Below are 111,443 nucleotides of genomic sequence, written 5' to 3' on the forward strand. Positions count from 1 at the left end.
ATCGGCAACCACGATTCGCTCGCGGACATCACCCGCGCGCACGGGATCCCGTTCCACCACGTGCCGTTCCCGACAGGCGACCCGGACGGCAAGGCGGCCGCGTTCGCCAAGGTCCGCGAGCTGGTCGACGCACACGACCCGCACGCGATCGTGCTGGCGCGGTTCATGCAGGTCCTGCCCGCGGAACTGTGCGCGGCGTGGACCGGGCGCGCGCTGAACATCCACCACAGCTTCCTGCCGTCGTTCATCGGCGCGAAGCCGTACCACCAGGCGCACACGCGCGGCGTGAAGCTCGTCGGCGCGACCTGCCACTACGTCACCGCGGACCTCGACGCCGGGCCGATCATCGAACAGGACGTCATCCGCGTCGACCACGGCGATTCGGTCGCGGATCTGGTGCGCAAGGGCCGGGACATCGAGAAGGTGACGCTGGCGCGCGGCCTGCGCTGGCATCTCGAGGGCCGCGTTCTGGTGCACGGCAACCGAACCATGGTGATGTGAGTGGTTGCTGCCGGATCTCACCGGCAGCAACCGCTCACGAGCCCTCACGCGCCGATCGTCGAGGTGTCGATCACGAAGCGGTACCGCACGTCGCTGCTCTCGACCCGCGCGTACGCCTCGTTCACCTGGTCCGCGCTGATCGTCTCGATCTCCGCGCCGACGCCGTGCTCGGCGCAGAAGTCCAGCATCTCCTGGGTCTCCGCGATGCCGCCGATCATCGAACCGGCCAGCACGCGGTTGCCGCCGAGCAGGGAGAAGACGTTGTACTCCAACGGTTCCCCCGGCGCGCCGACGTTCACCATCGCGCCGCCGACGCGCAGCAGGCTGAGGTAGGCGTCGACCGGCAGCTTCGCCGAGACGGTGTTGAGGATGACGTCGAACCGGCCGGCGAGCGTCTCGAAGGTCGACTCGTCGCTGGTCGCGTAGTAGTCCTTCGCGCCGAGCCGGAGCCCGTCTTCCTGCTTCTTCAGGCTCTGGCTGAGCACGGTGACGTCCGCGCCCATCGCGACGGCCAGCTTGACCGCCATGTGCCCGAGCCCGCCGAGGCCGACGACGGCGACCTTCTTGCCCGGTCCCGCGCCCCACCGGCGCAGCGGCGAGTACGTGGTGATGCCCGCGCACAGCAGCGGCGCGGCGACGTCCAGGTCGATGCCCTCGGGGATCCGGCAGACGAACGCGTCCTTCACGACGATCTGCCGGCTGTACCCGCCGTAGGTGTTCTCGCCGTCGAAGCCGACCCCGTTGTACGTCTGGATGTTGCCCTTGACGCAGAACTGCTCGGATCCGGCGCGGCAGTACTCGCATTCGCCGCAGGAATCGACCATGCAGCCGACCCCGACCCGGTCGCCGACCTGGTACTTCGTGACGTCCGAGCCGACCGCGGCGACCACGCCGGCGATCTCGTGGCCCGGCACCATCGGGAAGATCGCGGTGCCCCAGTCCTGGTTGACCTGGTGCAGGTCGCTGTGGCAGATGCCGGCGTAGGCGATGTCGATGAGCACGTCGTCCGGCCGCAGGTCACGGCGCTCGATCGTCGTCGGCGCGAGCGGTCCGCCCGGCGCCGCGGCGGCGATGGCGGAGGTGGTCGTGGTCATGAAGCCCTCCTGGGTGTCCCGTCCGTTCGGGACAAAGTCGATGTAAGAACCCTCTTACATCGACTAGCGTGGGCCTCGGCTTATTCCTCGAAGCGACCACGATCGGGTGTGACACACGACATGGCGGCGCAGTACCACCACCGCAACCTGCGCGCCGAGCTGGTGCGCGTGGCGTTCGACCTGATCGCGGAGAACGGGGTCGCCGGGTTCTCGGTCGCCGAAGCCGCCCGGCGGGCGAAGGTCTCCACCGCCGCGCCGTACCGGCATTTCCCGGACCGCGCGGCGCTGCTGGCCGCGGTCGCCACCACCGCGGCGCGCCAGCTGCGCGAACTCGCCGAGGAAGCGGCCGCCGCCGAAACGGACGACGGTGCCGCGCTGGCCGCGGTGTCCGCCGCGCACACCAAGTTCCTGATGGAAACCCGGATCGGCCTGCACGTGTTCTTCGCCGCCGAGCTGGCTGACGCGCAGTACGTCGAACTGCACGAGGCCCGCCGCGAGCTGATCGATGCGTCGCTGTTGCGCTGCCTCACGATCGCGCCGGATCCGGCTATCGCGCTGGAACTGATGGAACAACTCCACACGCAGGCCTACGGCTACGGCGATTTCTACCTCAACGGCGTCTACCAATGGCTCGGCTACCCGACGGAGCAGGTCGTCGCCAAGTCCCGACGGGCGGCGCGGATCGTGATCGAGGCTTACCGCGCGGGGACTCCGGCGATCAGTCCGGCGGAGTGGTGACGTAGCGGGCTGCCAGCCAAGAACCGAAGGCGTGCAAGCGATCGGTGAGCGCGGCCGGTTCAAGGACATCGAAATCCACGTCCAGGTAAGCCAGCCAACGGGCAGCCCAGTCGATATCATCGGTGCCGAACCGGAGTTCGCACTCGTCGCCGTCCTCGACGACGGTGGCCACACTCGGGTCGACGAGTTCCCGGACCAGGTCAGCCGACGTGTGCACTTGGACCCGCACGCGGTACCGCCAGCTTGCATCCGTGATCAGATCGGCCACAGTGGACGGCGGTTCCGGCGCGGGAAGTTTGATCCCCAGCGGCTGGACCGCTTCGATCCGGTCCACCGCAAAGGTTTTCCATTCACTGGTTCCGCGCGGACAAGCGACGAGGTACCACTGCCGCCGAACCGTGATGAGCCGATAGGGCTGCACATCAACGGGTTTCGCCGATCGAGCATCCCGAGCTCGATGTCGGATCCGGACCGCTTCGCCAGCCCGGCAAGCCAACGCGAGCGGCACCAGGATATCCCGCGCTGCCTGCCGGAAAGGCTTGCCGGGCAACGATTCCACGTCCGCGAGCGCAGCCAGCCGGGCCTGCCAGCGCGTCGGCACCACCTGGGTCAGCTTGGCCAGCGCGGTCACCGTGGCGGTTTCCAGCCCGTCGACTGCCACTGCCGTCTGCAGGCCGAGCGAAACCGCCGCGACCTCGTCGGCATCCAGCAGCAGCGGCGGCATCGCGGTGCCGTGCGCGAGCCGGTAGCCGCCGACCCGGCCGGGTTCGCCGTCGATGCGATACCCGAGTTCGCGCAGCTGGGCGATGTCGCGGCGCGTGGTGCGCTCGGTGACGCCGAGCCGGGCCGCAAGGTCAGTGGCGGAGATGCCCGGACGCGCCTGCAGCAACGCCAGCGTCTCCAAGCGACGGCTCGTGGTGGTCATGGTTCCGATTCTCGCGCAAAACTAGGACAGTATCCGACCGGGTATCTGGTCATACTCGGTTTATGACTCAGCTGCTCCGCCCCGAAGGGCTCGTCCAGTCCCCCGCCTTCGCCCAGGTCGCCGTGGTCCCGCCGGGCGCGACGACGATCTACGTCGGCGGCCAGAACGCGGTCGACGCGAACGGCGCGCTCGTCGGCGGGACCGACGTCGCCGCGCAGGTCGAGCGGGTGATGGCCAACCTGAAAACGGCGCTGGCCGCGGGCGGCGCGACCGTCCAGGATGTGGTGATGCTGAACATCCTGCTGGTCGCGGACGTCGATCTCGCCAAGGCCTATCCGGCCGCCGCCGCGGCGCTGGCGGGCGCGACGCCGCCGGTCACCGTCCAGCGCGTGGCCGGGCTGGCCGTGCCGGGCGCGCTCGTCGAGGTCAGCGCGATCGCGGCGGTGGCCGAGTGAGCGTCGGGCAGACCAAGGACGCGGGCTGGCAGATCGGCGTCTCGAAGACGATCGGCCGCTCCGCCGAGGACGTCTGGGACTTCATCACGTCCGCGGAAGGCGTGGCGATCTGGCTCGGCGAGGGCGTCACCGTCCAGCCCGAACCCGGAGTCGGCTACGAGACCGCCGACGGAATCCGCGGCGAGACGCGCAGCTTCCGCGAAATGGACCGGATCCGGCTCACCTGGCAGCCGGCCGGCTGGTCGCACGAGACGACGCTGCAGCTCGCCGTGCGTGCCAGCGGTCCGGGCAAAGCAATGCTGCGCATTCACCAGGAACGCCTGGCCGACGCCGCCGAACGGGAGCAGCAGCGCCGCCATTGGCAGGGAGTTCTCGCCGAACTGATCACCGCGCTTGCCTAGCCCGCGACTGACGGAGGACCCTGGTACGCAAGCGGTTCACCGGCTGGAGGCGCGATGCTGTGCGTGTTCGACGTCAACGAGACGCTGCTCGACCTGACCGCGCTCGACCCGCTGTTCACCCAGCTCACCGGAGATCCGGAAGCGCGTCAGGAATGGTTCGCGCTCGCGATCCACACCGTGCTCACGGTGACCGCGGCCGGCCAGTACCGCGATTTCGCGCAGATCGCCGGGGAAGCCGCGGCCGCCGTGTGCGCGCGGCACGGCCATGAACTGACCGACGTCGAGCTGGTGAAGGTCGGCGACGGCCTGCGCACCCTGCCCGCGCACGCCGACGTCGTACCCGGCCTGGACCGCTTGCGCCAGGCCGGACACCAGGTCGTCGCCCTCACGAATTCGCCGCTCGCCACCGCCGAGGCGCAGCTGCAGAACGCTGGCCTGGCAACGAAATTCGACCGGATCTTCTCCGCGCAGCAGGTCAGCAGGCTCAAACCGGCACCGGAGCCGTATCTCCAGGTGCTGCGTGCCTTCGGCGTCGAACCCGGCCAAGCGGTGATGGTCGCCGCGCACGGCTGGGACATCGCCGGAGCACAAGCGGCAGGACTCCGGACCGCGCTGCTCGCGCGTCCCGGAGTCCATCCGCTGCCCGGGCTCCCCGCCGCGACCTACACCGCGGCGACGATGCCCGAGCTGGCTGACGAAATCGTCAGGAGCTGAGGCGCACCAGCATTTTGCCGGTGTTGGCCCCGCTGAGCAGGCCGAGGAACGCGTCCGGCGCGTTGCGGATGCCGTCCACAAAGGTCTCCGAGTACTTGATCTCGCCGGACGCCACGAGCGGCGCGACCTCGGCGACGAACTCCTGCATCAGGTGCCAGTGGTCCAGCACGAGCAGGCCGCGCATGGTGATCCGCTTGGCGATGAGCTGCACCAGGTTGCGCGGCGCCGGCGTCGGCTCGGTGGCGTTGTACTGCGAGATCATGCCGCAGATGGCGATCCGGCCGTGCAGGTTCATCGACGCGATCGCGGCCTCGAGGTGCTCGCCGCCGACGTTGTCGAAGTAGACGTCGATGCCCTCGGGCGCGGCCGCGGCGAGCTGCTCGGCGACCGGTCCGTCCTTGTAGTTGAAGGCGGCGTCGAAGCCCAGCTCCTCGGTGAGGTAGCGGACCTTCTCCGCCGAACCCGCGCTGCCGATCACGCGCTTGGCGCCCTTGAGCCGGGCCAGCTGCCCGACGAGCGAGCCGACCGCACCGGCCGCGCCGGAGACGAAAACCGTGTCGCCTTCCTTGAACTCCGCGCTCACCAGCAGCCCGGCGTACGCGGTCAGACCCGGCATCCCGAGCACGCCGAGGTAGGTCGAAAGCGGCGCGACCGAATCGTCCACTTTGACCGCTCGCTTGGCGTCGAGCACCGCGTGCGTGCGCCAGCCCGCCTGGTGCAGCACGTGATCGCCGACCGCGAAGTCGTCCACAGTGGACTCGATGACCTCGCCGACCGCGCCGCCCTGCATGGCCTCGCCGACCACGAAGGGCGGCGAGTAGGACTTCACGTCGTTCATCCGGCCGCGCATCGCCGGGTCGACGCTCATCACGAGGTTGCGCACCAGGATCTGCCCGGGACCCGGCTTCGGCACCTCGGTCTCGACGATGTCGAAATTGTCCATGGTCGGGACGCCGTGCGGGCGGGCCGCGAGCCGGATCTCAGTCGCTGTGGGTGCGTTCACCGTCGAACTCCGTTTCGTTCAAGCTGGATTGAAGCGGGGCGCGCGCCCCGGTCTATCCGGCCAACGGAGAAACCGGGGCGCGCATTCCGATTGTCCCCGGGGTTGTGGCCAGCGCTACACGATCTCCGCGAGCTTGCCGAGCACGCCGTCGTAGATCTTCTTCAGCCCGCCCGGCGCGAAGGTCTTCTCGAAGAAGCCGCCGATGCCGCCCGCGCCGTCCCAGCTGGTCTCGATGCGGACGAGGGAACGCTCGCCGGAGGCGGTGACGGTCCAGGTGGTGACCATGCTGGAGTTCGCATCGGTCTCGACGAAGGTGCCGGGCGACGGCTCGGTCACCGTGGCCGCGACGTCGCGCACTCGCTTGGACGTGGCCTGCAGCTTCCAGCTGGCCTTCGTGCCGGCGCCGACGCCGCCCTCGCTGACCTCGTAGTCGCGGTAGTGCTCGGTGAGCAGCTTCGGCCGGGTCTCGGCGTAGTCCGCGACCAGCTCACGCACGCGTTCCACCGGCGCGTCGATCGTGCGCTCCGCGGTGGCCGTGACCTTGCCCATGTCGTTTCCTCCTCAGGGTTCCGCCGAGGTCACCTTCGCACATGGGGTGAGGGGCGGCGATCCCGGTTCGCACCGGGATCGCCGCTCCCGAGAAGGTCAGGAGAGGCCCTGCTGCTTCAGCCAGTCCTTCGCCACGTCGGCCGCGGGTTCGCCGTCCGCGTCGACCCGCTTGTTCAGCTCGCGCATGCCGTCCGTGGTGAGCTTCGCGCTGACCGCGTTGACGACGTTCGCGAAGTCCGCGCCGCGCGCGTCGAGCACCTTCTTGTTCACCGCGGGCACCACGTTCTCGGTGGGCACGATGGCGAGGTCGTCCTTGAGCGCGACGTACTGCGGGTCGCCGACCAGCGGGCTGACCGAGTCGACCGGGATCACCGTGACCGCGCCGGAGTTGAGCTGCTGCACGCGCGGCCCAGCCTCCTGCACGGTCTGGAAGGTCGCGTTCGTCAGCTTGTAGACGTCCTTGAAGCCCTGGAAGCACGGCAGCCGCTTCTCGCACTCCGGCGGACCGGCCATCACGACCTTGTCGAGCTTCTTCAGGTCGCTGATCGACGCGATGCCCTTCGACTTCGCGAGGTCGGCCTTCACGATGTAGGTGTTCTTGTCCTCGGCGGCCGCGTAGTTCAGCAGCCCGACGCCCTCGGGCGCGAAAAGCTTCTCCAGCTGTTCGTGCTCGGCCTTGGCGTCCTTGGTGGCTTCCTTGCCGAAGCCGGTCGTGATCGCCGCGCCCTGGTACTCCGGCAGGAACTGCAGTTCGCCGGATTTGAGCGACGGGTAGACCAGCTCCCGCGAGCCGAGGTTCAGCTTCCGGGTGACCGGATAGCCCTTGGCCTCCAGCGCGCCCGCGTAGATCTCGGCAAGGATCTGGCTGTCGGTGAAGTTGAACGAGGCGACGACGATCGGAGCGCCGCCCTTGCTCGGCGCGGCCGGCTGGTCGCTTCCCCCACCGCACGCGGTCAAGCCGAGCGCGGCCGTCGCCAGCAGCGCGGCCACTCGGATGTTCCGGGTCCAGCGCACGTGTCCCCACACTCCTCAGTTCACTCGTTAGTGGGAATGGACCCTAACCGCGACCCCCGACAGAAACCACTGGTTAGGAATCCTCGCCACGGAATCTCACGGGCCGGAATATTGTCGCTCGATCGGGGTAAGGTCGCGCCGTGCACGCGTCCGTGACCCCGCTGCTGGCCGACAGCAGCCGTCCCCTCTTCGAATGGCGGTGGGTCGAACGCAACGCTGACGCGATTCTTCAGCGGCTCGGCGAGCACGTCGCCCTCACCGCGACCGCGCTCGGCGTCGGCCTCGTGCTCTCGCTCGCGCTGGCCACGCTGTGCCTGCGCTACCGCTGGTTCTATCCGTTCGTGATCGGCACGGCGGGCGCGCTCTACGTGATCCCGAGCCTCGGCGCGTTCGCGCTGCTGGTTCCGCTGCTCGGGTTCTCCTTCGCCACCTCGGTCATCCCGCTGGCGACGTACACGCTGCTGATCCTGATCCGCAACATCGTGACCGGCGTGCAGCAGGTGCCGACCGAAGTGCGCGAAGCGGCGATCGGGATGGGCTTCACGCCGCGGCGGCTGTTGTGGCAGGTGGAGCTGCCGCTCGCGCTGCCCGTGGTGATCGCCGGGCTGCGGGTGGCCGCGGTGACGACGATCGGCCTGGTCACCGTCACGTCGCTGCTCGGCAAGGGCGGGCTCGGCTACTTCATCCGGGCAGGCATCCAGACGCCGATCCCCAACCCGAGCCCGATCATCGTCGGCATCGTGCTGTCGATCGCGCTGGCCGTGTTCGTCGATTTCCTGCTGTGGCTGAGCGAACGCGCGCTGGCCCCGTGGGCGCGGAGGGCCGTTCGATGAGCTTTTTCGAGCAGCTGGGCCACTGGCTCGCCGACCCGAACCGCTGGAGCTGGACCGATCCGGCCGGGATTCCGTTCCGGACCGTGCAGCATCTGTGGTTCTCCGCGCTGGCGCTGGCGATCTCGATCGTCCTGACCGTCCCGTTCGCGCTGTGGCTCGCGCACTACCGGCGCGGCCAGTTCCTGGCGAGCAGCGCGGTGAACATCGGCCGCGCGATCCCGAGCTTCGGGCTGATCATCCTGTTCTGGTTCCTGGCCAGCCGGTGGGGCGCGAACACGGACTTCTGGCCGCTGCTGCTGGCGCTCGTCGCGCTGGCGCTGCCGCCGCTGTTCACCAACACCTACGCGGGCGTGGTGCAGGTGGAACAGGAAGTCGTCGACGCGGCGCGCGGCACCGGGTACCGCGAATGGCAGATCATGCTGCGCGTGGAACTGCCGCTGTCGTCGCCGGTGATCGTGGCCGCCGCGCGAGTGGCGTTCCTGCAACTGATCGCGACGGTCGCGATCGGCGCGATCGTCAACGACGGCGGCGGTCTGGGCCGCTACATCGTCGACGGTTTCGCCCTCGGCGAGCAGGGCCACGGCGAAATCTTCGGCGGCGGTCTTGCGGTGGTGATCCTGGCGCTGGTGTGCGAGGGCCTGTTCGCTTTGTTGACCAAGCTGGCTACGCCTCGCGGTCTCGCACTTCAACAGGCCCGTCGGGACTCGTGAGACACGCTTCGGCGAGCTGGTCGATCTCCGGCCCCAGCGACCGATCGACCACCACCGGCTCGATCCTCGCCGCGAGCCAGGCGTAGGTGTCAGCCAGCCTCGGCGCGCCTGGGGCCTTGAGCAGATACCGCGCCTGCCGCCCCGCGATCAGCTCGCACGCGGTGATGGCGAAGAAGCGCTCGATCACTGTCTCCAGCTCGGTGCCAGCCTTGCTGGCGAACGCTTGCACATCCTCCTGACCAGCGGAAGTATCCAGCGACCCGAGCGTCGCCGGTGCGGCCAGACGACGCATCGCATGCAGCTCGCCAGCCGCGCGTTTGTGCAACGGCGTAAGCCCGGCCTGCGGCCCCGGGTCCACCGCGAGCTGCGGCGGCAACCCGCTGAACTGCGGGTCGAGGAGGCGGTGAAGCCGCTGTACCGAGACTTCCGCCGCGTGGACGAGGGCTGCCTTGACCGCGTCCATCCGAAGCCCGAGCGCGGCGGCGTGATAGCCGGTCGTCGGCACGAACTCGCCGTTGACGAAGGCTGGCGAGTCCGCCGGGGTTTCCCAGGACTCCTGCAAGGTTTCCTGGAGTTCCTCGACAGTCCGGCTGACGTATTCGAGCACCTTCGGCCCGACTCGCACCGAGATCGGCGCCTGCACGACGCTCTTGTTGGTGGCGGCCCCTTCGATGAGTTTCTCGATACGGGTGCCGCGGTAGATCGCTTGCGGCGCACCAAGAACGTCCACGGTGATCGCCGCGCAGACCGTCTGCCAATCGATCAGCCGACGCAGCCTCCTGCCGCACACCCACGCGTACGCCTCGGCCAGCGGCGAACCTTGAATCAGGCTCGCCCCCTCCTTCGGCCCCAGCACGAACGGCCGCACCCCGCGCCGGCTTAACGCTTCCGCCGCCGGGACCTCGGCACCGTCCTCGATGACCGTGCCGAGCCCGACGAACGTCTGGAACGCGTGCGCCAGCGGGATGATTTCGCCGGCGCTGCCGAGGCTGTCGCGCGGGACGGCCGGGAGGAACCCGTCGTTGATCCGGTCTGCGAGGAAGCTGACCAGCTCGGGACTGACCGCCGCGTCGCCGCGGAGAAACCCGCGCAGCCGCATGCACAGCAACGCCCGGGTCAACTCCGGCGACAACCACGGCTTCCCGCCGACCGCCCGGCCGACCAGCAGATTGCGCTGATGGTCAGCCTGTTGCGCGGCAGTGAGCCGGGTCCCAGCGAGCCGCCCCATCCCGGTGTTGACGCCGTAGACGAGGCTGTCCTGGCCCAGCGCGGCCAACATCGCCTCGCGCTGCTGCTTCAGCTTCTGGAGGGCCGCCGGGCTGATCTCGACTGGTTCGTCCACTGTGGACAGTTCAGCGCGCGAGCCCGTCGATGACCTCGGCGTTCGGCAGCCCAGCGAGCGCCGCACCGGAGATCAGGAGCTTGCTGCCGCGGATCCCGCTGCCGATCACCAGCTCCGGCGCGTCCGCGACGGCCTGGTCGATGAGAATCGGCCAGTCCGCGGGCAGCCCGACCGGCGTGATGCCGCCGTACTCCATGCCGGTGAGGGAAACGGCCTCGTCCATCGGCGCGAAGGACGCCTTGCGCACGTCGAGGCGACGTTTGATGACACCGTTGACGTCGGCACGGGTGGTCGCGAGCACGAGCGCCGCGGCGAACCGGACCTCCCCAGCCCGCTTGCCAGCGACAACAACGCAGTTCGCGGAGGCAGTCAACGGCGACCCGTACGCCTCGCAGAACGCGGCGGTGTCGGCGAGCTCCGGATCGATCTCAGTGACGCCGACCTCGTCCGGCGCGGGCATCGCGGCCAGCGCCTTGGCGACGGGTTCGGCAAGCAGGTCAGTACGGGTCGGCGCGGGAACGACGGTAAGGCTTCCGGCGATAGTCCAGGTGGTCACCAGCCCGAATGTAATCCGCCGGGCTTCCCGGTCACCAGTTGCGGTGGCCTCGCTGAACCTCGATGAGCTTCGGCCGCACGTCGACGATGTAGACGAGCGCCGCCGCCATCGCGGGCACCCAGAAGATGAACCCGACCCCGTTCCCCTGGAGCGGGAACAACACCAGGGCGACCGTGGCCACGCCAGTGATCAACATCCAGACCGGCTTGGTCTTGCGATCGGCCGCCGAGTACGCGTCGGCTCGCTGGAGCAGCGCGTGAACGAAGGCGAAGAGCCCGACCAAGGCGCTGCCCCAGTGGATGACCCTGAGGATCCATTCGGCAACCAGCACGCAGCCAGCTTACGGCAAACCGCCCACGCCGCCCGCTCCCCCAAAACCTCGCACTGTGACATGACTGCTGGTCAGGCCCGGATGGGGCGGGTTTGGCCGCGGTTATCTCGACGACGGTTGCCGGGGTGACAACGGTCACTCCGGTTGGGTGCCTCGGCTTAGGTCGGACCCAGTTCGGTGGCCGTGAATCTAGGTCCGACCCAACCCGCTGCCGTGAGCCTAGGTCGGACCTAGTCGGCTGCGGTGAAGCTAGGTCGAACCCAGCCCCGGCGCCCGTGAGCCTAGGTCGGGCCTAACTCGCTACCGTGCATCTAGGCCGAATCTAACGATGCTCGCGCGAGGTGGGTTCGACCCAACATCGACTTCGCCGCAACATCCGCCGCGGCGCACGGCGACCGGACCAACCCGCCCGACGCTGCCGCCGAAACACTCCGCACAGGGCGACGGCGGCACCGCCCCCGATTCAGCGGCGCGACGGCAGCCTCACCAACACCTCCGCCACCACATCCCGGCACGCCGCCCGATTCAGCGGCGCGGACCAGCAGCGCGGGCCCAGTTCGCCACGCAGCGGCGCGGCGGCAACCTCACCACACCCCCGCCGCCACATCCCCGGACGCCACCTGATTCAGCGGCGCGAGGCACAGTCCGCCATGCAGCGGCACGGCACCACCGTCCCCAACACGGCGACACTGCCGCCAACCCAACGACGCCCCGAGCATCCCTCAACCCGGCAGCGCCGTCGCCAACCCAACGGGCACCCCCGAGCATCCCCCAACACGGCAACCACCGCCGCCAACCCAACGGGCACCCCGGAACATCCCCCAACACGGCAACCACCGCCGCCAACCCAACGGGCACCCCGGAACATCCCCCAACACGGCAACCACCGCCGCCAACCCAACGGCGCCCCGGAACATCCCCAACACAGCACACGGCGGCCGGACCAACCCAGGCCCGGCCGCCGTGCGACCCCTCGATTTTCAATTCTCGCCCTCGGCGACCCCGGCGCAAACCGGTCCGCCCCAACGGTTCCGAGTGCCGGAGCACCCGAACCGCCGATCAGTGCGGCAGTGACTCCGCCGTCACTTCTCCGTCTTCGGCGCGGCCGGCTTCTTCGCGTTCGCCGTCGTGCTGGTGGTCGTGCGACGGGCCGGCGTGGCGGTCTTCGGCGCGGTGCGGTTCGCGGCCTTGCGAGCCACCGAACGGGTCTCGTGCGCGACGTTCTCGCCGATTTCCTCGACGGCGTCGGCGGTCTCGCCAGCCACCTCGGTCACCTTGCGGGCGGCCTTCTCGCCAGCGGAACGGGTGCGTTTGGTGACCTTCGCCAGCACGCCGTCGACGCGCTCGCGGGTCTCCTCGGTCAGGCCGTCGACGCGCTCCTGCGCGGCGGTCAGCGCGTCGTCCAGCTGCTCAAGGGCCTTCTTGACCTGCGGCTGCGCGGCGATCTTGTCCCACGCCTGCTCGCCGGACTCGGCCAGCTTGTTGTACAGCTTCAGCGCGGCCTCGGTGTACTCGTCGATGGCCTTGCGCAGTTCGGCCGGGTCGAGCTTCTCGCGGAGGCTTTCGACGTCGGTCGGCAGCTCCTCGAAGCCCTTGCGCGCGGCCTCGGTGTTCTTGGTGACGTTGGCGCGGGCCTTGGCGACCGCGTCGGTCACGGCCTGGCTGGCCAGGTTGCCGGCGCCGAGCGCGGCGAGCAGCGGGGTGCGGACCTGGTCGAGCGCGGTGTTGACGGCCTTGCGGACGTCCTCGGTCTTGGGCGTGGTCATGCCGACTCCTCAGTGGTCTGTTGGGTGGTCTTCGGTGCGGTGTTCGCGGCGGCGTTTTCGCGCCGGAAGGACTCGTAGACGTCGAGCAGGACCTGCTTCTGCCGTTCGGTCAGCTCGGCGTCGGCGCGGATCGCGTCGCCGACCGGGCCGCCGGTCGGCAGGTCGAGGATTCCGGCCTGCACGTACAACGCTTCGGCCGAGATCCGCAGCCCTTTCGCGATCTGCTGGAGGATCTCCGCGCTGGGTTTGCGGACCCCGCGCTCGATCTGGCTCAGGTACGGATTGGACACTCCGGCGAGTTTCGACAGCTGGCGCAGCGAAATCTTCGCGGAACTGCGCTGCTGGCGGATGTACTCGCCGATGTCGGAGGCGATGTCCGCGACCTTGTCCATGGGGCGCTGTGCTCCGCCGGGTTCTGTCATCCGGTCACCTCCTCGCGACCTACTCGACAGTACGCTCGCGTGCTAGCTATTGCAAGCACCCTGCTTGCAACCATCGGGTGTGGTTCCGCTCACCCCGTTACCCTGGGCTTATGCGGGCACAACGGTTGCGTCGACGCCTGGTCCGACACCTCGTCGAAGAGGACGTGCTGCACGACGAGGCCTGGGCCGACGCGTTCGCGACCGTCCCCCGGCATGCGTTCCTGCCGCGGTTTTTCGTGCCTGCCGGCGACGGCTGGGCGGCGGTCGACCGCGGCGATCCGGACTGGCTGGACCGCGTCTATTCGCGCGACGTCCTGGTCACCCAGCTCGACGACGACCCGTCGCTCTGGGACCGGGCCCGCGCGCACGGACCGGTCCCCGGCGTGCCGACCAGTTCGTCCAGCATGCCCGCGATCATGGCGATCATGCTGGAAGAACTCCTGGTCCGCGACGGCAACCGGGTGCTGGAGATCGGCACCGGAACCGGTTACAACGCGGGTTTGCTGTGCCACCGCTGCGGTTCCGGCCAAGTGTCCACAGTGGACATCGACCCGGTCATCGCGACCGCCGCACAGGAACGCCTCGCCTCCTGCGGCTACGCCCCCGCGTGCGCCACCGGCGACGGCGCACTCGGTTTCCCGGCCGGAGTGCTCTTCGACCGGGTCCTGTGCACCGCGTCGGTCTCCCGGATTCCACTTGCCTGGCTTGCTCAAACCCTCCCCGGCGGACACATCGTCACCACCCTCAACCGCCCGCTCGGCGGCGGACTCGTCCGCCTCACCGCAGGCGAAGGCGCGACCGCCGAAGGCCAGGTCCTGGCCCGCGACGGTCGCTTCATGCCCCTGCGTGCACATCGCCTGCCACCGCTCGCGGACCTGCCGTCCGCTGCCGATGTGCAATGGCGCCCGACTGAACTGTCAATGACAGATGTGCTTAAACCACAACGACATTTCGAGTTTTTCGCGTCACTGGAGCTACCCGAGGTACGCCCGGTGCACGTCGACCCGAACGGCGCTTTCGCACTGTCCCATCCGGACGGTTCCTGGGCCCGGACCCGTCGCACGGACTCCGGTTTCGAGGTGGCACAAGGAGGTCCGCGCGCCTTGTGGGATATCGCCGAGGAAGCGCACCGGCGCTGGGAATCGCTCGGACGCCCCAGCCGGTCGCGTTTCGGCCTCACGGTCAACGCCGACGAGCAGACTTTCTGGCTGGACGATCCGCAATCCGAGAATCGCTGGCCGCTGTAGGGCGGATCCGCCGATCACCCCGCCAACCCGCGAAGCAGTCCCTCCAGATCGCGCTCGCCCGCCCGCGTTTGCGCGCCCCGCGCCAGCCCGCCCCGAATCAACGCTTCCGCCGCAGGACGCGTGAACTGTCCCGCCCAAGCGTCGTGTTCCCGCTGGAATCCCTTGGCCAGATCATCCGGAACGACGGCCTGTTTCGCCGCGGCGATCACTCCTTCCGGCAACGCGGCGATGTTGCGGGCCAGCCGATCAACCACTTCTTCGAGTTCGTCAGCAGGGACGGCCCGGTTGACCCAGCCGTAGCGTTCAGCCGTCCGCGCGTCGTACAACTCGGCACCGAGCACAATTTCCAACGCCCGGTTGCGACCGACCCGGTTCGCCAGATACTGCGTCCCTCCGCCACCCGGGACAATCCCCATCAGCGCCTCGATCTGCCCGAGACCCGCGGTCTCGATCGCCGCGAACGCCAGGTCCGCAGCCGCGACGAACTCCGCCCCACCGCCTCGCGCCAGACCGGCAAGCTGCACGATCGTCACCTGCGGCTGCTGTCGCAGAAGTTCGCCCAACGCCTGGAAAACGTTGAGTCCCACGGGAATCTCGGGAGCGAAGTGGTCGAACGCGTCCGGAGTGTCGACCAGAGTCATGTCGACGTGCGCGATGAAGAAGTCCGGGTCGGCACTGTCGAAAACGATCACACGCGCGGAATCGTCGGATCGCAGTGTAAGCAGCAGCCGCCTGAGGTCCGCCATGAGAGCGACGTCGAGGACGTTGACGGGCGGGTTGTCGATGGTGACGCGGACGATGCCGCCCTCGCGGTGCACGCGCAGGGTCGGGTAGTCGTCGGGGTGCATTCGGGTCTCCGATACGTATCCGGCAGGCAGCTAGGTTCCTGATGTATACCTAGGCTCGGACGCGGATCGACCAGCGTCAATAACGCACTTTGGGCATCGCAAGGATCATGGAGGATACCGAGATGGCCGCTCCCGACACCGGCACTGTGTACCGGGCCGACTGTCCCAGCCGCCCGATCCTCGACCAGATCGCCGACAAGTGGTCGATGATGGCGATGGCGGTCCTGGAGGAGCCGCGCGGGTTCAACGACATCAAACGCCAGCTGGAAGGCGTGACCCAGCGGGTGCTGACCCAAACTCTGCGCAGGCTGGAACGCAACGGCATGATCGTGCGGCGAGTACTGCCGACTTCCCCCGTCGGAGTCGAGTATTCCCTTACGCCGCTTGGCGAATCACTACGCGAGCCGTTCGGCCGGCTGTACGACTGGACCGTCGCGCACACCAGCGAAATCCACGCATCCCAGCAGCGCTACGACGAACGGCTCCGCGCGGAACAATCGTGAGGCGTCGCTAGGTCCGACCCAGCCAAAATCCTGCTCACGCCCTGATCTCTAGGTCCAACCCAGCACACGCACTGATCCTTGGGTCCGACCCAGCTCACGCGCCGATTCCTAGGTCCGACCCAACTCACGCGCCAGTCCTTAGGTCCGACCCAATTCTGGCCCGAACCCACTTCTCCACCGCGGTCACGACGTCCTCGAGCGGAGCCTCCGTCGTGTCGATGGACTCGACCTGCCCGCGTATCCACAGGTTGAACTCGAGCATCTCCTCGATGCGCGGCTCGTCCCACTCCCGCCACGCCGGCCGGGCGCGCAACCGGTGCCGGAGGGTCTCGTTGTCCGCGACCAGCGCCAGATAGTGCACGTCCGAGAAGAAAACGCGCTCTGGCAACGGTTCCAGCTCCTGCGGCGCGACCGTCCCGCACAGCACGACCGGCCGCCCGTTCTGGTGCAGCATCGCCGCCATCCGCAGCCAGACCCCGCGAAACGCCGGGTTGCCGGGGACGTCGTCCTGCAGCGCGCCGGTCCACAGCACGTCCTGCTCCAGCACGACGGCCTCGCCCGCCAACCGCTGCGCCAGCTTCGGCCCGACTGTGGATTTGCCTCCCGCGCTCGGCCCCGTCAACGCGAACAACGGCAGCCGCCGGAACGGCCACCGGTGTCCGCACTCCACACACCGCAGAAGGTCCGCCTCGACCTGTGGACAACTCGCGCGGTCGCCACAGGCCGGACAGATCCGGAGGTCAAGCACTACTGGAACGGTGGACAACTCAGTCGAAGAGGTTCTCGAGGAAGCTGCGCTTGCGGCGTCCGCCGTACGGGCGCGGCGAATCCCCATAGCCACCGCGGTACGGCCGCGGCGAGTCCGCGTGCCCGCCTCGGTACGGGCGCGGCGAATCCGCATGCCCACCCCGGTACGGCCGGGGCGAATCCGAGTGCCCGCCTTGATAAGGGCGCGGCGAATCGGGACGGCCGTAAGGCGGTGGCTGCTGCCGGTAGAAAGCGCTCTCGGCACCGGCGATCTGCTCCAGCTCGCCGCGGTCGAGGAAGATCCCGCGGCAGCCGTCGCACTGCTCGATGTGGACGCCGTTCTTGTCGACAGTGCGCATCATGTTCTGACACTTCGGACAAATCACGCAGCCGACCCTACGCGGATTCGCCGCGCCGTGTCAGCAGGCGCAGAGGCAGAACGGGTGGCCGACCGGATCGGCGTACACGCGGAAGGTCTCCGGGGAATCGTCGAGCAGCTTCGCGCCCAGCCCGAGAATGCGCTGGTGAGCGGCCTCGAGGTCGGGAACGTCGAGGTCGAGGTGCGCCTGCTGCGGCTTGTCCTGCGACGGCCATTCGGGCGCGCGGTAATCAGCCACCCGCTGGAATTCCAGCCGGACGCCGCCGCGCGGGTCGACGAGCGTGGCCCAGTGGTTGTCCGGAGCGATCTTAGGTTCGTCCCACTCAAGCAGGGAGCGGTAGAACCCGGCGAGTGCTCCTGGGTCCGGACAGTCGAACGCAACGCCGCCGAAAGTCGGAATCGCACCCATGTTGTGGCCATCCTCTCCTAGTCGCGTAACCAGTAAATGGATTATGAAGGTTAGTGAGCCAGGTCGCAACCAATATCGCCCGTACACTGGGCAGGTGCACACCGACGCTTCCTTGGTGGTCGCCTTCCTGAACACCGTCGACATCGAACGGGGCGACGACCTGCTGGACGATCCGGAGCTCTGGCGGCAGTGGGCCGCTGACCACGACGTGTCACCGAACGATCCCGCCGAAGCCCGCGCCGTACGCGACAGCCTGCGCGCCGCCGTCGGCGATCCGCGGCTGCCCGCGACCACGCTGGACGTCCCGCTTCGCTTCACCCTCACCGAAACCGGCCCGGCACTGCTCACCCCGGACGCCGTCACCGCGACCCTGGCCGCGACCACCCGCCTAGCCATCCGGGGCGACTGGGTCCGCCTGAAAATCTGCCCCGCCGACGACTGCCTGTGGGCCTTCTTCGACGAATCCCGCAACCGCTCCCGCACCTGGTGCTCGATGCGAGTCTGCGGAAACCGCGAAAAAGCCCGCTCCTGGCGCGCCCGCACGGCGGCTGTGCACAACTGACCCCCTGTGGACAACTTGTCCACACACACCACATGTGCACGTGCAGATGCCCCGGATCCCCACAAGTTGTGGACAGCGATTAGGCCATCACCGTGAATTCCTGTGGATAACCCCGGGGATAACTCAGCTTCCTGTGGACAACTGGTTTGAACGAGCCACGGCTGTGGTATAGGACGCCGCGCATCCGACCGACCACCCGCCGCAGCCAGTCGAGGCCGAGGAGAACCACGGAGGACGCTGCACCCGAAGCGCCGGGGCACCCACGCCTTCGGACCGCGATCCACGGGGCTTCGCGGCAACCAATCGAGCGCTGGCTCGCTGGCGAATTCCGCTCAACCACAACGAAATTCCGGGACTGCTGCCCGCCCGGATCCAACGGCGATCCCGATCCGCCGCGACCAAGTCAGCCGACCGCCGCGCAGCAACCACGCCGCCCTGAACCGCACCAACCAGGCCAACACGGTCAACCCAACTCCCGCCAAAGCGCAACAACCCTCAAAAAAGCAGCTGCGCCACCGCGTAAATCACCAACCCAGCCAGCGCACCAACCACAGTCCCGTTGATCCGGATGAACTGCAGATCCCTCCCGACCTGCAGTTCGATCTTCCGAGAAGTCTCCTCGGCGTCCCACCGCTCCACCGTGTCCGTGATGATCGTCGTGATCTCGCGGGAGTAATGGGTCACCAGGTAAACCGCCGCGCTCTCGACCCAGCCGTCTACCTTCGACGTCATCGACGGGTCGTCCACCAGACGTTTGCCGAGCGACTCCAGGCCTCCACGAACCCGCTGGCGCAGTTCGCTCGACGGGTCCTCCGCGGCGTTCAGCAGCATCTCCTTGGCCGTCGCCCACGCGTTGCCGATCAGCTTCTGCACTTCGCCGTGGTTCACGATCTGGCCCTTGACCTGCTCGGCCCGCTCCATCGTCTTCGGATCGGTCTGGAGGTCCTGCGCGAACTCGCCGAGGAACTTGTCCAGCGCCAGGCGCATCGGGTGGTTGACGTCGGTCTTGACCGCCCAGGCGAACGTCAGGACCTCGCCGTACACCTTGTCCGCCAGCATTTCGTCGACGAACTTCGGCGACCAGCTCGGCGCGCGGTCCGAGACCACGCGCAGCATCGTCTGGTGATTGTCCCGGACCCATTCGTAGGCGCGGTCGCACATCAAATCCACCAGCTTGTGGTGCGCGCCGTCCTCGAAAACGCCCGCCAGGATCTTGCCCAGCGGCGGGCCCCACGGCTTGTCGATCACGCGCTTGACCACGGCCTGCTCCATGATCGCCTGCACGTCCTCGTCGCGGAGCACCGTGACCGCGCCGCGCACGACGGTCGCCAGTTCCGACGTCACGCGTTCCGCGTTGTCGCGCTGCGAGAGCCAGCCGCCGAGCCTGCTCGCGACCTCTACGCGGCGGAGCTTGTCGCGGATGACGTCGGGAGACAGGAAGTTCGAGCCGACGAACTCGCCAAGGCTGTTGCCGAGCGCGTCCTTCTTGTTCGGGATGATCGCGGTGTGCGGGATCCGCAGTCCGAGCGGATGCCGGAACAGCGCCGTCACCGCGAACCAGTCCGCGAGCGCGCCGACCATGCCCGCCTCGGCCGCGGCGCGCACGTAGCCGACCCAGCCGCTCCAGCCCGCCGACTCCGCCCAGCTCGTCAGCAGGAACACGATTGTCGCGCCGAGCAGGAAAGACAGCGCGACCAGCTTCATCTTCCGCAGGCCGCGCCGTTTCGCCTCTTCGCCGGCGGTGCCGCCGGGCGGATCCGCGGGCGTGACCTTGGCAGGGGTGAGTTGCTCCACACCGCCATTGTCCGTGAGGATGCGTTCTCGTGCGTGAACCAGCTCTCGTCCCCCGCCTCCGCCCGTTCACCTCGACGGTCTTCGCGGAGATGACCGCGCTCGCCGTCCGGCACGACGCGGTCAACCTCGGCCAGGGCTTCCCGGACACCGACGGGCCCGCCGGGATGCTCGAAACGGCGAAGAACTCCCTGTTCGGCGGCGACAACCAGTACCCGCCCGGGCCGGGCCGTCCGGAGCTGCGCGCCGCGATCAGCAGGCACCGCCAGCGTTACGGGGCCAGCTACGACCCGGACACGGAGATCCTGGTCACCGCGGGTGCGACCGAGGCCATCGCGGCGTCGCTGATCGCGCTGACCGAAGCCGGCGACGAGGTGATCGTGGTCGAGCCTTACTACGACTCGTACGCCGCCGCGGTCGCGATGGCGGGCGCGCAGCGACGCGTCATCGGGCTGGTCGAAACCGAGAACGGGCAGCTCGAACTCGACCTCGACGCCCTCCGCGACGCGATCACGCCCAAAACTCGCGCAGTGCTGCTGAATTCGCCGCACAACCCCACGGGCACCGTGTTTTCGCGCGCGCAGCTGGAGGAAGTCGCGCGGCTGTGCGTGGAGCACGACCTCATCGCGGTCACCGACGAGGTCTACGAACACCTCGTCTTCGACGGCGCCGAGCACCTGCCGCTCGCGTCGTTCCCCGGGATGCGCGAGCGGACCGTCGCGATTTCGAGCGCGGGCAAGACCTTCAACTGCACCGGCTGGAAGATCGGCTGGATCTGCTCGACGCCGGAGCTGGTGGCCGCGGTGAAGGCAGCGAAGCAGTTCATCACGTTCGTCTCCGGCGGACCGCTGCAGCCGGCCGTGGCGTACGCGCTCGACAACGAGCTTGAGTGGGTCGAAAACCTGCGCGCGAGCCTGCAGGAGAAGCGGGATCGGCTTTCCGCTGGTCTTGCCGATGCGGGATTCGCAGTACGGCCGAGTGCGGGGACGTACTTCGTGACGGCTGACGTGCGTCCGCTCGGTTTCGAGGACGCCGCAGAACTCGCTTGGACGCTTCCGGAACGCGCCGGAGTCGCCGCGGTACCCGTCAAGGTGTTCACGGATCACCCGGACGAGTGGAAACATCTGCTGAGGTTCGCGTTCTGCAAGCGCAACGAGGTGATCGACGAAGCCGTCGAACGCCTGCGGAAACTCGTCTGACGACTGGCGCCCGGGCCCGGTTCGCCCCTGCGGGAACGAGATACCGAGAGTGTCGCGGTGGCCGAAACATCGGGTCAACGCCCGAATTCGCGCCGCGGACGGGCCGCCCGGATGGCCGCATCTGGCCCGGTTGAGGCGACGCAGGGTGATCGACTAGGGCGGATCGGACACCAGAGCCGGTGCGGACGTTCCGCCTTACGGGGTGGATCGAGCGCGGGAGAGATGAAACACTCGCGTCCGGTGCTAGAAAGAGGGCAGCCCCGGGGGACCTGCGACCTGGCCGGAAGACAGCCCCAGCAAGATCAGTCTCGTGCGGTGGCACGAGCTTCAGGCGCGGACGGTGGTGGTGGCGTGACCGGCATGGCGCATTCGCGCGGCCTCGCACATCCCGTGGCGTCCGGCTTCAGTCCACTTGGGAACGCGGGTCCCGCGCTCCTCGGAATGGCCGACCGCGCTTCGAACCGCACCGAGCGGAACTCCTCTTTCGCGCGCGCGGGCGCGCGACGGCGGCCCCGAGCCTGGGCTGCTCCGATCGCCCGGCCCGCCGCCCGGATCGCCGTCGCCGGCGGACTCACCCTGGCCGGATGGCTGCTCGGCGCGGCGTTGTCGCAGGCGAATGCGGCGGCGGACGAGCACATCGACCGCCCGGCCGCTTCGGCTCCCGACACCGAACCGGAGCACCGCTACGCCGGAACGGCCACGTCCGGCACCCTCACCTGGGCCATGCCCGGCGCGCAACGCGCCTCGCTCCACCGGTTCCACATCTCCGCCGACGACTACCGGCCGGACGTGAGCTTCCGTCCGGCCGCTGTGTCCGGCAACGGCCCGGGCCACCACGCCAGCATCGCGGTGACCCGGCCCTCGACCAAGATCACCAAGCCTGCCAAGGCAAAGAGCCCGGGCGCGGCGAAACACCACGCACCGGCGAGCGACTCCGCGTCCGACGCGACCACACTGCCGGTCAGCAGCCCGAGCAGCACCAATCCCGAACCCCAGCAAGGTCTGCCCAGCAGCACCAATCCCGAACCTCAGCAGGGTTTGCTCGGCAGCACCAGCAACGAGCCCAGCCAAGGTTCGCCCAGCAGCCAGCCCGAACCGGGCTTGCTCGGCAGCATCAGCAGCCAACCCGAACCGCAGCAAGGGCTTCTCGGCGGTCTTCTCGGCGGCACCAGCCACGATTCCGGCCCGGGCCTCCTGGGCGGACTCCTCGGCGGCACCGAAACCGGCCACCCGGGGCTCCTCGACGGCATCCTCGGAACCGTCAACGACACCGTCGACACCACCCTGCACACCACCGTCACCTCGGTCGACACCGTGATCGACACCGCGCCGGTCCGGGTCGTCGAGCCGCCGGTCGCCCCGGTCGAGCCTGCTCCGTCCGCCAGCGGGGCGGTCAGCGTCTCCGTCCCGGCAGGCAAGCTGGCGAAAGAGCCGGAAGCGCCGGTTGTCGTGCAGGTCAGCAAGCAGGCTCCGGTCGTCCAGGCCGCGCCCGCCCGTGTCCTCGCCGCGCAGCCCGCCGCCAAGCAGGAAACCCAGCCCGCGCCGCCGGTCAAGGAACGCAGCCAGGCTGGCGGCGGCAGCAGCGGTGGCGGCGAAGGTCTTCCCTCGGCTCCGGCCGCGCCTGCCGCGCCCGCGTCGACTGTCTCGCCGGGACACGACGGGCACGGCGGTCTGCGCCAGTTGTTCGCGCTGGCCGGCGACGGCGACACCGTCACTCAGCTCAAGCTCATCGGCGTCAGCCGCGACCACGAGGTCGACGGCGCGGGCAGGGACGCCGCCCTGCCGACCACCTCCCCGGACTGACCCTCCAACCGGTTATCCGGGGAGAGCTCCGTCCACCTCAAGATCAACTTCTTGATCGCGCGCGCCCGTTCGCTGCGCCGGACTCACCCCTTCGCACCAGTGCTACTTCGATCAAGGGGCTGAACCATGACCGCACTTCCCGACCGGCCGACCGCGCCCGGCCGGATCGGGTCCTGGTCCCGGCGCCGCGCTGCCCCCGCGGCGCCGGGACCCACCACGGGCGTGCTCCGGAGGCTTTCGCTCACCGCGCCGAGCGAAAGCCTGCGCCAACCGAAGCCCGCCTGAACCGAGGGCGCTTCCCGGCACTTCGAGGGGCTGTGCCGGGAAGCGCCTCGGACGATCGGCCGGTGCGCCGGACAGGTGACCGCCACCATCCCTGGAGTGGCTGGATCCCATCCGGTGCACCGGCTGTTCATTTTTCGGAGACGAGAAACCGCGCTAGGTCACCGCAATCCGTTCCGCGGGCACATCCGCGCAGCCGCGCACCGAAGCCGCCGCCGCGCTCACCCGCCGCACCGCCTCCGGCAATTGCTCGCGCGGCAGCCCGAACGGCAGCCGCAGCCAGCGTTCCAACCCGCCGTGCACCCCGAACCTCGACCCGGGCGCGATCTGCACCCCGTGGTTCGCCGCCGACACCGCCAGCCGCGTGCTCATCGGTTCCGGCAACCGGCACCACAGCGACAGTCCGCCGGACGGCACCTGGAATGTCCACTCTGGACAGTACTTCCGCAGTGCCGCGACCGTGATGTCCCGCTGCTCCCGGAATTCGGCCCGGCGCCGGGCGAGCACGTCGTAGCCTTCCGGTTCGAGCAGCGCGGCCAGCACGAGCTGGTCGAACACCGGCGCGCCGAGGTCGACCGCGAACCGGGAGGACTGCAGCCGGTCGAGCAAATCCGTCGACGCCCGGATCCAGCCCAGCCGCAATCCGCCCCACTGCGATTTCGCCGCGGATCCGACGCTCAGCACCAGATCCCCGCCGAACGCGGCCAGCGGCGGCGGACCGTCCACCGGATCGCCCTCGTAATCCAGTTCCACCAACGATTCGTCGACCACGACCGGCGTCCGCGACCGGGCGAGCAGCCCGCCGAGCCGTTCCCGTCCGGCCGCGTCGAGGCGCAGTCCGGTCGGGTTCTGGAAGTCCACCACGAGGTAGCCGAACCGCGGCGCGGCCTGGCGCAGTGCGGCCTCGATCCCCGGCAAATCCCAGCCGCGCACCGGATCGAGCGCGACCGGAACCGGCAACGCGTGCGTCGCGCGGACGGCGTCGATGGCGTTCGGATACGTCGGCTGCTCAAGCAGAACCCGGTCACCGGGCCCGCTCAGCATCCGCAGGCAGAGCACGAACGCGGAGTACGCACCGGACGTCACCAGCACCTGGTCCGGCGACGTCGGCAGGCCGCGCGCGGTGTAGCGCTCGGCGATCCGCTCCCGCAACCGCGGCAGTCCGCCGGTGAGATAGCCGTTTCCGCTGACGTACTCGACCAGATCACGCCGCGCGGTGTCGAACGCGGCCATCAGCCCAGGCACAGCGGGTGGCGCGGCCCGCGCGAGGTCGAGAAGGTCATCCCGGACCGCGTCGGCCTCGTCGCGGTTGCCCACGCCGGACACCCACGACCCAGCTCCGCGACGGCTGGCGACCAGACCGTCCGCGCGGAGCCGATCGAGCGCAGCCCCGATCAACGTGCGGCTGACCCCGAGCGCGTCGGCGAGTTCACGCTCGGCGGGCAGCCGCGTGCCGATCGGCAACTGCCCGTCGAGCACGTGCAACTCGACCGCCGCGGCGAGGTCGGTCGCACCCTGCCGAGAGCCACGCTGCCGCCATTCCCCCAGCAATATGGCCAATCGCCGTCCCGAGATGCGGCCGCCCAGAGGTTCCATAAGGCCAATTATCGCGCATTGGCCATGGCATACCAGGCCAGTTGGCACCAATAGTGGAGAAGTGGCAGTTACCGACCTCAGTCCCCTCAGCCTCCGCCGAGCCCCCGCGCGCCGGGGTGTCCAACTGCTCGCCGGCCTCGCGCTCTACGGCGCGAGCATGGCCATGCTCACCCGCGCCCGCCTCGGGCTCGACCCGTGGGACGTGCTGAACGACGGCCTGACCAAGATCACCGGGCTGACGTTCGGCACGATCAGCGCCGTCGTGGCGGTGTTCGTGCTGCTGCTGTGGATCCCGCTGCGGCAGCGCCCCGGCATCGGCACCGTCGCGAACATCGCGGTGATCGCGGTAGCGGTCGACGCGGTGCGCGCCGTGCTACCTGACCAGCACGTGCTCGTCTGGCAGATCCTGATGCTGGTCGGCGGCGTAGTCCTGAACGCCGTCGCGACCGCGGTGTACGTCGGCACCCGCCTGGGCCCCGGCCCCCGAGACGGTTTGATGACCGGCCTGCACGCCCGAACCGGCTGGTCCGTCCGCCTGGTCCGGACCGGCATCGAGGTACTCGTCCTGGCCGCGGGCTGGCTGCTCGGCGGCGCGGTCGGCGTCGGAACCGTGCTGTACGCCCTCAGCATCGGCCCGCTGACCCAGGCCCTGCTCCCGCTGGTCACGTGGCGCACCGGGACGGACCAGCAAGAACAGCATTAGCGCTTGCCGACGGCCTGCCGGACCGCCGGATAATCGATCCCGCGTGCCGCGAGAAAGTCCGCCACCGGACCGCGCTGTTTCACGAGCGCGAGCAGCAGGTGCTCCTGCCCCAAATGCTTGTCGCCGAGGTCATGCGCCTCCCGCACGCTCATCTGCAACGCGTTCTTCGCGTCCTCAGTGAACGGCAGATGATTGCGCCGCGTGGGCCGACTCGCCTGAGCAAGCGCACCCGGCCCATGCGTCTGCTCGACCCGCTCGACAATCTGATCAACGTCGATGCCGAACTCGGTGAGCGCCTCGGCATCGGCGTCACTGATCCCGCCACGGCGGCGCACCCGGGCAAGCTCAGCGAAGACGTCCTCGCGCGACACCCCGAGATCTCGCAGCAACCGCACGGCCTCGCCGTTCTCGATCCGCGCCAACCCAGCGAAAACCGCCTGCGCGGAAATCTCCCGAGCCCCCGCCTCATGCGCCGCGGCCTGCGCCTCGACCACCGCTCTCCGGGCGTCATGGGTGAACTTCTCGAACATCAATGCCTCCCGTACTTCTTGTGGACGGCCTGCCGGCTGACCCCCAACTCGGCCGCGATGTCCTGCCAAGACCAGCCGTGCATCCGCGCACTGCGCACCTGCACCGCCTCCAACTGCTCAAGCAACCGCCTCAACGCAGCCACCGCCCGAAGCCCCACCCGGGGATCCCGATCACCAGCGCGAGCGGCCAAATCCGTCGCTTCCGTCATGATGTCAATCTAGGTTGACACACGGCGCCTGTCAACCCGAGTTGACAGAGCGCGTGAGCCAGCGATGCGCCCCAATGCGGCATTGGGTGCGTCAGATGCACCGAACGCCACATTGGGTGCGCCACATGCACCCAATGCCACATTGGGGATTTTTCATCCTGTTGGTGCTGGTCAGGCGGGGTTGACGGTGGCGGGAGTGGTTGTGCGGCAACGGGCCTGCCGGTTGCCTGCCCGTGGCCGGAACGTGGCGGAGCCCCCGGATGTTGATCAAGTCGTGACTCAAGAAAGAACGTCCGGGGGCTCCGGTCCCACTGTCTCACAGCAGGTTCTGGCCTCGTATCGCAGCGTGTTGCCGGTGTCGCCGCCCACGATCGCGATGCTGGCCGGGTTGATCGGCCGCCGCCGCCGGGCGATCGGGTCGCGGTGGCGCAAGGCGTCCCCGGCCGAGCAGGCGGTGCTGGTGCTGGCGATGCTGCGCCACGACCAGCGGCTGCTGGACCTGTCCCGCGCCAACGCGGTGTCGGCCGCCACGATCCGCCGCTGGCTGCTGGAAGCCATCGACCTGCTCGCGGCCCGGGCGCCGCGGCTGGACCGGGTGCTGCGGCGGCTGGCCGCCCGCGGCGCGGCGGTGGTGCTGGCCGACGGGACCCTGATCCGCACCCGCCGCCGCACCGGCACAGACAATCGCCGCAATTACAGCGGCAAGCACAAACACCACGGCCTCAACGTCCAAGGCCTCACCGACGAACACGGACGGCTGCTGTGGGTCTCGGCCGTGCTGCCGGGCAGGACCGCCGACATCACCGCCGCCCGCCGCCACCGGCTGCGCGACCGCATCCACGCCCGCGGCCTGACCCCCGCCGCGGACAAGGGCTACCAGGGCTGGCGCAAAGACGTCCGCGACACCCGCCGCTGCGACCAGTGCGACGGGCCGTGCGAACAGGTCGTGCTCACCCCCTACAAAGCCGAAACGAACCGGCCGCTCACCCACGCCCAGAAAACCGCCAACTCCGTGTTCAACGCCATGCGCTGCGCGGTCGAGGGCGGCTTCGCCGCCCTCAAAACCTGGCGCGTCCTCGACAAACTCCGCATCGCACCACGCCACGCCACCACCCTCGTCCGCGCCCTGCTCGTCCTCACCCAGCACGAACAACACACCCGCGACACCGCCCAGCCCACCCCGGCCTGACAACTACCACACCCCGCCAACCCACCATGACCAGCACAAACCAGGATGAAAAATCCCCATTGGGGCACTAACCCCCACCCAAACCGCAGCCAGTGCACCCACCACCGAGACCCCAGCCGCACCGATGCACCCAACGAGCGAGGCACCCAGCCCCTCCCCCGCACCCCGATACGAAGCCCATCTGCGGTTCGGGGGTGCTTGTCAAGGCATCTTTCCCGCCTTGACAAGCACCCCCGAACCGTCAGCACAATCAACCTTCGGGGTGCCCCACGCAACCGAGGAACGCGATGTCGCCGCCAGGCGACGAGAAGTCCCGAACAACAACCCGAGCTACAGTCGACCAGTGCCCGAGATTTCGACCGCCGAGCGAGCCGGAGTCGGTTCCGACGGCAACCCCCGCCCCACCGAAGACCACATCGCCCTCCTCGACCAAGCAATCCTGGTCCTGGACGGAGCCACCTCCCCGAGCCCAGACCTCCCCCCAGGCGGCTGGTACGCCCACCTCCTCCGCGACCAACTGGCCAACGAACTCCGCACCGCCCCCCACCAAAACCTCAGCCAAGCCCTGGCAACCGCAATCACCGCCGTAGCCAAAGACAACGCCCTAACCCCAGGCAACGCCCCCTCCAGCACAGTCTCGATCCTCCGCTGGAACGACCACGAAATAGAAGCCCTGGTCCTGGCCGACAGCCCCATCGTCGCGTTTGGACAGTTCGGCGCCGACGTGGTCTCCGACGACCGCCTGGTCTCCCTCCGCAACAACGGTCTCCTGCAAACCAGCGCCGACGTCCGCCGACGACGCAACGCCGAAGACGGCTTCTGGGTAGCCGAAGCCGACCCGGTCGCAGCACACAAAGCAGTCCGCCGCAGCTGGCCCCGCGCAGCCGTCGACGCCGTCCTCATCGCCACCGACGGCGTAGCGATCGGAGTGGACGAATACGGCCTCTTCACCTGGCCGGAAGTCCTGCAGCTAGCCAAAAACAAGGGCCCCGAAGCAGTGCTGGACGCGGTACGCGCCGCGGAAAACGACGATCCGCACGCCGTCCGCTGGCCGCGCGCCAAACGGCACGACGATCAGGTGCTCGTCCTCGCCGACTTCTCGGGGTAGGGGCTTAATCAGGGGTTTTCCCTGATCACGAAACGCCGCGGAACCGCCAATCTGGCTACATGGGGAACACACGAGGCGTCCGGGGATGGCGCCTGACCGCGCTCGCTGCGATCGCCTGGGGGCTGTTCACGATCACAGTGCTGCACATCATCAGCTCGCACGACCCGATCTACGACACACTTTCGAGCTACACGATCACCGACCGCGGGGAGGGCATGCTCGGGGCGAGCGTGCTGTCGGTGGCCGTCGGATCGCTCGCGGTGCTCGGCGCGCTGATCGCAGGCGGCGTGCCGATGACGTTCAGCACCAAGGCTTTGCTCATGCTGTGGGCGGTCGGGCTGGCGGTCGCCGCCGTTTTTCCGGCCAGTTACCCGCAAAGCCCGAATCCGCTCAGCGGCGACATCCACCTGTACTCGTGCCTGATCGCGTTCGCGAGCCTGCCGGGCGCGGCGATCACGATGCTGGAACCGTTGCGCGGCACGGCGGAGCGTGTGTTCGTGGTGCGCTGGCTGAAGTTCGGGCTCGCGACGGTCGGGTTGTTCGCGCTGAGTTTCCTGTTCGTCCGTCTCGACGAAGCTGGGGTGCAGCCGTTCCACGCGCTCACCGAGGTGCTGCCGGTGGGCGCGACGCAGCGGCTCACGCTGATCGCGAACGTCGCCCTGCTGCTGGTCCTGCTCCGGATCGCGGTGCGGACCGAAACCGCTCGCGCCGCGGTGCTCGTTACTTCCGCGCCTCGGCCATGAACTCGGGCGCGTAACCGAACAATCCGGGAAGACCGCCGGTGTGCACGAACACCACGGTCTCCTCGGGCGAATACCGTCCCGCCGCCGCCCATTCCACCAGGGCGGCGGCGGCTTTTCCGGTGTAGACCGGGTCGAGCACCACGCCTTCCGTGCGGCCGAACAACCGGATCGCTTCCCAGGTCCCCGACGCCGGGATGCCGTAGCCCTCGCCGATCGTCGTGTCGTTGAGCCACACGTGCGCCAGCTTCGGTGGGTCGAACCCAAGCAACCCCGCGGCCCCGGCGGTGAGCTGGGACAAGTTGTCCACAGCCTCGTTCAGCGGATGGCTGACGCAGGCGATATCCACCTCCAGCGAACCGAGCAGCTCTGTGCCGAGCGCCAGTCCAGCCGCCGTGGCCCCGCTGGCGTGCGGGCTCACGATTCGGGCGTGATCCAGACCCTGCTCAGCCAGCTGGGCAGCGAGCTCGCGGGTGGCATCCACATAGCCGAGAACACCGAGTGGGTCGGACCCACCGACTGGGATCGTCCGCACTTTCCGGCCTTCGTCCGCTGCTTCGGCAACCAGCCGTTCGTACGTCGCGGCCGATTCCTCGCCGGACGCGCAGACGTGCACCCGCGCGCCGAAGAGCAGGTCAAGCGGGACATTGCCGGACCGTTCGTATGCGTCACCGGAGCGCGGCACCTCAGCCGTCAGCACCAGTTCGCAGCGCAAGCCGAGCCGGGCGCACGCCGCGGCGGTCTGACGGCCGTGGTTGGTCTGCAGCGCACCGAAGGTGATCGCGGTGTCCACACCGTCGGCGAGCGCCGCGCCGAGGTGGAAGTCGAGTTTGCGCAGCTTGTTGCCGCCGACGCCGAGCGGATGGACGTCGTCGCGCTTGAGCAGCAGCCGGGGGATGCCGAGCGCTTCGCCCAGCCGCGGCGCCGGGACCAGCGGCGTCGGCCCGTGGTGGAGACCGGCGCGCGGAAAGCCGTCGAAGGAGGGGAACCGGGCGAAGTCGAACGTCATCGATCCTCCGTGCGCAGGCGGGGCTGATGGTGGGCAGTTTAGGTGGCTTTATCCAGCCGTGGCCGGATCCGCGAGCCTCGCCGCCCGCTCGATTTCGGCTCGCCGCGCCTGCCAGAAGGCCGCGTCCCGGCCGCGTTTGGCCATGACTTCCAAGTCCATTTCGACCGCACCGTCCAACTGCTCGCGCAGGATGTCGGCGTGCCCGGCGTGCCGATTGGTCTCGGTCAACATGTGGACAAGGACGTTGAACAGCAGCACGTCCGGCCGCGGCCACCACGGCACGTGGCCGGGCGAATCGATGGCGAGAGCGGCGATCGTCGTGTCGGAGTGTTCGCAGACGCGCTGGTAGCGGCTGGTGATTTCCTCGCGGGTTTCGTGCTCGGTCGCCCACAGGTCGCGACCGCGCTGTTCGAGGTCGTCCCAGCGCGGGACCGGCTCGGGAAACGGGCGGCCGAAAACCTCGCCGAAGTACCGGGCCTCGGCGACCGCAAGGTGTTTGACCAGGCCGAGGAGGTTGGTTCCGGTCGAGGTCAACGGACGGCGGATCGCGTACTCGGACAATCCGTCGAGCTTCCGGAGCATCGTCTGCCGGACCTCTTTGAGGTCGCCGTGCAGGTACTCCTTCGCGAAGTCGTCGATCACGACTCCGAGCATGCCCGAACTTCCCGGCCGTCGCCGTGATACGTTCGTTCGAGCGAACGAGAGAACGAGGAGCCGCCGATGCCTTCCGCGACAACCGAGTTCACGCCCCTTGCCGCCCAAGCCGCCGCGCTCGAATCCGGCGAGGTCACGGCCGTGGAGCTGACCGAGCTCGCGCTCAAGCGGGCGCACGCGAGCCAGCCCGTGCTCAACGCGTTCCGCGTGCTGCGCGACGAAGCCGCGCTCGCCGAGGCCGCCGCCGCTGATCAGCGCCGCGCCGACGGTGACCGCGCGCCGTTGCTCGGGGTGCCGGTCGCGATCAAGGACGACGTGGACATCGTCGGCCTGCCCACCGCGTTCGGCTGCCCGGGCGAGTTCCCGGCGGCGACGGCGGACGCGCCCGCGGTCGCGAAGCTCAAGCAGGCCGGCGCGGTCATCATCGGCAAGACCAACACGCCTGAGCTGGGCCAATGGCCGTTCACCGAGGGCACCGCCTTCGGCGCGACGCGCAATCCGTGGCAACCCGCGCACACGCCGGGCGGGTCGTCCGGCGGATCCGCCGCGGCGGTGGCGGCCGGGATCGTGGCCGCCGCGCTCGGGTCGGACGGGGCGGGATCGGTGCGCATCCCGGCGGCGTGGACCGGACTGGTCGGCATCAAAACCCAGCGCGGCCGGATCCCGACCGGCAGCGAACTGTTCCACGGCCTCACCGTGCTCGGCCCACTCGCCCGGACGGTCGCCGACGCGGCCGCCCTGCTCGACGTCACCGCGGGCACCGGCACCTCGTTCCAGACCGCCGCCCAGCGCGAACCGGGACGGCTGCGGATCGGCCTCTCCACCCGGATTCCCTTTACCGCCACTAAAACCAGGCTCGACCCAGTGGTCGAATCGGCGGTGCGCCAGACCGCCGAGACGCTTGCCGGGCTGGGCCACGAGATCGTGCCGGTCGAACCCGGATACGGCTTGATCGGCCTGACTTTCCTGCCGCGGTCGCTCACCGGAGTACGGGATTGGGCCCGGCGCGTGCCGGAGCCGTCCGCGCTCGACCCGCGCACCCGCAGCAACGCCCAGCAAGGCGGCCTCCTCGCCGGCCCCGCGCTGAAACTCGCCCGCGCGCTCGAACCCGTGCTGCGCCGCCGGATCGGCGGCGTATTCGGCGACATCGACGTCCTGCTCACGCCGACCACCGCCACTCCGCCTCCCGCGATCGGGTCCTTCGACGGGCTTTCCGGCTGGCAGACCGACCAGTCGATGATCGCCGCGTGCCCGTACGCTTGGCCGTGGAACGTGCTGGGCTGGCCCGGGGTGAACGTGCCCGCCGGGCTGACCGCGGACGGGTTGCCGCTCGGCGCCCAGCTGCTCGGCCCGTCGCATTCCGAGGAGCGGCTGATTTCCGTTGCCGCGCAACTGGAAGAGGTGCAGCGGTGGCCGGACCGACGTCCCGAGCCGGGGTGGTGACCACTCGCGACGCGATCCTTCGCGCCACCCTGAAGGTAGTCGGCGAACAGGGCGTCGGCGGGCTCACCAACCGGCGCATCGTCGCCGCGGCCGGGGTTTCGCTCGGCACGCTGACGTATCACTTCCCCAGCCAGACCGAGCTCCTGCGCGAGGCGATGCTGCTGTTCGCCGAGGAGGAAACGGCGAAACTGGCGGGAATTGTCGAGGCGTACCGGGAACAGGGGCTGAGCCTCGAACAAGCGGCAACCGTCGTGGAGCACGTGATCAAGCAATTGCCGTTCGGCACGGACGAACTCGCGCCGCACGAGCTGTACCTGCAAGCCGCGCGCGACCCCGGGCTGCACGAGGCGTCCGCGAAATGCTTTGCGGCATATGACGAATTGGCCATTACGATTCTGACCGCACTCGGCCTGCCGGAGCCGGAACGAGTAGCCGGGCCGGTGGTCGCGCTCGTCGCCGGGCTGCAGTTGCGCCGCCTCGCGACCGGCACGGACGTTCCGGCCGCCGAGCCGTTAATGATGCTGCTGCATGGTGCGCGAGGCTGACGTGGCTCCGCCGGTCGTTCGCGGTACCGCGGCTTGGCGCTATTTCGGCGACTTCCGCGACGCGCTGCTCGCGGGACAGGTGCTCGTACTGCAGGTCGCGCATCCGGTCGTCGCGGCCGGGGTGCGGGATCATTCGGACTACCGCGAGGATCCGTGGACCCGGTTGATGCGCACCGTCGCTTCGCTGTCGATCTACGTTTACGGCGGGACAAAGGGCGCGCAATTCGAGGCCGAACGATTGCGGAAACTGCACCGCTCGTTCACCGGTATCGCCGATGGCCGTCGATACAGCGCGCTCGACCCTGGCGCGTACGCGTGGGTGCACGCGACGTTGGTGATGGCTCCCGTTGACGCACAACGGTTTTTCGGCCGTCCGATGTCCACTTCGGAGCTTGACGAGTACTAAGCGCAGATGTGCGGCATCGGCCGGATCCTCGGCGTGCGCGAGCGGGATCTGCCGCCGACGTGGCCGGAGTTCGAGCGGTACTACCGGGAGACGATCGCCGGGTTCGGTCCGAACGAGACGATCAGCACGCTGTTCGATACCATCGACACGGTGGGGAAACCGTTCTCCCGCATGTCCGACCGCCGGTGGCCGAAGCTCCAAAAAGGATATTCGACCGGGCAGCTGTTCCCGATCCGCACGCCGGACGTTCCCCTTCGCCCCGGCCCCGCCAGCGCAGCCCCCGCCAGCGCAGCCCCCGCCCTCCTCCGGGGGACGGCCCTTGTCCAGTCTATCCGCCCCCACCGACAACCCCGCCCACTACGGCCGGGTTGTCCACAGCGACCGCGACTTGGGGAAAGTCTCGCGCCCACCGCCCCATGCGAGTGGTCGGCAAGCTGAATGTGTGGCTGCGCGCGCACCCGTGGGCCTACCGGTTCTTCGTCCGTTCGTAGTGCGCTCGCGCCTTTGCCCGGTTCCCGCAGCGCGACATCGAGCACCACTGGCGCGTCCGGCGAGGCGACGTGTCGACAAATCGCAGGCCGCAGTCGTCCGCCGAGCAGATGCGGATGTCTTCTGCGCCGGTAGCGAGATCGACGGCGTCGGCGGCCAGCACCGCGAATGCCGTCGCTACCGGGTCCGCCGGAGTGGGCGCTTCCCGCTGCAGCACACCGTCCTTCGACAGCAGCCGATCCGGTTCGGGGGCGGCCGCGAGGGCGTCGTTGACCAGCCGGACGTCGGCAACCAGCGGCTTGGCGGTCAGCAGCCGGTTGACCGCCTCGCGTAAGTCTTTTGCCGCGGCCACCTGGGCGGCGGTCACCGGCACACGACCGAATCCGGCCAGCTCAAGCCATTCGGCCAGTGCGTCCGGGCCGGTCAGCAGCTCGATGCCTTCCGAGAGATGCCGGGAGCGCAGCGTGTTCACCAGGTGCAGACACGGCCGTCCAGCGTCGAACACCCAATCCATGCCGCTCATTCTAACCATTGAAACCGGTGAGAACGCGCGCTACCGTCTAACCCCATGAGCCGGTTAGAAGCAGCCATGGCCCAAGTAGCCGACCTGCGCATGCACTACCTCCGCGGCGGTGACGGCCCGCCGCTGTTCCTCCTGCACGGCTGGCCGCAGACGTCGCACTGCTGGCGCCGCGTCGCCGGGCCGCTGACCGAGGCGCACACCGTGATCGCCCCTGACCTGCGCGGATACGGGCGCACCGACAAACCCCGCACCGGCTATGACAAGCGCACGATGGCCGCCGACATCGCGAAGCTGGCCGAACAGCTCGGGTTCGACCGGGTCGCAGTCGCGGGGCACGACCGCGGCGGGCGGGTCGCGCACCGGTGGGCGCTCGACCGTCCGGACCAGGTCAAACAGCTGGCCGTGCTGGACATCGCGCCGACGCGAGAGATGTGGCACCGCCTCGACCGGGACCTCGGGAAGGCGTACTGGCACTGGCTTTTCCACCTTCAGCCGGACTTGCCGGAACTGCTCGCCGGGCAGAACATCGCCGCCTACCTCGGGTACTTCTTCGAGCGCTGGACCTTCCAACGCCACGGCCTGCCCGCCGAGGACGTCGCCGAATACGTGCGTGCCTTCGAAGCGCCCGGCGCGCTCCGAGCCGGTTTCGACGACTACCGCGCCTCATTCCCGGACGACGCCGAACTGGACGACGCCGATTACGCCGCCGGGAAACGCCTCACCCAGCCAGTACTGGCGATGTGGGGCAAGGCCGGACTGCTCGGCAGCCTGCCCACGCTCGAGATCTGGCGCGACTACGCGGACAACGTGACCGGCATCGGCCTCGACGACTGCGGGCACTTCCTCCCCGAGGAACAACCCTCACAGGTCGTGACGCATCTGCGGGAATTCCTGGCCAGCTAACGGAATCCGTGCGAACCCGGCCCCCACCGTCCGCTCGATCGCCGCGCCGACGCGGAACGCCGTGCCGTCGTCGTACTTGCCCGCGACGACCTGAACCCCCGTCGGCACGCCGTTGCTCGCCCAACCGGACGGCACGGCGAGCACCGGATGTTCACTGCCGACGTTGAACGCCGGAGTGAGCGAAGCGTCCGAAAAGTGTTCCAGCGCAACACCATCGACCACGACCTGCTCGGAAAGGTAATCCTCGCCAGCGGCGAACGCGGTGGCACCGAGGGTCGGCACGATGAGCGCGTCGAACCGCTCGAACACCGCGTCGAGGCGTTCCCGGATCGCCGCTTCGACCGCGCGGCCGGTTTCCGCGTCCACAATGTTCTCGACGCCTTTGCGTGCGAAAGCCTGGCAGTACGGGGTGATGACGCCCGGGTTCTGCCGGTCCAGCTCCAAAACCTCGGCGGCCAAACCGGTCCCGAAGTGCGCCCACAAGGCCTGTTTGACCATGGCGAGCGTCCAGTCGATCTCGATCTCCGTCACCGCCGCACCGGCAGCCGACAACGCATGCGCGACGGCGCGGGTGTTGGCGGCGACCTCCGAGGCCACCGGGAAATCGCCAGGCACCGGACAGCATGCGACGCGGAGCCCACGCACGTCGCCCGACTCAATGCGAACGGCGGGAAGTCGCGAGTGCGGGTCGCGCGGATCCTCGCCCGCCATGACGTTCTGCAGCAACGCGCAATCGGCGACGGTCCGAGCCATCGGGCCGTGGTGGTAGTAAGTATCCAATCCGGCGGGCGGGAGGACGGGATTGCGCCCGTGTGGCGGTTTGAAGCCCACGACGCCGGTGAAGGACACGGGCGCGCGGAGCGAACCGCCGATGTCCGATCCGGTGGCGAGGAAGGCGGTCCCGGCCGCCAGCGCCGCGCCCGAACCGCCGGACGAGCCGCCCGCCGCCGTCTGGAGGTTCCACGGATTGTGTGTGGTTCCCCAGCGTCGCGCGTGGGACAGCGGCATGCAGCAGAACTCGGACGTCGTCGTGCGAGCGTGCAGAATCCCGCCGGCCGCCTGGATCCGGCTGAGCCCGATTGCGGTCTCCCGCGCCACCCGGGGCGGGCGCAGGAGGGTGCCTTCGGTGACGGGGTACCCGGCCAGGGGCTGTTCTTCCTTCGCCGCGATCGGCAGTCCTTCGAGCGGCCTCGGCTGACCGCCGGGCGCGTACGCCTTCTCCGCGACAGCCGCCGCCCGCAACGCCTGCTCGAACATCTGCTCGGCGAACGCGTTGACGTCCGGCTCGACCCGCTCCGCCCGCTCGACGACCGCGCGCATCACTTCCCCTGGCGAGAGCTGCCGGGCCCGGAAGAGGCGCAACACTTCGCCGGCGGAGAGGTAGTGGAGTGGGGTCATAGCGCGCTCCGTGGGGTCGGAGCGCTCAACCTACTCAGCCGGCGACCCTCGCCAAGCCGACATTGAACCCACACCGCCCGGCGCCCACGGTGACCGGAGCGCCGCCACACTCCACCCGATCGAGTGACTGTTTGCGAATCGCTCTCAGTCGAGACCTCGTCGTGGTGGACTACTCACTCGGCGGCAGGTCGAACTGACCAGCCTTGACCGCGACGAGGAAGGCGTCCCACTCGCCACGGTCGAACACCAGCACCGGGCTCGCGGCGAGCTTCGTGTCGCGCACGCCGATCAGGCCGGGACGGGAGAGGTTGACCTCGACACAGTTTCCGCCGTTGGGCTCGCTCGCGAACGACTTCGCCCAGGCCGCGGCCGCGAACAGCGACTCTGCCGTGTCCGGGTCGTAATCCTGGGGCGACGGATAATCCGCCATGGGTCGTCCACCTCCGAGCCTTGTGCAGGGCGTGCGCTCTGATGCACGTCCCCGGCTTCTTTGCGTCACTACGGAGCAAACCGCAGGGCCAAGCGGGTGATCAACTCGACCCGATCTCGACATGAAGATTATTCCAGGAGTAGGATTAATCGCAGCGATCGGGGCGTCAGTGGTGGGTGAATGGCTTGCGACATTCAGCCCAACACCGGCAGCACCGGCCCGGGCACCCGGCCCGGGCGGCGGAACAGCCGCGAGATATCGGGAGGAGTGCGGATGCGAGCCGACCTGTGCGAACCGGTGAGCCGATCCGCCAGCCTCGCCGGAATCGGCGCTGGTCCAGGTGCTGCGACGACCCTGCGGAGACGCCGCAACGGAGCGGTTTCCCTGGTGCCCGGCGTTGACCCGTCGAGCGCGAACCACCCCGATCCAGCCGGTGCCGACCCGCGCCGGTTCCCGTTATCCGAACTGGGGGTGTGATCCCATGGCCGTACGGCTCACCACGCTTTTCCGCCGTGAGGACGAACACACTCGCGGCCGGCGTGGGATCAATCACGAATTGCGCAACCGGTTCGGGTTCAGCCTGATCCAGGCCCCGCTGCGCAGCCCGATGGTTGTGGACACCGAGATCGAAGTACCGGCTCCGCGCCAAGCGGACACCGTCCACTCCACCCGCCACTGTCGCGAGACACGAGTACCGATTCTCCACGGGCTCGGCTGAGCCGAATCCCGCATCGTCCACGCTCCCCGGAATTCGTTGCCCGGGGAGCGTTTTTGTGTCCGGGGTCGGGTTGCTGGAAGGTCCAGACCACCAGCGGTCTAGACCATGCGCGCCGGGCTGGGTGCATCCGGCACCACATCGGGTGCTTCGTCCCTGCCACTCGCCGCCATCGGTGGAAGCGCTGCGGTGCTTGATCAACGCACCGAACGCCACATTGGGTGCGTCGCATGCACCCAATGCCACATTGGGGGTTTTCTCGGCGGTCGTCGCGTGCGGCGGCGTTGCGGCGATACGCAGCATCAAGCGGGCCGCGCGACTTCCCCAATCCCGCCGACGTCTGTGAGGGGAACCCTCACGACATGCGCACTGGCCGGATCGCGCCTATCGACGAGGGACGGCTTCACCCGCCGCGCTCGCGGAGGTTTCCGCCCCTCCCTCAGCGGGCGGGCACCCGGCGGCAAGGGTCCGTGAAGGGCTCCTTGAGGGAATCTGATTCCCTCAAGGAGCCCTTCACGGACCTAACGCGAGAGACGGAGCTGGCGCACACCGCGCTACTGAGAAAACCCCCACGGGTCGTCAGCACCGGACGAGCACAGCGAGCCGGAACGGCAGCGTCAGGGCTTACGGCCCAGCGCGCAAATCCCGCCGCTGAACGAGGGGTCGTCCGACATCCGGTCGCCCGCGCTCGAATCGCCCGCTTCCGGGTGCCAGGCCGAGACCCACGAGATGCCCGGCTCCACCAGTTCCAGCCCGGAGAAGAACTCCCCGAACTCCGCGCGCGAGCGGTAGTGGAACGGGGTGCTCGACTGCTGGTACTGCTTGTGGATCGCGTCGCGGCGTTCGCCGTCGTTCGTCGGGACGCCGTCGTCGGTCAGGTGCGAGGACAGGAAGTACGAGCCGGACGGCAGCAGCGACAGGTACTTTTGCACGATTTCCAGCGCGGGCTCGTCGCGGCCGATGAAGTACAGCACTCCGACCATGATCAGGCCGATCGGGCGCTTCGGGTCGAGGACGCCGGTGTCGAGCGCGCGCGGCCAGACGTCGGCCGGGTTGCGCAGGTCGCCGTGCAGCACCGCGTGCCGGTCGGCGACTCCGTCGCGTTCCAGCAGGATCTGCGAATGCGCGACGGCCACCGGTTCGTTGTCGACATAGACACAGCGCGCGTTCGGGTTCACCGAGGTGGCGATCTCGTGCACGTTGCCGACCGTGGGCACGCCGGAGCCGATGTCGAGGAACTGGTCGATGCCCTGTTCGGCCATGTACCGCACGCCGCGGCCGAGGAACTCGCGGCCGGCCCTGGCGATGGTCTTGATCATCGGAAAGGTCTGGACCGCCCGTTCGCCGAACTCGCGGTCGATCGCCCAGTTCGCGGTGCCGCCGAGGAACCAGTCGTAAATCCGCGCCGCGTTCGGCCGATCGAGGTCGACGCCCTCCGGGGCTTCCGGATCCGGTGCCTGAGTCATCAGCTTCCCCTTCCGTGCGGGTACCAGTGTGCCCACTCGCCGCGGTCGCGCGCCGCCGCCCCCGGCAACCGCCCGAAAATGCCACGACTCCGGTACATCCGGGCCACTAGGTTGGGATGGATGCGCATTCTTTTCTCGTTCGTCGGCGGTCGCGGCCACTTCGATCCGATGGCGCCGGTCGCGCGAGCGCTTGCCGCACGCGGCCATACCGTAGCCGTCGCGGGCGGCGGTTCGCACGTGCCCGCGCTCGCCAAAGCCGGGTTCACGACCTTCGCGGTCAACGAGCCACGCGAAGCCGAGGCGACGCGACAGCCGATGCCGCCGGTCGATCCGGCGCGCGACGACTGGGAAATCCGGGAACTGTTCGCCCGCCGCGCGACCCGCGAACACGTGCCGGTGCTGCTGGAGCTGGCCCGGGAATGGCGACCCGACCTGATCGTCCGGGACGAAGTGGACTTCTCCGCCGCGATCGCCGCCGAGGTGCTGGGCCTGCCGTGCGCGACCGTCCTGGTGCTCGCCGCGGGAACGTTGCTGCGCAAGGAACTCCTCGCCGAACCGCTCGCGGAAGCTCGCGCGGCGCACGGCCTGCCGGACGATCCGGAGCTCGAAATGCTGACCCACGGCCAGGTGCTTTCGCCGTTCCCGCCGTCCTTTCGCGACCCCAGCTCGCCGCTGCCGCCTGGTACTTTCTCGTTCCGCCAAGGAGATCCGGTCGCGCCGCGGCAACCCGCCGGGAAGCCGCACGTGTACTTCACACTCGGCACCAACTTCAACCTCGAGTCCGGCGACCTCATCGAGCGCACCCTCGCCGGACTGGGCCAGTTGGACGCCGAGGTGACCGCCACCGTCGGCACCCAGATCGACCCCGCCGAGTTCGGGCCGCGACCGGCGCACGTCCGCGTGGAACGGTTCGTCCCGCAGGCCGAACTGTTGCCGCGCCTCGATTTGATGATCTCGCACGCCGGGTCCGGCAGCGTGATCGGCGCGCTCTCGCACGGTCTGCCGTCGCTGCTCTTCCCGATGGGCGCCGACCAGCCCGGCAACGCCCGGCGCTGCGCCGCGCTGCACGTCGGCCGCGTGCTCGACCCGGAAACGTCCACTCCGGACGAAATCCGCCAAGCCGCCGCGGAGTTGCTCGCCGATCCCAGTTACCGCGAGGCCGCGCGTCGCGTACAGGCGGAGATCAACGCCCTGCCTGCCGCCGAAGCCACCGTGCCCGTGCTCGAAGCACTGGTCACATCATCTGCGAACGGTAGCTTTCCGCCAGCTCCTTGAGGAACTGCCGCGTCTCGCCCCGCTCCAGGGCGGCGCCGCGCAGGCGGTCCCACGAGTCCACGAAGATGTTGAAGTCCTTCACGTCGTCGAGGTACAGCCCGCCCGCGGAGTGTTCGATGTAGACGAAGTCGCGGGTGCGGTCCGGGAACCGCATGATCGTGAAGTCGTTGGGCACCGCGGCGAGCTTCGCGCTGAAGGGCAGCACGTGCACGTAGACGCGCGGGTGCCGGTCGAGCGCGAGCAGGTGCTCCACCTGGTCCAGCATCACCGCGGGCGCGAACCCGCCGGGTGCGCGGCGCAGCGCGCCCTCGCTGATGATGAACCGGTAGTACGGCGGCTGCTGCTGGTCGAACACCGCCTTGCGGTCCAGCCGGTTGCGCACCAGCGACGTGACGTCGGTGGCTCCCGCCTCGGTGAACTGCTTGAGCATGTAGTGCTCGGACTGCAGCGGCCCCGGCACGCGCTCGCCGTGCCAGGTAAGGATCTCCGCGGCGGCCGGCTCGAGGTCGGTGAAGGTGCGGAACCAATGCGGCACCACCGACCGGTAGCCCGACCAATGGCCGCGCTGCCCGGCCGCGGCCCGGGCCAGGTTCATCAGAGTGTCGGCCTCTTCGCCGTTGATCCCGAACGCGTTCAGCATGGTCCGCACATCTCCGAGCTTGACCCCCACCGCACCGGACTCGATCTTGTTGACCTTGCCCTGGGTGCAGCCGAGTACCTCGGCGACTTGCTGCTGCGTCATCTTCGCGGCGTTTCGAGCATGCCTGAGCTCATTGCCGAGCTGCTTGCGGCGCGAGGTGACGGTGCTCGCCATCTCCCCTTGCTCTCCTGAACCACTACTGCCGACGGGCTCTCCGCCGGACCGCGAACTACGAACCACCCAGGCCACTGCGACCCAACGGAGTTCGATGATGACACCCGGCAGCGTTTCAGGAAATGCGCGAGAACGCCAGTCACCCGGCATGTCACCCTGCCGGAGCAGTGGATTCCCGGCGCCCCGGACATCCCCGCTACTCCATTCGGACTAAGAGGAGACTTCCGGGCACAGCTGAGCCGCGGACTCCCCGCGCCGGCGGCCGGGACGGCATAGTGTCGGCGTGATCGATCGATCCCCCGGCGCGGCGAGCGTCAAACAGCTGGCAGACGGCGCGTTCGGCTACGTCCAGCCCGACGGTTCCTGGTTCATCAACAATTGCGGCTTCGTCGACGCCGACGGGCACGCTGTGCTTATCGACACATGCGCGACCGAACGACGTACGCGGGCCCTGCTCTCGGCCGTCGGCGACACCGTCGGCCCGGTCACGACGCTCGTCAACACCCATCACCACGGCGACCACACCAACGGCAACTATCTGGTCGGCGGCGCCACCGTCGTCGGCCACCGCAAGACCCGCGAGACGCTGCTGGCCGACGGGATCCAGCGGTACGAGGGCGTCTTCTTCACCGACAGCGACTGGGGCAACCTCGAACTGCGCGTGCCCGACCTGGTCTTCGACGACACCGTCACGCTCTACGCCGGGCAGACCCGGATCGACCTCATCCACCCTGGCCACGCCGCGCACACCACCAACGACGTCCTGGTCTGGCTGCCCGAGCAGCGGCTGCTGTACGCGGGCGACCTGGTGTTCAACGGCGGCAGCCCGTTCGCGCTGATGGGCTCGGTGGCGGGCTGGCGGGCCGCGCTGAACGTGATCCGCGAACTCGATCCGGCGGTCATCCTGCCCGGTCACGGCCCGGTGTGCGGGCTCGAAACGGTGGACGCGGTCGACGACTACCTGGAGTTCGTCCAGCGCGCGGCGGAAACCGGCAAGGCGGCCGGGCGCTCGCCGCTGGAACAGGCGAAGGCGACCGACCTCGGCCGGTTCGCCGAGCTGACCGAGCAGGAGCGGCTCGCCGGGAACCTGCACCGGGCGTACGCCGAACTCGACGGCGAAGGGTGGGGTGCGCCACTCGATCTGGTGGCTCCGCTGAAGGACATGCTGGCCTGGAACGGGGGCCCGATCCGCTGCTTCTCGTGAGCACCGGTTTTGTGGCTAGGCTCGGAATCCGGCAGAGGTTTTCGGAAAGGTTTCGGATGAGCAAGAAGGCGAGCATCGGGGTTACCGGCCTCGCGGTCATGGGCCGCAACCTGGCGCGGAACCTGGCCCGGCACGGGCACACGGTCGCCCTGCACAACCGCTCCGAGGAGCGCACCCGCTCGCTCGTCGAGCAGTTCGGCGACGAAGGCGACTTCATCCCGGCGTACTCCGCGCAGGAGTTCGTCGACGCGCTGGAGCGGCCGCGGCAGATCGTGATCATGGTGAAGGCGGGCGGCCCGACCGACGCCGTCATCGAGGAGTTCGCGCCGCTGCTGGAGCCGGGCGACGTGATCGTGGACGCGGGCAACGCGCACTTCGCGGACACCCGCCGCCGCGAGCAGGCGCTGCGCGAACGCGGCCTGCACTTCGTCGGCACCGGCGTGTCCGGCGGCGAGGAAGGCGCGCTGCACGGGCCGAGCATCATGCCCGGCGGGTCGAAGGAGTCCTACGAGTCGCTCGGGCCGCTGTTCGAGGACATCTCGGCGAAGGTCGACGGCGAACCGTGCTGCACGCACGTCGGCGCGGACGGGGCCGGGCACTTCGTCAAAATGGTGCACAACGGCATCGAGTACGCCGACATGCAGCTGATCGCCGAGTCGTTCGACCTGCTGCGCGGCGCGGCGGGCTACTCCCCGGCGGAGATCGCCGACGTGTTCGGCACCTGGAACACCGGGCGGCTCGACTCGTACTTGATCGAGATCACCGCCCAGGTGCTCAAGCACGTCGACGGCGCGTCCGGCAAGCCGTTCGTCGACGTGGTCGAGGACGCGGCGGAGCAGAAGGGCACCGGCCGCTGGACCGTGCAGATCGGGCTCGACCTCGGCGTGCCGATCAGCGGCATCGCGGAAGCCGTGTTCGCGCGGTCGCTGTCCGGGTCGACGGGATTGCGCTCGGCCGCACGCGGCCTGGGCGGCCCGAAGCGCACGCCGCTCACTGGGTCGGCGCTGGAGACCTTCGCGGACGACGTCGAGCAGGCGCTGTACGCGTCGAAGGTGGTCGCGTACGCACAGGGCTTCAACCAGATCCAGGCAGGCGCCGCGGAGTACGGCTGGGACATCGACCTGGGCCGCGTCGCGTCGATCTGGCGCGGCGGCTGCATCATCCGGGCGAAGTTCCTGAACGACATCACGTCCGCCTACGCCGCGGAGCCGGGCCTCCCGACGCTGCTCACGTCCGGCGGTTTCCGTGCGGCGGTCGAAAACGCGCAGGACTCGTGGCGCTCGGTCATCTCGACGGCGGTCCGCCTGGGCATCCCGACGCCCGGCTTCTCGACCGCACTGGCGTACTACGACGGCCTCCGCGCGGACCGGCTGCCGGCCGCGCTGGTGCAGGGGCAGCGCGATTTCTTCGGCGCGCACACCTACCGGCGGGTGGACCGTCCCGGTTCGTTCCACACGCTGTGGGCCGGGGACCAGTCTGAGGTCGAAGCCTGATTTTTGGCGCTGCGGAAGGGCTCTCCCCGGTTTTCGGGGAGAGCCCTTCTCTTGTCATTTCTGCATGGTGCTGAGAATTTCCGCGATGAATTCCTTGATCTTCGTTTCGGCCTTTTCCTTGTCGACCCCCAGTGCGGCAAGGACTTCGTAACCCGCGCCCTCGCCCTGTTCCAGCAAGGCAAGGAGAATGTGCTCAGTGCCGATGTAGTTGTGCCCGAGCCGCAGCCCCTCGCGCAGAGTGAGTTCGAGGGTTTTCTTGCCCGCAGCCGCGAACGGCACCTTCTCGGGAGCCCCGTCGACCGGCTCCGGCAGCCTCGCCTCGGCGGCTTCCCTGACCGCATCGAGGGTTATCCCCTGCGCGACAATCGCTCCCGCCGCCAGCGCGTCGGGTTCGGAAAGCAGGCCGAGCAGAAGGTGCACGGTGTCGATCTCGGGGCTCTTGTTGTCGATGGCTGACTGCTGAGCCGCGACGATCACGTGCCGCGCGCGGTCGGTGTAGCGGCCGAACATCCGTTGTATTCCGCCGGCTGAATCGTCGCTCTTCGGAACGAATCTCTTCTGGGCGGCTTGTTTGGTCACGCCCATACTGGCCCCGATGTCGGTCCAAGACGCCCCGCTGCGGCGAGCTTGGTCGACGAAGTGGCCGATGAGGTGGTCAGCGACGTCGCCGAGATGCTGACCGACGTAGACGGCGTCGGTGAGCTGAGCGAGGGCGTCTTTTTCGTTGTTGGCCTTGATGGCGCTGATGAGATCGTCGAGCTTCACGGAGTCGGTCATGGCGTCAACTGTAGGTTGACGATTGGGTTGCGTCAACCTTTGGTTGACCAGGTTGACGAGCCGCAAGACTTGTCGTCGACCGGCCGCGACAGCGCGCAACTCAGGCATGGCCCGCGGCATGCTCACCACATGCTCAGATTCGATCCAAGTGAGCACGTAAGTGAGCAAGTAGCCGTCTGTAGCGCCCTCAGGCGAACGGCAACCCCACGTAGTTCTCCGCCAAACTAGTAGCCGCCGCCCTAGACGAAGCCGTATACCGCAACTGCGACAGCTGCAACTTCCGAGCAAAAGCGTCCGCCCCCGGGTCCACGTGCAGCATCGTCGTCATGAACCACGAGAAGTGCTCCGCCCGCCACACCCTGCGCAGGCAAGTGTCCGAATAGGACTCCGCCAGCGACGAATCCCCTTGCAGCAAAGCCACCAAAGCCCGCGACAGCACCACCACATCCGCGACTGCCAGGTTCATTCCCTTAGCCCCGGTCGGCGGCACGATGTGCGCCGCGTCGCCAGCCAGGAACAATCGGCCGTGGCGCATGGGCTCGGTTACGAAGCTCCGCATCGGGGTGATGCCCTTGTCCAGGATCGGCCCCTCTTGCAGGGTGAACTCCCCATCGACCGCCAGGCGCGTCGACAGTTCCGTCCAGATCCGGTCATCCGACCAAGCCGCCAGATCCTCCCCCGGATCGACCTGAAGGTACAGCCGCGTGACGTCCGGGGAACGCATGCTGTGCAAGGCAAATCCCCGCGGATGATGGGCGTAGATCAGCTCCTCGTGCGACGGCGGCGTCCGCGCCAGCACGCCCAGCCAAGCGAAGGGATACTCCCGCTCAAAAGTAGTCAGCACACCGTCCGGAATGGACGGACGCGACACGCCGTGGAAACCGTCGCAGCCTGCTACGGCGTCGCATTCCAGGGTTTTCAAGGCACCAGAAGAATCCCGGTACTGCACAACGGGGCGCGAGGTGTCCACTGAGGACAGTGAAACCTCGGAAACCTCAAAGTGCAGCGGCAGATCCGCGGCGTCGTGCGCGTCCACGAGGTCCTTCACGATCTCCTGCTGCCCGTACACCGTGATCGCCTTGCCGGTCAGCTCGGTGAGTGCGATGCGGTGATCGGCGCCGTCGAACCGAAGCGAGAAACCCTCGTGCGGCAAGCCTTCCGCGGCCAATCGACCGCCGAGGCCGATCTCGGTGAGCAAGTCGACCGTCGGTTGTTCGCATACCCCAGCGCGCACGCGTTGCCGCACGTACTCGCGGTCGCAGGCTTCGAGCACGACAGCCTCGACACCCGCCTGGTGCAGCAAATACGACAGCAGCAACCCGGCCGGGCCGGCACCGATCACGGCGACCTGCGTGCGCAACGGAACCTCCGATCAAGCCGCGGTGCGCGACTTCAGGTGTGCTTTCAGATCAAACGAACTGGCTTCCAGATCCGCGTACGCCGGATGCGGTTCCGCTGCGAAAAGCCGGCGCGCGGCGATGTGATCCGGCGCGCGGTTGACCGATTCGACGGCGATCAGCACGTCGTCGCGGAAGGACAGCACGGAGAACTTCCCGGCCGACCGATCACCGGTGACCACGGTCCGGTCCGCGGCGTCGAGGATGCCCGCGATCTGCAGTTTCGCGCCGGTCTGGTCGGTCCAGAACCACGGCAGGCTGTCGTAGCGCGCGGGTTCCCCGGCGATCGCCGCGGCCACCGAACGGGCCTGGTCGACGGCGTTCTGCACGGATTCCAACCGGGTCGCGGCACCGGCCTGGACGCACGGGAAGCACGCGCAGTCGCCGATCGCGAAGATCCTCGGGTCCTCGGTGCGCAGGTGCTCGTCCACGACCACGCCGTTGCGCACCTCGAGCCCGGCCGCCTCGGCCAACGTCGTCTCCGGCAGCACGCCGACCGCGACGACCACGAGGTCCGCAGGCAACCGTCGTCCGTCGGACAGCTCAACCGACTCCACGTGGCCGGACCCGTGCAGCGCGGTGACCCCGACGCCCAGCAACAGCGTGTGCCCAGCCGCCCGGTGGTGTTCGGCGAAGAATTCCGATATCTCCGGCGACGCGACCCGCGCCAGCAGCCGGTCCTGCGCCTCCACCACGGTGACCGGACGGCCGGCGTGCGAGGCGAACTCCAGCCCGATGAACCCGCCGCCGATCACCACGACCTCGCCCGCCGCGTCCAGCGAAGCCCGCAGCCGGTCGGCGTCCTCGCGGGTGCGCAGCATCAGCACGCCGTCGAGGTCGGCGCCGGGCACCGGCAGCGCACGGTTGCGCGCGCCGGTGGCCAGCACCAAATGGTCGTAACCCAGCTCTGTACCGTCCTCGAGCCGCACTTTCGCCGCGTCCCGGTCGATCGCGGCGACCCGGCCGCGGACCAGCTCGATGTCCTTCTCGGCGAAGTAGTCCTCCGGCCGCAGCACCAGCTGCTCGACACCCGCGCTGCCCGCCAGGTACGCCTTCGACAGCGGCGGCCGCTGATACGGCACTCCCGGCTCGTCCCCGATCAGAACCACGCGGCCGGCGAACCCCTTGTCCCGCAAGGACGCCGCGGCTTGGAAGCCGCTTTGCCCGCTGCCCACGACGAGAACGGTCTCGGTGCTCATCTCGCTCCTCCCGACATCCCGGGCTCCATCTGAGCACACCTCGGCCAAGATCGTCGAGGAGCAGCGGTCACACCCGGTGCAGGAACGCGATCGCGTCCGCCGCCTCGACCGCGTCGAACGGCAGATACCCGCGTCCGTCGCCGGTCCGCGCGGGCAGATCGGGGTCGATTCCGGCGGTTTCGACCAGTTCACGGTCCTGGACCGTCGCGGCGAGATACGCCTGCAGCGTCCCCGGCGCGGGGGCCTCTACTCCATCTGACGAGCCGAAATCGGTGGCAATGAACACATACCGGGCACCGAGCCGGTGCGCGACCTGCGCGCCCGCGCTCCACCACTGCGCACCCATCATCGAGGCCGCTCGCCGCTGGAGGTGCTGGTTGTGCGCGGAGACGAAGGCGCCCGGCAACGCGAGCAGGTTGTCCGCCATCATCGCGTCGCGCTGCGCCCCGAGCCGACCCATCCGTTCCGGCGAGGTGTCGGCCATCAGCGAGTGGTAGCGGCAGAGCCCGACCGCGGTCCGGGCGAGCAGATCGCCACCGGCGGGCAACGCGGGCCGAGCCCGTTCGAAGTGGCCCGCGAGGTCGTCGGCGATTAACCGCAGCTCACGCGCGCCCGGACTGTCCCCTTTGGACTTCGCGCCGTCCCACATCGCCGCTTCGCTCGCCCAAGCCGCGTCGTCGCCAGCGAGCCGCTCGATGGTCGCGACGTCGTGCGGCACGTCGTCAAGATGCTCGGCCAGGAAGCCATGCAGTTCGGTGAGCACGGCGCGCGGGCTGGGTGCGCTGGCCATCTCCAGGGGAGCGTCGAAGCCGTGGAAGTGCACCTGGTCTTCGGGCGCGCGACCGGCGTTGTGGGCCCGCATCCACTCGACCAGCGCGCGGTTGGAGGGGAACGCTCCGAAACCGTGGCTGAACCCGGTGGCCAGCACCTTGTCGAGGTCGCCCTCGCCGGTGGTCACGTAGCGGTCGACGAGGCGTCCGGCCAGGCAGTCGCTCTCCAGCGCGATCGAGCGGTAGCCGTGTTCGAGGACGAGGTGCTGGAAGATTTCGTTGCGGAACAACGGGAACGCCTCGGTCCAGTGCGTGGGCTCGCCCAGGCCGAGCAGGGTCGGCGAACGGTGGGCGAGGAAGTCGTCGAAGGTCTTCATTGCTTTGACCGTATCGTTGAACTCTCCGTTGGCACTTTTCCGTGAATCACCTGGTTGAATAGCGGGAAACCCTCAAACCGGAGGTGACATGCGTCCGAAGGACCTCGCCCGCGAGCACGGCTTGTCGACCCAGGCCGTCCGCAACTACGAGGAGGACGGCATCCTCCCGCCCGCCGAACGCGGACCGCAGGGCTACCGGACGTACACCGAACACCACGCGCAAGCGTTGCGCACCTTCCTCGCCCTGCGTCCCGGCTTCGGCCACGCCCGCGCGGCAGCGATCCTCCGCGCGGTCAATGAGCGTTCGGAAGACACCGCGTTCCAGCTGATCGACGAGGGTCACGCCGAACTGCTGCGCGACCGCGGCACCCTCACCGAGGTCGAACACGCGCTGCGGAACTTGACCCAGGAGCCGGACGTCCGCGAGACCGTCCCGTCGATCGGCGCGCTCGCGCACCAGCTGTCCGTGCACCCCGCCACGCTGCGCAAATGGGAGGCCGCCGAGATCCTCCAACCGGAGCGCGACCGAGCCGGAAACCGCCGCTACCCACCGGCCGCGGTCCGCGACGCCCGCCTCGCGCATCAACTCCGCCGCGGCGGCTACCCGCTCGCCCGGATCGCCGCGGTACTGGAACAGGTCCGGCACGCGGGCGGGGTCGCGCCGCTGGAAGAAGCCCTGCGTACCTGGCGTTCCCGGCTCAGCGCCCGGGCGCACGCGATGCTGGACGGGGCCGCCCAGTTGTCGCGCTACCTCTCCTGATCACTCCGGCAGCAACGGCCGCATGAACGTCCGCCGGTACCGGATCACGCACCCGCTCTCGTCGCGGATGCGGTCCGCCGCCACGAACTCCGGGTCCACTCCGAACAGTGTCCGGTACCGCTCGTACGCGGCCAGGCTTTCGAAGCTGAACAACGCCCTGGCCTCGTCGCTCGCCCCTTCCGCGGGAAGGAAATACCCGTGGTGCACCCCGCCCTCGCGCTGCACGAGACGCATCCACTCGGCGGCGAACCGTTCGAAGTCCGCGATCTTCTCCGGGTCGATCACGTAGTCGACAACGCAGGTGATCACGGGCGGCCCCAGACCCGCTCCGCCGTCGACACGATCAGCTCCAGCTTCCGCAGCTGCTCGGTGGCGGTTAGGTCGTTTCCCTCCTCCGTGGAGGAAAACCCGCATTGCGGCGACAGGCACAGCTGATCCACGTCCACATACCGCGACGCTTCCTCGATCCGCCGCACCAGCGCGTCCGGGTCTTCCAGCTCCGGCCGTTTGCTGGTCACGAGCCCGAGCACGACCCGTTTTCCCTTCGGCACGAACCGCAACGGCTCGAAACCGCCGGAGCGTTCGTCGTCGTACTCCAGGAAGAAGCCGTCCACCGCCAGCTCGCCGAACAGCGCTTCGGCGACGAACTCGTAGCTCCCGGACGCCACCCGCGACGAGCGGAAATTGCCGCGGCACAGGTGCGTCGTCACGGTCAGGTCGTCCGGTTTCCCGGCGAGCGCGGCGTTGATCGTCGAGATGTTGCGCAGGTGCATGGTGTCCGGGTCGCTGCCCATGCGCGCGACGAGTTCGCGCTGCTTCGGGTCGTTGAGGTACGCGAGACTGGTGTCGTCCAGCTGCAGATACGTGCAGCCCAGCGCGCTCATCGCACGCAACTGCTCCGCGTACGCCGCGCTGAGGTCGGTGAAGAACTCGTCCAACTCCGGGTACACGGTTTCGCTCACCGCCGCCCGGCCGCCGCGGTAATAGACCATGCTCGGCGACGGGATGGTCAGCTTCGGCGTGATGCCCGGGTCGGTGTGCGCCTTCAGGAACTCGAAGTGGTCGGCGAAGATCGGCTCGTCGAGCCGCACCTTGCCGTCGACCTGCAGCCCCGGCGGGCTGAACTCCAGGTCGCCGGCCAGATTGTGGAATTTCACGTGCAGCCGCTCGTCGCTGCGCGAGACGCCGCCGAGCGCGTAGATGAAGTCCATGTGCCAGGAGGACCGGCGGAACTCGCCGTCGGTCGCCGATTCCAGCCCGGCCGCCTTCTGCATCTTGACGACGTCGCGGATCGCGTCGTCCTCGACGGCTCGCAGCTGTTCGGCGGAGATCTCCCCAGCCGCGTGGTCGCGCCGCGCTTCGCGCAGCACCGCCGGCCGCAGCAGGCTCCCTACATGATCGGCACGGAACGGAGGTCGTGCAGTCATGTCTGGCATGGTCACACACAAACCGGCGGTATGTGCAGCGATAATCCGGCGGGACCCACACCGAAGGAGCCGCTCATGACCAACGCCGCGCACCCGGTCGACCGGGGCCTCCCCGCCGGACGGCTGCTTCTGCTCGGACTGCAGCACATGGCGATCATGTACACCGGCTGCATCGCCGTGCCGCTGGTCATCGGCAGTGCGCTGCACCTGGACAACGCGTCGATCGCGCTGCTGGTGAACGCCGACCTGTTCGTCGCCGGACTGGCCACTTTGGTCCAGTCGGTCGGCATCGGGCGGCTGTTCGGCGTGCGCCTGCCGGTCGTCGCGGGCGCGACGTTCACCGTGGTCAACCCGATGATCCTGATCGCCGCGCAGTACGGCCTCACCGCGGTGTACGGCGCGATGATCGCCTCCGGCGTCTTCGGCTTGCTGATCGCCCGGCCGTTCGCAGCGCTGATCCGGTTCTTCCCGCCGCTGGTGTCCGGGACGTTGCTGCTGGTCATCGGCATCTCGCTGCTCGGCCCCGGCACGGCGATGATCGGCGGCCACGACACCGGCGACCCGTCCTACGGCGATCCGGCGAACCTCGGGCTGGCGTTCGGCGTGATCGCGCTGGTGGTGCTGTTCACCCGGGTGCTGCGCGGCTTCCTCGGCCAGATCGGCCCCCTGGTCGCGCTGATCGCCGGCGTCCTGATCGCGATTCCGCTCGGCCGCACGCACTTCTCCGGCGTCGGCGACGCGAGCTGGTTCGGGCTGGCCTCGCCGTTCCACTTCGGAGCGCCGACTTTCCCGGTCGCCGCGGTGGTGTCGATGTGCGTGGTGATGCTGGTGTCGTTCACCGAGACCACCGCGGACCTGATCGCGGTCGGCGAGATCACCGGCCGTCCGGTCACGCCCGCTGACCTGTCGCGCGGCCTGGCCACCGACGGTCTGTCCGCGATCTTCGGCGGTTTTATGAACTCCTTCCCGGACACCGCGTTCGCGCAGAACGTCGGCCTGGTGCAGATGACCGGCGTCCGCAGCCGCTGGGTGGTCGCGACGACCGGCGGCATGCTCGTCGTGATGGGCCTGGTGCCGAAGATCGGCGCGTTCATCGCCGCGATCCCGGAACCGGTCGTCGGCGGCGTCGCGGTGGTGATGTTCGCGATGGTCGGGGTGGTCGGCGTGCAGACCCTCAAGAAGGTCGATTTCTCCGGCAACCACAACGCTTTCGTGGTCTCGGTCGCGCTCGGCGTCGGCTTGCTGCCCGCGTTCGGCCTCGACCGGTTCGGCAACTCGGTGTTCTTCCAGCACTTCCCCGCCTGGCTGCGGACGATCTGCGGCAGCCCGATCACCGTCGCCGCCGTGCTGGCTTTTGTGCTGAACCTGCTGTTCAACCACCTCGGCCGGAAGCGCGAGGAAGACCTGCTGCCGTAATCGAGCCGACTCACCCCACATGCACCAGCGGCCGCCGCTGCGGATCCGGCTCCGCCCTCCGCAACACCTCGCGGGTCACCGGCGGCACGTCCCCGTCCCCGAAAAACAGGTACCGAACCAAAAACTTGAACGGGTTCCCCTCCGTCCAAGCAAAGTAGATATGCGGCTGCACCCCAGTCTCATCCCGCACATACAACAACACCGCCGCGATAGCGTTAGCAATAGACGGACTCTTCATCCGCAAAATCCGATACCCGGCCCGCTTCTCCCCGTGCACCCGCAATGTAGTCTCAAAATCTGAAGCATCCGAAATAGTAACCTCGAGAAAAAACAACGCACTGTCCCGAGGGATGTGGTTGTCCTCCCGGGCCTCCCGCTCCTTCTCCCGGTACTCCTCCTCGTCCCGGGCATCCGGCTCATTGGCAATGATCCGAACCGCCCCGGACCGCACCGCCTTGTCCAAGATCCGCCGCGCAGCGGCGTCGAACTCAACCTTCTCGACCCGCAGTTCCAACGACCGGGTAGCCCGGGAAACCAAGGACGTCACCACGATCGCCCCGATAAAGAACGCAGCGATCTTCACCCCCTCCGGCCGCTCCACGATATTAGCGACCGTCGTGTACAAAAACACCAACGTAATAACAAGATAAGCCCAGAACGCCCGCTGTCGCATCCGCCGAGCAGACAACGAAACCGCAACCGAAGCCGACGAAATCAACACCAGGACTCCAGTGGCGTACGCCCCGCCCTGCGCCTCGACGTCAGCATCGAAGATCAACGTGATCACAAAGGCGATAACCGAAACCACGATCACCAACGGCCGGGTAGCCCGAGCCCAGTCCGGTGCCATCCCGTACCGCGGCAAATACCGAGGCACGATATTCAGCAACCCAGCCATCGCCGAAGCCCCGGCAAACCACAAGATCGCAATAGTGCTGGCATCGTAAACCGTGCCGAAGCCGTCCCCGAGATAGCTGTGCGCCAGGTAAGCCAGCGCCCGTCCGTTGGCCTTGCCCCCAGCCTGAAACTCCCGCTGCGGAATCAGCACCGCGGTAGCGAAGCTGGACGTAATCAAAAACGCACTCATGATCAACGCCGCGGTAACCAGCAACCGCCGGGTGTTCCGGACCCGCCCCACCGGATCCGCCTCCGTGTCCCCGCGAGCGCCTCGGACCAGCGGCATCACCGAAACCCCAGTCTCGAACCCGGACAACCCCAGCGCCAGCTTCGGGAACACCACCAGCGCCACCCCCACCATCAGCCAAGGGTTGGGATGCTCGCTGACCAGCAGATTCTGCCAGTCCACAATCAACTGCGGCGCCCCGAAAACGTGCGCCAACGCGGTAACCACCACCACGACGTTCAACGCGAGATAGACCCCGACGAGCACCACCGCGACGCCGATCGCCTCGGCGAACCCCTTGAGGAACACCGCCCCCAGCAACGCGATGAGCACCAACGTGATCCAGACCTGCCCACCATGCAGCGCAGCCGGAACGAACGGGTTCTCGATAACGTGCGCGGTCGCGTCCGCCGCGGACAGCGTCACGGTGATGACGAAGTCAGTAGCAGCGAACCCAAGCAACGCCAGCACCAGCAGCTTGCCGCCCCACCGGGACAACAGCTTCTCCAGCATCGCGATCGACCCCTGCCCGTGCGGGCTTTCCCGCGCGACCCGGCGGTAAATCGGCAGCGCGCCGGCGAGCGTCAGCACCACCAGCACGACAGTCGCGAGCGGCGACAGCACTCCGGCCGCGAGCGCGGCGATCCCCGGCTGGTATCCGAGCGTGGAGAAGTAGTCGACGCCGGTGAGGCACATGACCTTCCACCACGGCTGTTCGGCCTTTTTGGTCTCCCGTTTGCCACCGGTCATCTGCTGGGCGCGCTTGTGCTCGCCTTCAAGAAGCCAGGCGCGCAGCTTTGTATTCGGCACGCGGCCGATCATGCCGAGTTCCGCCGTGATGCGCGTGGCGCGCTCAGCGGGCGCTCAGGGTTCTAAAGGCAAATGATGTTCAGGACGCACGGCGGCTCATGGCTGCTCGACGAAGCCGGCTGGCTCGAACTCGACGGCGCCGACGTGCTCGTCGACGGCTGAGTCGGCCCAGTCGGACCGGTCGTTTCCGGCCGCTCACTCGACGACGGACGCGCCGGAGCGGAATCAGCCGGGTGCTCGGCAGTGCTGTGCTCGCCGAACGGATTGACGTTCGCCTTGGTCGAAGGCGCGTCCCCCGCGCCGACAGTGCCCTCTTCGGTCTCCTCGCCGGTGGGCGTCGGCGGGTTGGTCTCGTCGACGCCGCCCGCGCCGCCGGTGCGGTCCGGCATCTCGATCACGCGCATCTCGGTGATCCGGGCGGCCCCGTCGTTCGCCGTGGTCCCGTACGAGACGAGCATTGCCGCAGCCCCGCAGCCGACGATCACCGCGAGCATCACCGAAACCATGCGCCACCTGGACCGGGACGGCGGCGGGATCCGTCGTTCGTGTCCTTCGCGCACCAACAGCTCGGCGACCGAAACCTCGTCGTTCACCAGCGAGACCTTTCACCAGGAGTGGCCTATTCCTACCGGATGCGGCCACCGAACGGGTGACAAAGAGAGAAACCTTCTACCCAGAGTGCTCACTCTAGCTGGTGTGAATCACAGCGCATTCACAGCTGCGCTTAGCCAAAATCCCAGCATGCCCAGCCACTCTGGACGCATGTCGCTGCGCGAGCCGGACCCGGCACCCCGCCCGGCACGCAGTGCTGCCGCCACCGGAACTCCCCGGAAGTGGCGCTCCTTGACGTGGCTGCGCGGACGGACGCCCGCCGTCCAGCCGGTCTCCGTCCCGATGGCCGGGAAGCCGGAACCGGGCAACCCGGGCACCGAACCGGCCATCGCAACGGCAGCGGCCCCCACCAGCGCAGGCGGCACCCAGTTGGTCGAGATCATCGACGGGTCCTCGCGACCGACGGCGACGGCCGTGCTGACCAAGAACGACCCGGCCGCCAGCTCGCTCGAACTCGTCCAGCCCGTGCCGAGGCTCCCCTTCCTAGCCGCCGTCCCCGCGAGCTGGCGGCCGAAGCGCGCGTGGCTGAGCCTCGTCCCCAGCCCGCGGGCCACGCCGTTCACCTTCGGCTACCTCGTCCTGCTGCTCGGCACCTCGCTGCTCCTCCGCTTCGGCAGCTCGACGCTCACCGACAAACTCCTCGCGGTCTCCAGCACCGACGCGCACAACATGGCGCGCCACCCCCTCACCGCGCTCCTGACCAGCGCGTTCTGGATCGCCGACGGCGGCTGGCTGCCGTACGCGGTGATCTTCGCGATCGCTGTCGCCCCGTTCGAGCGGCGGTTCGGCGGGCTCCGGACGGCGCTGGTCTTCTTCAGCGGGCACGTGCTCGCCACGATCGCTACCGAACTGCCGGTCATGGCCTTGATCCACACCGACGTCCTGCCGCATTCCGCGGGCCGCTGGCTCGACATCGGGGTCAGCTACGGCTTCCTCACCACCGCCGGCGTGCTTGTCGCGCTGCTGCGCGGGAGGGCTCGGATCGCCGGGATCGTGGCCCTTGAGCTATTCGTTATCGGCGTCTACGTGACCGACGATCCGGCCAGTCTCGCCTCCGTCGTGACGGTCCTCGGACACGCCTGTGCGGCCCACTTCGGCCTGCTCGTGTGGGGTCCGCGACTGCGCAGCGTGCCCCGCATCGCCCGATAGCACCCACCTTCATCGTCCGGACGAGTGACGCAAGCAGCTCCCCGTGCGGATATACACAGGCTTCACTCGGTGGTGTAATCGACGGGCCATACGCCGACAAGGGGGATCGGAAGCACCATGGAGGCTGACGCCCTGGCCGGTGAACCGGGTGGAATCACCCGGCGCGCCCAGCTAGCGGGCCTGCGGCCGGACGCCGGCGCGGGGGTCCTGTTCTCCCTGCACGCCTCCGAACCGGCGACCCTCACCTGGCTGCCCGGCCTCGACGCGGTGCTCGGCCTCCCCGGCGCGACCGGCAAGGAGCTGTGCGACCGGCTCACCGAGCTGCTCCGCCCGCTCACCGCGAACCTCCGCCGCACCCCGCCCGGCCGCGATTTCGAACTCGAGCAGCCGCAGGACGGTCCCGACGGCACCGCGCGCCGCATCCGGCTGCGTGCGCGGACCGTCGGCGAACAGGACCACACGACCGGCCTGCTCGGCGTCGCTTCGGCGGTCGCGGAGACGGTGCCGGAGAAGTCCGACCTCGCGGAGCTGTCCGACCGGTACCAGCTGCTGATGGAGCAGAGCCCGGACGCGATCTGCGTGTACTCCGGCGGCGTCGTCACCTACGCCAACCAGGCGGCGCTCGACCTGTTCGCGGCACGGGCGGCGCACGAGGTCGTCAGCCGCGAGTTCGCGGACTTCGTGGCTGCCGAATCCGCGGACCTGCTGGAGGATCCCAGCGCGGAACCCCGCGAAGCGGTGCTGAAACGGTTGGACGGGAGCAAATTCGTGGCGGAAACCGTTTCGGTGCGCACCAGCGACTCGAACCCGCCGTCGTTCCAGGTGGTGATCCGCGACAGCACCGTCAAACACGCCGCCGCGGCCGCCGTCCGCGCGCAGGAAGCGCTGGTCACACACGTCAGCGACGCCGTCGTCACGATCACCGCCGAGGGCATCGTCACCGGCTGGAATCCGGCCGCCGAGACCGTCTACGGCTGGCCCGCCTCGGAAGCGCTCGGCAGGCGGGTGCACGAGGTGCTCGGCATCGACCCGTCCCCCGCCTCGATCCGCGACGGCGACGTCGAGCAAACCCACCGCTGCCGGGACGGCTCGCCTCGGCAGGTCCGGGTGTCCGCGACCGAGACCGTCGACGGCTTCCTCCTGGTCTGCACGGACGAAACCGCACGTCGCCGCGTCGAACAGCACTACGCGACGGTCGTCGCCGCGCTCGACGAGGGCGTGCTGGTGATCGGCCCGACCGGGCTGATCCAGTCGGCGAACCCGGCCGCCTGCCGCATCCTCGGCGTCCCCGAAGCGGACCTGCTCGGCGTGCCGTGCACGACACTCGTGCTGTTCGACGAGGACGGCAACCGGATCCCCGACGACGAGCTGCCGTCCATGCACACGCGCCGCACCGGGATCACGCACAACGGCCTGGTCGTGCGCCTGCGCCGCCCCGACGGTCGCGACGTGTGGGTGTCGCTGACCTCGCGGTTGCTCGATTCGGACGACCCGAAGGGCGTCTCGGTGGTCACGTCCTTCACCGACATCACCGAACGGCGCGCGATCAGCGCCCGGCTGGCCCACGAGGCGACCCACGACCCGCTCACCCGCCTCGCCAACCGCACCCTGGTGCTGGACCGGCTCGACCGCCGCGACGGCGGCGAGGCGGCCGCCGTGCTGTTCCTCGACCTGGACAAGTTCAAGCTGATCAACGATTCCCTCGGCCACCCGGTCGGCGACCAGGTCCTGCGCATCGCGGGCGAACGGCTGCGCCGGGCCACCGGCCCCGACGACGTCGTCGGCAGGCTGGGCGGCGACGAGTTCGTGGTCGTCACGTCCGCGACGACCGGTCCCGCGCAGGTCGGCGTGTTCGCCGCACACCTGCGTTCGGTGCTGGCGGAACCGGTTTCGGTGCACGGCAGGCAGTTGCATCTGGACGCGAGCATGGGCATCGTGCTCGTGGAACCGGACGACCGCCGCAGCGCGGAGGATCTGCTGCGCGACGCGGATGTCGCGATGTACCAAGCGAAATCCCGCGGCCGCGGCCGGTTCGAATTCTTCGACGTCGCTTTGCGGAGACGCATGCAGCGGCGGTTGCGAATGGAGCAGGACCTCCGCGACGCTGTCCACAGTGGACAGCTATGGCCCGCTTATCAGCCGGTGGTCGACCTGCGCACCGGCGAGATGGTCGGCGTCGAGGCGCTGCTGCGCTGGACCCACCCGAAACACGGCGCGATCTCGCCCGCGGAATTCATCCCGCTGGCCGAGGAAAGCGAACTGATCAACGTGCTGGGCAAGTACGTTCTGCGCGACACCACGCGCGAACTGGCCGCGCTGCGCACCGGCCGGGGCCTCGACCTGAGCCTGAAGGTCAACCTCTCGGTCCGGCAGCTGGACGACCCGCACCTGGTGCCCGCGGTCCGCGATGCCCTTGCCACCACCGGCTTGCCGCCCGGATCGTTGACGCTGGAAGTCACCGAAAGCGCCCTCATGCGCGATACGTCGGCGGCCGCGGAAGTGTTGTCCGCCTTGCGTTCTCTGGGCGTTCTGCTGGCGATCGACGACTTCGGCACTGGCTATTCGTCGCTGGCCCAGCTCCGTCGGCTGACGCTGGACACGCTCAAGATCGACCGCTCGTTCATCACCGGAATCGCTGATTCCCGCGACGCGGCCGCGATCGTCACGAGCATCATCGCGATGGCGCACGCGGTGGATCTGACGGTGGTGGCGGAAGGCGTCGAGACGGCGGAAGAGCTGGCGCTGCTGCGGGAGCTCGGCTGCGACCAGGCCCAGGGTTACCACCTGGGCCGGCCGTTGGCTGCCGCGGAGTTGTTTCAGTAGGTCTCGAGCAGCGCCGCCAGCTCGTCCTCGGTAAGGAAGACGTCGAGGTCCTCCAAAGTCTTGCCGAGATCGACCGGCTCGATCGTGCGCGTCTCGACCGTGCCGTCGGGGTGGCTTTCCTGGTACTCGCGGCCGAGGAGCCTGCGGAACCGTCCCGGTTCGAGCCGCATCACCACGACCCGCCCGGTGAACGGGGACTTCGGGTGCGTGGACGTGTAGTGGTGGAACACCTGGTAGTCGAGCGGTCGGCTGTGCACGAGGGGAAGCACTTCGTGCAGGTCTTCCCACCCGTCGCCGTCCTGCTTCTGGAGCACCCACCAGCCGTCGCGGAGAGTCATCCGATGCGCCCACCCGGCTTGGTCCACTTCGGCCCCGTCGATCAACGGCATCGGCACCAGGATTCCGGCGCCGAACCCGACGTCCACGAGAAACTGTTGCCCCTCAACGGTAATCACGAGCGTCATGTGCGTGTACGGCCCGCTCTTCCGCGGCTGCACCCGCGCGACCGTGCGCTGCACCTGGTAACCCAACTGCTCGGCGACGGCCGCGAACAACCCGGCCTGCTCGTAGCAGTACCCGCCTCGGCGACGTCCGACGAGCTTCTCGCTGACGACGTCCAGCTCGATCCCGCGATGGCGGCCGATCACCACGTCGACGTTCTCGAACGGGATCGCCTCGACGTGCGCCCGCGCCAACCGCCCCAGCGCCGCTACGGACGGTTCCTCCCGCCGCTGTCCGATGCGCGCGAGGTAGGCGTCGACGTCTGCTGCCTCGATGTTCCATTCCCCAGTCATGCGATCAGTGTGCAACCTCCAGCTAGCTCTAGGTCAATAGTTACCCAGGGTCACAACGGTTGTGACTGGCACCACTCTCTGGTGTGATGTACCCCCGATGCCTACCAGTCAGTAGCACACGTCCGAGTGAGTGCTGGCCTTTCTCGAAGGGAGCCCGATGAAGACCCCTCGACCACTGGCCCGGGCCAGTGCGGTGACGGCGCTGGCCACCGCCGCCGCGTTGCTGCCCGCGACCGCGTGGGCAGCGGCCCCGACCTGGGCCCCGGCGGACACCGCCGCCGTGCACCCCGGCGTGCAGACGCACACCAACGGGGCGCAATGCACCTCGAACTTCGTGTACAGCAACGGAACGGATGTCTTCCTCGGACAGGCCGCGCACTGCTCCGGCACCGGCGGCTCGACCGAAACGAACGGCTGCTCCGCCGGTTCGCTCCCGCTCGGCACCCCCGTCGAGATCGCCGGCGCGAGCAAGCCGGGAACCCTCGTCTACAACTCGTGGCTGACCATGCAGTCCCGCCACGAGGCGGATGCGAACACGTGCCAGTACAACGACCTCGCGCTCGTGAAGGTCGACCCCGCGGACGTGTCGAAGGTGAACCCAAGCCTGCCGTTCTGGGGCGGGCCGACTGGCGTGAACACCACCGGCACGAAGCAACTCGCCACCGTGCTCAGCTACGGAAATTCGGAACTGCGCGGCGGAATCACCCAGCTGTCCCCCAAACAGGGCACCAGCCTGGGCGACACGGGCGGGGGCTGGAGCCACACGGTACTCACCGTGACCCCCGGCATCCCCGGCGACTCCGGCAGCGGCTTCCTCGACCGCGACGGCAACGCACTCGGGGTGCTGAGCACGCTGAACCTGCTGCCCCAGCCGGGGACGAACGGTGTTGGCGATCTGTCGCGCGAGCTGGAGTATGCGAGCGCGCATGGTGGGCTTGGGACTGTGCAGCTTGTCCCGGGGACGACTAAGTTTCGCGGGCCGTTGATCTAGGGCTCGATTTTGCGGTTGGTGGCGTGCCCGGCACGATTCAGTTCGTGCCGGGCACGCATCACGTTCTGTGGCTTAGCGAGTGTCTACAACAGGCTGTGGCCGGACAAAACCCGAGCTGGGCACGACGAGACTCCGCGCCACAGCCCGGCAGACCGGCTACGACAAGCCGAGGCCCAGCAAGCCCATGCCAGCACTCCAGGCTCGCGGCACGCACCGCATGCGAGACGCCACAGCCCAGCGACAAGCCGGGCAGTAGGCAAGCTCGCGTCAGAGACGATCCGGTTCCGCGCCGTTGCCTGGATCAATCTCCCACCGCGACCGCGTACAGGTACCACGTTGAGTGGGGCAGCCACTGTTCATCCCACCGCCAGTCGTCGTCCTTTCCTGTGACTACGTAACCGCGATCCCAGGCGATCCCGCTGCCGTCCTCGTTCAAGCCGGTGATGCCGTTGACGATTCCACCTGACGTCGGCAGGAACTGCCACGACCCGAGCCAGCTGTACTGCGGATTAGCGTGGCCACTGCCGTCAAGCATGCACACGCCGTACGGGTTGCTGCCGCAGATCCAGTTCAGCTGATCAGCCGCGTACGACCGCAGGCGTGCCGCGAACTCGCCGGGAAACCGTGGCGCGGCAAGGCGAGCGGCGGTCGCCAGCGAAGCGATCCGCGCGTTCTCCCCCTGCCACCACTGGTCCTTCACTCGCGGAGTGACGTTGTGCGGGAAGAAAAATGAGCTATACCTCTTACCCTCCCCATCTTGCACAAGATTCCGCGCATACCCAAACGGGTTAGGCACCTCGGCGGTCACCGCAAGCTCGAACTCCAGCGAGCGCCGCACCACCTTCAGCACGTCAGAAACCGTTGCCGCGTCAGCGATCTCGGTGTACGCGAGCAGGCTGATCACCGGAAGGCCAGCGTCCGAGGGATGGAAATAAGGCCGGTCGCCGTCGTCCGCGCGCCAGTAGTCTCTCGGCTCCGAACGGTGCCATCACCCCGACCCCCAGCGCCGCCGATCCGGCCAGAAAACCTCGACGTCCCACATCTCCCGGCATCCTCGACCTCCAGTGGTCCAGACCTTTTGAGACGTTATCGAGGCTAGGGAGGGCTCCGAAGGTTTGGCAAGACTGCTTCCGAAGGGAAGACCGAGACGACGAAAAAGCCCCCATCCGCTGGGATGGGGGCTGAAATTCGCTGTGGCCAGGGCCGGGGTCGAACCGGCGACCTTCCGCTTTTCAGGCGGACGCTCGTACCAACTGAGCTACCTGGCCGGGAACGCCGGCTAGGAGCCGAACGATCTTGCGACCCTGACGGGACTCGAACCCGCGACCTTCGCCGTGACAGGGCGACGCGCTAACCAACTGCGCCACAGGGCCTTACTGGTACTGCGTACTCCCAACGGGATTCGAACCCGCGTTGCCGCCTTGAAAGGGCGGAGTCCTAGGCCACTGAACGATGGGAGCCCGATCGGTTTCGGTGGACCGACCGACCGCGCTCTCAGGTGTTCCCCTGGGAGCGATTACAAGCATAGGGCACGTTCCAAGGGCTTTGCACGGGGGGTTCATTAAGCGATCGGCGAGCCTCCGACCTGCGGTAACGCCAGCGCCAACGCCCCACCCGCGCCGCTTCCCGCCGATCGGCCGCTTCGAAGCCGGGTCGGACGATCGGTGTGCGCCACGCCACTCTACGCCGGAGACGAGCGCACGCCGAGAGTCCAGGCCGCCGAAACCCACACAGCTCCGGCCGTCCAGCCGCTCAGCGCTGTACAGGCGCCTGACCGTCGTCACCCGGACTCAGCCCGAGCATCTCCAGCAACTGCGCGCAGTCCTCGACGTCGAGCGCACCGGCCGCGACGGCCAGGCGGGCTCGGCGGACCTGGTCGTCGGAGACCCGTTGCCCTTCCGACGACCCGCGCTGCGCCGGCACGCCGCCGGACAGTGACGTGCTTCCCCCGTCGGCACCTTCGTACCGAAGGAGGAACTGACGAACTTCGACCGATCCGCTCATGGCCCCTCCATGCGGTTCGCAACAACTGGCCGCGAGGCTAACCAGCGGCGAGCAGCACCGGCAGCCCCCCGGAGAGTGAACCTGCGAACACTCTCCGAAGCTTCCCTGGTAACGCATTCCAAGATCGCGCAGAACGATTTCTCCCGGCTTCCCCTCGCCGATCCCCGGAACTCGTGCAACAATCGGTGTTGCTGACACACCCCCGGTCAGCGCCTGTGGAGATCCCCTCCGACCCCCGCGTTCCTCCCCCTGGCGCGGGGGTCTCTCCATTTCCGCACACCGGCGCTGACCTGCGGATCTACTCTCCGTACCCCTGATCAACAGACAGTCGCGAAATGTGTTTACCGACTGGGCTGAACAGGTGATCGAATTGGGCTTGCCGGGCACGGAAATGCGTGTGTCGTGGCTCACAGTGGTTTCTTTGCCGAGACCCAACCGTTATCGTGACCGCGTGCCTCTTCCCTCCCTCGGCCGCCTCAGCAGCCGCACGAATCTCAAAGCCGTCTCGAGCGGGCGGCATCGCAATGCCGCCAAAGCCGCCGGCGACGAAGTCGTCGAGGACAAGGAGCTCACCAGCTACCTCGCCGCGCTCGCCCCGGACTCCGACCCGGAGAGCACCGGGACCGGCAGCCGCTTCGGCGACGCGCAGGTCTACCAGCTGCGGATGAACCTCATCGCCAGCCAGCAGCTCAAGGACATCGCCGTCGCCAGGAACCTGACCCCGCAGGCACTGGCGCAGGAATGGATCCTGGAGCGCCTCTCGTGGGAGGGCCAGGCCGCCTCCGCCCAGGAGCGCCGCCACTCCGACGCGATGACCGACGAATTCCACTTCCCGGCGGAGACGTTCGAGCAGCCCCTCGTCGGGCGCTGATCCCCGCACCCCCTGAACGAAAACCCCCGGCTTCCCCCGACGGCCGGGGGTTTTCCCTTTCCAGGGGTCGCCGGACCGCCGGAGTCCCGGTGAGCGGGACGCTCTCGGATTCCGCCGCCGACGACGCGGTCTTGGCCGCGAAACGGACGGCGCGGCGGATAGCTCGCGACAAGGGCGACAGCCAGCCGAGGCCGCCGCTGTCGAGCAGCTGCACGATCGCCTGCCAAGAACGGCACAGCGGGGCGCGTGAGAAGCCAACCCGCCAACTCCAGCGACCGACCCGGCCCCAGCGACCCGCCACAGCGGCCAGCGCCACCCGATCGGGTCGGATCACGCACGCCCACTCGCAGTGGGGCAACCATCCGATCCGGCGTCGCCCGTACGTGCCGGGAGCCTCGCCGAAACCCGCCCTCGACCGGCGACCCCCGAACCCGAGCACCCGGCAGCCGCCGCCCCAACACCCGCCAGGATCAACCGCGGTAACCGTCGCTCCAAACATTCCCCACAACGGAAGCCGCAATGAAAAAAGGCCCCGACGGGAAATCCCGTCGGGGCCCTTCTTTCAGGCCTGAGAAAACGCGCGGGCCTGACTCAGATCGCGCGGACCTTCTGGGCCTGCGGGCCCTTCTGCCCCTGGCCGACCTCGAACTCCACTCGCTGGTTCTCCTCGAGGGTGCGGAAGCCGCGTCCCTCGATCTCCGAGTAGTGCACGAAAACGTCGCCTTCGCCGCCGTCCTGCGCGATGAAGCCGAAGCCCTTCTCCGCGTTGAACCACTTCACAGTGCCTTGCGCCACCGCTGTACTCCTCGTAACAGATCCGCTTCGAATGCCACCGAAGCGGCACCCAGGCCGTCCCGGGCGGTTCCAACGAGACGAGCGAAGAGCTTTACGGCCCCACGGCTCGCGTCAGAAGTTCCGCGAGTGTGAAGCCACGAACACGCAAAACGACGGCCTGGTCAGCAGCCTACCGGGATCTCACCAAATCTGAACCCCGTTGATCGCAAGGATCGGTTCCGACGTGCGCGCGTCACCGGAACGTCGTATCGCTGCCTACGCACCGAAGTCGGACCCGCGGCTACGCTGATCCAGTACACCCAGCGCACTTCGGGGATGCACAGTGCGCGGTCGTTCGAGCCGCTTCCGTGATGGTCACTCGTTGCAGTGTGATGCTGGTCACCCCGTTTCCGGTGAACGTGAAGGTGTCTCGGGACGTCTGGGTGTTCGGGGTACCAAGGGGAGATTGGGGATCGGTGTGACAATCCGACACTTCGCACGCCGCCGGGCCGGCGTCGCGGTGCTGGGCTTGGTCGCCGCGCTCACGCTCGGGGCGTGCAGCGGCGGCGGGTCGAGCGTGAACGCGGGCGGGACCGCGGGCGGCGGGCCTACCGAGGCACCGGCCACTCCGGTGAAACCGGCGGCCGTGGCGCTCACGCCGGCGTCCGGAGCGGGCAACGTCGCGCCGGGCGAACCGGCGAAGGTGACCGTCGCGAACGGCACCATCGGGAGCGTCACGCTCACGAACGCCGACGGCAAACAGGTGCAGGGACAGCAGACCCCGGACAAGAAGAGCTGGAGCAGCACCGAAGACCTCGGCTACGGCAAGACCTACACCTGGTCCGGGCAGGCCACCGGCGAGGACGGCAAGCAGGTCCCGATCAACGGCTCGTTCACCACGGTCAAACCGCGCCGCCAGATGCAGGGCAGCCTCAACGTCGGCGACGGGCAGACCTACGGCATCGCGATGCCGATCGCGCTCACGTTCCCGAGCGCGGTCAAGGACAAGGCCGCCGTCGAGCGCGCGCTGTCGGTGGAGACCACGCCGAAGACCGAGGGCGCGTGGGCGTGGCTCAACGGCGACACTTCGGTGCACTGGCGGCCGAAGGAGTACTTCAAGCCGAACACGAAGGTCGTCGTCTCGGCCAACATCTACGGCGTTTCGATGGGCGACGGCGTCTACGGCAAGCAGGACGTCTCGGCGAGCTTCACCATCGGCCGCTCGCAGATCGTCAAGGGCAACACCCAGGAACACACCATGCAGGTCATCCGCGACGGCCAGCAGGTCATGGACTTCCCGGTGAGCTACGGCCTCGACTCCGACCCGGGCCGCGTCACGCACAGCGGCACGCACGTGGTCATGTCGAAGCACTCGACGTACTCGATGAGCAACCCGCGCTACAACTACACCGACGTGAACGTGCCGTGGGCGGTCCGGATCTCCAACAACGGCGAGTTCATCCACGGTCTCGCCGGGTCGATCTGGGCGCAGGGCAAGAAGAACATCTCGCACGGCTGCCTCAACCTGTCGCCGGCGAACGCGAAGATCTACTACGACAGCGTCCTTCCCGGCGACCCGGTGGAGATCTCCGGCAGCACCCAGCAACTGGGCGCGAAGGACGGCGACTACAGCGATTGGACCTACGACTGGGCGTCGTGGACCAAGCTGTCGGCGCTGGCCGCCTGACCGCGAACCGAACCAGCGTCAACCGGACGGCCGGGAGCTCTCGAACGCTCCCGGCCGTTCGCCTGTCCCGGCCGGAAAAAAGAAAAACCCGATGCAACCCCGGCGACCGCCGACCGCATGACTAGAGCAGAGAAGCGCCACCCGGCGCTCACCTGAACCAGGAGGAAACTCGTGCGTGTTCGCTTCGCTCTCGCCATCGGTTCGCTGCTGCTCGCCGGAGGCGCGCTGACCGGCGGCGCGGTCGCTTTCGCCGCGGACGGCCCGCCGTCGGTGCAGCCGGCCCCGGCGCAGACCGCCCCGGCCGAGCGACCCACCGCGGCGCCGGCCCCGGCCCCGGCGGACCGTCAGACCACCGCCGCGCCGAAGGTCGCCGCGCCGGGTCAGCCCGCGAAGTCCAAGCGCGTCCCGACCGCGGTGCCCGCGGGCCCGACCGGCGACCTGCACCTGCCCTCGGTCTGGGGCTGATCGCCCGGTGCCCTCCCGCTCCCGTCCGGCGTCCGGGCAGAGCTCGCCGTGGGACGGCGAGTTCGCCCGGTACTTCGGCGAGCGCGCGCACAGCCTGCGGTCCACCGCCTACCTCCTTTGCGGGGACTGGCACCGGGCCGAAGATCTCGCACAGGCGGCGCTGCTCAAGCTGTACCTCGCCTGGCCGCGGCTGGCCCGGCACGACGCGCTCGACGCCTACGCGCGCAAAATCGTGCTGCGCACTTTCCTCGCGGAAAACCGCCGCAGCCGCTGGAAACGGGAGCGGCTCACCGACGCACCACCCGACGTCCCGGCTCCTGCCGCCGAGACTGAGCACGACCAGCTGATCCAGCAGGCACTCGCCGCGTTGGCCCCGCGTCAGCGCGCGGTGCTGGTGCTGCGGTACTTCGAGGACCTGTCCGTCGAGGAGACCGCCGCGGCACTCGGCTGCCGGACCGGCACAGTGAAAAGCCAGGCCGCGCGCGGTCTGGCTACCCTGCGGACCCGGCTGGGCCCGCATTTCGAGGCACTGCCCGTCCCTGGAGGGAGGTGAACGAGATGGTCTCCGATGATGCCGACGATGTGCGCGCGCTGTTCGCGCGGACGCCGGACGGCCCGCCCCTGCAGGTCGACGCCGCGGACGTGATCGTGCGCGGTGCTGCCGTCCGCCGCAAGCGCAAGCGCTGGGCGGTCGCGGGCAGCTCCGCCGCGACGGTCGCGGTGCTCGTGGTGGCCGGTCTCGCGGTGGGCAGCCGCGGGACCGAGCAGCCGCCGGTGATGCCTGCCGGACCTGGACTCGCCACCGTCTCGCCCGCCCCGTCCAGTCCGGTCGCGCCGAAGAAGGTCCCGTCGGGTCCGGCCCAGGTGCCGACGCCCGGTCCGGAGGTGAGCCCTGGCTCGCCGGACCGGCAACCGCCGGTGGAGCCGTCCGGTCCACGAGCGGGCACGTCGCGGGCGCCGGCACCGCCGCGGGCGTATCCGACCACGACCGACCGGGTACCCGCGTCCATGCGTTCACCTGCGGGAAGCCCCTCGTTACCCAGCTCGACCTCCGGCTGAAACGCTTTCGCGGCAAGAGTGGCCGACGTCACCAGATCAAGTGGGTTTTCGACGAAATATCCCGGGCTTTCGGGGCGATGTTCTCAGTGGCGGCCGGAGCGGCCGTCGAACCAGTCGCTCAGCCGGCACAGGATTGGCCGGCCCGAGAACCTGAGGAGGAAGCACCATGGTGCTCGTTGCACTGATGATCGAAACCGTTGTTGCCGTCGTGGTCGCCGGTGGCCTGGCAGCTTGGGCCCGCAAGCGCTTCGCTCCGCAGGCGGTCGAGGCGACGCAGAACAGCTGACTTGGACGCGAAAACCGCCCTCTGTCCGCAATGGACGGAGGGCGGTTTTCGTTTCGCTTACTTGCTGGCGCCGGCGAGCTTGCCGCCGTGGTCCGCCGTGTCGATCTCCTCGATCGGCACGCGTGCCGTCTCCGGGATCTTGATGATCGGGACCAGCGCGATGAGCGCGGCGATGATCAAGTAGTACGCCGGCCAGTCCGCGTTGCCGGTGCTGCCGATCAACGCCGTGACGATCACGCCGCAGGTGCCGCCGAACAGCGACGTCGAGATGTTGTAGCCGATCGCGAACGAGCCGTACCGCACGCGCGTCGGGAACATCGCCGGGAACGTCGAGCCGATGACCGCCAGCATCAGCGCCAGCAGGATCGCCACGACCAGGAAGCCGACGATCAGCCACAGCAGGCTGCCGCTCTGCATCAGCTTGATGCTGGGCCAGCTCAGCACGATGAACCCGATGGCCGCGGTGAGCAGCAAGGGTTTCCGGCCGATCCGGTCGGACAGCGCGCCCAGCGGGATCAGCAGCGCGAACTGCACGATTTCCACCCCGATGATGATCAGGCTGGACTCGGTGTCGCCGATCTTCAAGGTGTCGGTGAAATACGTCGGCATCGTCGTGAGCAGCATGTAGTCGGCGATGTTCAGCAGCAGCACGATCCCGATCAGGTTCAGGATCATCCGCCAGTTGCGCTGGATGGTCTCCTTGAGCGGAGCCTTCTCCGACTTCTCGCCCGCCGCCTCGAGCCTGCGGAACTCAGGCGTGTCCTCGAGCTTCGACCGCAGGTACAGACCGATCGCACCGATCGGAAGCGCGATGAAGAACGGAATCCGCCAGCCCCACGAGTCGAACTGCTCGGTCGACAGCGACAGGTAAGTGATCAGCACGACCGAGTTGCCGAGCACGTAACCGGCGAGCGTGCCCATCTCCAGGAACGAACCGAAGAAACCGCGCCGTTTCGTCGGCGCGTATTCCGCGATGAACGTCGCCGCGCCGCCGTACTCGCCGCCGGTCGAGAAGCCCTGAATGAGGCGCAGCAGCAAGATCGCGATCGGCGCCGCGATGCCCATGCTGTAGCCGCCTGAGTACGTCGGCAGCACGCCGACCAGGAAGGTGCAGCCGGACATCAGCAGAATGGTGAGCGCGAGAACCTTCTGCCTGCCGAGCTTGTCCCCCAACGGGCCGAAGAACGCTCCGCCGAACGGTCGTACGATGAAGCCGACGGCCAGCAGGGCAAGCGATTTCAGCACCGCGTTGCCCTCGCCGGGGAAGAACAGTGTCCCGATACTCGTCGCGATCGCGCCCGAGGTGAATACGCCGTAGTCGTACCACTCGGTCGCGTTACCCATCGCGGACGCGATCACCGCGCGTTTGACTGTTCTCTGATCGACCTCGGGTTTCCCCGTCTTTGGCTCACTCATCCCGGCGGTGACCTCCTCCTGCACACGTCCCGGTCCATCCGTTGGAGCACATTTCCCCAGTCTTGACCTGTTGAACCAAGCTGGCAGGGTGAGTCGCGAAATTTCTACCGTGCGGAATTTTCCGACTACCCTGCGCTCAGGAAATGCGCCCGCGCCGGTCAGGGCGGGTGCCGACGGGTCCTTCCGCCGGGTTAACGTCGTCCCATGAGTCCTGTTTCCGGCCCGTGGCCGCCGGTGCCGGTGGAGCCGCCGGAGATCCACCCGAAGGCCCCCGCCCCCGGCACCGAACTAGGCGCCCACTTCGCCGAATGCTTCGGCTGCGGCGACGAGGTAGACGACGGCCTGCACCTGCGCTCAGCCATCGGCGAGGGCTACACGGTGCACTCGAAGTTCACCGTGACGTCGGCCCATCAAGGCGCCCCCGGACTCGCCCACGGCGGCCTGCTGGCCTGCGCCTTCGACGAGGCACTCGGCTCGACTGTCGGCAACCTGCTGCACCGCCCCGCGGTAACGGGAAAACTGGAGACAGACTTCCGCCGCCCAGTACCGGTCGGTTCGACGCTGTACATCAAGGCCCGCCTGGACGGAGTCGCAGGCCGCAAGATCTACGTCAGCGCAGACGGCCACCTAGACGCCACCGACGGCCCCATCGCGGTGAACGCCCGGGCAGTCTTCATCGCAGTGGGCTTCGAGCACTTCAGCACCCACGGCGACCCGCAGGCGTTGGAAAAGCTAGCCGAGCAGCACCGACGCAACAAACGCGAGTGGGATATCAACCCCTGATCCAGCTGCTTTGCGCCCCTCCCGCGGTTCGTGAGGGCCACCCTCATTGACTCTGATTCCCTCAGGGTTCCCCTCACGACCCGCCGGCTGTGAGGGGCTCCTTCACGGACTTGGATTCCCTCAAGGAGCCCTTCACGGACCGCCCGCCGTCCGCCCGGGATGCCGCCCCAATGCGGCATTGGGTGCATCCCACGCACCGAACGCCACATTGGGTGCATCCCACGCACCCAATGCCACATTGGGGCGCTAACCCCCACCCAAACCGCAGCCGATGCACCCAACCATCGAGGCACCCAACTCCAACCCGCAGCCGATGCACCCGACGAGCGAGGCACCCAGCCCTCCCCCAACCCCGATACGAAGCTCCCCTGCGGTCTGGGGGTGCTTGTCAAGGCATCTTTCCCGCCTTGACAAGCACCCCCAGACCGTCAGCACAATCAACCTTCGGGGTGCCCCACGCAACCCCCACGGCAATGTCGCCGCCAGGCGACGAGCCCGTCAGGTAAGCGTCCGAGGCCGAATAGCATTAGCCCGATCCACCAACGCAATCCGATCACCAGCGTCATCCGTCAACCGAGCCAACGACCGATAACACCGCTCCAGCCCGAACCGGACGTCCCGCTCCTCCAGCTCACACCCGAGCACCTTCGCAGCAGTAACCGGCTTAGCCTGCCCAGGCACCTTCAGCCAGTCATAAGCCGCCTCAAGCACCTCAGCACTAAGCCGCGTATGCCGCTCAGCATCAAGATTCAGCCGCTGCAACCGCCCGGAAGCGTCCACAAGATCGCCCTCGGTAACAGTCGGATGCTCCCCGGTACCCACGCCTTGCGCCCGAGTCTTGATCTTGATAGCAGCAACCTGCGCATCCACATAATGCGTCGAAGTAGCCGGAACCCCTTCCAGCACCTCCACCGCACTCTCCCGCGCCCCCTGCGCCAAATACACCCGCGCAAGCCCGAACGCAGCACTCACATAAGTCCGGTCCGTCCGCCAAACCAGCTCATAGAACCGAGCGGCACCAAAGTAATCTCCAACACCCTCAGCACTAACCGCCAACGCCAGCTTCGGCGCGATCTCCCCCGGCAGGTCGTCGTAAACGGCGTCAAACGCCACATGCGCGACCCGCGGCCGACCACCGGCCAGCTCGATCAACCCGCGGTACCAGTCAATCCGCCAGTCATGCGGGAACCCGTGCCGGATCGCCAAATACTGCGCGGCCTGCAACTGCCGCTGCGCCTCCACGAACTCGCCCAGCTCGATCCGGGCACGCACAATCCGCAACCGCACCTCGATCGACTCGCGCGGCGCGGTAGCCAGCGCCTCGATCGCCTCGTGCGGATCCAGCGCGGTCGTCGTAGCCAGCACACCAGCAGCCGGGTCGTCCGTGTCGACCTGCGGGATGGGCAGCCCGGCAACGACCTCGGCCGCGTCCGGCAACGGCACCCGCTCGCCCTGCTCGGGCACCACGAGATGGACACCGAACGTCCGGCTCTCCGGCCCGAACACCGTCGACGCGGCGGGCCGCGGCTGACCGGTGCCGAGCGCCATGATCTCGCGCAGGACCCCGGTCAGCTGGTCGGCCATGTCGTCAGCGGCGATGAACCGGCGGTCCGGATCAGCGTGCGTGGCCCGTTTCAGGAACCGGTAGTACGACCCGAAAAGCGCGAACAACGGCACCGCGTCCGGCCCGGGCAGCGTGTTCTTGAACTCGCGGGTGTAGCCGGCGAATTCGAAGCTCAGCACGGCGAGCGTCCGGCCGACCGTGTACAGGTCCGAGGACACCGACGCGCCCTGTGACGCCAGCTCGGGCGCGCTGTAACCGGTGGTGAAGAACAGCGGGCTCTCGTAGTCGTCGATCCGCCGCACCGCGCCGAGGTCGATCAGCTTGAGCTGCTCGCGGGTCTGGATGACGTTGTCCGGCTTGAGGTCGCAGTACAGCAGCCCCTGGCCGTGCAGGTAGCCGAGCGCGGGCAGGATTTCCAGGCCGTACGCGATGACCTGGCCGATCGGCAGCGGCTCCGGCCGGTTGCTTTCCCGGTGGTGCTGCAGCGCGAGCTGGCGCAGCGACTGGCCGCCGACGTACTCCATGACGATGTAACCGACGGTGTTGCCGGTCTGCGCGTCCGGATGCTGCACGAAGTTGTGGATCTTGACGATGTTCGGGTGCTCGACCTCGGCGAGGAACCGCTGTTCGTTCGCCGCGGCGGCCATCGCGGTGGAGTCGCCGGTGTCGATCAGGCCCTTCAGCACGACCCAGCGGTCGGACACGTTGTGGTCCTTGGCCAGGTAGATCCAGCCGAGACCGCCGTAGGCGAGCGCGCCGAGCACCTCGTACTGGCCGCCGACGACCTCGTGCGCCTTCAGCTTCGCGATGAACGAGAACGGCGTGCCGCACTTCTCGCAGGTGCCCTCGGGTTCGCCCGGCTGACCGTCCTTGCCGCGGCCGACCTTCGCGCTGCAGTTGCCGCAGAACCGCTTGTCCTCGGCCACGACCGGGTTGGCCAGCACCGCGGTCGACGGATCGCGGTACGGCACCGGAGGCACGTCGATGAGCCCCGCGCCGAGCCGTCCGCGCCGGGAGCGGCGGGTGCCGCGCGAGCCAGTGCGCCGGGAGGTGCCGGGGAACGAACCCGTGCCAGTACCGGTACCGGTGCCTTGCGAGCCCTGCGAACCGTGGGTGCCGGTGCCATGGCCTTCGCTGCCGCCCGACGGCAGGACGCTGTCCGTGCCGTGGTCGGGCAGCGGGCCGCCGTCGGCGGGGGCCACCCGCGGGGTCGGCGGCATGATGCTCTGGGTGTGCGGCGTCGGGCTGGCGAGCACGCTGGTCGGCATCGGCGCGGCCGGGTCGACGGGGGCGACCGGCTGGTTCGACTGCGGCAGGATCACCGGCGCGAGGTCGCCCGGCGGACGCGTGGGGGCGTCGCCGCCGTCAGCCGGGGGCTTGCCCTGCGCGGCGGCGCCCATCGGGATCGGACCGGAGTTCGGTCCGGTGGCGCGGTTCTCCGGCGGACGCGACGGGCGGTTCCCCTGCGCTTGCTGCGGATGGTTCGGCGGGGCCGGCCGCTGTCCGGTGCGCGATTGCGGCGGATAGGGCTGCCCCTGCGACGGCGGCGCGGGCTGTCCCGGATACGGCTGGCCTTGCGACGGCGGCTGCCCCTGCGGACGGCCCTGCGGCGGCATCGGCTGGCCCCCGCGCGGAGCCGGACGGCCCTGCGTCCGCGGCTGCTGCCCGGCCTGCCCCGGCTGCGCCTGTCCCGGCTGAGCGGGCTGGCCCGACGGCGCGGCCTGTCCCGGCTGACCTTGCGGACCGCCTCGCTGAGCTGACTGACCCTGCTGCCCGCCCTGCGGACGCTGCACCGGAGCGTTGATCAACGTCTCGGCGTCCGGATCGGCCTGCGGGTTCAGCCGCCCGGACACCGACGGTTCCGGGGTGTCCCAGCGCACGGGCGGCGGCGGGGTCCACGAAGCGTCGGCCGCCTCGCCCCGCCCGGACGGCTGGTCCGCGGCCTTCGCCTCGTCGCCGTCCCCGTCCGGTGCTGCGTGCCGAGGACGGCGCGCCTCCTCCGACACAACTACCTCCCGAGCTCCCCGCGGCAAACCTGCCGCTCAAAAAGTACAACTCACGCAGCGCGACTGGCCAGGTCACCCGTATTGCGGGGACGGCGGGTTCGCCGGCCCCAGCCGGGCGCCGACCCAGTTCTGGTAACTGCTCGCCCAGGTGCCGTCGCCGCGGATCTTGTCCAGCACCGCGTTCACGAAGCGGACCAGGTCCTCCTCGTCCTTCGGGACCCCGACGCCGTAATTCTCCTGTGTCATCGGATCGCCCGCGACCTTCACCGTCGGGTCCTGCGCGGCCATGCCCGCCAGGATCGTGTCGTCGGTGGACACCGCGTCGACCTGGCCCTGCTGCAGCATCACGAGGCAATCCGACCAGTTCGGCACCGACACCGCGACCGGTTTGGCCGGGTCGGTGGCGATCTTCGCGAGCGAGGTCGACTTCGCCGCCGCGCACACGCGTTTCCCGGCGAGGTCGGTCAGCGACTGCGCGTTGGACGACTTCGGCACCAGGATCTTCTGCCCGGCCACGTAGTACACCGACGAGAACTGCACCTGCTTCCGGCGCGCGCAGGTGATGCTGTAGGTCCGGACCACCACGTCGACCTGGTGTTCCTTGAGCACGTTCTCCCGCTGCGACGACGTGATCGCCCGGTACTGCACGTGGCCCTCGGAACTGCCGAAAATCGCCTTGGCGATCTCGTTGACCAGGTCGATGTCGAAGCCTTCGAGCTTGCCGGTCTTCGGATTCCGGAAGCCGAACAGATAGGTCGTCTGGTCGACGCCCGCGATGAGCTTCCCGCGCTGTTTGATCTTCTGCAGGCTCGGCCCGGAGGTGTCCAGACCATTCGGAGCGAGGCTGGCGAGCGGGTTGCAGCTGGTGTCGGAATCGCCGCCGGCCGCGGCGTCCGGGCCGCCGACGCCCGCCGGGGCGGGCCAGGCCGCGTCAGTGACCGGCGCGGCCTCCATCGGCTGGACCGCCGTCCCGCAGGCGGCGGCGAGAACCGCGACCACCGCGAGCACGGCAGTCCGGACGAAGTGCCGCGACCGGATCACCGGTACTCCCTCAGTCTCTCTCGCACGCCGACTGTGATGCCGCCCGCCGCGAGCACCGCCAGCACCCCGACGCCCGCCGCGAGCGCGGTGAGCGCGTTGTCGCCGGATCTGGTGCTGTCGAGGAATTCCTGCCGGCAGACGTCGATCGCGGCCTGGAGGTTCGTGTCGAGCCGCGCGAACGCGGCGGCGGCGCTGTTCGGGCTCACGCTCGTCGCGAAGTCGACGGCTTCCTGGTACTGCCCGCCGTCGTCGAGGCGGCGGACCTGAAGGTGGGCCAGCGACCATTCGCGCGCGGCCTGTTCCGCCGCTTCGATCTTCTGCTCGCCCGCGGTGCCGGAGGCGAGGCCGCGCGCGTCGCCGAGCAGGCCGCCCTTGCCGTCTGCGCCGACGAGCTTCTCGGCCAGCTTGATGAACTGCTGCTCGTACGCGCCGCCGTCGCCGCGCGCGACCAGCGTCAGGGTTTCGTCCGCGCGGGCCTGCAGCGCGTAGATCCGGGCGCGAACCAGGATGTCGACCTGCGACGTGCCGTCGGTGCGCCCGGTCGCGACGAGACTGCCCTGCACGACGAGCGCGACCGCGCCCCACAGCAGCGACAGCACGATGCAGCCGGTGGCCACGAGCAATCCGATGTTCAGCACCCGGTTCGTCCGCCGGGTCAGGTAGATCTGCGCGGCCACGAGCGCCGCGAGGAGCACGACGACCAGCGCGACCGCCACCCACGGCACGTCGCTGCTGCTGTCCTGCTCGCCGGTGAGCTTCTGCGTGTGCGCCTTGTAGAGCTCGTCCGCGGCGGGCAGGATCGTCGTGCGCATCAGCTGCGAGGCCTCGCGCAGATACGAAGCGCCGGACGGGAAACCCTGCCGGTTGTTGGCGCGCGCGGTCTCGACGATCCCGGTGTAGACCGGGACCTTCTGGTTCAGGATGTCCACCTGGTGGGCGGCGGTGCCGACGTCAGTGGTGTCGGACGCCGCGCGGGCGAGCGCGGATCCCGCTTCGGCGATGTCCTGCTCGTACCGCTTCCGCAGCGCGGGCGGTTCGGTGCCGACGGAAAGAAAAGCGCTGGCCGCGGTCGCGTCCGCGTCCGACAGCGAGCGGAACACCTGCTGCGCGGCCGCCGCGAGAGGTTCGCGGTGGTCGATCAGGCCGTTGATGGTGTTGTCCTTGTCCTTCACCGACAACACGCCCACGAGCCCGGCCACCAGCGAAAGCAGCACCAGCGCGACCGCGATCAGCGAAAGCTTGCCGGGCGTGGTGGTCGTGGATCTGACGACCGCGCGCACCGCCTGCCCGGGCAGGTCCAGCAGCCCGGCGATTCCGCTGCGGCCCCGAAATTTCTCCGGTGGGGGCTCGGCAGTCGTTTCCGGCCGCGTCGCAGTGCTGCTCATCCCCGATCCTCCCCGTGTGCCACTCGCAGAAGGTAGCCGGTCGGGCGAGGCGCAGCGAACGACACCCGGAAGGTGTCACCTGCACGTGATCTCAGCCAGCGCACTGACCGCGGCTTCGGCCTTTCTCGACGGTTCCGCTCGTAGCGGTACTGCGTAGCAACCCCTGGGTTGCCGCTTCGGCCATTGCCGCGCGTACGTCGACGCACCACGGGCCGTCGGCGCGCAGTTCGACGTACGCTCCTTCGCCGTTCTTTAGTTCCAGTTCGCGTTCTCCGTCTACCGCGATAACGCCGCCACCTGCGGCAAGGTCCACGCGTACGCCCGGACGCAGCACTCCCCAGCCACGTACGCCGACTGGACGCACCACGCCAGGCGCGATCGCGGCGTGCACCACGTACGCGGAACTGTCGACCGGACCAAGCTGCAGCGCCACACCGTCCGCACTGGAACGAGAGCTCGGACACAGCTGTCCGGCGATGCTCGACAAGCCAATGCCGTCCGGCTCGGCGAAGGTGCAGTACAGCTCCGTGAGCGCGGTCGGATCCCAGAGCGCCTTCGCGCCGACGTGTTTGTTCATCGAGACCGCGACGTCCACCAGCGCGATCTCGCGACGGTTCTTGGTGACGACCTCGAGCATGCTGACTCGCTGGGTGACGAGGTCGGCGTCGACCTGGCCGCTCGCGACCATCCCGGCGGCGAGCCCGGCCACAGTGGCTTCTCCGGCCTGCGGAAACGCGTTGTTGGTGCCAGTCGGCAGCGCGAGCAGCGGGACGTCGCCGCATGCCTTCGCGGCGACGCGGGCCGTGCCGTCGCCGCCGAGGCACACGATCACGCCGGCCCCGGCCTCGACCATCCGGCGCACCGCGTTGATGGTGTCCTGCGCGGTGCCGGTGAGGGTGTCCTCGTCGCAGAACTCCACGCGGGGCAGCGGTTCGCGGCCGAGGTCGCGCAGCACGGCGGCGGAGATACCGCTGAGGTCAGTGGACAGCAGGGCACGCTCAACGCCGGTCACCGCGAACGCCGACAGCAGCCGGCGCACCAGATTGGCCTTCTCCTCGACCGGGACGGCCGACGCCTGCGTGACGAGTCTTCGGATGTCCTGACCGGACGCCGGGTTCGCCACGATCCCCGCAACGACTACCCCCATCGAGCACCCCTCAGTCCACTGCCGCCAGGGGACCAGCACACGCGTCCGGTCACGCGGAGGAAAGGGTTGCACGGACGTTGCATCGGCCGTGCCTCCACGCCGGCCAGAGCCTACCCTGGGTTCCCGCGTGGCTACCCGTCGTTCAAACGAGAGAAGCAAGCCCTTCGTAGGTGTACCCGGCTTCTTCGACCGCCGCGCGGACGGCGGTCTCGTCGAGGGCTTGGGCGCTGCGGACCGTCACGTGCCCGGTTTCGACGTCGACGGTCACGTTCTCGACCCCAGGCACCTCGGTCAGTTCCTCGGTGACCGACTGCGCGCAGTGGCCGCAGGACATGCCGGTGACGAGGTAGGTGTTTTCGCTCATGCCCGCGAGCCTACGAGCCGCTGAACGGCCCACGATCGGGTGATCCACAATGGCCGGTCCAGCATGCAAAGCCTTGTCCGGCAAGACAATCCGCATGGTGGGACGAGCGCGCGGTGGCAGAGACGAAAGAAGCCACCACCCCCGCAACCGGGAGTGGTGGCGACTTAGCGATTAGACGCAGGTCAGATCAGGCTGACCGACGTGGCCTGCGGGCCCTTCTGGCCCTGGCCGATCTCGAACTGCACGCGAGCGTTCTCCTCGAGGGTACGGAAACCGTTGCCCTGGATCTCGCTGTAGTGCACGAAGACGTCGCCGCCGCCGTTGTCGGGAGTGATGAAGCCGAACCCCTTCTCGGAGTTGAACCACTTCACGGTGCCCTCAGTCATCTAAACAATCTCCATACATAACACCAAAACAGGAAGCCGACCGACGTCCTGGGCCCAGACACGGGCGAGATGCGTTCCCCAGAGAGGAGGCCCACGCCCGCTGAGTTCTGCGAGCGTGCTTTACCACGAACACAAAAATCGAGACCAACTAAAGTAAAGCACAGCGGAGCGGGCGCGGACAAGCCGACTCACCCCAGTTCGCGAAGCCGGGTCACTCCCCGCTGGCGTGGCGGAGCGGCGCACCGAACGGCGAGCGCCAGTCGGCGCCCTGATCAGGCGCGACCACGGCTACGTCGTGGGCTTCCGCACTGGCGCTGAACAGCACCGGAACCACCCCGGACCGGGTCTGGGCAGGCACCTCGACGGCCTGGCCCTGTTCCGGCTCCTCGCGCACTACCGACACCAGCGCACCGGCCCGCGCGGACCGGGCCCGGCCGCGAGCCGTCGCCGCGGCGGTACGGGATTTCCCGTCCTTTTCGTCGGCCATGACGAACTCCCCTCGTTCCTTCCCCGCGGCAAGCGGGGCGATGACCGCGATGGTGCCATCCGGCACCGACAAAATCCGGCCGAAACCGGTTGTCCCCACCCCTGAAACGCGCCGAATGGCCGCGAACCGAGCCGGGGAACGTGTCCACCCGGGAATTTCCCCAACCGAACGCCGGCGAACCTCGCCGGGCGAACCGGGTCCGGATGCCGAACCCCGGGAACACCGTCAGGTTACCTGAGCCAACCCCCGCCAGCTACCGAACATTCCCGGCGTTTCCCTGTGTTCTCAGGAAGATTTCAGGTCCCGGAAGGACGCGGGGCTCCGAGAAGCGTGCTCAGCCGCACGTCGGGGGTCACGACGTCCGGGTCCGTCCGGACGTCGATGACGCACGGCCGCTGCCGGACGAGCGCGCTCGCGATGATCGGTTCGAGCCGCTCTCGATCGTCCACCGTGTACCCGGCCGCGCCGAGCCCGCGCGCCCACGACGCGAAGTCTGTCAGCGGGATGGTCACTCCGGACAGCCGTCCGTGCGTACGCGCCTGATGCATCGCGAGGGGACCGTGCAAGCCGTTCTGGAACACGACCACCATCACTGGCGCGCGGTACCGCACAGCGGTCTCGATCTCTTGCCCTGTCATGAGCGTGCCCGCGTCGCCGACCATCGCGACCACAGCGCGTCGCGGTTCGGCGAGCTTGGCCGCTACGGCCGCAGGCACCGCGTACCCCATCGCGGCGTTGCTCGGACCGAGCTGGCTGCGCGGAGCGGTGAAGCACCAGTAGCGGTGCATGAACTGCGCGAAGTTGCCGGCGTCGCTGGTGACGATGGTGTCCTCGGGCGCGAGCTTTCGCAGCGCGCGCACGACGTCGACCGGATGTACGCGCGTGTTGTTGCTTGTGTTCGGCGGTGTCATGAAGGTGTGCACGGCAGCGTTCGCGGCCGACGCTCTGCGCGTACGCGGCGAAGCGATCGCGCGCAGTTCCTTCAGGAACGGCTCGACCTCAGTGTCCACACGGAACGTCAGGCCGCGACGGCGCTGCTCGTCGATGCCAGTGCCGACAAGGACAAGCGTCTGCTGCGGAGTCGGATAGCGGAAGCCCTGCGTCGTGACTTCGTCGAGTTGGGTGCCGAGCGCGAGCACGAGGTCGGCTCGTTCGAGCGCGTCGAGCTGGCGCGCGGGGATGCCGAGGCCGAGGTGCCCGGCGTAGCGCGCGTGGTTCTCCGGGAACGCGTCCTGGCGGCGGAAAGCGTTGTATACCGGCAGCGCCAGCTCGTCGGCCACCGCGATCAGCTCGTCCCGCGCGGACCGCGCCCGCCCGCCGACGATGACCACTGGGTAACGCGCTTCGTCCACCAGCCCGGCAACCGCTTCCGCCGAACGGCCCAGCGTTCCGGTGGCCGGCGGGCGCACCTTCGCCACCGGTTTGGCCGAGTCGTACGGGACGCCCCACGCGTCGCTCGGCACGCCGATCACGACCGGGCCCGGCCGTCCTTCGCGGCACCGCGCGAGACCCTCGGCGAGCAGATGCGGCACGTCGTCGGGATCGTCCGCACGGACGCACCATTTGGCGATCGATTCGAACATCCCGGTCGAATCGGACGTCGGCACCTCGCCAGTGAGCACCGGGTCGAGCGCGGGGGTTTCGAGCAGCACCACCATCGGCGTCTCGTCCTGATATGCCGTCTGCACGCCCATGACCAGCGCGGCGGCGCTCGGACCGCGGCTCGCGAGCAGCACGGCGGGGCGCTCGGTGAGCTTGCCCTCAGCCTCGGCCATGAAGGCGGCACCCGAATCGTGGCGGGCCGAAACGAGCGTGACATCGCGCTCGCGGCGCAGCGCGTCGAGCAATTCCAGGAACGACTCGCCGACGACCGCGTACACCCGGCGGACCCGGGCCTCGTTCAAGACGCGTACGGCCGTTTGCGCGACGGTGGTTCCCACTTGGTATCTAATGAGGAGAGCTTAGGGCGGCACCGTGAACCGGCGTCAAGTGATCTTGAACAACTCGCCGCGGGATTGTGCCAATTGCCGGATCGGGCTGCCCACCAGTTGGGAGGACGCCGTCGTGACATCCGCCGAACATGAGACTGTTTTCACTTATGGGGCTCCGGCGCTCAAATACGGAACCGGCTCGAGCGACGAGATCGGATACGATCTTGGCCAGTTCGGCGCCCGGCGCGTCCTGGTGGTGACCGACCCGGTCGTCTCGGCGACCGGCTGGCCGGAGCGGATCGCCGAGGGCATCCGCGGCTACGGGATCGCGGCCGAAACCTTCGACGGCGTGCACGTCGAGCCCACCGACGTCAGCATGCAGAAGGCAGTCGACTTCGCCCGCGGCACCGGCCCGTACGACGCGTTCGTGGCGGTCGGCGGCGGGTCCAGCATCGACACCGCGAAGGCCGCCAACCTGCTGACCAGCAACGACGGCGAGCTGATGGACTACGTCAACGCGCCGGTCGGCGGCGGCCGCGCGCCGGCGAACCCGCTCAAGCCGCTGGTCGCGGTGCCGACGACGACCGGAACCGGATCGGAAAGCACCACGGTGTGCGTGCTGGACGTGCTGTCGCTGCGGGTGAAGAGCGGGATCAGCCACCTGCGGCTGCGTCCGACGCTCGCGGTCGTGGACCCGCGGCTCACGGTCAGCCAGCCGGCCGGGGTCACCGCGGCGAGCGGGATGGACATCCTCTGCCACGCCGCGGAGAGCTACACCGCCAAGCCCTACACCGAGTTCGGCCGGAAGCGGCCCGAGGAGCGGGTGCCCTACTGCGGGTCGAATCCGCTCGCGGACATGTTCGCGGAGAAGTCGCTGCAACTGCTGTCGTGGGCGCTGCCAGCCGCGGTGCGCGACGGCGAGGACATGGCCGCGCGCGAGGCGATGGCGCTGGCCGCGACGTTCGCCGGGCTCGGCTTCGGCAACGCCGGCGTGCACATCCCGCACGCCAACGCGTATCCGATCGCCGGACAGGTCCGGGATTTCCACCCCGACGGCTACCCCGGCGAGGAAGCGATGGTGCCGCACGGCATGGCCGTCTCGCTCACCGCGCCCGCCGCGTTCCGGTTCACCTTCGAAGCGAACCCGGAGCGGCACCAGCGCGTCGCCCGGCTGCTGGCCCCGGATTTCGAATGGTCCGGCGACTTCGCCGACCACCTGCCCGCGGTGCTGACGATGCTGATGCGCGAGATCGGCCTGCCCGCCGGAATCGGTGCGGTCGGCTATAGCGAGTCCGATGTGGACTCTCTGGTGGAGGGAACCTTGAAACAGCAACGTTTGCTGGCCACCGCGCCGCGCACACCGTCCGAACAGGACCTGGCGGGGATCCTCCGGGATTCGGTGCGGCTGTGGTGAACTACCCGCATTGGCAGACGGTTCCGTTGCGTTGGAAGGACAACGACGTCTACGGCCATGTGAACAACGTCGTGCATTACTCGCTGATGGACACCGTCATCAACACCTGGCTGATCGAACGCGGCGGTCTCGACATCGAGTCCGGGCCGGTGATCGGGCTGTGCGTGGAATCGCGTTGTGCTTACCACGCCTCGGTTTCGTTCCCGGACACGCTGCGGATCGGCCTGCGGGTGGCGCACCTCGGGCGGTCGAGCGTGCGGTACGAGATCGGGATGTACACGGCGTCGGAAACCTTGGTGGCGGAAGGGCATTTCGTGCACGTGTTCGTGGATCGCGAGTCCCGGCGGCCGGTCGAGGTGACCGGGAAGCTGCGGGAATCGTTGGCGGAGCTGGCTTGATCACCCCGGACTGACCGCACGCAACGCCCGGCCGCCGAGTTCGCGCAGGTGCTCCGCCAGCTCCGGCGGTTCGTGCACCTGGAACTCGCGGCCGAGACTGGTCAGCCGAAAAGCCAGCCACTCCAGGGTGTCGGCCGGGCTGACGACGCGACAGGTGCGATCGTCCACTGCGGTCACTTCGCTTGCCGCGCCCCAAATCCGCACCACTTCGTCGGCCGGCGCGTGCACGGTGACCACCGCGCGATGCGTCGGGCGGGAGGTGTGCAGCTTCTTGGTCACGTACTCCGCCGGGTCCTTGGCAGGCAGGTCTCTCGCGGTGAACCGGGTCCCGATGGCCTGCGGTTTTTCGATGCGATCAACGCGGAAGACCCGCCAGTCGTCGCGGTCACTGTCGAACGCCAGGAGGTACCAGCGCCGGCCGGACGACACCAGATGATGCGGCTCGACCAGCCTTTTCGTCGCCTTGCCGTCGTTCGCGAGATAGCCGAACCGCAGCCGCTCGCGGTTGGCGATCGCCGTGGCCAGGACCGTGAGCGCTTCCGGATCCACCCGCGGCCCGTCGTTCAGCGGCAACGGCACCGTCGCCTTACTCACCACGCTCACCCTGCGCCTTAATCGAGACGGCAAGACCCGCTCCAGCTTCGTGAGCGCCCGCACCGACGCCTCGTCGATCCCGGTCACCGCGTGCCCGGACGCCATCCGCAACCCGACCGCGATCGCGACCGCCTCCTCGTCGTCCAGCAGCAACGGCGGCATCGCACTGCCCGCGACCAGGCGATATCCGCCCTCCGCACCCATCGTCGCCTCGACCGGATACCCGAGCTCCCGCAGCCGCTCGATGTCCCGGCGAACCGTGCGTCCCTCGACGCCCAGCCGCTCCGCGAGCTCACTGCCCGGCCACTGCCTCGGCACCTGCAACAAGGACAGCAACTGCAACAACCGTGCCGCGCTCATGATCTAGGACCATACCTGCCCTATATGCTCTCTAACGTCCTTCTCATGACCATTCGCCCCTTCCGCATCGACATCTCCGACGCCGCCCTCGCCGACCTGCGCGCCCGGCTCACCCAAACCCGCTGGCCGTCCCCCTTGCCCGGCGACGGCTGGGACCGCGGCGCCCCGGTCGACTGGTTGCGCGAGGTCGCGTCCTACTGGGCGACCGGCTACGACTGGCGCGCCCACGAGGCCCGGTTGAACGAATTCCCGCAGTTCCACACGGAGATCGACGGCGTCGACCTGCACTTCTTGCACGTCCCGTCCGCCGCACCGTCCGCCACGCCACTGCTGCTGACACACGGCTGGCCGAACTCCTTCGTCGAGTTCGCGGACCTGATCGAGCACCTTTCGGACTTCCACGTCGTGGTCCCGTCCCTGCCCGGCTACGGCTTCTCGTCCGCCCCCGGCCCAGGCTGGGATGCCACTCGCGTGGCCCGCGCATGGGCCGAGTTGATGCGCCGCCTCGGCTACCGCGACTACGTCGTCCAAGGCGGCGATTACGGTGCCTACGTAGCCCCCGAAGTCGCCCGGGTCGGTCCGGTGCTGGGCGTCTACATCACCGCTGGCCTGGGGATTCCCACCGAAGCCGACCTGCCAGACCTGGACTCTTCGGAGCGCGCGGCGTTCACCGAGATGATGTCGCAGGACTGGATGAACGGCGTCGACCACCATGCCCTGCTGCGCACCGCACCGCAGACGTTCGCATACGGCTGGAACGACTCCCCCGTGGGTGCTTTGGCGTGGATGGCGCAGAAGTTCCACGAGTTCGGTGGCGGCGGCCGGGCACTGGACGAGATGCTGGACGGGTTCCTGACGAACCTGAGCGTGTACTGGTTCACGGAGACCTTCGGGACGTCGTCGTGGTCGTACTACTCGAGCGCCGGATTCGCCTGGCCGCGGGGACAGAAGGACGCGCCGACCGGGGTGTACAGCGGAGTGCCGGGGATCCGCCGGCTGGCCTCGAGGGAGTCTGAGATCGTCCACTGGCCGGTCGACAATCCGGCTGGGCATCACTTCATCGCGATGGACCAGCCGGAGGCTTACGCCGCCGACCTCGTGCGGTTCGTGTCTCGACTCCGCTCGCGGCGGTGAGGCTAGGGGTGGGTACCCACCCCGGTGAGGGGCCGGGCGCTGCCCGCTAGACTGAGCGCGCGGGCCGTTAGCTCAATTGGTAGAGCTGCGGACTTTTAATCCGTAGGTTCTGGGTTCGAGCCCCAGGCGGCCCACCAAAATCCCAGGTCAGCGGCTATCCGGTCGAGACCGAGCAAGATCAGCTCCCCGGTTTATCCCCGGTTTTGGGATGGGACGGATTATCCAGCAGCCCTTCCAGGGCCAGTGCCGTGACAGGGTCGACGGCCTTCCGCTCCAGGTAGTTGTCCTGCGTCATCGACACCCGCGAGTGGCCGAGGTGGTCCGCGATCAGCCTCGTCGGGATGCCCGCGTCGTCCATCGCAGTCGCCGTCGTCTTCCGGAAGTTGTGCGACGTCAGCCAGATGAACTCGTCGCCACCGCGGATCTCCCGGATGACCCGCAGGACGTTGTTCGGGTCCCGCAGCCCGCCAACCGTGCTGGCAAACACCGGACTCGCCAGCGAGCGGCCGTCCTTCCGCGCCTCAGCCCATCGCCGCTTCAACAGCGCCAACGCCCAGGACGGCAACGGAAGCGCACGCAGGCTGGACTCCGTCTTCGGCCGAGGCTTGCGGAGCAGCCCTTCGCCCTTGACCCGGACCACCGTGTGCGTGACGTCGACCGTTCCCGCCACGAAGTCGACGTCTTCCCAGTACGTGGCCAGGGCCTCTCCGACCCGGACGCCCGCCGCCATCATGAAGCGCGACAGGTCCGGCAGGTCCCAGCGCCGCGCCTTCTCGTTGGCCTCGACCCGAGCCAGCCACTTCGTGCGCTCTTCCGCGTCCAGGGCACGCGGCTTCTTCTTGCTCTTCGGGATGCGGCGGGTGTCGCGCGTCGGGTTGCTGTCGACCGCGTCGTATCGGGCAGCGAGGCCGAGCATCCCCGACAGCGCAGTCCTCGCGGTCTTGGCCGTCGAGGTCCCGACCGTCGCCTGGATGGTGCCGAGGAACCGATCCAGCCGCATCACCGTCGCCTCGCGCACCCGCAACTCCCCCACGCCCGGCTTCACGTGGCGCGTCAGGATGGACTCGTACGTGGTTGCCGTTGTCGGCGACTTGGTGCCCTCCCTAACCTCCTTACGGATCTGTTCCATCCACACGTCGGCGAGATCCTTCAACCTGGTTTCCCGGGTGATCTCGCCCGTGGTCGACCCGGTCCAGTCCTTGAATGTGTCCCGAAGTCGTTGCACTGCTTTGCCTTTCGTCTTCCCCGACCGCTCGACCTCGCGCGTCTTGCCGTCGAAGTCGCGGAAGAGAGCACGAGCGCGATAGCCGGTCGGAATTGCCGAATAACGGATCTCGCCGTACGTCCCGATCTCCAGCTGTGGGCGAGGCATCACGCCACCTCGTCCGACAGCTGGTCGACCCACGAACTGACATCCTGCGGCCGGTAGCGGATGTACTTGCCGACCCGACGACCAGCAGGGCCGTAACCCTTGGTCCGCCACTGGTACAGCGTCGAGACCGGGACGCCGAGGAACTCCGAGACATCCTCCACCGTCCACAAGCGACTGAATTGCACGTAGTTGTCCATTAGTTTCCCCCTTCCCGATCAAGCCGCGAGCTGAGTTGCCGAAGTTTCCGGCGGACTGGCGGCGAGTAGCGCGCGGTCGTATTCGGCTTTCCAGGCGATGCGTTCGGCGATCGCGTGCATCACGAGATGCGGTCTGGGTGGCACGTGCGGGTCGGCGGCGTCGACCTTGCGCCAGACGAGCCGGGCCGGGTCCGGTTGCGGTTTCTCGATCCCGACAGCGGCCAACGCGTCCAGGACGAACGCCTTGCGGTCGGCCTTGTGGTCCACGAGCGTCTTGCCCGACCACTTCCGCGACACCAGCACCCGACGCCCCGGCAGGCCGAGAGTGGTCCGCCGGTGCGCCCGGCCCTTGCAGTGCCCCGGGGTGGTCTTTCCGTTGGCTCCCTTGGGCTGGATGCCGTAGAGCAGCCACACCGCGCAGCGAGGCGAACAGGGCGTGATGGCCAGTTCGGCGTGGAGCCGGTCGTGATGGTCGGCCAGGGCCGGGGTGTCGGCCTCGACCACTTCGCCGGTGGACTTGGTGAGGTATTTGGTCAGGTAGCCGATGTGGCGGCCGGCGTCTTCGGTGCCGCCGAGGATGCCCTTGGAGTGGACCTGGCGGCCGAAGGTCACCACGTGCGCCGGTTCCTCGACCTGCTCCACCGCGTCGTCCCAGGTCAGCAGGGGTCGGCGGGTGTCGGGGTCGACAAATCCCCGCTCCGGACCGTCCCAGGCGGGCATCCGGTCGGTGTAGACGATCTTGTCGTGCCGGGGCCACCAGACCTGGTGGTAGGTGGCTTCGGTGACCTGCCGGATGACCTCGTGCGGCACCGATCCCCGGATCGCGGCGTGCAGGTGCGGCGCGGTCCGCTTCTGCGGTTCCACGGTCGCGAAGTACTGCACGTCCCAGCCCACGACCCGGCGCAGGTTCTGCCACCACCGATCCACCAACGCAGAGAAATGCACCGCGTCCCGCGCCGCCCGCCGGTAGTCGTAGGCACCGGGGTTGACCGGGGAGCCGTCACCGCGGACCGGGCCGTAGGTGTCGCAGGTCAGGGTGACGAACATCGACGGCCGGAACCGCCCCGCATACTCCCTGCCCACGGTGATCTTGGCGACCTTGCGCCGGGGGAGGTTCGGTGCGTCCTGCCGCCGCTTCGTCGACCGTTTCACCGCCTTCCTGGTCGGCAGGTCGACCGACGGGAGACGGCCCCGGACGCCGAGTTGCCGAAGTTCTTCGTCCACACCACGGATCTCGTCCCGCAGCTCTTCCGCATCGGCTGGATCGGTGTCGGCGACCTCGCGGTAGGAAGCGACGAGATCAGCCCGGTAGGCCAATAGCTCCGTCTGGTCCTCGGTCGGCTCGTCCGCAGCGAGGTCCGGTTCTTCGGTCATGTGCCAGCCTTCGCGGCACTGGACTTGCCGCAGCGCCTTGGCTTTCCGCGCGCACGGCAGGCACACCGATTCCACTGTGGACCCGCACGGCACCGGCACGTACCGCAACTCTCCGGTGTCCTGGTCGCCGACTTCCATCGTGAACGGCCGCACGCACACCCCGTGCTTCTCCGCCGTCGCCTTGATGACGTCATCGGCCAGCGGCGCGCGCATCCGTTCGGCTCGTGTCCCGTCCATCAGGCCGCCGCCTCCCCTCGCGACGCCCACCCGCGCAGCACCTGCACCGGCATCGGCCGCCTGTCTCCGGCCGGGAGATCCGGGAACACGCTCGGGTCGAACACCACCGCTCCGTAGACGCGCACCGGGATTCCGCACGGCGTCCGGCCGACGATCCCGATGTGCACCCAGCCGCCCGCAGCGATCCGCCACAACGTCGCGGTGACGTCGTCGAGGGTGTGCGCCCACGTCAGCAGCGCACGCGCGACCTCGGCCAGGCCGTCGACGTCGAGCTGCACCGTGATCGGCCGCGACCACGCGGTGACGTCCAGCGACGCGACCGGCGGGAGCTGGTGCAGGTCGAGGTGGTCCCGGATGGCGTCGAGGAAGATCATGAGCCGGTTCACGCCGCCCTCCTTTCCTCGGTCTGTGCGTGGTCGAGGTGGTGGGTGCCGCCGTTGGTGACGTACTGCTCCAGCGCCTTCACGGTGTCGTCGGAGACCCAGCCCGCACGGACCCGCAGGGGTTCGCGGATGCCTTCGCCCCACACATAGCCGGTGCCGGGCATGGTCTCGGGGATGCGGTTGGCCCAGGCTCCGCGTTCGTACGCGCCGTCGCCGAGCACCATCCCGACGTGGTTTTTGGAGGTGACGCGCAGGCACACGCGGCGGGTGAACAGCTCCCGCACCGGCACCGTGTCCTTGGTCGGCTCCTGCACGTAGCCGCGGACCGACACCCCCAACGCCCGCCCCTGAGTGTTGAGAACCGCGACGTGTTCCACGATCGCCTCGCGGGTCTTGCGGTCGGTGTAGCGGGTCAACGCGCCGATCTCGTCGAACTCCAATAGCTCCAACGGAAACTCCGCCGACAACGGCACATCCCTGGTGTTCCCGGCGAACTCCCGCTTACGGCGTTCCAGCTCGTCCCGCAGGCCTTCCAAGAGTTCGAGGGTGTCCTTGCCCAGCGCAGCCACCACGCTCGCAGCCAGCGTCCGCACCACCGATCGAACCCGACCACATCCAACGCGCGCCATACGACCGCGATCAATGCCAGCGTGACGAGCACGACCGTCAGAGACAGCCAGCCCCACCACCGCAACCACACAACGATCACGATCAACGCAAGACAGGTACGCCAGCGGGTGACGATCTGCCGCACCAGCCAGCCGACCGCCCGCAGCACCGTCCAGAACGCGAAACCCAGGAACGCCAACGCCGCCAGCGTTTCCACAATGGACGCCAACGCACGCCCCAGCTTCGCCAGCACCCACAGCACCACCGCGACACCCGCGCCGACAGCGATCAACACGACCGCGTTCATCGGCGCTCACCGCCCTCAGCCGCGGTGAGATCGAGCGGCAGCATCCCTTGACAGGCAGCGCATTTCGTTTCGCCCCGGACGAGGCGAGTGAACTTTTTACATGCGGCGCAACGCGTCCGGGTGACCCCCGTTGACGCACGCCGTCCAGAACCGGTTATGTTCGTCATTGTTCACTTCCCAGTGGACAGCGCAGAACCGGTGAAGGTTGGTAGCCAGAGGCCGGTTCTGCGTTTATACGGAACAATTCCAAGCGCAAATGGGCGCGTTGAAGACAGCACACGTCGCCGTGCGCTTTTTTGGGTACTCGCTGAGGTTTTGCGGCTAGTCTTCGGGTTCCTCGCCGGTCAGGAGCCGGTTCAGCCCGGCGTCAGTCGCCCGCCGCTGCGCCTTCACCTGTTTCAAGAGCTGGTCGACCACGACCGACAGGCGCGCCTGCGATTCCGCCGGGGACAACGCGGCCGCCGAAAGCCGCTCGATCGTCACCGTGTACGAGGCCGCTTCGTCGCCGACCAGGAACACGCCCATGGCGCGATGCGGGCAGTACACGACGTCCGAGGTGTCCTTCAGCGTGTACCGGCTGAACGCCTCCTCCGTGACCGCCTGGCTCGGGGCCAGCCGGATCGTCATCGTCCGCGACAACCCGATCAGGTCCTTGAGAAACCGGGTCTGCCGCAGCATCACCTCCGCGTCGCCGAAATGGTTCCGCAGCGCCTCCGAGCCGATGAACATCTGCGCCTTCACCGCGCCCGCGCCGAACAAGATCCGGTTGCGGTCCATCCGGCTCTCCACGACCTGCTCCAGCTTCTCCTTGTCCCGCAAATCCGGGCCGAACACCAGCCGCGCGTAATCAGGCACCTGCAACAGCTCCGGGATCAGCAGCGGAGCCCACACCGTCACCGACCTCGCCACCCGCTCGTGCGCGGTCAACATCGTGTAATGCGCCGGGTCCGCCTGCGACCCCACCGACGACCAGCTCGGCCCCGTCACGCCGTGAGCCAGCAGCATGATCCAGGCTTTACGCTCCCCGGTCACACCGAGCGCGCCCAGCACGTTCGACACCTCCTCCGGGGTCGGGACCCGCTGCCCGAGTTCCCAGTTCGACAACAACGCCGGGTTCACCCCGATCCGCCGCGCCAACTCCCGCAGCCCGAACCGCGCCTCGATCCGCGCATCCCGCAACGCCGCACCCAGGCCGCGTGCTCGCGGGCTCGCCATCTCCGTGCCACGCATCAACCACACCTCCGGCCCGGGATCGTGCCTGTCTGCAAAACGAGAACACCCATCTACGCCGCCTTGCCCTCACCAGACGCAGACGACGTACCGGTCGACCGCGACGACGACTTCCCCGCAGCAGCCTTGAACCCCGTCGCCCGGAAGACGTACGTCTGATACTTGAACTCGCCCTGCCCGCCGACACGCGGCTCAGCCGTCAAACCCTCCAACTCCACCGGCCGCATCCCCGGCAAAGCCTCCGCCGTCGTCGGCACCGGCTGCACATCCGCCAAGAACGTCACCTCGAACGACGCCCGCTTCGCCCGCGTCTCGCCCGGATCCATCACCGCCGCCCGCCACTGCCGCTTCCCGGTCGCTTCGTCAATGCGCTGACGCACCGGACGACCCGCGGCACGATCCTCCCGCGACTGAAACTCGTTGTCCGGAATCACCTCGCCCACCATCACAAGCCCCTGCGGGAACGCCTCGTCGAAGTCGATCGCGAACCGGTGTCCCTTTTCGATAGCCATACTGAATTCCCTTTGCTGCTCTGGTTTTTGTGCGCTCAGTCGCGCTCGTCCGGCCACTGGTCGCCGAGAGGAGAGGAGTAGGTACGGGTGCGGTTCTGCGTCTCGCACCACTCGCCAAACTCGCCAGCGGCCACAGCGAGGCTCCGCGCAAACCGCGCGGTGTCCATCAAGCCGCCGATCCGAGCCGGTACCTGGATCACGATCGCGGTCTCATCGCCCCCGGCCACCAGCTGGCGAACCCCAGGGGAAGGCGACACGACGGCAGCGCCGTATCCGACGAGGGGCTGAATCACCACGTGAATGCCCATGTGTGTTCTCCCGATGTCTCGGCTTCCGCACGCCCGATCTGGCGCGCTGAGATCAGGAGACACCCAGGTAAGGCAGATCACCCGGACAAACTGTCCGGGTAGGTTCGCGCAGGTCAAAAGGGAGTGCTCGGCACCGCCGGAGCAAGCAGAATGACCCCGTGACCGAAGACCGCTCGACCCTCTACGCCAGCTGGGACCGCACTCGCCGCCACCTGGCTGCAGCACGGGCCGACATCAGCGACCAGCCGGACGTGGACCTCTCCATCGCTGACGACTTCATCGAGCACAACGAATTCGGCTTGGCGTTCGACTGCCTGGTCGAGATCGGCGACGATGTGAACGCGCGTTTGGCGTTCTGGCGCGCGCTGGACGAGGCAGCGCGTGAAATGGGGATGTATGAGGAGCCGCGATCAGGTTCGGCCAGGTTGTGTCTAGAACGATTGGCCGCAGCAGAGTGACCTGCCTCAGCTCTCGACCGGCACGGCCTTCTCGATCGCGTCAAGCATCGCCGACCAGGGCAGATCCCGGCCAGGAGCGCTGCGCGGTTCGTGCAACGGCCAGACGTCGTCGCCGTAAAGCAGGTCAACGCCGACGCGCCGCAGGTTCTCGATGTGCATCTCCCAGAACGGCTGACGCGCATGCGCCGCGTTCACACGCGGAAAGACCACGACCGGCAGGTTGAGCGTGCCGATGGCCTCGTTGACCTGCGTCAACGCCTGATTGTCCGCGATACCGAGCGACATCTTCGCGACCACGTTCGCCGAGGCCGGCGCGACCAGAAAGCAGTCCGGCGCAGGATGCGGACTCCGCTCCGAGGGCGACCGCGGCTCGACCCGCACCGGGTAACCCGTGGCCTCCTCCATCTCCGCCAACGCACCTGACTCAGCCAGCCAGCGCCCAGCAGTCGGAGTCAGCGTCACCACGACCGTCCACCCCGCAGCCTGCGCAGGACGGATCAGCTTCGGCAGCAGATCTTCGACCCCGCCAGCACCAGAACCGACCAAGCCGAGAACACGCGACGTCATCCGCCTACCTCACCGCGCCGCAGCGCTCAGCCAGCGCCAGCAGCGCCGAGGACTTCTTTCCCGCCGACGCCGGGGCACGCCGATACATCGACCGCACGACCTCACGCACCATCGTGTTGTGCCGGACGACCGTCGGCGCTTTCGTCTCGGCCTCCAGCAACGCGTCAAGCGCTTCGTCGTCCTTCGCGACCAGGCTCAACGCCCGCGCGAAGTCGATCAGGTGCGTGACCTGCCGCTCCACCGGCAGATGGTCGACGTTGACGCGCGGAGCGGACTCGATCACCTGCCCGACGTCGCCGAGGTCCAGCGCCGCCGACAGGCGGTGCAACTCGACGTTGGCCGGGCCGAACCCGGTCTGCCAGTAGTTCGCGTCCACACCGAGCTGGTCCGCCGCCCGGCCCGCGTGGCCGAGAAGGTCATTCGCCGTCGACCGGTCCTGATGCCGAGCCGCAGCCACCGCGGTCCGGAGGTAGAGCATCCCGTAGAGGCTCAACGCCGCCGGATCACCTTCGGCCATGCGCGGCAGCAGCCACTTGGCCGCGACGTCGCCCAGCTCCAGCGCGTCATCGAACCGGCCCACCGCCAGCAGCGCATGCGTCCCCGACCGCGCGGCCGACGCCAGCACCAGCGGATCGTCCGCGTCGTCAGCGGCCTGCATCGCGCGTTCAGCCGCGATCCACGCGAGGTCAGCTTCACCGATCTTGCTCAGCGTCGTCGCGGCCAGGTGGTGAACCCGGGCCGACACCGCCGCGCAGGCCCGCTTGTACGTCGCGTCATCCGAGGATGCTGCCTCCATCGCCTGGCTGGTCTTGATCAGACCGGGCAGCGCCGCGACGACCCGGCCGAGTTCGCCGTTCTGGTAGCTGGACCAGGCACCTTCCACCAGCTGCGCAACCGGCGCGGGGTCGATGTACTCGGGAGACATCGCCGAAGAGAACAAGGTCCGGGAAAGCCGACGCGGAGCCATAAGCGCATCCCGGATCGCCGGGACATCGTCGTTCTTCTCCTGGTCCTCCAATAGGACCGGCTCGCCCAGCAGATCGCCGAGCGTCACCCGCAGCGCCTGCGCGACCTCCGCCAGTACGTCCAGCCTGCGGATATCCCGCTCACCGCGCTCGATCTTGCTCAACCAGTCCTCGGTGCGGCCCACCAGGTCAGCAAGCACCGCCTGCGACAGCCCACGCCGCCGCCGGTAGAAGGCAATACGCTCCCCGATGCTGAGCTGATCACCCGCACCACGCATGTGCCCAGGTTATCAGTACGAAAGTCAATTCCACCGCTTCACGACGCCCTGCGGCATCCAACTAGGCGATCTGCCTCGGCGTGTAGCTCTCGAAGCTCGGTGCCCCAACAGGAAGTCCTACTCTCATCATGAACCTCGCGTAACCTTGGCTCAGATGCTCTTTATAGGGTGATTTCAACCTCAGTCGCTCTTCGGCGGACGACGAGGCTAAGAGCACCTCAGATTTGGCAAGGACATGTAGGTCGCGAAAGCTGGCAATTGACCAAGGAAATTCCGGGGACCCACTAAATGTATGCAGCAAAAAGAGTCCAGGTATATTACCCTGGCTGAGCTTAGCCCGCCATTTAGGCGACTTCGCCTCTGATATCTCTGCGGCAAGTTTGTCGTACGAGCGAACCTCCGCAACAAGAATGGTCTTCTGCGCCACCTTCGGTATGTCACAAGACTGGGTCAATACAATGACATCAGTTTTCGTCACCATCGCCTTAACTGACGGCTTTCCAGCATCCGCAACTGATACCTCGCCCACTCGCGTAATGGGAAACTTTCGAATTATGTCACCCTGTTCGAGGCATTCAGCGCTTGAAAGCGTGTCGCCTCGTACGATGCCATACCACAACTCCTCAGGGTCCATCCTTAGACCTCCGGGTCGAGATCGGTCGAATCAAGGGAGATAAAGCTGACCTCGCCGCCCGCATACTCCGCTTCGACCACCGCTTCTACCCATTCGGACTCTGGCCGAAATGGGTGATCGAAGTCTTCTTCGTAATCAAATTCTTTAGCATCATTGAACTTTTTTCGTTGAATAACACGTGCGACGCTGGCAAGTCTGTCGCCGACCCCGGAAGAGCTTATCGGGGCACTTTCATTGTCAGCTTCCGAGGCGAGCGCAGTACCTATAGTCAAGGAATGCGAAACGCGACTCAACCCTATCGATCGGACGGGGACGACCGTTGTAACATTGGCCCCCATAAATAGGGTGGGCATGACACCCGCGACAGATATCGCATAAGGGGCTATCTTTCGAACACCCCTTGCCGAAAGCTTCGTCATTTGAATAGCTCCCGAGTCGAGTCAGTAATTAGGGTCTCGAACTCCGCGCTCTCATAAGACTTCAGTTCGTCTGCCACATCGAGCGCCTGATCTTTGGTCCAACCTTCGCCGCCGTCTCGATAAACTTCAATATCCAGAATGAACGCCGCGCCAGTCCCGCCATCGTCATCCTGACTTGATCCAAAAGTCACGATGGCCGTAGCGTTCTTTTCCGGCAAGAAAGATTCAACTCGATGGATAAAAGCAGCAATAACAGATTGCTCGGACTGAAATGGGATAACAGGAAGGTTGAAGTAATCCTGCAGATCTGTACCCAACTCGTTGACAGGGAGGGAAATCTTGTTTATGTAGCGTATTGCAACACGCTTAACTGGTGTCAGTATTCGCAGTTCATGCAACGCGTCGAACGCGTCCGACGCGCGCCTGAAAAGCGACTCCCAGCCTTCGTACGAAGGTAGTGAATTGACACTAAAGGAGTGGGCGTCCAGCAGAAGTAGCTTCTTTCCGGTCGAGTTCTTGAAAACCGCCCGAACTGGCCCTCGATTCAGCGAGAATCCTGCTGTTTCTGAGTTCTCCGGATTGATCCCGACCGATGCTTGTATCTGCTCCTGTTGGGCTGGCTCCGCAGGATACTCCTTGCTGATCTTCTGGTACATCAAGCCGGGAGTGGTCATGTTCCAGCCAAGAGGCTCAGAAAACGTGAAATGGCAGAGCGCTTCTTGCACGGGCGGCACTTCGTACTGGCGTCGTTGCTTGTCCATCAGGACCGTCCGTTCTGGGCTTGCGCAGCCAAGCTGTCGTTGCAATTGTGCCGCAGCGTAGCGGGTTCGCAAAGCGCGCTTGGGTGATGACACAGTCGGTTACGACGCGCTGCCGAACTTGGCTCTATGGGATCAAGGGCGCGCCGCCGGGCGGCGCGCCTGCTGCGGTCCGTAGCCCCTCGCCTGGGCGGCCGCCGCGATCCCGACACGGCGGGCTCCCGCTCCGCTCCGCCCACCGGCCGGGCCGTGCGACCGCCAGCGGTGCCAGGCCCCAGCGCCGCCCGCCAACAGCGAGCACGACCCGTCATAGCAGAACCGGCCATCCCACCCATGCGGAAACAGTCGCCGATGATGCTCCACCTGTTACGCAGAAGCATCACCTAGAGCCACCCCGAAGCCTGATCGTGACAACGGTCGGTAGCACCGCGTCAAGGCTGGAAAGCGTGCCTTGACCCGGCCCTACCGACCGCGTGTGAGCTTCGTATCGGGGTTGGGGAAAGTGTGGGCGGGTAAGATACGGGCTGAGCGGGCGAGCGTCAGGCACCGCCAGAGAGCATGATCATCTCCCCGGTTTTCCCCCGGAAAACGATCGCGAACGACGAGAACCGGCGACCGAGCATGATCAGCCGCGGAGCGCCGCCGTGCAGGTGAAGACCAAGATCGGCAGATGACGAGAAACAGCCACTGACCTGGTCTTTGTCTCCGTAGGTTCTGGGTTCGAGCCCCAGGCGGCCCACCACTACCGACATCCCCGCTGATCAGCGGGGATGTGCTTATCTGGGGATCCCGCGGATGTTCGCGGCGGGCTCTCCCCGCACCCCAAGCAGGAAAGCCTTGCCGCGTTGGGGAAACCGCATGTGTCGAGGGTGTGCTTCGCTGCGACAGGCCTGCATCTATCTGCGCGCTCAAGCTTCCAGGAAAACACCTCACCTGAGCCGCCAAGCCGACCAGCCGCGCTGTGGTCCGATTCAGAACCCGCACTACGGTGCGGCGAGGGCGACCCGGTTACGCCCAGCGGTCTTGCCGGCGTACAGCGCGGCATCGGCGGCGCGAAGCAGTCCTTCGATGCTCTCTTCGGGAAGATCGGGGTAGACCGCGCCGCCGAGGGTGGCGGTGAGGTGTATGGGGTGGCCGCTGGGGTCGCTGAGACTCAGGGTGTGGATCCGGGTGCGGATGCGTTCGGCGATGTCGCGGGTTTCGGCTTCGTCGACCCCTGGCAAAAGCACAGCGAACTCTTCACCGCCGTAGCGGCCGACGCTGTCACCTCGCCGCACCGAGGTGGTGATCGCTTTCGCGACTTTGAGGAGGACCTCGTCTCCGACCAGGTGACCGTGGGTGTCGTTGATGGTCTTGAACCAGTCTAGATCGATCATCAGGACGGCGACCTGCCCGTGTTCCGCCTGGACACGAGCGAGTTCCGCCTTGGCTTGGTCCTGCCAGGCGATGGCGTGCAGCAGTCCGGTGCGGTGATCGGTCCGCGCGGCGAGGCGCAGCTGGTCGAGAAGGACGCATTGATGCAGCGCCAGCACCGGGATGATCATGAGCAGGGCCGCCTGCGGCCACCACCACAGGGCGAGGGCGACGAATACTCCGAGGGCGAGCTGGCTGACTTCGAGGAGGTTGTCCGACCGGCTGCCCAGCGCTTCGCCGGCGTGCTTGACGGTCGTGGTGCAGTGGATGACCACCGCGACGAGCACGGTGTTCACGGTCCACTGGACGGCCGCAGCCGCGACGATGACCAGCACGTCGGACCAACCTGGCCGGGTTCCCGAACCGGCTAGGGCGGGGTGGCCCGCGGCGTGCAGGACGGTCGTGGCCGCGGTCGCGGACAACGCGAGGGTCGCGGCGGTGAAGACGGTGCGGTGCGGTGGCCGGTGCGCGTCGAATCGGTTCACCAGTACCCAGCGGTGGCCGTAGATCACGGCGATCAAACCCAGCTCGAGCAACGGCGGCAGCGTCAGCACACCGGCGAAGATCCATACGCTGCACAGGTCCACGTAGGGAGAGTGCGACTGGTCGCGCCGGATCCGTTCGATGGCGTGCGAGGCGTGCAGGTGGATCACCGCGCAGCCGGCGAGCCAACCGGCGAGCACCCACTGCCCGGAGGCCGGCCAGGAGCGGGCTGCCAAGACCGCCGCGGCCACCGCCGCGACGTCGACGACGAGCACGAACGCCCGGGCCGGTCTCGGCAGGGACCACACCTGCCAGCGAGCGGGCAGCCAGGTTCTGCTGGGCGTACCGATGTGCATCACAGCGCCTCCCCAAGCCTGCTGCGTCTGTAATCACCCGTCTACGAACGGTAGCCGCGTCGCGGTCCGATGTCATCCCTCTGCCGCCGACCGGCCCGGCTGGGACCATTTCAGGTGTCCCGTACCCGGTGAGCCGCGAAGGGAGGCGTCAACTATGCGCGACAAGGGCTGGTGACGACGAATGTTCAGGACTCCGCGGGAAGAACGGCGCTGATCGCCTGGGGCTCCCGGCGGGACCAGACGGCAGCCGCGGCGAGCGCGACCAGCGCTCCCGCGGTCCCCGCCGCCGCGATCGCCGTGGCCGGGCCGGTGAACTGGGCGAGCAGCCCGCCGAGGACGATGCCGAGGCCTTGGCCCGCGACCAGGCCGGTGCGGGCGAACCCGAGCGCGCGGCCCCGGACGTCGGGCGGGACAAGCTGCACGAACGTGGCTCCGGCGGTGACCTGGTAGGCCGAGCACAGCCCCGATCCGAACAACAGCATCAGCGCCGGAACGAGGCCGGGACCGGACCAATAGCCAAGCAGAGGCACTGACGTGCCGATCGCGAGCAGCCCCAACGCCCGCAGCCGCGTTCGCCGGGACACCAACCTCAGCAGCACCGCCCCGACGACGGCTCCGGCGGGTTCGGCCGCGAGCAGCACCCCGATCCATCCCCCGCCGACACCGATTTCCTGAGCGAACGGCACCGCGAGCCCTTCCGGGACGACGGTGAACAGCGCCAGCCAACCCAGCCACAGCAGGGTCGCGAGCCGACAATCTCCGAACACAACGACAGCCCCTCCGGCGACCTGGTGCCAGGAACGACGCCACCGTGAAGCGAGGGCGTCGCCGGGCAGAGACAACGGCGGCACGTGCGGACCCAGTGCGACGCGAAGGAGAGCCGCAGACACGGCGAAGGTGACCGCGTCGATCGCCAGCGCGGTATGCGGCCCCACCCCGGTGACCACCAGCGCGCCGGCGGCGAAACCGGCGACCAGGCACAACTGGTTCGTCACCTGCTGCACCGTCTGGCCCGCCTCGTACCGGCCGCCGAGCAACTCCGGCAACACCGCGCCCTGCGCCGCCGAGAACGGAGCCTCCGCCAATTGCACCAGCACCAGCAAGACCGCCAGCAACGGCAAGGGCACCACCGGCACGGCCATCAGCGCGACCAGCCCCGCCCGGACAAGATCGCAGACCACCATCACCCGCCGCCGCGGGAACCGGTCAGCCAGCCACGACAGCAGGGCTCCGGACAACAACGCGGGCAACATCGACAACGCGTACGTCGCGGCACTCCACGCCGGGGACCCCGTTCGCTGGAACACCAAAATCGTCAGCGCGACCCGCGCGAGCTGATCCCCCGCCGTCGACAAAACACCCGCGACCCACACCACCCGGAACCCAGGCACTGTGAACGCATTCCACGTACGACTGGCCATCCCCACCCCGCGGCTGCCCCATGCGTCTCCCCGAACGCCGAGCGTAGCCTCAGATTCCCGCTGGCACAGGCGTTTCTCGCAACACAGCCGGCGACATGAGACATCGAATAACGAGGCAGTGCGTCCGTCAATGAGGTAATTCGCGAAGAATTCCGTTCAATCGTGAAGAGCCTGCGAAGGAAGCTCCCCATACGCAGCCCGATAATGCGCAGTAAACGCACTAGGCCGCATATACCCCCACCGCGCCGCCACCTGCGTAACCGTCGTCTCCCCCGGCGTAGCAGCCCTCAGCTCAGCTCGTGCATGGTCAAGACGCACCCGTCGCAGGTAAGCCATCGGCGTCGTATCCAGGTGCCGTCGGAAAGCCAGCTGCACCGCCCGTGCGGAGACACCCGCGGCCGCCGCCAAGTCGGTGGCCGTGAGGTCGCGCTCGGGATTCGCCTCGATGAACGCCACAGCGCGGCGCAAAGCTGCCGGATGGGCGTCGAGTGAGGTGCCGGCGCGTTCGTCCAGTGCAGTCGTGGGGAAAGCCGCGAGGACAGCCGCGGCGAGGTGCTGCGTGGCGGTGCTGACCAGCAGTGGGTGCTCGGCGATGTCCGGCGCGGAGAGGACTTGGTCGCGCACATAGGTGATGGCGGCCCGCAGGTGTTCGGCACCGGCGGCGGACACTGGGTTGTGGTCGAGCAGTTCGACGGGCTTTTCGACACCGGCGACGCGGGCCAGCACGTCTGGGTCGAGCATGGTGATGCTGTAGCGCGCCCGGCAGATCCGGCCGGAGTACGGGCGGTCTGGCGGGGCGAAGGAGAACAGGTCTCCGGGGCCGAAGTCGGCGGGTTCGGACCAGTTGGCGGGCCGATGGTCTTCGATCGTACCGGTCTCGATGTCGCAGAGGCAGATCCGGCCGAGCGGGCTGACGTCGTAGCTCATCTCGAAGTGCAGGTCCAGCTGGTCGGCGCTGACGCTGTCCGAGGCGACCCGGGTGATGTGGGCGCCCGCGGCGCGGCCGCCGCTGCCGATGCGCATCGGGGCGTAGGACTTGGAGAGGAATTCTTCGGTGCGCTCCAAGTCGTCGCTGTCGAACACCAAGTGTCCAGGAGCGGACATCCGCCGGTTCGTCCTCCGTCCCACGCCGACAAAGCGACCCCGGCGGGTCCTCGGGCGTCGTGCGAGGACCTCCGACGTGCTTCGTCGCGGGGCAGGCCCCCGGTTACCCGCGTGGGTCGGGGATCAAACCGCCGAGCTGGGAGCAGGCGTCGTCGATGGTGGCGGCGAGGCGGAGCATGGCGTCGACCCTGGTGACGCGCAGCGGGCGCAGGACGGCCCGGTTGCCGCCGGTCACCACGATCAGTTTTCGGTGCCGGGCGGTGGCGGCGCGGTGGGTGTCGAGCATCAGCGACATGCCGATGACGGCCATGAAGTCCAGGCCGGTGCAGTCGAGCACGATGTCGCGGCCGGTCCGCAGCTGCGTGTTCAGTACGTCGGCCAGCTCGTCGGCGGTGGCCAGATCCAGTGCGCCGCTCAGTCTCACCAGCACCAGGGAGCCCAGCGGCCCACAGCGAATCGCCAGGTCGCCGGGGCGCAGCGACCGTTCGGTTGTCTCGGACATCAGCGGGGTTCTCCCTGTCGTCTGTGTGGCCAACGCCGCGACGGGGAATCGTTCCCGAAGGCACCGCTGAATCTCAGGCTCGGTTTCCGGCCTTCCGCTCCGGAACGAACTGGGGTTGTCTCCACCGTGCAGGGCTTGCGGGGAATGGTCTAGCGGCGGAACCGAACACCGGGACTATCCGGAAAACGAACCGTTCCGGTGCAGGCGGGCCGGATCGGCACGGGTCACTGCCGCCGGTGCGGGCAGCTGCCAGCCTCTCTCGTACGCGGCGGCGAAGCGTTCCTCGCCGAGGGCCAGTCGGCCACGACTGCTGAGCGTGCGTACCTGCAGGTCAGTCCGGTCGTGCGCACCGCGGAGGCGGGCCGCTGCGCCGAGGATTTCCGCTCCGTCCGTGAAACGGCGGTACAGCTCGGCCAGGCCGGCGACCGTCACCGCGACGGTGGCCACGATCGGCAGGTCCTTGCTGTTGACCGCGGCCGCGTACGCCCGGTCCAGCGCCGCCTCGGCACCGGGGCCGTCGCCGAGTTCCAGGCAGAGTTCCGCTCGTACCGCGCTGACCAGCGCCTGTCCGTGGTCGCCGCCGAACGGGAGCGGGGTGGACAGTCCGGCCTCGGCCGCTTCGATCAACTCGCGGGCCCGGGTCAGGTCACCGGTGCGCAGGCGGAAGCTGGCCTCCCGCGCGTCGAGCAGCACGACGGTTTCGGGCATGGTCGAGCGCAGCGTGCGGTCCCTGGTTACCGCGATCATCGCCGCGGCCTGCTCGGTTTCGCCCAGCCGGACGTGCAGGTCGATCAGGCGCAGGTCGATGAACGTCTCGTCGCTGTGGTTGAGCGACCCGAACTCCTGCGCCAGCCGTTTGGCCTCGGTCAGGTCGGCCAGCGCACCGGCCAGGTCGCCGTCGTATTGCCGCAGCAGGGCACGCATCGGCAGAGCCATCGCGACGCCCCAGCTGTCCCCCGACTCGGTGAAGCAGTCCAGTGCGACGGCGACGTCCGAATCGATCTGGGCTAAATGGCCGTCGTTTTCGGCCAGTTCGGCGCGGGTGATCCGGGCCAATCCGGCCAGCCATCGGTCCGGGCCGTCGGCTAGCCGCTGGATGAGCGGCGACGCGTCGATTCCCGCGCGGGCGGCCAGCCCTGCAGCGGTCAGCACGCCGAAGGGCGGCAACTCCGGGTAGCTCAGCAGGCGAGTGACTACCTCGTCGGCTGCGGCACCAGCGTCCAGCAGCAGCGCTCCGGCGGCGATGTCGTGGTGCATGCCTGGCTGGGCGGTCGCTTGGCCGAGCCAGTACGACGCGTCGGCATGTCGGCCCAGCATGTGCCAGTACCACGTCAGGTCGATCGCGAGCGCGAGCCCGGCGTCCGAGGTGTCGCAGAGGTGGCGCAGGGCGGCCAGCACGTTGTCGTATTCGGCGGTCAGCAGGTGGAGCGCGTCGCGTTGCCTGGGGCCGCGCAGAAGCGGGTCGTTGGCGGCGACCAGTTCGGTGAAGTACTGCGCGCTCCGGTTTCGTACGGCGGGCAGAATCTCTTGTTCGGCAAGGCATTCCAGGCCGTACTCGCGGATGGTCTCCAACATCCGGTACCGGCCGGGGACGAGCTGGAGCAGCGAGCGGTCGACTAGGTCGGCGAGCAGTTCCTGGGCTTGCTCGACCGGGAGTTCGCAGACCGCGGCGGCCGAGGCAGGGGTGACGCCGCCCGGCAGAACCGCGATCCGTTCCGCGACCGTTCGCGCGTCTTCGCTGAGCAGGTCCCAGCTCCAGGCGATCACCGCGCGCAGCGTTCGGTGCCTCGGGAAAGCCGTGCGACTGCCGGTGGTCAGGAGCCGGAAGCGGTCGGACAGGCCGGAAGCCAGGTCTGCCAACGAAAGCGTCCGCAGGCGGGCCGCGGCCAGTTCCAGCGCCAGCGGCATGCCGTCCAGGCCGCGGACGATTCGCAGCACGTCGTCGAGATTCCGCTCGTCGACGGTGAAATCGGGGTGCACGGCTGCCGCTCGATCGGTGAAGAGCCGCACGGATGCGGTGTCGCGGAGCGGGCCGAGCGGGACCAATGCCTCGCCGTCGATCGCCAGCGGCTCGCGGCTGGTGGCCAGGACCCGCAGTCCGGCGCAGCGAGGCAGCAATGCGGAAAGGAGGCGCGCGACGGCGTCGACCAAGTGCTCGCAGTTGTCCACCACCAGCAGGGTTTCCTTGCCGCTCAGCTCATCCGCCAGCACGTCCAGGTCGCCGACGGGTTTGGCCGAAGCCTCGAACAGTGCGGTGCCGCGCAGTCCGATCGCGGTCAGCACCGCAGCGGCGACCTTGGCCGGTTCGGTGACCGGGGAGAGGTCGATCAGCCAGCTGCCGTCGCGGTATTCGCGGCGGCGGGCGGCTTCCAAAGCGAGCCGCGTCTTTCCAGCGCCGCCGGGACCGAGCACGGTGACCAACCGGCCGGTGGCGAGCAGGGCATCGATCCGGGCCAGGTCGTCGGTGCGGCCGACGAAGCTGGTCAGTGGCGCGGGCAAAGCGGCCGGCTTGGTCTTCTTGGCGGGCTCGGTGCGCAGCAGGTTCAGGTGGCGTTCGCGCAGCGCGGTGCCCGGGTCGGTGCCGAGATCGTCTGCCAGCGCTTCGCGGATTTGTTCGTACTGGGCCAAAGCTTCTGCCTGACGACCCTGCGCGGCGAGGGCGTCCATGAGCAGTGCGGCGGCGCGTTCGTGGACGGGGTGCTCGGCCAGCAGGGCGGTCAGGCGGGCGGTTGCTGAGTCGGGACGGCCCTGCGAAAGCTCCGCTTCGGCGAGGTTGGTGACGGCTTCGATCGACAGGCGGGCCAACCGGGTCGCGGTGGCAGGATCGACCGCGGCGACGGCTGAAGGTTCGACGCCGGGACGGTCGCCCCACAGCGTCACGGCGTCGTCCAGCGAAGCCGCGGCGACGAGTTGTTCGAACCGCAGCGCGTCCACGTCTGCGGGCTCGATGGTCAGCCGGTAGCCACCGGAGACCTGCGTGACGTCGCTCGGCGAACCGAGGGCGCGGCGCAGGCGGGAGACCAGGGCTTGGAGGGCGTGCGCGGGGTCGGCGGGCAGATCCGAGCCCCAGATCGCATCGACCAGGACGCTCTGCGGAACCGGACGTCCACCGGCTAGTGCCAGCCGCGCGACCAATCCCCGCAACCGAGCACCGGGTATCGCGAGGGCCTCGGCACCCCGTGTCACCTGGAACGCTCCGAGCAGCGTGACTCGAAGCCGCGTGCTCCCGTCCATTCGACGATCTTCGCGCGAACACCGGTGTCAGCGCCATGTGCCCCCGCGTGAGCGCCGTGTGCGGGCCGTGTGAGCGGCCGTCGCCAAGGTGGTCGCAGCGACGGAGAACACAGGGGGTTTGCCATGCATGACGCAGTAATAGTGGGTGCTGGGCCGGTCGGTCTGTTCCTGGCTTGCGAGCTTGGACTCGCGGGCAGTTCGGTTCTGGTGCTTGAACGGGAGCCCGAGCCGGGTTCGCCCTGGCGGACGGCTCCGCTCGGGTTGCGCGGGCTGTCGGCCACGTCGATCGAGGCGTTCCACCGCCGCGGGATGCTGCCTCCGCTGCTGGCTGCGTCGGACATCCACGACCCGCCCAGCGACGAACGGCCGCGTTCGGCAGGCCACTTCGCCGGAATGGTGCTGGATCCGGCCAAGATAGCCGTCGATGCGCTGCCGTACTGGCTGCCCAGTTCGCTGCCCGGCGGCATGATGACCAACCTCGACGCGATCGAGGCGGTGCTGTCCGAGCAGGCGGCCAAGTTCGGTGTCGAAATCCGGCGCGAGGTCGAGGTTTCCGGCGTTGAGCAGCACGAAGACGGGGTGCTGGTGCGGGCTGGCGAGCAGGAGTACGCGGCGCGCTGGGTGATCGGCTGCGACGGCGGGCGCAGTGTCGTGCGCGGGTTGGCGGGTTTCGAGTTCGTCGGCACCGAACCGCAGTTCACCGGCTACACCATGCTCGTCGACGTCGCCGATCCCGAGAAGCTGAGCCCGGGATTCAACCTGACGCCGAACGGGATGTACGTCCAGATGCCCGCACCGGGCCACTTCGGCGTGCTGGACTTCGACCACGGCGCGTTCGACCGCACGCAGCAACCGAGCCTCGAGCATCTTCAGACCGTGTTGCGCCGGGTGTCCGGCACGGACGTCACGCTGACCGGCGTCCGTCTCGTCTCGACGTTCACCGATCGCGCCATGCAGACCACGACGTATCGGCGCGGCCGCGTGCTGCTCGCCGGCGACGCCGCGCACATCCACTCCCCGCTGGGCGGCCAGGGACTCAACACCGGCATCAGCGACGCCGTGAACCTCGGGTGGAAGCTCGGCGCGGTAATCCGAGGCGAGGCACCGGAAGCGCTTCTGGACAGCTACCCCCGCGAACGCCATCCGATCGGGGCTTGGGTGCTGGATTGGACTCGTGCGCAGGCGGCAGCGATGCGGCCGGACGCGCACGGCCAGGCGGTGCAAGCCGTTCTCCGTGACCTGCTCAGCACCCGTGACGGAACGACCTACGTGTACGGGAAGATGTCCGGCGCGTCGCTCCGCTACGACCTCGGCGATGAGCATCCGCTGATCGGCCGTTACGCCCCGGATTTCCAGCTGGCAAGCGGAATTCGCCTCGGCCATCTGATGCAGGACGGCCGCGGCGTCGTCCTCGAATTCAGCGCTGACGAGCGTCTGCGCGAGACTGCGGGCCGATTGCGTTACGCGGCCGGTCCGGCGAAAGAAGACTTCGGATTGGGCGCTGTGCTCGTGCGTCCGGACGGCATTGTCGCCTGGGCGGGCGACCGAAACTTTTCCCAGGAATCGTTCATTCAAGCCAAAACTCAGTGGTTCGGCGAAAACTAGGAGCAACCATGACTATCTCCCTCCGGCCGGGAAGCACTGTGCTGTTCACCGGCGATTCGATCACCGACTCTCAGCGGAACGAGAGCGAGGACGGCCTCGGATTCGGCTACCCGCTGCGGATCGCGGGCGAATGGGGACTCCGGCGTCCAGATCGGCCGGTGACCTGGCTGAACTCCGCGATCGCGGACAATAAGGTGATGGACCTCGAATCCCGTTGGCAGACCGACGTTCTGGACGCGCGCCCGGACGTGGTGTCGATCCTCGTCGGCATCAACGACGTCGGCTGGTATTCGTACGACCCGGACGGCTACGTCATTCCCGCCGAGGATTACGCGGCCGGTTACGACCGGTTGCTTGCGCCGCTGGCCGAATCCGGTGCCGAGCTGATTCTCATCGAACCGTTCTTGCTGCCGATCAGCGGTGACATCGAGGTCGGCGACATGCAGCTTGGCGTTGCGGAGCGGAAGAAGTGGCGCGTCGATCTCGACCCGAAGATCCAGGTGGTGCGCGAACTTGCCCGCAAGTACGGCGCGCATTTGCTTGCGGCGGACGGGATGTTCGCCGAGCTTTCCGCGACGACCGGTCCGGAGTATTGGGCCGCGGACGGCGTCCATCCGACTCCGGCTGGGCACGCGGCACTCGCCGAGGCTTGGCTGCGTCTGGTCGCCTGATTACTGCCGAGTTCCTTGCTGGGCTTCGAGATTCGCTCGGTACGCAGAACGTTCCGGGTGGTCCGCGTGCAGTGCGCGGTCGTCGCGGACCAGCCGCCGGATGCGGTTGAGGACCGGTTCCGGGGTGACTCCCGCAGCCGCGGCGAGCAGGCCGACGTAGCCGGGCACGGCGATTTCGGCACGGCGGTTGTGCACCGAATCGACGACCGCCCTGGCGACGTCTTCCGGCTGCACCTTCGGAATCGGCCGCATGTCGAGGCCGGAGGCGAGTGCGGTGTCGACCGCCGAGGGCAGTACCGCGGTGAGGCTGACGCCCGCGGCCGCGAACTCCAAGCGGGTCGCGGCCGTCAGCCCCACCACGGCGAATTTGGTCGCGTTGTAGACGGCCAGTCCCTTGACCGGGAACTTGCCTGCCAGCGAGGCGACGTTGACGACGTGCCCGAAACCGCGTTCCACCATGCCGGGCAGCACCAGTTTCATCCCGTTGAGGACGCCGCCGAGGTTGACGTCGATTTGCAGCCGGTCGGTGGCGTCGGCGAGTTCGAGGAATCCGCCGTTCGGCATGAGGCCGGCGTTGTTCACCAGCACGTGCAACGGTCCATGGGCCTTTTCGGCCGCGGCGGCGAAGGACGCGAACGAGTCGCGGTCGGCGACGTCGAGGTGGTGCGCGGTGCCGCCGACCAGCTCGGCGGTCTCCTCGGCGGCCGCCTGGTTGAGGTCGCCGATCGCGACGCGCGCGCCCTTGCTCGCGAACAACTTGGCGACCGCACGGCCGATCCCGGCACCTCCGCCGGTGATCGCGACGGACGCGCCGTCGAGGTCGATTTTGGGGTAGGTCATCGGGTCGCTCCTTGCTCGATGGCGGCGCGCACGCGCGGCGGGGTCAGGGTGCGGCAGGCTCGGAGCACGTCGGCGCGGCGGCGCAGGTCCATGAGATTCGGGCCCATGACGTCCAGTTCGGCCGGGCCGGGTTCGATCCGGAGCACCCGGATCCCGGCGGCGCGGAGCTGCTTGACCTCGGCGTCGACGCGCCGGGTCATCGCCCGCCGGGCGAGCCGTTCGACGCGGGCGAAGCCGCGGCCGGGCGCGCCGCCGGAGGTGGACATCGGCGGGATGAGCACGACCTCCTCGACCCCGGCCGGAATGACGAGATCGGCGGACGTCGGCGAAACGGTGCCGCCGTCGACGTACCTGCGGCCGTTGACGGCGACCGGCGGGAACCAGCCTGGAATAGCCCACGACGCGGCAATCGCGGTACCGAGCTGAGTCCGCTGCGAATTCCCGAACGCGACCCGCTCCCCGGTGCGGAGATCGGCTCCGACGAGCCAGGTCTGCGGATGGTCGACCCAGCCGTCGGCATTGGCCAACGCGGTGCCGAGGTCGCGCAGCCATCCAGCGTCGCCACGTCCCCTCGGCAACGCTCCGGCCAGCCCGGCCAGCAGGTCCACCCGGCCGCGCAATCCCGCGACGGCGAGGCCGAGACCAGGCCAAATCGGTGTCGGCAACGGCGGCAGCTTGCCCGGATGCTGCGCGAGATGGTGTACGACGCGGTCGTCGGCGGGCTCTCCCAGCAGCGCGGCCATGATCTCGCCGACCCCGATGCCCGAGCCGAGGAACGCCGCCATCTCCGCGCCCGCCGACGTGCCGACCAGGACGTCGGCGTCGCGCGCGTCCCATCCCAGCTGGTCCTCGACCGCGGCGAGGGCAGCGGCGGTCCAGGCGAAGCCGAGCGTGCCGCCACAACCGAGCACCAGTGCGCGTTGGGTCATCGACCACCTCTGCGGAATCGCGTGTCAGTGGCGGAACCGTATGTCATTTCTGCGGCGAGGGCAATACCGTTGCAGAGCGCCTACCGGTGGTGCGCGAATGGAGTCAACGGGTCCCAGAGCTCAGCGCAGTGATGCTGTCGCGGGATCTCCATCGTGAGCTGACTGTCTCCGGCAGCGTTGAGCACCATCACCGCCGGGCTGTCCTTTGTGTACGGATCCCATTGCGGCGCACCGTCCACAGTGGGGTTTCCGGTGCGGGCGAAACCTGCCCACTGGGTCAGGATCTGGTCGGCGAGCACCTGCTGGTTGGGGGTCAACTGGACGCCGTTCGGGAACATCAGCAGCCATTCGGCGACGTGGTAGGCACCATTCGGTTTGGCGGGGTCGACGAAGAATTGCGGCGGGATATCCGTGTCATCGACCTGGTAGGCGAAGACCGGGATGTGTCGCGAGAGCCGTTCGTCGTTGAGCAGGGCGGGGCAGACCGAGTTGGAGTCGGCGACGGCGGTCCGGTAGGCGAGGAACGGGGCCGGGGCGGGAAAGCGTTTCAACGGATACGTCTTGCGAACCTCGTCTGCGTGCTTTCCGTACTGCTGCTTAATAAACTTGTCGTAATCGGCTGCGGTCTCGGCGAACGGCAGTTGGGTTTCGTCGCGGTCGACGCCGTGCATCAACGCTACGTGATTGACGTGCCCGGTGGCGAAAGCTTCGGCAGGTGACATCGGCAGCGTTGTCCCGTCGACGATCGGTGCGACCGTGCCGTTGTCCGGGCTTCTTCCGTGGTCGGCCTGTTTGAGCACCGCCTGCGCAGGCAGCGCACGCAGGCAGGCGGCGGTGGAGCAACCCAGCGCCTTGGCGAAGCGTTCTCCCTTTTGCTGCGCTTGCTTCTCGGTGGGCAGTTGGGCTTTGCAGTCCTGCGTTTGCCAGATGGCGTCGACGCCGAGCAGCGAGTTGTACTCCCCGCTTTGGCTGATCCCACGGTTAAACAGCCCGGCCGAGCCCGGCGAAGCAGTGTGGGCGCAGACGCTCGAACCGCCCGCGGAATCGCCGTAGATGGTGACGTTGTGCGGGTCTCCGCCGAACTTCGCGATGTTGCGTTGCACCCAGCGGAGCGCGGCTTGCTGGTCCTGGAGGCCGTAGTTCCCGGCGTGCGCACCGAAGGATTCATGCGCCAGGAAGCCGAAAATTCCGAGCCGGTAATTGAATTCCACGCTGACGACGTGCCCCGCGGTCACGAGACGGCTCGCATCCGCCGGCTTCCACAACAGGAATCCGCCGCCGTGGATCTGAACCATCACCGGGAACGGACCGGGGCCCGCGTTGGCCGGCGTGCGCACGGTCAGGTTGAGACAATCCTCGTTGTCCGAACCAGGTCCGGTGCCTGGCGGCTGCGGACATTCGTTGCCTTCCGCAGTCGCCGCGAACGGTTCAGTCCAGTGCGCGGGCCGCTGCGGCGGGGCCCAGCGCAACTCGCCGACCGGCGGCGCGCCGTAGCGAATCCCTTGCCACGACTTGATCTCCGCACTCGCGACCCCGCATACCGGACCGTCATCGGTGGTGACCGTCGTGCCCGGCGAACACGCTGGCGCGCTCACTTTGGCGGCCAGCGCCGCCGATCCGGCCACCGACAGCACCACTCCCACGACAGCCGCCAGGACAGCGGGCACCTTTCCGTCGAATCTCATCCGTCCTCCTTCGGTCCCGCCTGGCCGGAGAGGCGAACGAACGACGAACAGCGAACAGGCGGTTTACCGGAATGGGCTCGACCAATGACCACCTGCGGGTCATCGCGGCGGGAACACGTCCCGCATGCCTCCAGTCTGGCGGCCGCACGGCGAGGCACAACCTCCGTTCGGTCGCGCGGAAGCTGTCAAATTCCCGGGGACGATGGTATTTGTCCGGGATCAAGCCGCGCCGAGGAACTCCGCTTCGGCCACCGCGCGCAATTCGCGCACTAATTCGCGCACCGCAAGGGATTGCGCACCGGCGTAGGTGGCGACGTACCCGATCCGCCGGGTGGGCGGGTCGGCGATCGGGGTGACGGCGACTCCCGGCGGGGTGGCGGCGAGGGTGAGTTTCGGCAGGATCGCCATGCCTATCCCTTGTGCCACCATGGAAAGCACCACCCCGTCGTCGGCGACCTCCATTTTCGCGGACGGCAGCCAGTCCTGCCGCGCACACCAGGACCGGGTGTAGGAGGAGCAGTTTTCCGGCCAGTCAAGCAGCGGGAGGCGCCGCGATTCGGCTTGCCCGATCGGGTTGACCAGGAAGTACGGTTCCCGGAACAGTTCTCCGGCGACCAACCCGGCCGGCGGGGTTTCGTCCTCGCCGAGGGTCGCGATGGCGACGTCCGCGCGTCCGTCGGCGACCTCGCCCGCGGTGCCGCGGCCCAGTTCGGGGACGACCAGCACCTGCGGGTGCAAGCCGGAATGCATGGCGGTCAAGCGTTCCAGCGCCGCGGGCAGCAGATGTGCGGCGGCACTGCGGAAAGCGGCGATCCGCAGCGGACCGGTGAGGGATCCGGCGGCCGCGCCCCGGGCTTCGGCGCGGAGAACGTCGAGTTGGCGCAGGATCAGCCGGGCGTGCACGAGCGCGCGGGCACCGGCCGCGGTGGGACGGGCACCGGTTCGGCCGCGGTCGAAGAGGATGGCGCCGACCTTGCGTTCGCAGGTCCGGACCGCGTGCGAGACCGCGGACTGAGTCAGGCTCAACTCGGCGGCAGCGGCGGTGAAGCTGCCGGTGCGCTCCACCGCGAGCAACAGGCGCAGCTCGCCCGGAGTGAGGTCGACAGCATCCATGCGGTCAGCCTAGCCGTGGCCATGAGCGGGATTCATGGATTGGCGCGGTCCATCGATCCGGAGGTCTGCCGCGGCGGCTTCGGCGCGCTTAAGTTGCTGGTCAGAGCCAATTAAGGAGATCCACGTGTCCCTGACCGCCGTCCGCCAGGTCCGCCGTCCCGAGGGCGCGCCGAGCGCCGCCGACTTCGAAATCGTCACCCAGCCGCTGCCGGACCTCGCCGACGGACAGGTGCTGGTCGAAAACCGTTACCTGTCCGTCGATCCGTACATGCGCGAGTTCATGGAATGGGGCGGCTGGGAGCTGGGCGCGGGTCTGGAAGGTCGCACGATCGGCGAGGTGGTCGAGTCGAAGGAGCCGACGCTGCCGGTCGGCGCGACGGTGTTCCATCGGCACGGCTGGGCGACCCACGCCGTCCTCACCAGCACCGACGCCCGGACGATCACGCCAGCGGACGGCGTTCCGCTGAGCGCTTACCTCGGCATTCTCGGCGGAACCGGGCTCACTGCGTACGTCGGGCTCACCCGGATCGCGCAGGTCCGTCCCGGTGACGACGTATTCATCTCCGCGGCGGCCGGTGCGGTGGGCAGCGCGGCCGGGCAGATCGCCCGGTTGCTCGGCGCGGGACGGATCGTGGGCAGCACCGGATCGGCGGCGAAGGTCGAGCACCTGACACGCGACCTCGGTTTCGACGCCGCCTTCAACTACCACGACGGTTCCGTCACCGATCTCCTCGCGAAAGCGGCTCCGGACGGAATCGACGTGTACTTCGACAACGTCGGCGGCGACCACCTGGCCGCGGCGATCGACGCCCTCCGTGAGCGCGGCCGGGTCGCCTGGTGCGGTTCAGTCGCGCAGTACAACAACCTGCGCACGCCGCCGAGCGCGCCGCACAACCTGTTCGACGTGGTCGGGAAAAGCCTTCGGATCGAAGGGTTTCTGGTGCGCAATCACCTCGACGCTCGCGAAGAGTTCGAGGAATTCCTGATCCCGCACGTCCGCAGCGGGCAGGTGCTCGTGAACGAGACTGTGACAGAAGGGTTTTCCAGCATCGTGGACGCGTTCATCGGGATGCTGCGCGGGGAGAACGTCGGGAAAATGCTCGTCCGGGTCTGACCGCCGGGAGGGGGCCGGACAGCCCCCTCCCGGGTCAGAACCTCAATCGCGCCAACGGTTGTTGAGGAAAGCGTCGTCGTCCTCGTCGTCTTCCACCGGACGCGGTCGACGCGTCGGACGGCGCGGCGCCTCGCTCCGCAACGCGGGCTGATTCGGAGTCACCGCGAACGGCGACGCCGAGCCGGGCTCGTTGCCGAACTCGTCGGAATCGAACGCCGAGGGCGGATCGGTGCTCGGCCGGTCCGTGCTCCACCCGGACTTGGTCTTGCGCTTCCCCATCTCCCGCCGGTGCTGGACGTACCGTTCGGCCGCCTGCACCTGCTTGGTCATGTACTCCTGGGACTGCGCCTTGATCTCCTCGGCCTTCTGCTCGCGCAGGGCCCGGCGATCGGCCTGCTCCCGGACCAGCGCGTCCAGT

At 68.3% G+C, this 111,443-nt stretch carries 111 protein-coding genes, 4 tRNA genes and 2 pseudogenes (2 of these 117 running past the window's edge); 43 read left to right on the forward strand and 74 right to left on the reverse strand.

Annotated elements, in window-relative coordinates; all coding sequences use genetic code 11:
• A protein-coding gene (purU, locus tag FKO37_RS00895) for a formyltetrahydrofolate deformylase (protein ID WP_238608199.1) crosses the window boundary here: on the forward strand, positions 1-501 show its 3' portion. The gene continues 351 nt to the left of window position 1, outside the view; 501 of the gene's 852 nt are visible here — the last part of the coding sequence; its start codon lies beyond the left edge, outside the window; the stop codon is at positions 499-501.
• A gap of 44 nt (positions 502-545) precedes the next feature.
• Here the strand turns inward: purU and FKO37_RS00900 are convergent, their stop codons facing one another.
• Positions 546-1,595 carry an NAD(P)-dependent alcohol dehydrogenase gene (locus FKO37_RS00900; RefSeq protein ID WP_238603473.1) on the reverse strand — a complete coding sequence of 350 codons (1,050 nt, stop codon included), beginning with the start codon at positions 1,593-1,595 and terminating at the stop codon, positions 546-548.
• A gap of 120 nt (positions 1,596-1,715) precedes the next feature.
• Between FKO37_RS00900 and FKO37_RS00905 the strand changes: the two genes are divergently transcribed.
• Positions 1,716-2,333 (forward strand): TetR/AcrR family transcriptional regulator, encoded by a 618-nt coding sequence (locus tag FKO37_RS00905; protein WP_107050872.1) that lies wholly within the window; start codon positions 1,716-1,718, stop codon positions 2,331-2,333.
• On the opposite strand, the gene FKO37_RS00910 is transcribed toward FKO37_RS00905, so the two are convergent.
• Entirely contained in the window at positions 2,314-3,258 is a 945-nt protein-coding gene (locus FKO37_RS00910; RefSeq protein ID WP_238603474.1) for a YafY family protein, read from the reverse strand. The two genes, FKO37_RS00905 and FKO37_RS00910, sit on opposite strands and share 20 nt — an antisense overlap.
• A gap of 62 nt (positions 3,259-3,320) precedes the next feature.
• Here FKO37_RS00910 and FKO37_RS00915 point away from each other — a divergent pair, with 62 nt between their 5' ends.
• Genes FKO37_RS00915 through FKO37_RS00925 form a run of 3 tightly spaced genes read left to right on the forward strand, consistent with a single transcriptional unit; the run spans position 3,321 to position 4,828 of the window.
• Positions 3,321-3,713 carry a RidA family protein gene (locus FKO37_RS00915; protein ID WP_238603475.1) on the forward strand — a complete coding sequence of 131 codons (393 nt, stop codon included), beginning with the start codon at positions 3,321-3,323 and terminating at the stop codon, positions 3,711-3,713.
• Positions 3,710-4,114: an SRPBCC domain-containing protein gene (locus tag FKO37_RS00920; RefSeq protein WP_037807566.1), complete on the forward strand. Its 405-nt coding sequence runs from the start codon at positions 3,710-3,712 to the stop codon at positions 4,112-4,114. The genes FKO37_RS00915 and FKO37_RS00920 overlap by 4 nt, the downstream gene beginning before the upstream one ends.
• A gap of 54 nt (positions 4,115-4,168) precedes the next feature.
• Positions 4,169-4,828 carry a haloacid dehalogenase type II gene (locus FKO37_RS00925; protein WP_037807563.1) on the forward strand — a complete coding sequence of 220 codons (660 nt, stop codon included), beginning with the start codon at positions 4,169-4,171 and terminating at the stop codon, positions 4,826-4,828.
• Here the strand turns inward: FKO37_RS00925 and FKO37_RS00930 are convergent.
• The 3 genes from FKO37_RS00930 to FKO37_RS00940 form a co-directional block, all read right to left on the reverse strand.
• A complete protein-coding gene (locus FKO37_RS00930) occupies positions 4,818-5,831 on the reverse strand; it encodes an NADP-dependent oxidoreductase (RefSeq protein ID WP_134663651.1) in 1,014 nt (337 codons plus the stop codon). The genes FKO37_RS00925 and FKO37_RS00930 overlap by 11 nt on opposite strands.
• Before the next feature lie 114 nt (positions 5,832-5,945).
• Positions 5,946-6,380 carry an SRPBCC family protein gene (locus tag FKO37_RS00935; protein ID WP_037807557.1) on the reverse strand — a complete coding sequence of 145 codons (435 nt, stop codon included), beginning with the start codon at positions 6,378-6,380 and terminating at the stop codon, positions 5,946-5,948.
• Between the two features lie 96 nt (positions 6,381-6,476).
• A complete protein-coding gene (locus tag FKO37_RS00940) occupies positions 6,477-7,394 on the reverse strand; it encodes an ABC transporter substrate-binding protein (protein WP_037807556.1) in 918 nt (305 codons plus the stop codon).
• A gap of 140 nt (positions 7,395-7,534) precedes the next feature.
• Here FKO37_RS00940 and FKO37_RS00945 point away from each other — a divergent pair, with 140 nt between their 5' ends.
• Both FKO37_RS00945 and FKO37_RS00950 read left to right on the forward strand, forming a co-directional pair.
• The gene (locus FKO37_RS00945) at positions 7,535-8,227 is read left to right on the forward strand and encodes an ABC transporter permease (protein ID WP_134663650.1); all 693 of its coding nucleotides are present in this window, start codon (positions 7,535-7,537) and stop codon (positions 8,225-8,227) included.
• Positions 8,224-8,937, forward strand: a complete 714-nt coding sequence (locus tag FKO37_RS00950) for an ABC transporter permease (RefSeq protein WP_037807739.1) — start codon at positions 8,224-8,226, stop codon at positions 8,935-8,937. The genes FKO37_RS00945 and FKO37_RS00950 overlap by 4 nt, the downstream gene beginning before the upstream one ends.
• On the opposite strand, the gene FKO37_RS00955 is transcribed toward FKO37_RS00950, so the two are convergent.
• The 5 genes from FKO37_RS00955 to FKO37_RS00975 form a co-directional block, all read right to left on the reverse strand.
• On the reverse strand, positions 8,891-10,279 hold the full coding sequence (locus FKO37_RS00955; protein WP_308196512.1) for an aromatic amino acid lyase: 1,389 nt from the start codon (positions 10,277-10,279) through the stop codon (positions 8,891-8,893). The two genes, FKO37_RS00950 and FKO37_RS00955, sit on opposite strands and share 47 nt — an antisense overlap.
• A 10-nt stretch (positions 10,280-10,289) precedes the next feature.
• The gene (locus tag FKO37_RS00960; RefSeq protein WP_037807549.1) at positions 10,290-10,835 is read right to left on the reverse strand and encodes a YbaK/EbsC family protein; all 546 of its coding nucleotides are present in this window, start codon (positions 10,833-10,835) and stop codon (positions 10,290-10,292) included.
• 31 nt (positions 10,836-10,866) lie between these two features.
• Positions 10,867-11,166, reverse strand: a complete 300-nt coding sequence (locus FKO37_RS00965; RefSeq protein ID WP_037807548.1) for a DUF2516 family protein — start codon at positions 11,164-11,166, stop codon at positions 10,867-10,869.
• Between the two features lie 1,082 nt (positions 11,167-12,248).
• Positions 12,249-12,932, reverse strand: a complete 684-nt coding sequence (locus FKO37_RS00970) for a hypothetical protein (protein WP_238603476.1) — start codon at positions 12,930-12,932, stop codon at positions 12,249-12,251.
• Positions 12,929-13,324, reverse strand: coding sequence for a helix-turn-helix domain-containing protein (locus FKO37_RS00975; protein WP_238608202.1), 396 nt, complete (start codon positions 13,322-13,324; stop codon positions 12,929-12,931). Before FKO37_RS00975 ends, FKO37_RS00970 begins: the two co-directional genes overlap by 4 nt.
• Positions 13,325-13,464: 140 nt before the next feature.
• Between FKO37_RS00975 and FKO37_RS00980 the strand changes: the two genes are divergently transcribed.
• The gene (locus FKO37_RS00980) at positions 13,465-14,601 is read left to right on the forward strand and encodes a methyltransferase domain-containing protein (RefSeq protein WP_238603477.1); all 1,137 of its coding nucleotides are present in this window, start codon (positions 13,465-13,467) and stop codon (positions 14,599-14,601) included.
• A 14-nt stretch (positions 14,602-14,615) separates the two neighbouring features.
• Here FKO37_RS00980 and FKO37_RS00985 read toward each other — a convergent pair whose 3' ends face one another.
• Entirely contained in the window at positions 14,616-15,449 is an 834-nt protein-coding gene (locus FKO37_RS00985; protein ID WP_238603478.1) for an enoyl-CoA hydratase/isomerase family protein, read from the reverse strand.
• Positions 15,450-15,571: 122 nt separating this feature from the next.
• Here FKO37_RS00985 and FKO37_RS00990 point away from each other — a divergent pair, with 122 nt between their 5' ends.
• Complete coding sequence (locus tag FKO37_RS00990; protein ID WP_238603479.1) at positions 15,572-15,952, forward strand: helix-turn-helix domain-containing protein; 381 nt, start codon at positions 15,572-15,574, stop codon at positions 15,950-15,952.
• Positions 15,953-16,076: 124 nt separating this feature from the next.
• On the opposite strand, the gene FKO37_RS00995 is transcribed toward FKO37_RS00990, so the two are convergent.
• From FKO37_RS00995 to FKO37_RS01005, 3 genes are read right to left on the reverse strand one after another with little or no spacing between them, the layout of a single operon-like run.
• Positions 16,077-16,700 carry an AAA family ATPase gene (locus FKO37_RS00995; RefSeq protein WP_238603480.1) on the reverse strand — a complete coding sequence of 208 codons (624 nt, stop codon included), beginning with the start codon at positions 16,698-16,700 and terminating at the stop codon, positions 16,077-16,079.
• Positions 16,701-16,719: 19 nt separating this feature from the next.
• Complete coding sequence (locus FKO37_RS01000; protein ID WP_370318151.1) at positions 16,720-17,082, reverse strand: zf-TFIIB domain-containing protein; 363 nt, start codon at positions 17,080-17,082, stop codon at positions 16,720-16,722.
• Between the two features lie 36 nt (positions 17,083-17,118).
• Positions 17,119-17,487 carry a VOC family protein gene (locus FKO37_RS01005; protein ID WP_037807534.1) on the reverse strand — a complete coding sequence of 123 codons (369 nt, stop codon included), beginning with the start codon at positions 17,485-17,487 and terminating at the stop codon, positions 17,119-17,121.
• Between the two features lie 94 nt (positions 17,488-17,581).
• Here FKO37_RS01005 and FKO37_RS01010 point away from each other — a divergent pair, with 94 nt between their 5' ends.
• Positions 17,582-18,049 carry a CGNR zinc finger domain-containing protein gene (locus FKO37_RS01010; protein WP_037807532.1) on the forward strand — a complete coding sequence of 156 codons (468 nt, stop codon included), beginning with the start codon at positions 17,582-17,584 and terminating at the stop codon, positions 18,047-18,049.
• 495 nt (positions 18,050-18,544) lie between these two features.
• Here FKO37_RS01010 and FKO37_RS01015 read toward each other — a convergent pair whose 3' ends face one another.
• A complete protein-coding gene (locus FKO37_RS01015) occupies positions 18,545-19,843 on the reverse strand; it encodes a DUF445 domain-containing protein (RefSeq protein ID WP_037807530.1) in 1,299 nt (432 codons plus the stop codon).
• A gap of 29 nt (positions 19,844-19,872) precedes the next feature.
• Between FKO37_RS01015 and FKO37_RS01020 the strand changes: the two genes are divergently transcribed.
• Together FKO37_RS01020 and FKO37_RS01025 are read left to right on the forward strand one after the other, a co-directional pair.
• Positions 19,873-21,039 (forward strand): pyridoxal phosphate-dependent aminotransferase, encoded by a 1,167-nt coding sequence (locus FKO37_RS01020; RefSeq protein ID WP_238603481.1) that lies wholly within the window; start codon positions 19,873-19,875, stop codon positions 21,037-21,039.
• A gap of 441 nt (positions 21,040-21,480) precedes the next feature.
• Complete coding sequence (locus FKO37_RS01025) at positions 21,481-22,842, forward strand: hypothetical protein (RefSeq protein WP_238603482.1); 1,362 nt, start codon at positions 21,481-21,483, stop codon at positions 22,840-22,842.
• A gap of 438 nt (positions 22,843-23,280) precedes the next feature.
• Here the strand turns inward: FKO37_RS01025 and FKO37_RS01030 are convergent, their stop codons facing one another.
• On the reverse strand, positions 23,281-24,720 hold the full coding sequence (locus FKO37_RS01030; RefSeq protein WP_238603483.1) for a PLP-dependent aminotransferase family protein: 1,440 nt from the start codon (positions 24,718-24,720) through the stop codon (positions 23,281-23,283).
• A gap of 61 nt (positions 24,721-24,781) precedes the next feature.
• Here FKO37_RS01030 and FKO37_RS01035 point away from each other — a divergent pair, with 61 nt between their 5' ends.
• Entirely contained in the window at positions 24,782-25,423 is a 642-nt protein-coding gene (locus FKO37_RS01035) for a YitT family protein (RefSeq protein WP_238603484.1), read from the forward strand.
• On the opposite strand, the gene FKO37_RS01040 is transcribed toward FKO37_RS01035, so the two are convergent.
• Together FKO37_RS01040 and FKO37_RS01045 are read right to left on the reverse strand one after the other, a co-directional pair.
• Positions 25,420-25,953: a Clp protease N-terminal domain-containing protein gene (locus FKO37_RS01040; protein WP_134733597.1), complete on the reverse strand. Its 534-nt coding sequence runs from the start codon at positions 25,951-25,953 to the stop codon at positions 25,420-25,422. The two genes, FKO37_RS01035 and FKO37_RS01040, sit on opposite strands and share 4 nt — an antisense overlap.
• Positions 25,953-26,162, reverse strand: coding sequence for a hypothetical protein (locus FKO37_RS01045; RefSeq protein ID WP_009071860.1), 210 nt, complete (start codon positions 26,160-26,162; stop codon positions 25,953-25,955). Before FKO37_RS01045 ends, FKO37_RS01040 begins: the two co-directional genes overlap by 1 nt.
• Before the next feature lie 355 nt (positions 26,163-26,517).
• Here FKO37_RS01045 and FKO37_RS01050 point away from each other — a divergent pair, with 355 nt between their 5' ends.
• From FKO37_RS01050 to FKO37_RS01060, 3 genes are all read left to right on the forward strand, one after another.
• Positions 26,518-27,351, forward strand: coding sequence for a transposase family protein (locus FKO37_RS01050; RefSeq protein WP_238603485.1), 834 nt, complete (start codon positions 26,518-26,520; stop codon positions 27,349-27,351).
• Between the two features lie 343 nt (positions 27,352-27,694).
• Positions 27,695-28,459, forward strand: coding sequence for a protein phosphatase 2C domain-containing protein (locus tag FKO37_RS01055; protein ID WP_238603486.1), 765 nt, complete (start codon positions 27,695-27,697; stop codon positions 28,457-28,459).
• A 59-nt stretch (positions 28,460-28,518) separates the two neighbouring features.
• Positions 28,519-29,202 carry a DUF998 domain-containing protein gene (locus FKO37_RS01060; RefSeq protein ID WP_238603487.1) on the forward strand — a complete coding sequence of 228 codons (684 nt, stop codon included), beginning with the start codon at positions 28,519-28,521 and terminating at the stop codon, positions 29,200-29,202.
• Here the strand turns inward: FKO37_RS01060 and FKO37_RS01065 are convergent.
• A complete protein-coding gene (locus FKO37_RS01065) occupies positions 29,180-30,208 on the reverse strand; it encodes a D-cysteine desulfhydrase family protein (protein WP_238603488.1) in 1,029 nt (342 codons plus the stop codon). The genes FKO37_RS01060 and FKO37_RS01065 overlap by 23 nt on opposite strands.
• A 48-nt stretch (positions 30,209-30,256) precedes the next feature.
• Positions 30,257-30,862 carry a DinB family protein gene (locus FKO37_RS01070; RefSeq protein ID WP_238603489.1) on the reverse strand — a complete coding sequence of 202 codons (606 nt, stop codon included), beginning with the start codon at positions 30,860-30,862 and terminating at the stop codon, positions 30,257-30,259.
• 66 nt (positions 30,863-30,928) lie between these two features.
• Here FKO37_RS01070 and FKO37_RS01075 point away from each other — a divergent pair, with 66 nt between their 5' ends.
• The 3 genes and pseudogenes from FKO37_RS01075 to FKO37_RS01085 all read left to right on the forward strand — a co-directional run.
• Positions 30,929-32,305, forward strand: coding sequence for an amidase (locus FKO37_RS01075; protein ID WP_238603490.1), 1,377 nt, complete (start codon positions 30,929-30,931; stop codon positions 32,303-32,305).
• Complete coding sequence (locus FKO37_RS01080) at positions 32,272-32,850, forward strand: TetR/AcrR family transcriptional regulator (protein WP_238603491.1); 579 nt, start codon at positions 32,272-32,274, stop codon at positions 32,848-32,850. The genes FKO37_RS01075 and FKO37_RS01080 overlap by 34 nt, the downstream gene beginning before the upstream one ends.
• A gap of 1 nt (position 32,851) precedes the next feature.
• Positions 32,852-33,711: pseudogene (locus FKO37_RS01085) on the forward strand (oxygenase MpaB family protein); the annotation flags it as partial.
• A gap of 11 nt (positions 33,712-33,722) precedes the next feature.
• On the opposite strand, the gene FKO37_RS01090 reads toward FKO37_RS01085, so the two are convergent.
• Positions 33,723-34,259 carry an ABATE domain-containing protein gene (locus tag FKO37_RS01090; protein ID WP_238603492.1) on the reverse strand — a complete coding sequence of 179 codons (537 nt, stop codon included), beginning with the start codon at positions 34,257-34,259 and terminating at the stop codon, positions 33,723-33,725.
• Between the two features lie 54 nt (positions 34,260-34,313).
• Between FKO37_RS01090 and FKO37_RS01095 the strand changes: the two genes are divergently transcribed.
• Positions 34,314-35,171 (forward strand): alpha/beta fold hydrolase, encoded by an 858-nt coding sequence (locus FKO37_RS01095; RefSeq protein ID WP_037807505.1) that lies wholly within the window; start codon positions 34,314-34,316, stop codon positions 35,169-35,171.
• On the opposite strand, the gene FKO37_RS01100 is transcribed toward FKO37_RS01095, so the two are convergent.
• Together FKO37_RS01100 and FKO37_RS01105 are read right to left on the reverse strand one after the other, a co-directional pair.
• Positions 35,130-36,569, reverse strand: coding sequence for an amidase (locus FKO37_RS01100; protein ID WP_238603493.1), 1,440 nt, complete (start codon positions 36,567-36,569; stop codon positions 35,130-35,132). The genes FKO37_RS01095 and FKO37_RS01100 overlap by 42 nt on opposite strands.
• Before the next feature lie 169 nt (positions 36,570-36,738).
• Positions 36,739-36,999 carry a DUF397 domain-containing protein gene (locus FKO37_RS01105; RefSeq protein ID WP_037712143.1) on the reverse strand — a complete coding sequence of 87 codons (261 nt, stop codon included), beginning with the start codon at positions 36,997-36,999 and terminating at the stop codon, positions 36,739-36,741.
• Positions 37,000-37,480: 481 nt separating this feature from the next.
• Between FKO37_RS01105 and FKO37_RS01110 the strand changes: the two genes are divergently transcribed.
• A complete protein-coding gene (locus FKO37_RS01110) occupies positions 37,481-37,717 on the forward strand; it encodes a hypothetical protein (protein ID WP_037807502.1) in 237 nt (78 codons plus the stop codon).
• 614 nt (positions 37,718-38,331) lie between these two features.
• Here the strand turns inward: FKO37_RS01110 and FKO37_RS01115 are convergent.
• Positions 38,332-39,180 carry an SAM-dependent methyltransferase gene (locus tag FKO37_RS01115; RefSeq protein ID WP_037807500.1) on the reverse strand — a complete coding sequence of 283 codons (849 nt, stop codon included), beginning with the start codon at positions 39,178-39,180 and terminating at the stop codon, positions 38,332-38,334.
• Positions 39,181-39,300: 120 nt separating this feature from the next.
• Between FKO37_RS01115 and FKO37_RS01120 the strand changes: the two genes are divergently transcribed.
• Entirely contained in the window at positions 39,301-40,455 is a 1,155-nt protein-coding gene (locus tag FKO37_RS01120; protein WP_238603494.1) for a glycosyltransferase, read from the forward strand.
• Here the strand turns inward: FKO37_RS01120 and FKO37_RS01125 are convergent.
• Positions 40,415-41,269 (reverse strand): helix-turn-helix transcriptional regulator, encoded by an 855-nt coding sequence (locus FKO37_RS01125; RefSeq protein ID WP_037712135.1) that lies wholly within the window; start codon positions 41,267-41,269, stop codon positions 40,415-40,417. The genes FKO37_RS01120 and FKO37_RS01125 overlap by 41 nt on opposite strands.
• A gap of 283 nt (positions 41,270-41,552) precedes the next feature.
• Here FKO37_RS01125 and FKO37_RS01130 point away from each other — a divergent pair, with 283 nt between their 5' ends.
• Both FKO37_RS01130 and gndA read left to right on the forward strand, forming a co-directional pair.
• Positions 41,553-42,473, forward strand: coding sequence for an MBL fold metallo-hydrolase (locus FKO37_RS01130; RefSeq protein ID WP_238603495.1), 921 nt, complete (start codon positions 41,553-41,555; stop codon positions 42,471-42,473).
• Positions 42,474-42,529: 56 nt separating this feature from the next.
• Positions 42,530-43,966: an NADP-dependent phosphogluconate dehydrogenase gene (gndA, locus tag FKO37_RS01135; protein ID WP_043840368.1), complete on the forward strand. Its 1,437-nt coding sequence runs from the start codon at positions 42,530-42,532 to the stop codon at positions 43,964-43,966.
• Between the two features lie 54 nt (positions 43,967-44,020).
• Here the strand turns inward: gndA and FKO37_RS01140 are convergent, their stop codons facing one another.
• The 4 genes from FKO37_RS01140 to FKO37_RS01155 all read right to left on the reverse strand — a co-directional run bounded on the left by FKO37_RS01140 (position 44,021) and on the right by FKO37_RS01155 (position 48,486).
• A complete protein-coding gene (locus FKO37_RS01140) occupies positions 44,021-44,743 on the reverse strand; it encodes a Clp protease N-terminal domain-containing protein (protein WP_238608204.1) in 723 nt (240 codons plus the stop codon).
• Positions 44,744-44,930: 187 nt separating this feature from the next.
• A complete protein-coding gene (locus tag FKO37_RS01145) occupies positions 44,931-46,103 on the reverse strand; it encodes a 4-hydroxybenzoate 3-monooxygenase (RefSeq protein WP_238603496.1) in 1,173 nt (390 codons plus the stop codon).
• A 12-nt stretch (positions 46,104-46,115) separates the two neighbouring features.
• Complete coding sequence (locus FKO37_RS01150; protein ID WP_238603497.1) at positions 46,116-47,339, reverse strand: NAD(P)/FAD-dependent oxidoreductase; 1,224 nt, start codon at positions 47,337-47,339, stop codon at positions 46,116-46,118.
• A 67-nt stretch (positions 47,340-47,406) separates the two neighbouring features.
• Positions 47,407-48,486 carry an erythromycin esterase family protein gene (locus FKO37_RS01155; protein ID WP_238603498.1) on the reverse strand — a complete coding sequence of 360 codons (1,080 nt, stop codon included), beginning with the start codon at positions 48,484-48,486 and terminating at the stop codon, positions 47,407-47,409.
• 88 nt (positions 48,487-48,574) lie between these two features.
• On the opposite strand from FKO37_RS01155, the gene FKO37_RS01160 reads away from it, so the two are divergent.
• A complete protein-coding gene (locus tag FKO37_RS01160) occupies positions 48,575-49,246 on the forward strand; it encodes a MerR family transcriptional regulator (protein ID WP_238603499.1) in 672 nt (223 codons plus the stop codon).
• Here FKO37_RS01160 and FKO37_RS01165 read toward each other — a convergent pair whose 3' ends face one another.
• Together FKO37_RS01165 and FKO37_RS01170 are read right to left on the reverse strand one after the other, a co-directional pair.
• Complete coding sequence (locus tag FKO37_RS01165; protein ID WP_037807481.1) at positions 49,247-49,555, reverse strand: NIPSNAP family protein; 309 nt, start codon at positions 49,553-49,555, stop codon at positions 49,247-49,249.
• Positions 49,552-50,673, reverse strand: a complete 1,122-nt coding sequence (locus FKO37_RS01170; protein ID WP_238603500.1) for a 5-methyltetrahydropteroyltriglutamate--homocysteine S-methyltransferase — start codon at positions 50,671-50,673, stop codon at positions 49,552-49,554. Before FKO37_RS01170 ends, FKO37_RS01165 begins: the two co-directional genes overlap by 4 nt.
• 75 nt (positions 50,674-50,748) lie before the next feature.
• Here FKO37_RS01170 and FKO37_RS01175 point away from each other — a divergent pair, with 75 nt between their 5' ends.
• Positions 50,749-52,089, forward strand: coding sequence for a nucleobase:cation symporter-2 family protein (locus FKO37_RS01175; protein ID WP_037807478.1), 1,341 nt, complete (start codon positions 50,749-50,751; stop codon positions 52,087-52,089).
• A gap of 10 nt (positions 52,090-52,099) precedes the next feature.
• On the opposite strand, the gene FKO37_RS01180 is transcribed toward FKO37_RS01175, so the two are convergent.
• Both FKO37_RS01180 and FKO37_RS01185 read right to left on the reverse strand, forming a co-directional pair.
• Positions 52,100-54,034 carry an amino acid transporter gene (locus FKO37_RS01180; protein WP_238603501.1) on the reverse strand — a complete coding sequence of 645 codons (1,935 nt, stop codon included), beginning with the start codon at positions 54,032-54,034 and terminating at the stop codon, positions 52,100-52,102.
• 50 nt (positions 54,035-54,084) lie between these two features.
• Positions 54,085-54,615 carry a hypothetical protein gene (locus FKO37_RS01185; RefSeq protein WP_238603502.1) on the reverse strand — a complete coding sequence of 177 codons (531 nt, stop codon included), beginning with the start codon at positions 54,613-54,615 and terminating at the stop codon, positions 54,085-54,087.
• A 148-nt stretch (positions 54,616-54,763) separates the two neighbouring features.
• Between FKO37_RS01185 and FKO37_RS01190 the strand changes: the two genes are divergently transcribed.
• Positions 54,764-55,783 (forward strand): rhomboid-like protein, encoded by a 1,020-nt coding sequence (locus FKO37_RS01190; protein WP_238603503.1) that lies wholly within the window; start codon positions 54,764-54,766, stop codon positions 55,781-55,783.
• Positions 55,784-55,900: 117 nt separating this feature from the next.
• Positions 55,901-58,606, forward strand: coding sequence for a bifunctional diguanylate cyclase/phosphodiesterase (locus FKO37_RS01195; protein WP_238603504.1), 2,706 nt, complete (start codon positions 55,901-55,903; stop codon positions 58,604-58,606).
• On the opposite strand, the gene FKO37_RS01200 is transcribed toward FKO37_RS01195, so the two are convergent.
• Positions 58,600-59,400 (reverse strand): arylamine N-acetyltransferase, encoded by an 801-nt coding sequence (locus tag FKO37_RS01200; RefSeq protein ID WP_037807467.1) that lies wholly within the window; start codon positions 59,398-59,400, stop codon positions 58,600-58,602. The genes FKO37_RS01195 and FKO37_RS01200 overlap by 7 nt on opposite strands.
• A gap of 157 nt (positions 59,401-59,557) precedes the next feature.
• On the opposite strand from FKO37_RS01200, the gene FKO37_RS01205 reads away from it, so the two are divergent.
• Complete coding sequence (locus FKO37_RS01205; protein ID WP_238603505.1) at positions 59,558-60,391, forward strand: serine protease; 834 nt, start codon at positions 59,558-59,560, stop codon at positions 60,389-60,391.
• Positions 60,392-60,692: 301 nt separating this feature from the next.
• Here the strand turns inward: FKO37_RS01205 and FKO37_RS01210 are convergent, their stop codons facing one another.
• The 5 genes from FKO37_RS01210 to FKO37_RS01230 all read right to left on the reverse strand — a co-directional run bounded on the left by FKO37_RS01210 (position 60,693) and on the right by FKO37_RS01230 (position 62,395).
• Positions 60,693-61,295 (reverse strand): hypothetical protein, encoded by a 603-nt coding sequence (locus FKO37_RS01210; RefSeq protein WP_238603506.1) that lies wholly within the window; start codon positions 61,293-61,295, stop codon positions 60,693-60,695.
• Between the two features lie 290 nt (positions 61,296-61,585).
• Positions 61,586-61,659 (reverse strand) — tRNA-Phe (locus tag FKO37_RS01215).
• 31 nt (positions 61,660-61,690) lie between these two features.
• Positions 61,691-61,764, reverse strand: a tRNA-Asp gene (locus FKO37_RS01220).
• A gap of 14 nt (positions 61,765-61,778) precedes the next feature.
• A tRNA-Glu gene (locus tag FKO37_RS01225) sits at positions 61,779-61,851 on the reverse strand.
• Positions 61,852-62,143: 292 nt separating this feature from the next.
• The gene (locus FKO37_RS01230; protein ID WP_037807458.1) at positions 62,144-62,395 is read right to left on the reverse strand and encodes a hypothetical protein; all 252 of its coding nucleotides are present in this window, start codon (positions 62,393-62,395) and stop codon (positions 62,144-62,146) included.
• 451 nt (positions 62,396-62,846) lie between these two features.
• Between FKO37_RS01230 and FKO37_RS01235 the strand changes: the two genes are divergently transcribed.
• Positions 62,847-63,266: a hypothetical protein gene (locus tag FKO37_RS01235; protein WP_037807455.1), complete on the forward strand. Its 420-nt coding sequence runs from the start codon at positions 62,847-62,849 to the stop codon at positions 63,264-63,266.
• A 591-nt stretch (positions 63,267-63,857) separates the two neighbouring features.
• On the opposite strand, the gene FKO37_RS01240 is transcribed toward FKO37_RS01235, so the two are convergent.
• Positions 63,858-64,061, reverse strand: coding sequence for a cold-shock protein (locus FKO37_RS01240; protein WP_003097368.1), 204 nt, complete (start codon positions 64,059-64,061; stop codon positions 63,858-63,860).
• A 457-nt stretch (positions 64,062-64,518) separates the two neighbouring features.
• Between FKO37_RS01240 and FKO37_RS01245 the strand changes: the two genes are divergently transcribed.
• The 4 genes from FKO37_RS01245 (at position 64,519) to FKO37_RS01260 (ending at position 67,251) form a co-directional block, all read left to right on the forward strand.
• Complete coding sequence (locus FKO37_RS01245; protein ID WP_037807449.1) at positions 64,519-65,727, forward strand: Ig-like domain-containing protein; 1,209 nt, start codon at positions 64,519-64,521, stop codon at positions 65,725-65,727.
• A 171-nt stretch (positions 65,728-65,898) separates the two neighbouring features.
• A complete protein-coding gene (locus FKO37_RS01250; protein WP_037807446.1) occupies positions 65,899-66,192 on the forward strand; it encodes a hypothetical protein in 294 nt (97 codons plus the stop codon).
• Positions 66,193-66,199: 7 nt separating this feature from the next.
• Positions 66,200-66,745, forward strand: coding sequence for a SigE family RNA polymerase sigma factor (locus FKO37_RS01255; protein WP_037807444.1), 546 nt, complete (start codon positions 66,200-66,202; stop codon positions 66,743-66,745).
• Positions 66,746-66,750: 5 nt separating this feature from the next.
• Positions 66,751-67,251 (forward strand): hypothetical protein, encoded by a 501-nt coding sequence (locus FKO37_RS01260; protein ID WP_238603507.1) that lies wholly within the window; start codon positions 66,751-66,753, stop codon positions 67,249-67,251.
• A gap of 343 nt (positions 67,252-67,594) precedes the next feature.
• Here FKO37_RS01260 and FKO37_RS01265 read toward each other — a convergent pair whose 3' ends face one another.
• Complete coding sequence (locus FKO37_RS01265; protein WP_134663774.1) at positions 67,595-68,953, reverse strand: MFS transporter; 1,359 nt, start codon at positions 68,951-68,953, stop codon at positions 67,595-67,597.
• Between the two features lie 204 nt (positions 68,954-69,157).
• Here FKO37_RS01265 and FKO37_RS01270 point away from each other — a divergent pair, with 204 nt between their 5' ends.
• A complete protein-coding gene (locus FKO37_RS01270) occupies positions 69,158-69,736 on the forward strand; it encodes a PaaI family thioesterase (RefSeq protein WP_167756544.1) in 579 nt (192 codons plus the stop codon).
• 498 nt (positions 69,737-70,234) lie between these two features.
• On the opposite strand, the gene FKO37_RS01275 is transcribed toward FKO37_RS01270, so the two are convergent.
• From FKO37_RS01275 to FKO37_RS01310, 8 genes are all read right to left on the reverse strand, one after another.
• Positions 70,235-73,306 (reverse strand): serine/threonine-protein kinase, encoded by a 3,072-nt coding sequence (locus FKO37_RS01275; protein ID WP_238603508.1) that lies wholly within the window; start codon positions 73,304-73,306, stop codon positions 70,235-70,237.
• Between the two features lie 72 nt (positions 73,307-73,378).
• Complete coding sequence (locus tag FKO37_RS01280) at positions 73,379-74,314, reverse strand: glutamate ABC transporter substrate-binding protein (protein ID WP_037807716.1); 936 nt, start codon at positions 74,312-74,314, stop codon at positions 73,379-73,381.
• Between the two features lie 29 nt (positions 74,315-74,343).
• Positions 74,344-75,732 carry a hypothetical protein gene (locus tag FKO37_RS01285; RefSeq protein WP_037807438.1) on the reverse strand — a complete coding sequence of 463 codons (1,389 nt, stop codon included), beginning with the start codon at positions 75,730-75,732 and terminating at the stop codon, positions 74,344-74,346.
• Between the two features lie 91 nt (positions 75,733-75,823).
• Positions 75,824-76,879, reverse strand: a complete 1,056-nt coding sequence (locus tag FKO37_RS01290; protein ID WP_134663775.1) for an ATP-NAD kinase family protein — start codon at positions 76,877-76,879, stop codon at positions 75,824-75,826.
• Between the two features lie 142 nt (positions 76,880-77,021).
• Positions 77,022-77,243 carry a heavy-metal-associated domain-containing protein gene (locus FKO37_RS01295; RefSeq protein WP_238603509.1) on the reverse strand — a complete coding sequence of 74 codons (222 nt, stop codon included), beginning with the start codon at positions 77,241-77,243 and terminating at the stop codon, positions 77,022-77,024.
• A gap of 182 nt (positions 77,244-77,425) precedes the next feature.
• Positions 77,426-77,629: a cold-shock protein gene (locus FKO37_RS01300; protein ID WP_009071749.1), complete on the reverse strand. Its 204-nt coding sequence runs from the start codon at positions 77,627-77,629 to the stop codon at positions 77,426-77,428.
• Between the two features lie 211 nt (positions 77,630-77,840).
• Positions 77,841-78,182 carry a hypothetical protein gene (locus FKO37_RS01305; RefSeq protein WP_037807433.1) on the reverse strand — a complete coding sequence of 114 codons (342 nt, stop codon included), beginning with the start codon at positions 78,180-78,182 and terminating at the stop codon, positions 77,841-77,843.
• A 230-nt stretch (positions 78,183-78,412) separates the two neighbouring features.
• A complete protein-coding gene (locus tag FKO37_RS01310) occupies positions 78,413-80,056 on the reverse strand; it encodes a thiamine pyrophosphate-binding protein (protein ID WP_238603510.1) in 1,644 nt (547 codons plus the stop codon).
• A 124-nt stretch (positions 80,057-80,180) separates the two neighbouring features.
• On the opposite strand from FKO37_RS01310, the gene FKO37_RS01315 reads away from it, so the two are divergent.
• Both FKO37_RS01315 and FKO37_RS01320 read left to right on the forward strand, forming a co-directional pair.
• A complete protein-coding gene (locus FKO37_RS01315; RefSeq protein WP_238603511.1) occupies positions 80,181-81,461 on the forward strand; it encodes a hydroxyacid-oxoacid transhydrogenase in 1,281 nt (426 codons plus the stop codon).
• Positions 81,455-81,859 carry a thioesterase family protein gene (locus FKO37_RS01320; RefSeq protein WP_037807429.1) on the forward strand — a complete coding sequence of 135 codons (405 nt, stop codon included), beginning with the start codon at positions 81,455-81,457 and terminating at the stop codon, positions 81,857-81,859. The genes FKO37_RS01315 and FKO37_RS01320 overlap by 7 nt, the downstream gene beginning before the upstream one ends.
• Here FKO37_RS01320 and FKO37_RS01325 read toward each other — a convergent pair whose 3' ends face one another.
• Complete coding sequence (locus tag FKO37_RS01325; RefSeq protein ID WP_238603512.1) at positions 81,860-82,813, reverse strand: YafY family protein; 954 nt, start codon at positions 82,811-82,813, stop codon at positions 81,860-81,862.
• 45 nt (positions 82,814-82,858) lie between these two features.
• On the opposite strand from FKO37_RS01325, the gene FKO37_RS01330 reads away from it, so the two are divergent.
• On the forward strand, positions 82,859-83,947 hold the full coding sequence (locus FKO37_RS01330) for an epoxide hydrolase family protein (protein ID WP_238603513.1): 1,089 nt from the start codon (positions 82,859-82,861) through the stop codon (positions 83,945-83,947).
• A gap of 61 nt (positions 83,948-84,008) precedes the next feature.
• Positions 84,009-84,084, forward strand: a tRNA-Lys gene (locus tag FKO37_RS01335).
• Between the two features lie 41 nt (positions 84,085-84,125).
• On the opposite strand, the gene xerC is transcribed toward FKO37_RS01335, so the two are convergent.
• From xerC to FKO37_RS01375, 8 genes and pseudogenes are all read right to left on the reverse strand, one after another.
• Positions 84,126-85,319, reverse strand: coding sequence for a tyrosine recombinase XerC (gene xerC / locus FKO37_RS01340; RefSeq protein WP_238603514.1), 1,194 nt, complete (start codon positions 85,317-85,319; stop codon positions 84,126-84,128).
• The gene (locus tag FKO37_RS01345; protein WP_116199570.1) at positions 85,319-85,516 is read right to left on the reverse strand and encodes an AlpA family transcriptional regulator; all 198 of its coding nucleotides are present in this window, start codon (positions 85,514-85,516) and stop codon (positions 85,319-85,321) included. The genes xerC and FKO37_RS01345 overlap by 1 nt, the downstream gene beginning before the upstream one ends.
• Positions 85,517-85,534: 18 nt before the next feature.
• Positions 85,535-87,127 (reverse strand): helitron helicase-like domain-containing protein, encoded by a 1,593-nt coding sequence (locus FKO37_RS01350; protein ID WP_238603515.1) that lies wholly within the window; start codon positions 87,125-87,127, stop codon positions 85,535-85,537.
• Positions 87,127-87,513: a hypothetical protein gene (locus FKO37_RS01355; RefSeq protein ID WP_238603516.1), complete on the reverse strand. Its 387-nt coding sequence runs from the start codon at positions 87,511-87,513 to the stop codon at positions 87,127-87,129. Before FKO37_RS01355 ends, FKO37_RS01350 begins: the two co-directional genes overlap by 1 nt.
• Positions 87,510-88,426 (reverse strand): annotated as a pseudogene (locus tag FKO37_RS01360) (hypothetical protein). Before FKO37_RS01360 ends, FKO37_RS01355 begins: the two are co-directional and overlap by 4 nt.
• 321 nt (positions 88,427-88,747) lie before the next feature.
• Complete coding sequence (locus tag FKO37_RS01365) at positions 88,748-89,656, reverse strand: Scr1 family TA system antitoxin-like transcriptional regulator (protein ID WP_078870342.1); 909 nt, start codon at positions 89,654-89,656, stop codon at positions 88,748-88,750.
• Positions 89,657-89,709: 53 nt separating this feature from the next.
• On the reverse strand, positions 89,710-90,168 hold the full coding sequence (locus tag FKO37_RS01370; RefSeq protein ID WP_238603517.1) for a hypothetical protein: 459 nt from the start codon (positions 90,166-90,168) through the stop codon (positions 89,710-89,712).
• A gap of 35 nt (positions 90,169-90,203) precedes the next feature.
• Positions 90,204-90,476: a hypothetical protein gene (locus FKO37_RS01375; protein ID WP_238603518.1), complete on the reverse strand. Its 273-nt coding sequence runs from the start codon at positions 90,474-90,476 to the stop codon at positions 90,204-90,206.
• Between the two features lie 158 nt (positions 90,477-90,634).
• On the opposite strand from FKO37_RS01375, the gene FKO37_RS47075 reads away from it, so the two are divergent.
• Positions 90,635-90,934 (forward strand): MafI family immunity protein, encoded by a 300-nt coding sequence (locus FKO37_RS47075; RefSeq protein WP_238603519.1) that lies wholly within the window; start codon positions 90,635-90,637, stop codon positions 90,932-90,934.
• A 6-nt stretch (positions 90,935-90,940) separates the two neighbouring features.
• Here FKO37_RS47075 and FKO37_RS01385 read toward each other — a convergent pair whose 3' ends face one another.
• The 11 genes from FKO37_RS01385 to FKO37_RS01435 all read right to left on the reverse strand — a co-directional run bounded on the left by FKO37_RS01385 (position 90,941) and on the right by FKO37_RS01435 (position 103,068).
• Positions 90,941-91,501: a flavoprotein gene (locus FKO37_RS01385; protein ID WP_238603520.1), complete on the reverse strand. Its 561-nt coding sequence runs from the start codon at positions 91,499-91,501 to the stop codon at positions 90,941-90,943.
• Positions 91,502-91,505: 4 nt separating this feature from the next.
• Positions 91,506-92,744: a helix-turn-helix domain-containing protein gene (locus FKO37_RS01390; RefSeq protein ID WP_238603521.1), complete on the reverse strand. Its 1,239-nt coding sequence runs from the start codon at positions 92,742-92,744 to the stop codon at positions 91,506-91,508.
• Positions 92,745-92,805: 61 nt separating this feature from the next.
• Positions 92,806-93,378: a hypothetical protein gene (locus tag FKO37_RS01395; RefSeq protein WP_238603522.1), complete on the reverse strand. Its 573-nt coding sequence runs from the start codon at positions 93,376-93,378 to the stop codon at positions 92,806-92,808.
• Between the two features lie 2 nt (positions 93,379-93,380).
• Positions 93,381-93,797 (reverse strand): hypothetical protein, encoded by a 417-nt coding sequence (locus FKO37_RS01400; RefSeq protein ID WP_238603523.1) that lies wholly within the window; start codon positions 93,795-93,797, stop codon positions 93,381-93,383.
• On the reverse strand, positions 93,794-94,558 hold the full coding sequence (locus FKO37_RS01405; protein ID WP_238603524.1) for a TIGR04255 family protein: 765 nt from the start codon (positions 94,556-94,558) through the stop codon (positions 93,794-93,796). Before FKO37_RS01405 ends, FKO37_RS01400 begins: the two co-directional genes overlap by 4 nt.
• A gap of 536 nt (positions 94,559-95,094) precedes the next feature.
• Positions 95,095-95,307, reverse strand: a complete 213-nt coding sequence (locus FKO37_RS01410) for a hypothetical protein (protein ID WP_238603525.1) — start codon at positions 95,305-95,307, stop codon at positions 95,095-95,097.
• 231 nt (positions 95,308-95,538) lie between these two features.
• Positions 95,539-96,807 carry a diguanylate cyclase gene (locus tag FKO37_RS01415; RefSeq protein ID WP_238608205.1) on the reverse strand — a complete coding sequence of 423 codons (1,269 nt, stop codon included), beginning with the start codon at positions 96,805-96,807 and terminating at the stop codon, positions 95,539-95,541.
• A gap of 185 nt (positions 96,808-96,992) precedes the next feature.
• Positions 96,993-98,228, reverse strand: a complete 1,236-nt coding sequence (locus FKO37_RS01420) for an MFS transporter (protein ID WP_238603526.1) — start codon at positions 98,226-98,228, stop codon at positions 96,993-96,995.
• A 156-nt stretch (positions 98,229-98,384) separates the two neighbouring features.
• The gene (locus FKO37_RS01425; RefSeq protein WP_238603527.1) at positions 98,385-99,332 is read right to left on the reverse strand and encodes a helix-turn-helix transcriptional regulator; all 948 of its coding nucleotides are present in this window, start codon (positions 99,330-99,332) and stop codon (positions 98,385-98,387) included.
• Between the two features lie 103 nt (positions 99,333-99,435).
• Positions 99,436-99,834, reverse strand: a complete 399-nt coding sequence (locus tag FKO37_RS01430; RefSeq protein WP_134663791.1) for an STAS domain-containing protein — start codon at positions 99,832-99,834, stop codon at positions 99,436-99,438.
• Between the two features lie 174 nt (positions 99,835-100,008).
• On the reverse strand, positions 100,009-103,068 hold the full coding sequence (locus tag FKO37_RS01435; RefSeq protein WP_238603528.1) for a BTAD domain-containing putative transcriptional regulator: 3,060 nt from the start codon (positions 103,066-103,068) through the stop codon (positions 100,009-100,011).
• Between the two features lie 123 nt (positions 103,069-103,191).
• Here FKO37_RS01435 and FKO37_RS01440 point away from each other — a divergent pair, with 123 nt between their 5' ends.
• Both FKO37_RS01440 and FKO37_RS01445 read left to right on the forward strand, forming a co-directional pair.
• Entirely contained in the window at positions 103,192-104,673 is a 1,482-nt protein-coding gene (locus FKO37_RS01440; RefSeq protein WP_238603529.1) for an FAD-dependent monooxygenase, read from the forward strand.
• Between the two features lie 8 nt (positions 104,674-104,681).
• Positions 104,682-105,344, forward strand: coding sequence for an SGNH/GDSL hydrolase family protein (locus FKO37_RS01445; RefSeq protein ID WP_037807401.1), 663 nt, complete (start codon positions 104,682-104,684; stop codon positions 105,342-105,344).
• Here the strand turns inward: FKO37_RS01445 and FKO37_RS01450 are convergent, their stop codons facing one another.
• The 4 genes from FKO37_RS01450 to FKO37_RS01465 form a co-directional block, all read right to left on the reverse strand.
• Positions 105,345-106,184 (reverse strand): SDR family NAD(P)-dependent oxidoreductase, encoded by an 840-nt coding sequence (locus tag FKO37_RS01450; RefSeq protein WP_037807399.1) that lies wholly within the window; start codon positions 106,182-106,184, stop codon positions 105,345-105,347.
• Positions 106,181-107,113 (reverse strand): patatin-like phospholipase family protein, encoded by a 933-nt coding sequence (locus FKO37_RS01455; RefSeq protein WP_238603530.1) that lies wholly within the window; start codon positions 107,111-107,113, stop codon positions 106,181-106,183. Before FKO37_RS01455 ends, FKO37_RS01450 begins: the two co-directional genes overlap by 4 nt.
• Before the next feature lie 80 nt (positions 107,114-107,193).
• Positions 107,194-108,798: a carboxylesterase/lipase family protein gene (locus FKO37_RS01460; protein ID WP_238603531.1), complete on the reverse strand. Its 1,605-nt coding sequence runs from the start codon at positions 108,796-108,798 to the stop codon at positions 107,194-107,196.
• A 219-nt stretch (positions 108,799-109,017) separates the two neighbouring features.
• The gene (locus FKO37_RS01465) at positions 109,018-109,911 is read right to left on the reverse strand and encodes a LysR family transcriptional regulator (RefSeq protein ID WP_238603532.1); all 894 of its coding nucleotides are present in this window, start codon (positions 109,909-109,911) and stop codon (positions 109,018-109,020) included.
• Positions 109,912-110,020: 109 nt separating this feature from the next.
• Between FKO37_RS01465 and FKO37_RS01470 the strand changes: the two genes are divergently transcribed.
• The gene (locus FKO37_RS01470; RefSeq protein ID WP_308196579.1) at positions 110,021-111,025 is read left to right on the forward strand and encodes an NADP-dependent oxidoreductase; all 1,005 of its coding nucleotides are present in this window, start codon (positions 110,021-110,023) and stop codon (positions 111,023-111,025) included.
• Positions 111,026-111,067: 42 nt separating this feature from the next.
• Here FKO37_RS01470 and FKO37_RS01475 read toward each other — a convergent pair whose 3' ends face one another.
• Positions 111,068-111,443, reverse strand: partial view of a hypothetical protein gene (locus FKO37_RS01475; protein ID WP_037807387.1) — the 3' portion only. The gene runs 29 nt beyond the window's last position; only the last 376 of its 405 coding nucleotides appear in the window; its start codon lies beyond the right edge, outside the window; it ends in the stop codon at positions 111,068-111,070.

The organism is Amycolatopsis sp. Poz14 (assembly GCF_006704225.1).
In the GTDB taxonomy this organism is placed as follows: Bacteria; Actinomycetota; Actinomycetes; order Mycobacteriales; family Pseudonocardiaceae; genus Amycolatopsis; species Amycolatopsis nivea.

Bases quoted from the DNA above. Each gene is read 5' to 3' on its own strand.
- FKO37_RS00900 (WP_238603473.1), bottom strand. From the start codon at position 1,595: ATGACCACGACCACCTCCGCCATCGCCGCCGCGGCGCCGGGCGGACCG.
- FKO37_RS00905 (WP_107050872.1), top strand. From the start codon at position 1,716: ATGGCGGCGCAGTACCACCACCGCAACCTGCGCGCCGAGCTGGTGCGC.
- FKO37_RS00910 (WP_238603474.1), bottom strand. From the start codon at position 3,258: ATGACCACCACGAGCCGTCGCTTGGAGACGCTGGCGTTGCTGCAGGCG.
- FKO37_RS00915 (WP_238603475.1), top strand. From the start codon at position 3,321: ATGACTCAGCTGCTCCGCCCCGAAGGGCTCGTCCAGTCCCCCGCCTTC.
- FKO37_RS00925 (WP_037807563.1), top strand. From the start codon at position 4,169: ATGCTGTGCGTGTTCGACGTCAACGAGACGCTGCTCGACCTGACCGCG.
- FKO37_RS00935 (WP_037807557.1), bottom strand. From the start codon at position 6,380: ATGGGCAAGGTCACGGCCACCGCGGAGCGCACGATCGACGCGCCGGTG.
- FKO37_RS00950 (WP_037807739.1), top strand. From the start codon at position 8,224: ATGAGCTTTTTCGAGCAGCTGGGCCACTGGCTCGCCGACCCGAACCGC.
- FKO37_RS00970 (WP_238603476.1), bottom strand. From the start codon at position 12,932: ATGACCACGCCCAAGACCGAGGACGTCCGCAAGGCCGTCAACACCGCG.
- FKO37_RS00975 (WP_238608202.1), bottom strand. From the start codon at position 13,324: ATGGACAAGGTCGCGGACATCGCCTCCGACATCGGCGAGTACATCCGC.
- FKO37_RS00980 (WP_238603477.1), top strand. From the start codon at position 13,465: ATGCGGGCACAACGGTTGCGTCGACGCCTGGTCCGACACCTCGTCGAA.
- FKO37_RS00985 (WP_238603478.1), bottom strand. From the start codon at position 15,449: ATGCACCCCGACGACTACCCGACCCTGCGCGTGCACCGCGAGGGCGGC.
- FKO37_RS00990 (WP_238603479.1), top strand. From the start codon at position 15,572: ATGGCCGCTCCCGACACCGGCACTGTGTACCGGGCCGACTGTCCCAGC.
- FKO37_RS01005 (WP_037807534.1), bottom strand. From the start codon at position 17,487: ATGGGTGCGATTCCGACTTTCGGCGGCGTTGCGTTCGACTGTCCGGAC.
- FKO37_RS01025 (WP_238603482.1), top strand. From the start codon at position 21,481: ATGGCCGACCGCGCTTCGAACCGCACCGAGCGGAACTCCTCTTTCGCG.
- FKO37_RS01030 (WP_238603483.1), bottom strand. From the start codon at position 24,720: ATGGAACCTCTGGGCGGCCGCATCTCGGGACGGCGATTGGCCATATTG.
- FKO37_RS01040 (WP_134733597.1), bottom strand. From the start codon at position 25,953: ATGTTCGAGAAGTTCACCCATGACGCCCGGAGAGCGGTGGTCGAGGCG.
- FKO37_RS01045 (WP_009071860.1), bottom strand. From the start codon at position 26,162: ATGACGGAAGCGACGGATTTGGCCGCTCGCGCTGGTGATCGGGATCCC.
- FKO37_RS01060 (WP_238603487.1), top strand. From the start codon at position 28,519: ATGGGGAACACACGAGGCGTCCGGGGATGGCGCCTGACCGCGCTCGCT.
- FKO37_RS01065 (WP_238603488.1), bottom strand. From the start codon at position 30,208: ATGACGTTCGACTTCGCCCGGTTCCCCTCCTTCGACGGCTTTCCGCGC.
- FKO37_RS01070 (WP_238603489.1), bottom strand. From the start codon at position 30,862: ATGCTCGGAGTCGTGATCGACGACTTCGCGAAGGAGTACCTGCACGGC.
- FKO37_RS01075 (WP_238603490.1), top strand. From the start codon at position 30,929: ATGCCTTCCGCGACAACCGAGTTCACGCCCCTTGCCGCCCAAGCCGCC.
- FKO37_RS01090 (WP_238603492.1), bottom strand. From the start codon at position 34,259: ATGGATTGGGTGTTCGACGCTGGACGGCCGTGTCTGCACCTGGTGAAC.
- FKO37_RS01095 (WP_037807505.1), top strand. From the start codon at position 34,314: ATGAGCCGGTTAGAAGCAGCCATGGCCCAAGTAGCCGACCTGCGCATG.
- FKO37_RS01100 (WP_238603493.1), bottom strand. From the start codon at position 36,569: ATGACCCCACTCCACTACCTCTCCGCCGGCGAAGTGTTGCGCCTCTTC.
- FKO37_RS01105 (WP_037712143.1), bottom strand. From the start codon at position 36,999: ATGGCGGATTATCCGTCGCCCCAGGATTACGACCCGGACACGGCAGAG.
- FKO37_RS01110 (WP_037807502.1), top strand. From the start codon at position 37,481: ATGGCCGTACGGCTCACCACGCTTTTCCGCCGTGAGGACGAACACACT.
- FKO37_RS01115 (WP_037807500.1), bottom strand. From the start codon at position 39,180: ATGACTCAGGCACCGGATCCGGAAGCCCCGGAGGGCGTCGACCTCGAT.
- FKO37_RS01120 (WP_238603494.1), top strand. From the start codon at position 39,301: ATGCGCATTCTTTTCTCGTTCGTCGGCGGTCGCGGCCACTTCGATCCG.
- FKO37_RS01125 (WP_037712135.1), bottom strand. From the start codon at position 41,269: ATGGCGAGCACCGTCACCTCGCGCCGCAAGCAGCTCGGCAATGAGCTC.
- gndA (WP_043840368.1), top strand. From the start codon at position 42,530: ATGAGCAAGAAGGCGAGCATCGGGGTTACCGGCCTCGCGGTCATGGGC.
- FKO37_RS01140 (WP_238608204.1), bottom strand. From the start codon at position 44,743: ATGACCGACTCCGTGAAGCTCGACGATCTCATCAGCGCCATCAAGGCC.
- FKO37_RS01150 (WP_238603497.1), bottom strand. From the start codon at position 47,339: ATGAGCACCGAGACCGTTCTCGTCGTGGGCAGCGGGCAAAGCGGCTTC.
- FKO37_RS01155 (WP_238603498.1), bottom strand. From the start codon at position 48,486: ATGAAGACCTTCGACGACTTCCTCGCCCACCGTTCGCCGACCCTGCTC.
- FKO37_RS01160 (WP_238603499.1), top strand. From the start codon at position 48,575: ATGCGTCCGAAGGACCTCGCCCGCGAGCACGGCTTGTCGACCCAGGCC.
- FKO37_RS01170 (WP_238603500.1), bottom strand. From the start codon at position 50,673: ATGACTGCACGACCTCCGTTCCGTGCCGATCATGTAGGGAGCCTGCTG.
- FKO37_RS01175 (WP_037807478.1), top strand. From the start codon at position 50,749: ATGACCAACGCCGCGCACCCGGTCGACCGGGGCCTCCCCGCCGGACGG.
- FKO37_RS01180 (WP_238603501.1), bottom strand. From the start codon at position 54,034: ATGATCGGCCGCGTGCCGAATACAAAGCTGCGCGCCTGGCTTCTTGAA.
- FKO37_RS01190 (WP_238603503.1), top strand. From the start codon at position 54,764: ATGCCCAGCCACTCTGGACGCATGTCGCTGCGCGAGCCGGACCCGGCA.
- FKO37_RS01195 (WP_238603504.1), top strand. From the start codon at position 55,901: ATGGAGGCTGACGCCCTGGCCGGTGAACCGGGTGGAATCACCCGGCGC.
- FKO37_RS01200 (WP_037807467.1), bottom strand. From the start codon at position 59,400: ATGACTGGGGAATGGAACATCGAGGCAGCAGACGTCGACGCCTACCTC.
- FKO37_RS01205 (WP_238603505.1), top strand. From the start codon at position 59,558: ATGAAGACCCCTCGACCACTGGCCCGGGCCAGTGCGGTGACGGCGCTG.
- FKO37_RS01230 (WP_037807458.1), bottom strand. From the start codon at position 62,395: ATGAGCGGATCGGTCGAAGTTCGTCAGTTCCTCCTTCGGTACGAAGGT.
- FKO37_RS01260 (WP_238603507.1), top strand. From the start codon at position 66,751: ATGGTCTCCGATGATGCCGACGATGTGCGCGCGCTGTTCGCGCGGACG.
- FKO37_RS01265 (WP_134663774.1), bottom strand. From the start codon at position 68,953: ATGAGTGAGCCAAAGACGGGGAAACCCGAGGTCGATCAGAGAACAGTC.
- FKO37_RS01270 (WP_167756544.1), top strand. From the start codon at position 69,158: ATGAGTCCTGTTTCCGGCCCGTGGCCGCCGGTGCCGGTGGAGCCGCCG.
- FKO37_RS01285 (WP_037807438.1), bottom strand. From the start codon at position 75,732: ATGAGCAGCACTGCGACGCGGCCGGAAACGACTGCCGAGCCCCCACCG.
- FKO37_RS01290 (WP_134663775.1), bottom strand. From the start codon at position 76,879: ATGGGGGTAGTCGTTGCGGGGATCGTGGCGAACCCGGCGTCCGGTCAG.
- FKO37_RS01295 (WP_238603509.1), bottom strand. From the start codon at position 77,243: ATGAGCGAAAACACCTACCTCGTCACCGGCATGTCCTGCGGCCACTGC.
- FKO37_RS01300 (WP_009071749.1), bottom strand. From the start codon at position 77,629: ATGACTGAGGGCACCGTGAAGTGGTTCAACTCCGAGAAGGGGTTCGGC.
- FKO37_RS01325 (WP_238603512.1), bottom strand. From the start codon at position 82,813: ATGAGCGCGGCACGGTTGTTGCAGTTGCTGTCCTTGTTGCAGGTGCCG.
- FKO37_RS01330 (WP_238603513.1), top strand. From the start codon at position 82,859: ATGACCATTCGCCCCTTCCGCATCGACATCTCCGACGCCGCCCTCGCC.
- xerC (WP_238603514.1), bottom strand. From the start codon at position 85,319: ATGCCTCGCCCACAGCTGGAGATCGGGACGTACGGCGAGATCCGTTAT.
- FKO37_RS01345 (WP_116199570.1), bottom strand. From the start codon at position 85,516: ATGGACAACTACGTGCAATTCAGTCGCTTGTGGACGGTGGAGGATGTC.
- FKO37_RS01350 (WP_238603515.1), bottom strand. From the start codon at position 87,127: ATGGACGGGACACGAGCCGAACGGATGCGCGCGCCGCTGGCCGATGAC.
- FKO37_RS01365 (WP_078870342.1), bottom strand. From the start codon at position 89,656: ATGCGTGGCACGGAGATGGCGAGCCCGCGAGCACGCGGCCTGGGTGCG.
- FKO37_RS01370 (WP_238603517.1), bottom strand. From the start codon at position 90,168: ATGGCTATCGAAAAGGGACACCGGTTCGCGATCGACTTCGACGAGGCG.
- FKO37_RS01375 (WP_238603518.1), bottom strand. From the start codon at position 90,476: ATGGGCATTCACGTGGTGATTCAGCCCCTCGTCGGATACGGCGCTGCC.
- FKO37_RS01385 (WP_238603520.1), bottom strand. From the start codon at position 91,501: ATGACGTCGCGTGTTCTCGGCTTGGTCGGTTCTGGTGCTGGCGGGGTC.
- FKO37_RS01390 (WP_238603521.1), bottom strand. From the start codon at position 92,744: ATGCGTGGTGCGGGTGATCAGCTCAGCATCGGGGAGCGTATTGCCTTC.
- FKO37_RS01395 (WP_238603522.1), bottom strand. From the start codon at position 93,378: ATGGACCCTGAGGAGTTGTGGTATGGCATCGTACGAGGCGACACGCTT.
- FKO37_RS01400 (WP_238603523.1), bottom strand. From the start codon at position 93,797: ATGACGAAGCTTTCGGCAAGGGGTGTTCGAAAGATAGCCCCTTATGCG.
- FKO37_RS01405 (WP_238603524.1), bottom strand. From the start codon at position 94,558: ATGGACAAGCAACGACGCCAGTACGAAGTGCCGCCCGTGCAAGAAGCG.
- FKO37_RS01410 (WP_238603525.1), bottom strand. From the start codon at position 95,307: ATGTCGGTAGTGGTGGGCCGCCTGGGGCTCGAACCCAGAACCTACGGA.
- FKO37_RS01415 (WP_238608205.1), bottom strand. From the start codon at position 96,807: ATGCACATCGGTACGCCCAGCAGAACCTGGCTGCCCGCTCGCTGGCAG.
- FKO37_RS01420 (WP_238603526.1), bottom strand. From the start codon at position 98,228: ATGGCCAGTCGTACGTGGAATGCGTTCACAGTGCCTGGGTTCCGGGTG.
- FKO37_RS01425 (WP_238603527.1), bottom strand. From the start codon at position 99,332: ATGTCCGCTCCTGGACACTTGGTGTTCGACAGCGACGACTTGGAGCGC.
- FKO37_RS01430 (WP_134663791.1), bottom strand. From the start codon at position 99,834: ATGTCCGAGACAACCGAACGGTCGCTGCGCCCCGGCGACCTGGCGATT.
- FKO37_RS01435 (WP_238603528.1), bottom strand. From the start codon at position 103,068: ATGGACGGGAGCACGCGGCTTCGAGTCACGCTGCTCGGAGCGTTCCAG.
- FKO37_RS01440 (WP_238603529.1), top strand. From the start codon at position 103,192: ATGCATGACGCAGTAATAGTGGGTGCTGGGCCGGTCGGTCTGTTCCTG.
- FKO37_RS01445 (WP_037807401.1), top strand. From the start codon at position 104,682: ATGACTATCTCCCTCCGGCCGGGAAGCACTGTGCTGTTCACCGGCGAT.
- FKO37_RS01450 (WP_037807399.1), bottom strand. From the start codon at position 106,184: ATGACCTACCCCAAAATCGACCTCGACGGCGCGTCCGTCGCGATCACC.
- FKO37_RS01455 (WP_238603530.1), bottom strand. From the start codon at position 107,113: ATGACCCAACGCGCACTGGTGCTCGGTTGTGGCGGCACGCTCGGCTTC.
- FKO37_RS01460 (WP_238603531.1), bottom strand. From the start codon at position 108,798: ATGAGATTCGACGGAAAGGTGCCCGCTGTCCTGGCGGCTGTCGTGGGA.
- FKO37_RS01465 (WP_238603532.1), bottom strand. From the start codon at position 109,911: ATGGATGCTGTCGACCTCACTCCGGGCGAGCTGCGCCTGTTGCTCGCG.